Source organism: Stutzerimonas nosocomialis (genome assembly GCF_005876855.1).
GTDB classification, from domain to species: Bacteria; Pseudomonadota; Gammaproteobacteria; order Pseudomonadales; family Pseudomonadaceae; genus Stutzerimonas; species Stutzerimonas nosocomialis.
The window spans coordinates 1-107,269 of the sequence record NZ_QLAE01000013.1 but is presented as its reverse complement, the minus strand read 5'-3'; the positions used below and the strand labels follow the sequence as shown (position 1 = coordinate 107,269).

88 protein-coding genes, 2 pseudogenes and 1 riboswitch are annotated in these 107,269 nt (G+C 64.6%); of the genes and pseudogenes, 31 read left to right on the top strand and 59 right to left on the bottom strand.

The genetic code is table 11. The features are described 5' to 3' along the window. From DN824_RS10620 to DN824_RS10600, 5 genes are all read right to left on the bottom strand, one after another. Positions 1 to 736: penicillin-binding protein 2 (locus DN824_RS10620; protein ID WP_479688027.1), on the bottom strand; the 736-nt coding region annotated here is incomplete at its 3' end. Positions 737 to 756: 20 nt separating this feature from the next. Then, on the bottom strand, positions 757 to 1,224 hold the full coding sequence (rlmH, locus tag DN824_RS10615; RefSeq protein WP_138408373.1) for a 23S rRNA (pseudouridine(1915)-N(3))-methyltransferase RlmH: 468 nt from the start codon (positions 1,222 to 1,224) through the stop codon (positions 757 to 759). Between the two features lie 9 nt (positions 1,225 to 1,233). Further along, the gene (gene rsfS / locus DN824_RS10610; RefSeq protein ID WP_138408372.1) at positions 1,234 to 1,593 is read right to left on the bottom strand and encodes a ribosome silencing factor; all 360 of its coding nucleotides are present in this window, start codon (positions 1,591 to 1,593) and stop codon (positions 1,234 to 1,236) included. Between the two features lie 14 nt (positions 1,594 to 1,607). Beyond that, a complete protein-coding gene (gene nadD, locus DN824_RS10605) occupies positions 1,608 to 2,252 on the bottom strand; it encodes a nicotinate-nucleotide adenylyltransferase (RefSeq protein WP_138408371.1) in 645 nt (214 codons plus the stop codon). After that, on the bottom strand, positions 2,252 to 3,517 hold the full coding sequence (locus tag DN824_RS10600; protein ID WP_138408370.1) for a glutamate-5-semialdehyde dehydrogenase: 1,266 nt from the start codon (positions 3,515 to 3,517) through the stop codon (positions 2,252 to 2,254). Before DN824_RS10600 ends, nadD begins: the two co-directional genes overlap by 1 nt. 202 nt (positions 3,518 to 3,719) lie before the next feature. Between DN824_RS10600 and DN824_RS10595 the strand changes: the two genes are divergently transcribed. Then, on the top strand, positions 3,720 to 5,039 hold the full coding sequence (locus tag DN824_RS10595) for a bifunctional DedA family/phosphatase PAP2 family protein (protein WP_138408369.1): 1,320 nt from the start codon (positions 3,720 to 3,722) through the stop codon (positions 5,037 to 5,039). 4 nt (positions 5,040 to 5,043) lie between these two features. Here DN824_RS10595 and DN824_RS10590 read toward each other — a convergent pair whose 3' ends face one another. Genes DN824_RS10590 through DN824_RS10580 form a run of 3 tightly spaced genes read right to left on the bottom strand, consistent with a single transcriptional unit; the run spans position 5,044 to position 6,718 of the window. Then, positions 5,044 to 5,631 (bottom strand): LON peptidase substrate-binding domain-containing protein, encoded by a 588-nt coding sequence (locus DN824_RS10590; protein ID WP_138408368.1) that lies wholly within the window; start codon positions 5,629 to 5,631, stop codon positions 5,044 to 5,046. Positions 5,632 to 5,642: 11 nt separating this feature from the next. Further along, positions 5,643 to 6,359: an LrgB family protein gene (locus DN824_RS10585; protein ID WP_138408367.1), complete on the bottom strand. Its 717-nt coding sequence runs from the start codon at positions 6,357 to 6,359 to the stop codon at positions 5,643 to 5,645. Beyond that, positions 6,356 to 6,718 carry a CidA/LrgA family protein gene (locus tag DN824_RS10580; RefSeq protein WP_138408366.1) on the bottom strand — a complete coding sequence of 121 codons (363 nt, stop codon included), beginning with the start codon at positions 6,716 to 6,718 and terminating at the stop codon, positions 6,356 to 6,358. The genes DN824_RS10585 and DN824_RS10580 overlap by 4 nt, the downstream gene beginning before the upstream one ends. A gap of 179 nt (positions 6,719 to 6,897) precedes the next feature. On the opposite strand from DN824_RS10580, the gene DN824_RS10575 reads away from it, so the two are divergent. The 3 genes from DN824_RS10575 to DN824_RS10565 all read left to right on the top strand — a co-directional run bounded on the left by DN824_RS10575 (position 6,898) and on the right by DN824_RS10565 (position 9,769). Next, entirely contained in the window at positions 6,898 to 7,353 is a 456-nt protein-coding gene (locus DN824_RS10575) for a MaoC family dehydratase (RefSeq protein ID WP_138408365.1), read from the top strand. Positions 7,354 to 7,426: 73 nt separating this feature from the next. Next, on the top strand, positions 7,427 to 9,109 hold the full coding sequence (locus tag DN824_RS10570) for a C13 family peptidase (protein WP_138408364.1): 1,683 nt from the start codon (positions 7,427 to 7,429) through the stop codon (positions 9,107 to 9,109). Positions 9,110 to 9,127: 18 nt separating this feature from the next. Beyond that, on the top strand, positions 9,128 to 9,769 hold the full coding sequence (locus DN824_RS10565) for an oxidoreductase (protein ID WP_138408363.1): 642 nt from the start codon (positions 9,128 to 9,130) through the stop codon (positions 9,767 to 9,769). A 6-nt stretch (positions 9,770 to 9,775) separates the two neighbouring features. On the opposite strand, the gene orn is transcribed toward DN824_RS10565, so the two are convergent. Together orn and DN824_RS10555 are read right to left on the bottom strand one after the other, a co-directional pair. Next, complete coding sequence (orn, locus tag DN824_RS10560) at positions 9,776 to 10,318, bottom strand: oligoribonuclease (RefSeq protein ID WP_138408379.1); 543 nt, start codon at positions 10,316 to 10,318, stop codon at positions 9,776 to 9,778. A gap of 39 nt (positions 10,319 to 10,357) precedes the next feature. Beyond that, positions 10,358 to 11,158: pseudogene (locus tag DN824_RS10555) on the bottom strand (class I SAM-dependent methyltransferase); the annotation flags it as partial. 111 nt (positions 11,159 to 11,269) lie between these two features. Between DN824_RS10555 and rsgA the strand changes: the two are divergent. Continuing rightward, positions 11,270 to 12,301, top strand: coding sequence for a small ribosomal subunit biogenesis GTPase RsgA (gene rsgA / locus DN824_RS10550; RefSeq protein ID WP_138408362.1), 1,032 nt, complete (start codon positions 11,270 to 11,272; stop codon positions 12,299 to 12,301). Between the two features lie 34 nt (positions 12,302 to 12,335). On the opposite strand, the gene motB is transcribed toward rsgA, so the two are convergent. Then, positions 12,336 to 13,337 (bottom strand): flagellar motor protein MotB, encoded by a 1,002-nt coding sequence (gene motB / locus DN824_RS10545; RefSeq protein WP_138408361.1) that lies wholly within the window; start codon positions 13,335 to 13,337, stop codon positions 12,336 to 12,338. A 9-nt stretch (positions 13,338 to 13,346) separates the two neighbouring features. Then, positions 13,347 to 14,198, bottom strand: a complete 852-nt coding sequence (motA, locus tag DN824_RS10540; protein WP_138408360.1) for a flagellar motor stator protein MotA — start codon at positions 14,196 to 14,198, stop codon at positions 13,347 to 13,349. A 174-nt stretch (positions 14,199 to 14,372) separates the two neighbouring features. On the opposite strand from motA, the gene DN824_RS10535 reads away from it, so the two are divergent. From DN824_RS10535 to DN824_RS10510, 6 genes and pseudogenes are all read left to right on the top strand, one after another. After that, entirely contained in the window at positions 14,373 to 15,899 is a 1,527-nt protein-coding gene (locus DN824_RS10535; protein WP_138408359.1) for an HDOD domain-containing protein, read from the top strand. Between the two features lie 46 nt (positions 15,900 to 15,945). Continuing rightward, complete coding sequence (locus DN824_RS10530) at positions 15,946 to 16,758, top strand: rhodanese-like domain-containing protein (protein WP_138408358.1); 813 nt, start codon at positions 15,946 to 15,948, stop codon at positions 16,756 to 16,758. Positions 16,759 to 16,769: 11 nt separating this feature from the next. Then, entirely contained in the window at positions 16,770 to 17,687 is a 918-nt protein-coding gene (gene asd / locus DN824_RS10525; RefSeq protein ID WP_138408357.1) for an archaetidylserine decarboxylase, read from the top strand. A gap of 120 nt (positions 17,688 to 17,807) precedes the next feature. Continuing rightward, positions 17,808 to 19,611 (top strand): annotated as a pseudogene (locus tag DN824_RS10520) (molecular chaperone). A 65-nt stretch (positions 19,612 to 19,676) separates the two neighbouring features. Beyond that, positions 19,677 to 21,746 carry an EAL domain-containing response regulator gene (locus DN824_RS10515; RefSeq protein ID WP_138408356.1) on the top strand — a complete coding sequence of 690 codons (2,070 nt, stop codon included), beginning with the start codon at positions 19,677 to 19,679 and terminating at the stop codon, positions 21,744 to 21,746. Between the two features lie 116 nt (positions 21,747 to 21,862). Then, positions 21,863 to 22,936, top strand: a complete 1,074-nt coding sequence (locus DN824_RS10510; protein WP_138408355.1) for an NAD(P)-dependent alcohol dehydrogenase — start codon at positions 21,863 to 21,865, stop codon at positions 22,934 to 22,936. Positions 22,937 to 23,008: 72 nt separating this feature from the next. On the opposite strand, the gene serB is transcribed toward DN824_RS10510, so the two are convergent. Then, a complete protein-coding gene (gene serB / locus DN824_RS10505) occupies positions 23,009 to 24,223 on the bottom strand; it encodes a phosphoserine phosphatase SerB (RefSeq protein WP_138408354.1) in 1,215 nt (404 codons plus the stop codon). Between the two features lie 194 nt (positions 24,224 to 24,417). Between serB and DN824_RS10500 the strand changes: the two genes are divergently transcribed. Next, positions 24,418 to 25,980: an AhpA/YtjB family protein gene (locus DN824_RS10500; protein ID WP_138408353.1), complete on the top strand. Its 1,563-nt coding sequence runs from the start codon at positions 24,418 to 24,420 to the stop codon at positions 25,978 to 25,980. A 99-nt stretch (positions 25,981 to 26,079) separates the two neighbouring features. Here the strand turns inward: DN824_RS10500 and DN824_RS10495 are convergent, their stop codons facing one another. The 9 genes from DN824_RS10495 to DN824_RS10455 all read right to left on the bottom strand — a co-directional run bounded on the left by DN824_RS10495 (position 26,080) and on the right by DN824_RS10455 (position 35,477). Continuing rightward, a complete protein-coding gene (locus tag DN824_RS10495) occupies positions 26,080 to 26,787 on the bottom strand; it encodes a PqiC family protein (protein WP_138408378.1) in 708 nt (235 codons plus the stop codon). Positions 26,788 to 26,946: 159 nt separating this feature from the next. After that, positions 26,947 to 29,211, bottom strand: coding sequence for a DNA topoisomerase IV subunit A (gene parC, locus DN824_RS10490; protein ID WP_138408352.1), 2,265 nt, complete (start codon positions 29,209 to 29,211; stop codon positions 26,947 to 26,949). Further along, positions 29,208 to 29,735: a retropepsin-like aspartic protease family protein gene (locus tag DN824_RS10485; protein WP_138408351.1), complete on the bottom strand. Its 528-nt coding sequence runs from the start codon at positions 29,733 to 29,735 to the stop codon at positions 29,208 to 29,210. Before DN824_RS10485 ends, parC begins: the two co-directional genes overlap by 4 nt. Next, complete coding sequence (locus DN824_RS10480; protein WP_138408350.1) at positions 29,732 to 30,718, bottom strand: esterase-like activity of phytase family protein; 987 nt, start codon at positions 30,716 to 30,718, stop codon at positions 29,732 to 29,734. Before DN824_RS10480 ends, DN824_RS10485 begins: the two co-directional genes overlap by 4 nt. Further along, positions 30,715 to 32,601, bottom strand: coding sequence for a DNA topoisomerase IV subunit B (gene parE / locus DN824_RS10475; protein ID WP_138408349.1), 1,887 nt, complete (start codon positions 32,599 to 32,601; stop codon positions 30,715 to 30,717). Before parE ends, DN824_RS10480 begins: the two co-directional genes overlap by 4 nt. An 18-nt stretch (positions 32,602 to 32,619) precedes the next feature. After that, complete coding sequence (locus DN824_RS10470) at positions 32,620 to 33,237, bottom strand: YqiA/YcfP family alpha/beta fold hydrolase (protein ID WP_138408348.1); 618 nt, start codon at positions 33,235 to 33,237, stop codon at positions 32,620 to 32,622. Positions 33,238 to 33,366: 129 nt separating this feature from the next. Continuing rightward, complete coding sequence (cpdA, locus tag DN824_RS10465) at positions 33,367 to 34,179, bottom strand: 3',5'-cyclic-AMP phosphodiesterase (RefSeq protein ID WP_138408347.1); 813 nt, start codon at positions 34,177 to 34,179, stop codon at positions 33,367 to 33,369. 237 nt (positions 34,180 to 34,416) lie between these two features. After that, positions 34,417 to 34,863: a DUF1249 domain-containing protein gene (locus tag DN824_RS10460; protein ID WP_138408346.1), complete on the bottom strand. Its 447-nt coding sequence runs from the start codon at positions 34,861 to 34,863 to the stop codon at positions 34,417 to 34,419. Next, entirely contained in the window at positions 34,860 to 35,477 is a 618-nt protein-coding gene (locus DN824_RS10455) for an NUDIX domain-containing protein (protein ID WP_138408345.1), read from the bottom strand. Before DN824_RS10455 ends, DN824_RS10460 begins: the two co-directional genes overlap by 4 nt. 196 nt (positions 35,478 to 35,673) lie before the next feature. Here DN824_RS10455 and DN824_RS10450 point away from each other — a divergent pair, with 196 nt between their 5' ends. After that, a complete protein-coding gene (locus DN824_RS10450; RefSeq protein WP_138408344.1) occupies positions 35,674 to 36,420 on the top strand; it encodes an RsiV family protein in 747 nt (248 codons plus the stop codon). Positions 36,421 to 36,478: 58 nt separating this feature from the next. Here the strand turns inward: DN824_RS10450 and DN824_RS10445 are convergent, their stop codons facing one another. From DN824_RS10445 to thiC, 14 genes are all read right to left on the bottom strand, one after another. Next, positions 36,479 to 37,375, bottom strand: coding sequence for a GDP-mannose 4,6-dehydratase (locus DN824_RS10445; protein ID WP_138408343.1), 897 nt, complete (start codon positions 37,373 to 37,375; stop codon positions 36,479 to 36,481). After that, entirely contained in the window at positions 37,375 to 38,406 is a 1,032-nt protein-coding gene (gmd, locus tag DN824_RS10440; RefSeq protein ID WP_138408377.1) for a GDP-mannose 4,6-dehydratase, read from the bottom strand. Before gmd ends, DN824_RS10445 begins: the two co-directional genes overlap by 1 nt. A 478-nt stretch (positions 38,407 to 38,884) precedes the next feature. Then, entirely contained in the window at positions 38,885 to 39,826 is a 942-nt protein-coding gene (locus tag DN824_RS10435; protein ID WP_138408342.1) for a UDP-glucose 4-epimerase family protein, read from the bottom strand. Between the two features lie 73 nt (positions 39,827 to 39,899). Further along, positions 39,900 to 41,333 (bottom strand): flippase, encoded by a 1,434-nt coding sequence (locus DN824_RS10430; RefSeq protein ID WP_138408341.1) that lies wholly within the window; start codon positions 41,331 to 41,333, stop codon positions 39,900 to 39,902. Further along, on the bottom strand, positions 41,320 to 42,759 hold the full coding sequence (locus DN824_RS10425) for a hypothetical protein (RefSeq protein ID WP_138408340.1): 1,440 nt from the start codon (positions 42,757 to 42,759) through the stop codon (positions 41,320 to 41,322). Before DN824_RS10425 ends, DN824_RS10430 begins: the two co-directional genes overlap by 14 nt. Positions 42,760 to 42,933: 174 nt before the next feature. Next, positions 42,934 to 45,753 carry a hypothetical protein gene (locus DN824_RS10420; protein ID WP_138408339.1) on the bottom strand — a complete coding sequence of 940 codons (2,820 nt, stop codon included), beginning with the start codon at positions 45,751 to 45,753 and terminating at the stop codon, positions 42,934 to 42,936. 5 nt (positions 45,754 to 45,758) lie between these two features. Then, a complete protein-coding gene (locus tag DN824_RS10415; RefSeq protein ID WP_138408338.1) occupies positions 45,759 to 46,580 on the bottom strand; it encodes a glycosyltransferase family 2 protein in 822 nt (273 codons plus the stop codon). Between the two features lie 19 nt (positions 46,581 to 46,599). Continuing rightward, on the bottom strand, positions 46,600 to 46,947 hold the full coding sequence (locus DN824_RS10410; RefSeq protein WP_241666689.1) for an SMR family transporter: 348 nt from the start codon (positions 46,945 to 46,947) through the stop codon (positions 46,600 to 46,602). Positions 46,948 to 46,952: 5 nt separating this feature from the next. Then, the gene (locus DN824_RS10405) at positions 46,953 to 47,786 is read right to left on the bottom strand and encodes a sugar phosphate isomerase/epimerase family protein (RefSeq protein WP_138408336.1); all 834 of its coding nucleotides are present in this window, start codon (positions 47,784 to 47,786) and stop codon (positions 46,953 to 46,955) included. Continuing rightward, a complete protein-coding gene (locus tag DN824_RS10400; RefSeq protein ID WP_138408335.1) occupies positions 47,783 to 48,571 on the bottom strand; it encodes a Rossmann-fold NAD(P)-binding domain-containing protein in 789 nt (262 codons plus the stop codon). Before DN824_RS10400 ends, DN824_RS10405 begins: the two co-directional genes overlap by 4 nt. Next, complete coding sequence (locus DN824_RS10395) at positions 48,564 to 49,730, bottom strand: FAD-dependent oxidoreductase (protein ID WP_138408334.1); 1,167 nt, start codon at positions 49,728 to 49,730, stop codon at positions 48,564 to 48,566. The genes DN824_RS10400 and DN824_RS10395 overlap by 8 nt, the downstream gene beginning before the upstream one ends. Then, positions 49,720 to 50,751, bottom strand: coding sequence for a glycosyltransferase (locus DN824_RS10390; RefSeq protein ID WP_138408333.1), 1,032 nt, complete (start codon positions 50,749 to 50,751; stop codon positions 49,720 to 49,722). Before DN824_RS10390 ends, DN824_RS10395 begins: the two co-directional genes overlap by 11 nt. 85 nt (positions 50,752 to 50,836) lie before the next feature. Continuing rightward, complete coding sequence (locus DN824_RS10385) at positions 50,837 to 51,808, bottom strand: glycosyltransferase family 2 protein (protein ID WP_138408332.1); 972 nt, start codon at positions 51,806 to 51,808, stop codon at positions 50,837 to 50,839. A 976-nt stretch (positions 51,809 to 52,784) separates the two neighbouring features. After that, positions 52,785 to 54,662: a phosphomethylpyrimidine synthase ThiC gene (thiC, locus tag DN824_RS10380; RefSeq protein ID WP_138408331.1), complete on the bottom strand. Its 1,878-nt coding sequence runs from the start codon at positions 54,660 to 54,662 to the stop codon at positions 52,785 to 52,787. A gap of 103 nt (positions 54,663 to 54,765) precedes the next feature. After that, positions 54,766 to 54,872: riboswitch (TPP riboswitch) on the bottom strand. A 175-nt stretch (positions 54,873 to 55,047) separates the two neighbouring features. Between thiC and DN824_RS10375 the strand changes: the two genes are divergently transcribed. Further along, positions 55,048 to 56,502 (top strand): TolC family outer membrane protein, encoded by a 1,455-nt coding sequence (locus DN824_RS10375; RefSeq protein ID WP_138408330.1) that lies wholly within the window; start codon positions 55,048 to 55,050, stop codon positions 56,500 to 56,502. 45 nt (positions 56,503 to 56,547) lie between these two features. Here the strand turns inward: DN824_RS10375 and waaA are convergent, their stop codons facing one another. Then, entirely contained in the window at positions 56,548 to 57,816 is a 1,269-nt protein-coding gene (gene waaA / locus DN824_RS10370) for a lipid IV(A) 3-deoxy-D-manno-octulosonic acid transferase (protein ID WP_138408329.1), read from the bottom strand. A 144-nt stretch (positions 57,817 to 57,960) separates the two neighbouring features. Here waaA and DN824_RS10365 point away from each other — a divergent pair, with 144 nt between their 5' ends. The 4 genes from DN824_RS10365 (at position 57,961) to DN824_RS10350 (ending at position 61,305) form a co-directional block, all read left to right on the top strand. After that, the gene (locus DN824_RS10365) at positions 57,961 to 58,293 is read left to right on the top strand and encodes a DMT family transporter (RefSeq protein ID WP_138408328.1); all 333 of its coding nucleotides are present in this window, start codon (positions 57,961 to 57,963) and stop codon (positions 58,291 to 58,293) included. A gap of 74 nt (positions 58,294 to 58,367) precedes the next feature. Then, a complete protein-coding gene (locus DN824_RS10360) occupies positions 58,368 to 59,543 on the top strand; it encodes an NAD(P)/FAD-dependent oxidoreductase (RefSeq protein ID WP_138408327.1) in 1,176 nt (391 codons plus the stop codon). Continuing rightward, positions 59,540 to 60,349, top strand: a complete 810-nt coding sequence (locus DN824_RS10355) for an aldo/keto reductase (RefSeq protein ID WP_138408326.1) — start codon at positions 59,540 to 59,542, stop codon at positions 60,347 to 60,349. Before DN824_RS10360 ends, DN824_RS10355 begins: the two co-directional genes overlap by 4 nt. Before the next feature lie 41 nt (positions 60,350 to 60,390). After that, a complete protein-coding gene (locus DN824_RS10350; protein WP_138408325.1) occupies positions 60,391 to 61,305 on the top strand; it encodes a metal ABC transporter ATPase in 915 nt (304 codons plus the stop codon). Positions 61,306 to 61,320: 15 nt separating this feature from the next. Here the strand turns inward: DN824_RS10350 and hldE are convergent, their stop codons facing one another. Further along, positions 61,321 to 62,742: a bifunctional D-glycero-beta-D-manno-heptose-7-phosphate kinase/D-glycero-beta-D-manno-heptose 1-phosphate adenylyltransferase HldE gene (gene hldE / locus DN824_RS10345; RefSeq protein WP_138408324.1), complete on the bottom strand. Its 1,422-nt coding sequence runs from the start codon at positions 62,740 to 62,742 to the stop codon at positions 61,321 to 61,323. Positions 62,743 to 62,956: 214 nt separating this feature from the next. Between hldE and DN824_RS10340 the strand changes: the two genes are divergently transcribed. After that, entirely contained in the window at positions 62,957 to 63,544 is a 588-nt protein-coding gene (locus DN824_RS10340) for an RIO2 family protein (protein ID WP_138408376.1), read from the top strand. Positions 63,545 to 63,556: 12 nt separating this feature from the next. Here DN824_RS10340 and DN824_RS10335 read toward each other — a convergent pair whose 3' ends face one another. The 5 genes from DN824_RS10335 to DN824_RS10315 form a co-directional block, all read right to left on the bottom strand. Then, positions 63,557 to 64,717 (bottom strand): O-antigen ligase family protein, encoded by a 1,161-nt coding sequence (locus DN824_RS10335; RefSeq protein WP_241666688.1) that lies wholly within the window; start codon positions 64,715 to 64,717, stop codon positions 63,557 to 63,559. 42 nt (positions 64,718 to 64,759) lie between these two features. Continuing rightward, positions 64,760 to 65,632 carry a DUF6625 family protein gene (locus DN824_RS10330; protein WP_138408323.1) on the bottom strand — a complete coding sequence of 291 codons (873 nt, stop codon included), beginning with the start codon at positions 65,630 to 65,632 and terminating at the stop codon, positions 64,760 to 64,762. Between the two features lie 2 nt (positions 65,633 to 65,634). Then, a complete protein-coding gene (locus DN824_RS10325) occupies positions 65,635 to 66,594 on the bottom strand; it encodes a glycosyltransferase family protein (RefSeq protein WP_138408322.1) in 960 nt (319 codons plus the stop codon). 94 nt (positions 66,595 to 66,688) lie between these two features. After that, positions 66,689 to 68,500 (bottom strand): lipid A export permease/ATP-binding protein MsbA, encoded by a 1,812-nt coding sequence (gene msbA, locus DN824_RS10320; protein ID WP_138408321.1) that lies wholly within the window; start codon positions 68,498 to 68,500, stop codon positions 66,689 to 66,691. 145 nt (positions 68,501 to 68,645) lie between these two features. Next, entirely contained in the window at positions 68,646 to 69,350 is a 705-nt protein-coding gene (locus tag DN824_RS10315; protein ID WP_138408320.1) for a glycosyltransferase, read from the bottom strand. A 229-nt stretch (positions 69,351 to 69,579) separates the two neighbouring features. Between DN824_RS10315 and DN824_RS10310 the strand changes: the two genes are divergently transcribed. Beyond that, positions 69,580 to 70,866 (top strand): hypothetical protein, encoded by a 1,287-nt coding sequence (locus DN824_RS10310; protein WP_138408319.1) that lies wholly within the window; start codon positions 69,580 to 69,582, stop codon positions 70,864 to 70,866. On the opposite strand, the gene DN824_RS10305 is transcribed toward DN824_RS10310, so the two are convergent. From DN824_RS10305 to glnE, 14 genes are all read right to left on the bottom strand, one after another. After that, complete coding sequence (locus DN824_RS10305; RefSeq protein WP_138408318.1) at positions 70,860 to 71,480, bottom strand: CatB-related O-acetyltransferase; 621 nt, start codon at positions 71,478 to 71,480, stop codon at positions 70,860 to 70,862. The two genes, DN824_RS10310 and DN824_RS10305, sit on opposite strands and share 7 nt — an antisense overlap. Before the next feature lie 53 nt (positions 71,481 to 71,533). Then, positions 71,534 to 72,382, bottom strand: a complete 849-nt coding sequence (locus tag DN824_RS10300) for a glycosyltransferase family protein (RefSeq protein ID WP_138408317.1) — start codon at positions 72,380 to 72,382, stop codon at positions 71,534 to 71,536. A 58-nt stretch (positions 72,383 to 72,440) separates the two neighbouring features. Then, complete coding sequence (locus DN824_RS10295) at positions 72,441 to 73,517, bottom strand: hypothetical protein (protein ID WP_138408316.1); 1,077 nt, start codon at positions 73,515 to 73,517, stop codon at positions 72,441 to 72,443. 72 nt (positions 73,518 to 73,589) lie between these two features. Next, positions 73,590 to 74,714, bottom strand: coding sequence for a glycosyltransferase (locus DN824_RS10290; RefSeq protein WP_138408315.1), 1,125 nt, complete (start codon positions 74,712 to 74,714; stop codon positions 73,590 to 73,592). Then, a complete protein-coding gene (locus tag DN824_RS10285; RefSeq protein WP_138408314.1) occupies positions 74,704 to 76,455 on the bottom strand; it encodes a carbamoyltransferase family protein in 1,752 nt (583 codons plus the stop codon). Before DN824_RS10285 ends, DN824_RS10290 begins: the two co-directional genes overlap by 11 nt. A gap of 54 nt (positions 76,456 to 76,509) precedes the next feature. Further along, positions 76,510 to 77,955, bottom strand: a complete 1,446-nt coding sequence (locus tag DN824_RS10280) for a lipopolysaccharide kinase InaA family protein (RefSeq protein ID WP_138408313.1) — start codon at positions 77,953 to 77,955, stop codon at positions 76,510 to 76,512. Continuing rightward, positions 77,952 to 78,707, bottom strand: coding sequence for a lipopolysaccharide kinase InaA family protein (locus DN824_RS10275; protein ID WP_138408312.1), 756 nt, complete (start codon positions 78,705 to 78,707; stop codon positions 77,952 to 77,954). The genes DN824_RS10280 and DN824_RS10275 overlap by 4 nt, the downstream gene beginning before the upstream one ends. Further along, a complete protein-coding gene (locus tag DN824_RS10270; protein WP_138408311.1) occupies positions 78,704 to 79,441 on the bottom strand; it encodes a lipopolysaccharide kinase InaA family protein in 738 nt (245 codons plus the stop codon). The genes DN824_RS10275 and DN824_RS10270 overlap by 4 nt, the downstream gene beginning before the upstream one ends. Next, positions 79,438 to 80,253 carry a lipopolysaccharide core heptose(I) kinase RfaP gene (gene rfaP, locus DN824_RS10265; RefSeq protein WP_138408310.1) on the bottom strand — a complete coding sequence of 272 codons (816 nt, stop codon included), beginning with the start codon at positions 80,251 to 80,253 and terminating at the stop codon, positions 79,438 to 79,440. Before rfaP ends, DN824_RS10270 begins: the two co-directional genes overlap by 4 nt. 76 nt (positions 80,254 to 80,329) lie before the next feature. Next, the gene (locus DN824_RS10260; protein ID WP_138408309.1) at positions 80,330 to 81,451 is read right to left on the bottom strand and encodes a glycosyltransferase family 4 protein; all 1,122 of its coding nucleotides are present in this window, start codon (positions 81,449 to 81,451) and stop codon (positions 80,330 to 80,332) included. Continuing rightward, on the bottom strand, positions 81,451 to 82,452 hold the full coding sequence (gene waaC / locus DN824_RS10255) for a lipopolysaccharide heptosyltransferase I (protein ID WP_138408308.1): 1,002 nt from the start codon (positions 82,450 to 82,452) through the stop codon (positions 81,451 to 81,453). The genes DN824_RS10260 and waaC overlap by 1 nt, the downstream gene beginning before the upstream one ends. After that, entirely contained in the window at positions 82,453 to 83,487 is a 1,035-nt protein-coding gene (waaF, locus tag DN824_RS10250; RefSeq protein WP_138408307.1) for a lipopolysaccharide heptosyltransferase II, read from the bottom strand. It lies immediately after the preceding gene. Positions 83,488 to 83,512: 25 nt separating this feature from the next. Further along, on the bottom strand, positions 83,513 to 84,436 hold the full coding sequence (locus tag DN824_RS10245) for a branched-chain amino acid transaminase (RefSeq protein WP_138408306.1): 924 nt from the start codon (positions 84,434 to 84,436) through the stop codon (positions 83,513 to 83,515). 51 nt (positions 84,437 to 84,487) lie between these two features. Further along, positions 84,488 to 87,430 (bottom strand): bifunctional [glutamate--ammonia ligase]-adenylyl-L-tyrosine phosphorylase/[glutamate--ammonia-ligase] adenylyltransferase, encoded by a 2,943-nt coding sequence (gene glnE, locus DN824_RS10240; protein ID WP_138408305.1) that lies wholly within the window; start codon positions 87,428 to 87,430, stop codon positions 84,488 to 84,490. A gap of 289 nt (positions 87,431 to 87,719) precedes the next feature. Here glnE and aceE point away from each other — a divergent pair, with 289 nt between their 5' ends. Both aceE and aceF read left to right on the top strand, forming a co-directional pair. Continuing rightward, complete coding sequence (aceE, locus tag DN824_RS10235) at positions 87,720 to 90,365, top strand: pyruvate dehydrogenase (acetyl-transferring), homodimeric type (RefSeq protein WP_138408304.1); 2,646 nt, start codon at positions 87,720 to 87,722, stop codon at positions 90,363 to 90,365. A gap of 29 nt (positions 90,366 to 90,394) precedes the next feature. Then, complete coding sequence (gene aceF / locus DN824_RS10230; RefSeq protein WP_138408303.1) at positions 90,395 to 92,398, top strand: dihydrolipoyllysine-residue acetyltransferase; 2,004 nt, start codon at positions 90,395 to 90,397, stop codon at positions 92,396 to 92,398. Positions 92,399 to 92,499: 101 nt separating this feature from the next. Here aceF and DN824_RS10225 read toward each other — a convergent pair whose 3' ends face one another. Continuing rightward, the gene (locus DN824_RS10225; RefSeq protein ID WP_241663889.1) at positions 92,500 to 93,027 is read right to left on the bottom strand and encodes a hypothetical protein; all 528 of its coding nucleotides are present in this window, start codon (positions 93,025 to 93,027) and stop codon (positions 92,500 to 92,502) included. Between the two features lie 76 nt (positions 93,028 to 93,103). Here DN824_RS10225 and DN824_RS10220 point away from each other — a divergent pair, with 76 nt between their 5' ends. From DN824_RS10220 to rarD, 3 genes are all read left to right on the top strand, one after another. Continuing rightward, positions 93,104 to 95,779, top strand: a complete 2,676-nt coding sequence (locus DN824_RS10220; protein ID WP_138408302.1) for a putative bifunctional diguanylate cyclase/phosphodiesterase — start codon at positions 93,104 to 93,106, stop codon at positions 95,777 to 95,779. Between the two features lie 83 nt (positions 95,780 to 95,862). After that, entirely contained in the window at positions 95,863 to 96,531 is a 669-nt protein-coding gene (gene msrA / locus DN824_RS10215) for a peptide-methionine (S)-S-oxide reductase MsrA (RefSeq protein WP_138408301.1), read from the top strand. Between the two features lie 83 nt (positions 96,532 to 96,614). Beyond that, positions 96,615 to 97,505 (top strand): EamA family transporter RarD, encoded by an 891-nt coding sequence (gene rarD, locus DN824_RS10210; protein WP_138408300.1) that lies wholly within the window; start codon positions 96,615 to 96,617, stop codon positions 97,503 to 97,505. Here the strand turns inward: rarD and DN824_RS10205 are convergent, their stop codons facing one another. Continuing rightward, complete coding sequence (locus DN824_RS10205) at positions 97,506 to 98,024, bottom strand: glycine cleavage system transcriptional repressor (protein WP_138408299.1); 519 nt, start codon at positions 98,022 to 98,024, stop codon at positions 97,506 to 97,508. A 249-nt stretch (positions 98,025 to 98,273) separates the two neighbouring features. On the opposite strand from DN824_RS10205, the gene DN824_RS10200 reads away from it, so the two are divergent. From DN824_RS10200 to DN824_RS10175, 6 genes are all read left to right on the top strand, one after another. Then, positions 98,274 to 100,448 carry a malate synthase G gene (locus DN824_RS10200; RefSeq protein WP_138408298.1) on the top strand — a complete coding sequence of 725 codons (2,175 nt, stop codon included), beginning with the start codon at positions 98,274 to 98,276 and terminating at the stop codon, positions 100,446 to 100,448. Positions 100,449 to 100,623: 175 nt separating this feature from the next. Then, the gene (locus DN824_RS10195; RefSeq protein WP_138408297.1) at positions 100,624 to 102,558 is read left to right on the top strand and encodes a putative nucleotidyltransferase substrate binding domain-containing protein; all 1,935 of its coding nucleotides are present in this window, start codon (positions 100,624 to 100,626) and stop codon (positions 102,556 to 102,558) included. Continuing rightward, positions 102,555 to 103,262 carry a 3'-5' exonuclease gene (locus DN824_RS10190; RefSeq protein ID WP_138408296.1) on the top strand — a complete coding sequence of 236 codons (708 nt, stop codon included), beginning with the start codon at positions 102,555 to 102,557 and terminating at the stop codon, positions 103,260 to 103,262. Before DN824_RS10195 ends, DN824_RS10190 begins: the two co-directional genes overlap by 4 nt. A gap of 201 nt (positions 103,263 to 103,463) precedes the next feature. Continuing rightward, a complete protein-coding gene (locus DN824_RS10185; RefSeq protein WP_138408295.1) occupies positions 103,464 to 105,686 on the top strand; it encodes a TonB-dependent receptor in 2,223 nt (740 codons plus the stop codon). A gap of 62 nt (positions 105,687 to 105,748) precedes the next feature. Further along, positions 105,749 to 106,870, top strand: coding sequence for a PepSY-associated TM helix domain-containing protein (locus DN824_RS10180; RefSeq protein WP_138408294.1), 1,122 nt, complete (start codon positions 105,749 to 105,751; stop codon positions 106,868 to 106,870). After that, positions 106,867 to 107,046, top strand: a complete 180-nt coding sequence (locus tag DN824_RS10175; protein WP_138408293.1) for a hypothetical protein — start codon at positions 106,867 to 106,869, stop codon at positions 107,044 to 107,046. Before DN824_RS10180 ends, DN824_RS10175 begins: the two co-directional genes overlap by 4 nt. Positions 107,047 to 107,269 lie beyond the last annotated feature (223 nt).

Here is a 107,269-nt window from a genome sequence, read left to right as displayed (position 1 = left end):
CCTGGCCGGGCACCGGATCGGTGCGCTTGAGCACACGCAGGACCCGCCCCCGGGCGTTGGTCTCGACTTCCTCGTAGCCCACCTCGCCGTGCAGCACGTCCTCGTAGAACTTCTCGATGCCGGTCTTGCCGATGTGGTGTGTGCCGGCGTAATTGATCGGATCGAGGGCCTTGAGCTCGGCCTCGTTGATGCGCCCGACGTAACCGACCGAATGGGCGAAGTGTTCGCGTTGCGGATAATGGCGCACCAGCTGCGCGGAGACCTCGACGCCCGGCAGGCGGAACTGGTTGACCGCCACGAGGGCGATCTGCTCTTCGGACAGTTCGAAGAGGATCGGCACCGGTTCGAACGGGCGACGCCCCTGCAGCACCCGCTTCTCGAACAGACCGCGCTCCTCGGGCGAGAGGTGCAACACCTCGACCACCGTGTCCAGCACCTGGCGCCAGTCTCCGGCGCGCTCGCGGGTCACCGTCAGGCTGAAGCTCGGTCGGTTGTCGGCGATGATCCGCCCGTCACGGTCGTAGATCAGCCCGCGCGTCGGAGGAATCGGCTGCACGTGGACCCGGTTGTTTTCCGACAGGGTCGAGTGGTGCTGGTACTGGACCACCTGCAGGTAGTACATGCGCGCGACCAGCACCAGCATCAGCAGCACCACGACGACGATGCCCACCAGCACCCGCTGACGCACCAGGCGGGCGTCCTTTTCGTGGTCCTTGAGGGGAATCGGCTGCGGCATCGGGACTGCTTTGCGGACAACTACTTGTGATAGGGATGACCGGACAGAACCGTCCAGGCACGATAAATCTGCTCACCGATCAGGATGCGCACCAGGGGATGCGGCAGCGTCAGCGGCGACAGCGACCAGCGTTGCTCGCTGCGCGCGCAGACCTCTGGCGCCAGCCCCTCGGGGCCGCCCACCATGAGGTTGACGGTGCGCGCGTCGAGCCGCCAGCGTTCGAGTTCGGCTGCCAGCTGCTCGGTGCTCCAGGGCTTGCCGGTGACTTCCAGGGTCACGACCCGCTCGCCGGGTTGCACGCGCGCCAGCATCGCTTCGCCTTCCTGGCGAATCAAGCGCGCTACGTCGGCATTCTTGCCACGGGTGCTCAACGGGATCTCCACCAGCTCGAGCCCGAGCTCAGGCGGCATCCGCTTGGCATATTCCTGCCATCCGTCCTCCACCCAGCGCGGCATCTTCGATCCCACGGCGATCAGCTTGATGCGCACGGTCGCGGCTTACTCCGAATCGCCCAGGTGCTGCGCACGGCTCTGCTCGGCGCCCTGCCACAGGCGTTCGAGGTCGTAGAACTGGCGGGTCGGAACCTGCATCACGTGAACCACCACGTCGCCGAGGTCGAGCAGCGCCCATTCGCCACCGTCCAGGCCTTCGCTGCCCAGCGGGCGCACGCCTTGCTCCTTGACCTTTTCGAGCACGTTCTCGGCCAGGGATTTGACGTGGCGGCTCGAGGTGCCGCTGGCGATGACCATGAAATCGGTCACGCTGGTCTTGCCGCGGACATCGATGTTGACGATGTCCTGAGCCTTCAGATCTTCCAGCGCGGCGACTGCCAGCTGGACCAGGGATTCATTTTGCATAACGTGAAACAACCTCAGTTCGGCGCACGGTACAGTCCGTGCGCATTGATATAGGCCAGTACGGCATCGGGTACCAGGAATCGGACCGACTTGCCGCTGGCGAGAAGCTGGCGAATCTGGGTGGCGGACACCTCAAGCGGCGTCTGCCAGACGAACGCGATCTGTCCGCCGCTGCCCTGCAGCGCCTGGGGATCGCTGACGCTGCGCCCGGCGAGCAGGTCGCGCAGCGCCTCGGGCGCATCCATGTCGGCGTCCGGACGCTGCAGCACCAGGATGTGGCAGTGGTCGAGCAATTCCTCCCAACGGTGCCAGCCCGGCAGGCCGCAGAAGGCATCCCAGCCCAGCAGCAGGTACAGCCCGTCGTCCGCCGACAGCTCGGCACGCAGCGACTCCAGCGTGTCGATGGTGTACGACGGCAGGTCGCGTCCCAGCTCGCGCGCGTCCACCGTCAGCGGTGGTACGTCGGCGACCGCGCACTGCACCATGGCCAGGCGATCGGCCGCGCTGCTGCTGGGAACGCCGCGGTGCGGCGGCTGCGAATTGGGAATCAGGCGCAACTCGTCGAGGGCGAACTGCTCGGCGACCTCCAGCGCACCACGCAGGTGGCCGATGTGTACCGGGTCGAAGGTCCCTCCCAGGACGCCAATTCGCCGTCCCATCAGGTGCGGATGTGACCGTTGCCGAAGACCACGTATTTTTCGCTGGTCAGGCCTTCCAGACCAACCGGACCACGGGCGTGCAGCTTGTCGGTGGAGATGCCGATCTCGGCCCCCAGCCCGTACTCGAAGCCGTCGGCGAAACGGGTCGAGGCATTGACCATCACCGAGCTGGAGTCGACTTCGGTGAGGAAGCGCCGCGCGTCGGTGAAGTTTTCGGTCACGATCGCATCGGTGTGCTGCGAGCCGTAGCGGTTGATGTGCTCGATGGCCTCGTCCAGGGAGTCGACGAGGCGGATCGACAGGATCGGCGCGTTGTATTCGGTCGACCAGTCTTCTTCGCTGGCGGCCAGCACATCGCTGCCGAGCAGCTCGCAGGTACGCGGGCAACCGCGCAGCTCGACGCCCTTCTCGCGATAGATGCCGGCCAGCGGCGGCAGCACCGTCGCGGCCATCGCCTGGTGCACCAGCAGCGTCTCCATGGTGTTGCACGGGGCGAAGCGCTGGGTCTTGGCGTTGTCGGCGATACGGATGGCCTTGTCCACGTCGGCCGCCTGGTCGATGTAGACGTGGCAGATACCGTCCAGGTGTTTGATCACCGGCACCCGCGCCTCGCGGCTGATGCGCTCGATCAGGCCCTTGCCGCCGCGCGGAACGATCACGTCGACGTAGTCCGGCATGCTGATCAGCGCACCGACCGCCGCGCGATCGGTGGTCTCGACCACCTGTACCGCCGTCTCCGGCAGCCCCGCTTCGGCCAGGCCGAGGCCGATGCAGCGAGCGATCGCCTGGTTGGAATGGATCGCCTCCGAGCCGCCGCGCAGGATGGTGGCGTTGCCCGATTTCAGGCACAGGCTGGCGGCGTCGATGGTCACGTTGGGCCGCGATTCGTAGATGATGCCCACCACGCCCAGCGGCACGCGCATCTTGCCGACCTGGATTCCGGAGGGCAGAAAGCGCATGTCACGGATCTCGCCGATCGGATCGGGTAGCGTGGCGACCTGGCGCAGGCCTTCGATCATGTCGTCGACCCGCGCCGGCGTCAGCGCCAGGCGGTCGAGCATGGCCGCGTCCAGTCCGCTGGCCCGCCCCGCTTCCAGATCGCGCGCGTTGGCCGCCGCCAGCTCCGGGCGCGCCGCATCCAGCGCCGCCGCGGCGGCCTGCAGGGCGCGGTTCTTCTGGGCGGTGCTGGCTCGTGCGAGCACCCGCGACGCGTCGCGCGCCGCGCGACCCAAGCGGGTCATGTAGTCGAGTACGGACTCGGTCATGGTGGAGCTGGCCTGGCTGAAGGGAAAGCGGCTGATTATAGCCGTCGCGCCAGGCCACGCACAGCGTGGCTCGCCGGATGGACGAAATATCCTGTGTACCGATGCGACCGGGGCCGCGCCATCCATGAATTGACAGCGCCGCGAGGGTGAAACCACCGCATCCCGACCGAGTCGAAGCTGCACCGCCGAACAAGGAGTCCGCATGGGCCAGTGGCTCGAAACAATCACCGGCTGGCTGGGCGCCCAGCCCCAGTGGCTCGGCCTCGCGCTGCTGATCGCCGCCTGCGTCGAATGCCTGGCCGTCGTCGGCCTGCTCGTCCCGGGGACCGTCCTGCTGTTCGCCATCTCCATGCTGGCGGGCAGCGGCGCACTGGGGCTGGGCGAAACGCTGCTGCTGGGCTATATCGGCGGCCTGCTGGGCGATCTGCTCTCCTACGCCCTGGGCCGCCGCTATCACCAGAACATCCGCAAGATCCGCCCCCTGCGCAACCACCCCGAATGGCTGCTGCGGGCCGAAGGCTACTTCCAGCGCTACGGGGTGGCGAGCCTGCTGGTGGGCCGTTTCATCGGGCCGCTACGACCGATGCTGCCGATGACCGCCGGCATGCTGGACATGCCGTTCGGCCGCTTCCTGCTGGTCAGCCTGCTGGCCTCGGCCGGCTGGGCGATGGCCTACCTGCTGCCGGGCTGGACGGCAGGCGCCGCGTTCCGCCTGCCGCTGCCGGAAGGTTTCTGGGGCGAGGCGGCGATCATCGTCGGCGGCCTGCTGCTGGTGCTCGGCGTGACCGTGCATGGCAGCCTGAATCGACTGCGCTGGACCAGCCGGCTGGCCACCCTGCTCAGCGGCTGCGCGCTGCTCGCACTGTTCTTCGCCTGGCCCTACTTCAAGGAATTCGACGAAGGCCTGCTGGCGGTGATCCAGGGCGAGCGCAGCCCCGGCCTGGATCGCTTCATGGTCGTGGTGACCCGCTTCGGCGACTTCCGCGCCCAGCTGCTGGCCGGTGTACTGCTCTGCTCGCTGCTGCTGGTGATGCGCCAATGGCGCGCGGCCGTGTTCGCCATCATCGCCCTGCTCGGCACGGCATTTGCCAACGGCGCGCTGAAAGCCGCCTTTGCCAGGATGCGCCCGGAGGTGATCCTGGAGCCCTTGAGTTCCTACAGCTTCCCCTCAGGGCATGCTTCGGCCAGCTTCGCCTTTTTCCTGGTGATCGGGCTGCTCGCCGGACGCGACCAGCCGCCGCGCATGCGCCTGACCTGGCTGCTGCTGGCCAGCCTGCCGGCCACTGCCATTGCCCTGTCGCGCGTCTACCTCGGCGTGCACTGGCCGACCGACGTGATCGGCGGCGCGCTGCTGGCCGCGACGTTCTGCGCCGCCTCGCTGGCGCTCTGCCAATGGCGCACCCTGCTCGGCGCGCTGTCGCCGAAGGTCTGGTGGGTCCTGATGCCGGCCTGCCTGGCCACGCTCGGCGCCTATGCGCTGTGGGCGCTGTCGGGCGCGTTCGAGCTGTATCGCTACGAATGACGGCTCAGTTGCCGCCATCCTGCAGCCGTTCGAGGAACGACTGGATCAGCTCGAGCTGCATCCGGGGCTCGCCCAGCTGCAACAGGTGCAACTTCTGTTCGGGCTGGAACGGCAGCAGGTACGCCAGCTGGCTTGCCAGGGCGCGCTGACCGGCCGCCGCGCCACCCATGCCGAGCGCCTCGACCAGGGGATGCTGACCCAGCGCCTCGAGCAGCGCGACCAGGTCGGCGTGCTCGGCCTGCAGCGGCAGCTCCTGCTCCGGCTCGAGCCACTCGACTTCGGCGACGGTGAGCTGATCGCGCTGCACCTCTGCGCTGAGCACCTTGAAACGCCGCCCGCCCTCGACCCGGATACCCAGCAGGCCGTTGGGCCGCTGCTGCCAGTCGCGGATCAGCGCCTCGCAGCCGAAGGTGGAAAACGAGGAGGCCGCCTCCCCCACCTCCTCGCCTTCGACGATGCAGACCACGCCGAAACCGTGGCCTTCCTTCATGCAGCGGCTGACCATGTCCAGGTAGCGCGCCTCGAACAGCTGCAGGTCGAGCTTGCAACCGGGGAAAAGCACAGTGTCGAGGGGAAACAGAGGTAGCGTCATGACAGACTCCATTACAGCAACAGACTGACGGCCAGGGGCAACAGCACCGCGGTCATCACGCCCATCAAGCTCATCGCGAGCGCCGCAAAGGCACCGCACTCGTCACTCTCCTGCAACGCCTGGGCCGTGCCGACCGCATGCGAGGTCAGCCCCAGCGCCATACCGCGGGCCGCAGGATGCTGAACACCAAAGCGGCGCAACAGTTCCGGCCCGAGGATCGCGCCCAGCACCCCGGTGATCATCACGAACACCGCCGCCAGCGCGGCGATGCCGCCGATCTGTCCGGCCACCAGCATGGCGATGGGCGAGGTCACCGACTTGGGCGCCAGGGTCATGAGCATCAGGCGCTCGATGCCGAATGCCCAGGCCAGGGCCATGCCCAGCGCCGTCGCACTCGCCCCACCGATGAGCAGCGTCAGCATGATCGGGCCGAAGAGCTCGCGAATCCGCCGCAGATTCAGATAGAGCGGCACCGCCAGGGCCACGGTCGCCGGCCCGAGCAGCACGGTCAGCCACTGGGCGTCCGCAGCGTAGTCGGCATACTCGATACCGCAGGCCAGCAGCACGCCGATCACCAGCACCATCGAGACCAGCACCGGCTGCAGGAACACCCAGCGGGTTTTCTCGTAGGCGGCGCAGGCCAGCTGATACACCGCGAGGGTGATCGCCACCGCGAACAGGGGATGCTGCACCACCGCTTGCCACGCCGCCTGCCATTGCACGGTCATGCGGCCTCCCGACGACGCTGCTGGCGCCGGATCAGGGCCTGCATCAGCCAGCCGGTGAACACCAGCGAAATCACCAGCGACAGCACCAGCACCCCGACGATTGCCCAGAAGTCCTGCACGATCGCGCCGGTATAGGCCATCACACCGACCGCGGGCGGCACCAGCAGCAGGGGCAGATAACGCAGCAGGCTGCTGGCCGCGAGCTGCAGCGACTGGCCGGCGCTGCCGCGCACCAGCAGGGTCACGAACAGCAGCAGCAATCCGATGATCGGGCCCGGCAGGATGGACAGGAACAGCACGTTGATCGCCGTCCCCAGCAACTGAAACAGGACCAGCCAGGTCAGGCCACGTAGCAACATCGGGAGCCTCCTTAAAAAATGGGCGGGCATTATAGGGATAGAGCGCAACCGGCGAAGCCGGTGCCACCCTCGGCGGCACGCTATGGCGGGTCATTCGCCACGGCCATGCTTGGTTGACCCCCTGCAAGACGCATGCTGATCTACCGGTCTCCCATAACAAGACCTCTTCAGGAGCACCCATGCCGCAAGTTCCCGTTACAGAACTGAAGGACTATATAGGCAAGGACCTCGGCCGATCCGAGTGGTTGACCATCGACCAGGACCGCATCGACCGCTTCGCCGATTGCACGGGCGACCACCAGTTCATCCATGTCGATCCGGAAAAGGCCAAGCTCACCCCCTTCGGCACCACCATCGCCCACGGCTTCCTCTCGCTCTCGCTGATCCCGGCGTTGATGGGCGACCTGCTGGTGCGCCCCGAAGGCATGAAGATGGGCATCAACTACGGGCTCGACAGCGTGCGCTTCATCCAGCCGGTCAAGGTCGGGTCGCGGGTACGCCTGAAAGTCACGCTGCTCGACGCCTACGAGAAGAACCCCGGCCAATGGCTGCTCAAGGCCCGCGCCGAAATGGAAATCGAGGGGGGCGAAAAGCCGGCCTACATCGCCGAGACCCTGGCCCTCTGCTTCGTCTGAACGCGCGGCTGCGGCGCACGCCGGCGTCACCGCTTTGCGGCATACTGCCGGCACCCGAACGCCGAGAGCCCGTATGCGCCGCCTGTTGCCCCTCACGCTTGCCCTGCTCCTCGCCGCCTGCGGCGAGGGCGAACCCCTGATCCCGCCCGATGCGAGACTGCCCGACGGCGGGCGTTACCGGGGCGAGGTCGTCGACGGCCTGCTGCAGGGCGAAGGACGCATCGACTACCCCAACGGCAGCTTCTATATCGGCACTTTCGAAGCCGGCCTGCTGAGCGGGCCGGGCATCTGGCAAGGCCCCAGCGGCGACCGCTACGAAGGCGAGTTCGCCGCCGGGCTGTTCGACGGCGTCGGGGTCTTCCGCTACGCCGAAGGCGCCCTCTACGAAGGCCAGTTCCGCCTCGGCCGAATGGAGGGCAAGGGCGTCTTCAGCCAGGACGGCATGCGTTATGAAGGTGAATTCCTGCGTGACCGCTACCACGGGCACGGCCGCCTGACCTATCCCGACGGACAGGTATACGAAGGCCAGTTCGCCGGCGGCCAGCCACACGGCGAGGGCATCCGCCGTGACGGTGCCGACACCTACCAGGGGCACTTCGTCAATGGCGTGCTCGACGGCCCGGGCAGCTTCGTTTCCGCCGACGGCGAACGCTACGAAGGCGGCTTCGCCAACGACCGCATGGAGGGTCAGGGACGCTACGAAAGCGCCAGCGGCGATCACTGGAGCGGCACCTTCAGCCAGGGCGAACTGACCGGACAAGGCCAGCACATCGGCAGCGACGGCAGCCGCTACGAGGGCGGCTTTCGCGGCTGGCGCTACCACGGCCAGGGCCGCCTCGAGCTGCCCGACGGCAGCCATTACCAGGGCGGTTTCCGCTTCGGCCAGTTCCACGGCAAGGGCGAACGCGTGCTCGCCGACGGGCGTCGCGAAGCGGGCACCTGGCGCAGCGGGCGCCGCGCTGCTGACGAACAGGGTCAGCCGCTGGCCGATCCCCTGGAAGTCGGCCTGCTGAACCAGGGGCGCCTGCTCGACGAAGCGCTCGGCGCCCTGCCCGCCTCGACCCCCGCCACCGAACTCTACGGCCTGATCTTCGCCGGCGACGGCCAGCAGAGCGTATTCCTGCGCGAGTCCGACTTCGTCAGCCGCCTGCTCCGCGAGCGCTACCATGCCCATGGACAGGTTACGCTGGTCAACCACCGCGACCACCTGGCCGACCGCCCGCTGGCGACCCGCGAGAACCTTCGCCGGGCGATCGAGGCCCTGGCGCGGGCCAGCGGTCCGGAAGACCTGCTGTTCTTCTACTTCACCAGCCACGGCTCGGCGGACCACCAGCTGGCCGTCGTCCAGCCGCGCCTGACCCTGGAAGACCTGCCGGCAGCCGACCTTGCCCGCCTGCTGCAGCCGCTGGCCGATCGCAACAAGGTGGTGATCATCTCGGCCTGCTACTCCGGCGGCTTCATCGAGCCGCTCAAGGACGAACGCACCCTGGTGATGACCGCCGCCCGAGCCGACCGGGTTTCCTTCGGCTGCTCGGAAGAGAGCGATTTCACCTATTTCGGCCGCGCGCTGTTCGCCGAGGCGATGAGCCGCACCCGCGATCTGGCCGAAGCCTTCGAACTGGCGAAGGCCCACGTTGCCGAACAGGAGGAGGCCGAGCAGTACCAGGCATCGGAACCCCAGCTCTGGGCCCCCGAAGGCGTGCTTGCCCACTGGCGCCAGCTGCAGGACACTCGGCCCGCGGACCTGGATGACTGAACAGAGAGGGAACACGCCATGTATCTGACGCCCCAGCGTATTCTGCTTGCCGGCGCCACGGGCCTCACCGGCGAGCATCTGCTGGACCGGCTGCTCAACGAACCCACGGTCGAGTGCGTACTGGCGCCCACCCGCCGCCCCCTGGCCGAGCATCCGCGCCTGGAAAACCCGGTCGGCGACCTGCAGGCACTGCTGCCGCAGCTGTCCGGGGATTTCGACACCGCTTTCTGCTGCCTGGGCACCACGATCAGGCAGGCCGGCAGCGAAGAGGCCTTCTACGCCGTCGACCATGATCTGGTGATCGCTTTCGCGCAGCGGGCGCGCGAGCTCGGCGCCCGGCATCTGCTGGTAATCAGCTCGCTGGGCGCGGACGTGGATTCACGGTTCTTCTACACCCGGGTCAAGGGCGAGGTCGAACGCGACCTGGTCGCCCAGGACTGGCCCCAGCTGACCATCGCGCGGCCCTCGCACCTGCTCGGCACGCGCATCGAGCCGCGCCTGAGCGAACAGCTCGCCGGGCCCCTCACGCAATTGCTGCCGGGCAAGTACCGCGGCATCGACGCCTGCGCCCTGGCCTGGGCGCTCTGGCGGCTCGCCCTCGAAGAGGGCCGCGGGGTCAGGATCGTGGAATCAGACGAGCTGAGAAAGCTCGGCCAGTGACCACGGTCAGAACTTGATGAAGTGCTCGCGGTAGTGACGCAGCTCGGCGATCGAGTCGCGGATGTCGTCCATCGCCAGGTGCGAACCGCTCTTCTTCACGCCGTCGCGCACGTGCGGCGCCCAGCGCGCGGCGAGCTCCTTGAGCGTCGATACGTCCAGGTTGCGGTAATGGAAGTAGGCTTCGAGCCGGGGCATGTGGCGATAGAGGAAGCGCCGGTCCTGGCAGATGCTGTTGCCGCAGATCGGTGAGGTGCGCGCGGGCACCCATTGCTGCAGGAACTCCAGGGTCATCGCCTCGGCCTGGGCGGCATCGATGCGGCTTTCCCGGACCCGCTGAGTCAGGCCCGAACCACCGTGCTGGCGCGTATTCCACTCGTCCATCGCGCCCAGCACCTCGTCGCTCTGATGAACCGCGATCACCGGCCCTTCGGCCAGGACGTTGAGATCGCTGTCGGTCACGATGGTCGCCATCTCTATGATGACGTCGTTGTCCGGGTCCAGACCGGTCATTTCCAGGTCGATCCAGATCAGGTTCTGTGGGTTCTGCATGGCGGGGCTCCTTGGCTCGGACGTGCAGTTTAGCCAGTTACCCCTCGGGCCGTCAGGCCCCGACGCCCGGACGCCCGGACGCCAGATCAGCAGGCGCGAATGACGCCAGTCGTCGAGCACCAGCGTCTCGAGCGGCTCGACGCCGGGGATGGCGAAGGTATTGGAGATCAGCAGCGCCGAGGGCTTCATTTCGGCGCGCGCCTTGTCCCACAGCGCGGGCATCGGCGCCGGGGACAGGAAGCAGTACACCACGTCGTACGCACCGAGATCGACACGCCACAGGCTGACGAAACGCACCCGGCAATTGGGGCGCGGCAGACAGCGCAGCCAGGACAGCACGAAGGTCAGCGGCGCCGTTTCGACGCCGACGAAGGTCGCCGCCGGATAGGCGCGCGACAGGCGCACCAGCGTTCCGGCCAGGCCACTGCCCAGGTCGATCAGGCGAAAGTCCGCTGGCAGCTCCGCCAGCCGGGCCTGCAGGCGCCGCTCGGCACCGCCCCCCGTGAGATACAGCGGGACACGCTCGCCGAACGCGTTCCAGTTGAGCAACAGCAGCAGCACGAAGCCGCCCAGCGGCACCCAGGGCGGTATCGCATACCAGAACAAGCCGACCAGACCCGGCACGAACAGCAGGTTGATCGCCAGCCACCAGCGCGACAGGCCCAGGCACTGGCCGATGATCGCCGCCAGTACGCCTTGCAACCAGGCCGCGCCGAGCATGCCGAGCGGCCATTGCAACTGTCGCGCCGCGAGCAGCGCCAGCCAGGTCAGGCCGAGGGCGCACAGATGGGCGAGCAAGGCACGCAGCGCGGGATAGGAAGAGCGAATCGGCATGGACATCATCGGACCGGGGCACGTCGTCAGTTTAACCTCGCCCGCGTGGCTGGCGGGCACCGGCTGCATCAGGGCCGCGTGCTAAACTCGGCATCCATCACTCCATAAGCGTACCTCATGGCCAAACGGCACCTGAGCCGCCGGCAAAGCTGGCGTATCGAGAAAATTCAGGAAGAACGCGCGGCGCGGGCGGCGCGGCGCGAGTCCAAAGCACTCGAAGAACTCGAAGGCGGCGATCTCGGCCCGGAACAGACCGGCCTGGTGATCGCGCACTTCGGCGTCCAGGTCGAGGTCGAGGCGCAGGACGGCGAGCTGGCCGGCAGCGTGTTCCGCTGCCACCTGCGCGCCAACCTGCCGGCCCTGGTGACCGGCGATCGGGTGGTCTGGCGTGCGGGCAACCAGGGCATCGGCGTGATCGTCGCGCAGCTGCCCCGCGACACCGAGCTGTGCCGGCCCGACAGCCGCGGCCAGCTCAAGCCGGTGGCCGCCAACGTCGACCTGATCGTGATCGTCTTCGCGCCACTGCCCGAACCCCATGCGAACCTGATCGATCGTTATCTGATCGCCGCCGAACATGCCGGCATCCAGCCGCTGCTGCTGCTCAACAAGGCCGATCTGGTCGATGCACAGAACCAGGCGCCACTCGAGGCGCTGCTCGGGGTGTACCGCACGCTGGGCTATCCGCTGCTGGAGGTCTCGGCGCGCCAGGGGCTCGGCATGGATCAGCTCCGTGAGCGACTCAACGGCCAGGTGAGCGTCTTCGTCGGCCAGTCGGGGGTGGGCAAGTCGTCGCTGGTCAACACGCTGCTACCGGGGGTCGATACCCGGGTCGGACCGCTGTCGGAGCTGACCGGCAAGGGCACCCACACCACCACCACCGCCCGGCTGTTCCACTTCCCTGGCGGCGGAGAGCTGATCGATTCGCCCGGGATCCGGGAGTTCGGTCTCGGCCATGTCAGCCGGGACGATGTCGAGGCCGGTTTCATCGAGTTTCGCGAACTGCTCGGGCATTGCCGTTTTCGCGACTGCAAGCACGACCGCGAGCCGGGCTGCGCACTGCTCAAGGCACTCGAGGACGGCCGCATCCAGCCGCAGCGGATGGCCAGCTACCGGCACATCCTGAGCACCCTGCCGGAACCGGAATACTGACGGGTCGGCAGCCCTGCCCTGGCGGCGTGGGAACCTAGCCCGCCGGCTCGTCGAAACCGAGCACGCCACTTTCGAAGATGTTCAGCTTCTCGCGCAGCTCACGCGGCTGCATCGGCTCGCCTGCGCCGGGCGGCGCGGGCGCGGGCGCTGCCGAGGACGACGGAGGCGTCTGCTCGGCACCACCCGGCTGTTCTTCCTCGATCGACCGCTGCGCCTTTTTCGTCAGGACCAGGATGTCGATTCGCCGATTGACCGGATTGAGCGGATTCTGCCGGTCGAACAAGGCCGACGAGGCATAGCCCACCACGCGGGCGATCTGCGTTTCCGGGTAGCCGCCATACACCAGCGCGCGGCGCGCGGCATTGGCGCGGTTGGCCGACAGCTCCCAGTTGCCGAAGTCCCCGCGCCCGGCGAAGGGCTTGGCGTCGGTGTGTCCGCTGATGCTGATCTTGTTCGGCACGGCGCTGATCGTCTCGGCCATGGCCAGCAGGATGTCCTCGAAATACGGCTGCAACTGCGCGCTGCCGAGGGCGAACATGGGCCGGTTGTCGGCATCCATGATCTGGATGCGCAGGCCGTCCTGGGTGATCTCGAACAGGATCTGATCCTTGAAGCGCCTGAGCTCCGGATTCTCGTTGACCTTGTTCTGCAGCTCCTGCAAGAGCAGGTCGAGGCGCTCGCGCTCGAGCTGCTCGGAGAGGGTTTCCACCTGCGCCGCATCGATCGGCGCGTCGTCGGTCTCGACGGGATGCTCCTGCACCTCGGGGTTGAGGGTCTTTTCCGGCGAGGGCGTCGGCGTGCCGCCCAGGTCGATCACGTAGGGGCTCGCGCTTTCGCTGAAACCGATCGGGTCCTGGAAGTAACCGGAGATGAGCTTCTTCTGCTCGGGCGTCGCCGAACCCATCAGCCACATCACCAGGAAGAACGCCATCATCGCCGTGGCGAAGTCGGCGAAGGCGATCTTCCAGGCGCCGCCGTGATGGCCGCCGGCGGTCTTCTTGACCCGCTTGACGATTATCGGTTGGGTGTTGTCCATGATCGGCTCTTAGCTGCCACGCATGGTTTGCTCGAGCTCGGCGAAGCTCGGGCGATGGGCGGGGAACAGCACCTTGCGCCCGAACTCGACGGCCAGGGTCGGCGGCATGCCGGAGGCCGACGCGACCAGCGTCGCCTTGATCGACTCGTAGACGTTCAACTCTTCCTTGGCGTCGTGCTCCAGCGCGCCGGCCAGCGGGCCGAAGAAGCCATAGGAGGCCAGGATGCCGAGGAAGGTACCGACCAGTGCGGTCGCGACCTTTTCGCCGATCTCGGCGTTGCTGGCATCGGCCAGGATGGACATGGTGATCACGATACCCAGCACCGCCGCGACGATACCCATCGCCGGCAAGCCGTCGGCGACCTTCGCCACCGCGTGGGCGGGGTGCTCGAGGTCTTCCTTGACGCTGCTCAGCTCCATGTCGAACAGGCCCTCCAGCTCGTGGGGCGCCATGTTGCCCGAGGCCATGATGCGCAGGTAATCGGCGGTGAAGGCCGTCATCCGCTGGTCCTTGAGCACGCTGGGGTACTTGCTGAAGATCGGGCTGGCGGCCGGGTCCTCGATGTCGGCCTCGATCGCCATCATCCCCTCGCGCCGGCTCTTGTTGAGGATTTCGTAAAGCATCCCCAGCACTTCGAGGTAGAACTTGTGGGTGAAACGCGAGCTGAACATGCTCAGCGACTTCTTCAGCACCACCATGGTGGTGCTGCCCGGGTTGGCCTGCAGGAAGCCGCCCAGTGCGGCGCCGCCGATGATCATGACCTCGAAGGGGTGGATCAGCGCGCCGATCTTCCCGCCGGAGAGTACGAACCCGCCGAGCACGCTGGCGATGACGACGATGATGCCAATGATTTTTGCCATAGAAAGGTACTTCTGAAACCTGTTTAAGCGGACCACCGAAACCCGGCGCACGACGACACGCCGCCTTCAACGACCGAGCAAGAGAGGCGGGTTGAAAGAATTATTCTGGTTATCGGAACTTTTGCGCCAGACTAAAGCCCATCCCGGCGAAAAACCAGTTTGGCTCCGCTCATCATGACCGACTCCATCCCCCCGCCTCGCTCGATTCCCGCCTGGATCAAGGTCCTCGACGACGTTCGTCTGCCAGCACTGGCGGGCTCTCACGCCCGCGTGCGCCATGCGCTCGGCGACAGCAGCCGCTCGCTGCGCGAGATCGCCGACCTGATCCAGGCAAGCCCGGTACTGGCGCTGAGCGTGTTGCGCGAAGCCAATCGCAGCGTCAACAGTTTGAGCGAAGCCGCCGAAAGCCTGGAAGTGGCCCTCAGCCGCATCGGTCTCAAGCGCACCGAGGCGTTGCTCGCACGCATCCCGGCGCTGGAGCCGGCAGAGATACCGAAGAGCCTGCGCCAGATCGTGGTCATCAGCCAGCACGCCAGCCAGCAGGCCAACGGCCTCTTCGCCGCCCGACTGGCCCGCCTCTGGCAGGACATCCACTGGGGCAGCCTGCTGTTCCTGTCCCCGGTGTGGACGCTGGTGGCCGCCTATCCGTCGCTGTTCGAAAGCTGGGAGCAACGCGTGCTGGTGGCGGGCGAACCGGCCGCCCGCGTCGAGCAGGAGCTGCTCGGCGTCAGCCTGCTCGAGCTGTGCCTGGCGATGGCCGAGCATTGGCGCCTGCCCGACTGGATCGCCCAGGGCTACCGCCTGCTGGGCGCCGATCGCCGATACCTGATCAAGGCTCTGCACATCGCGCGCGACAACGAGCATCCGCTGCACCAGCAGCAGATGCTCGACGACGATCCCGACCTGCGACGCTGGCTCACCCTGCCCAGCAACACCATCGTGCTGGCGAACGGACTGGCGCTGTCGGCGCATCACAGCTGGAGCGGCGGCCACAGCCTGCGCTGGCAGCGCCTGACCGGTCTCTACCTGCAACTGCCCCTGGCGGCGGTGCAGCAACTGGTCCACCAGCAGGCCGTGCAAAGCGCACGCCGCTATCCGATACCGGGCACCTGGCACCCCGCCCGGGGCCTGCTGCTGCCTTGGGACAGCCGCTTCCAGCAGCCCCTGGCAACGCCCAAACCCAAGGTTCCCGATGCCGACGCGATGGCGGCATGGCGCACCTGCTGCGCGCAGCTGCTGCGCGAACCGAGCGCCTTCAACAACGCCCTGCAACTGACCACCGTCGCCCGCCAGGCCTTCACCGCCGCCGGCATGCAGCGCGTGCTGCTGTTGCTGGCCGACCGCACGCAGAGTCGCCTGGTGGCGCAGCAGGCGGCGAATCTGGACGAGGCAGCCAGCGGGCTCACCCTCGATCCCGGACAAAGCCCGCTGTTGCGCAAGCTGCTGGAAAAACCCGCGCTGCTGCGCCTGAAACCGGATAACGCGACGCATTACTCGCCGCTGCTGCCCGGCGCCCTGAAGGAGCGCTTTTCGGCGCAGCACCTCCTGCTGCGCTCGATCGGCCTCAACGGTCGGGTCAACGTGCTGGTGGTGGCCGATCGGAACGGCGAGCCATTCGCCGATACCGCCCTGCAGGCCTTCGAGAAAACCGCGCAATGCGTGGAGCGCGCTTTAGCCAGTTTCAGCAAACGCGTACGCTGATCTTTTTCGCTACACTGCGCTTTTGGCGATTTTTCAGGGATTTGCCGTGTCCGCCTTCTCCAACCTGCCGCTGGTCATCGAACCGGCGGACCTCGCCGAGCGTCTCGACGCGCCAGAGCTCATCCTGGTCGACCTGACCAGCGCGGCCCGCTATGCCGAGGGGCACCTGCCGGGCGCCCGCTTCGTCGAGCCCAAGCAGACGCAGCTGGGCCAGCCGCCGGCGCCGGGGCTGTTGCCGCCCAAGGCACAGCTCGAAGCGCTGTTCGGCGCGCTCGGCCACCGCGCCGACGCCGTCTATGTCGTCTACGACGACGAGGGCGGCGGCTGGGCCGGACGCTTCGCCTGGCTGCTCGACGTCATCGGCCACCGCGCCTACCACTACCTCAACGGCGGCCTCACGGCCTGGATGGCCGAGCATCGCCCGCTCACCCGGGAGGTTCCGGCACCGGCCGGCGAACGCGTCGAGCTGGCGCTCGACAACACCCCTATCGCCACCCGGGAATACATCGAAAGCCGCCTGGGCGCCGACGACGTGGTGATCTGGGACGCACGCTCGCCGGGCGAATACCGCGGCGAGCGGGTGCTGGCCGCGCGCGCCGGGCACATCCCCGGGGCGATCAACTTCGAGTGGACCGCCGCGATGGACGGCGAGCGCGCACTGCGCATCCGCGAGAACATCGCCGAGCAGCTCGCCGCGCTGGGCATTACCCCGGACAAGGAAATCATCACCCATTGCCAGACGCACCACCGCTCGGGCCTGACCTACCTGGTCGCCAAGGCCCTGGGCTACCCGAGAGTCAAGGGCTATGCCGGCTCCTGGGGCGAATGGGGCAACCTGCCCGACACACCGATTCAATGAAAAGGCCTTCCATGAAAGACCGCTTGTTCGTCATCAGCCAGTACCTGCTCCCCCACCACCTGATCTCGCGCGCCGCCGGCTGCCTGGCCGAGTGCCGTCTGCCCTGGGTGAAGAACACCTTTATCAAGCTGTTCATCCGCCACTTCAACGTGGACATGCGTGAAGCCCTGATCGAGGAGCCGACCCGCTTCGAGCACTTCAATGCATTCTTCACCCGCGCCCTCAAGGATGGCGCACGCCCGCTCGACCCGACCCCGGGCGCCATCCTCAACCCGTGCGACGGCGCCATCAGCCAGCTCGGCGCCATCGAACAGGGCCGCATCTTCCAGGCCAAGGGCCACAGCTACAGCGTGATGGAGCTGCTGGGCGGCGACGCCGAACGCGCAGCGCCGTTCATGGGCGGCGACTTCGCCACCATCTACCTGTCGCCCAAGGATTACCACCGCGTACACATGCCGCTGGCCGGCACGCTGCGCGAGATGGTCTACGTTCCCGGCCGGATCTTCTCGGTCAACACGGTGACCACCGAAGGCGTGCCTGAACTGTTCGCCCGCAACGAACGGGTGGTCTGCCTGTTCGACACCGAGCGCGGCCCGATGGCCGTGGTGCTGGTCGGCGCCATGATCGTCGCCAGCGTCGAGACGGTCTGGGCAGGCCTGGTGACGCCGCCCAAGCGCAGCCTCAAGACGTTCCGCTACGACGAGACCGCGCGCGCGCCGATCCACCTGGAAAAAGGCGCGGAAATGGGCCGTTTCAAACTCGGATCGACGGTCATCCTCCTGTTCGGCCCCGAGCAGGTACGCTGGGCCGAAGGGCTCGCCGCCCTGACCCCGGTCGCCATGGGCGAAGGCCTGGGCCAGGTCAGGAGCCCCGGGTACGAGCCGCCGGTTGCCGACGCACCGACCTCGGACATCGAACCAGGACCGTGAAAGACACGACATGACCTGTAGTAGCTTATTGACATCATCTCGAGGCTGTCATCGCGCCGAGTAGCTGCTAGAGTCTAGAACCAATGAGCAGGCAGGCTGCACGCCGTGGAGTTTTCAAGTTTGGATAGACAGAGCCCTCATCTCCTGTTGCGCGTATCGACGCCCACCCGGCAGGCACTGTCTTTTTGCGAGCCGACCGCGCGACATGAAGCGCTGGATCGCCCAACTGCCCAAGGCCAACATCGGCGAGACCGCGCGCCTGCTGTACCAGGCGCTGCTCGAGTTCAATCAGCTGCTCACCCCTTCGGACAATCGGCTGCAACTGCTGGAGTTGCTTCGTCCGGAGGTAAACTTCGTCTGCAAGCAGCTGGAAAAGCACTTTCTCAACCAGCCCATCGTGCTCGACGAGCGTCCTCGCAAGGTCGCCAGCCTGTGCCAGGCGCTGCAGAACCACCTGGCCGTCGGCTACAAGCTGATCGTCGCGCGCATCGCCTCGACCCCGGCGCAACGCAAGGAGCGCCAGCCCCTGCTGACGATCGCCCTGCAGCGGGCGATGCACAGCCTTCGCGGCCCCCTGATCCGAGCCAATCAGCTGTACTGTCCGGTCCCCGACGGGCTGTGGCTGGAAATGCACCAGCTGTACGAAATCGCCTGCGAACGAGACGTCCACCGCAGCGTCGTGCGCGACGAGCTCGCCCACCACACCCAGGGGATGAGCGTCGAACAGAGCTATATCGTCGCCCTGCTCCTGGGCTGCGCGCGCTGCAACCAGATGCGCCAGCAGAGCATCGCGCGCCTGTCCGAGGTGCTCGAGCCCTGGAGTTCGCTGGTCGAACTCCGCGCGGCGAGCGACCCGCGCAGCCTGTTCGCCCTCTCGCCCCAGGTCGACGGGCCGCCGCGCTACCGTTCGCTCTTCCAGACCAGTGAATTGCCGAGCCTGCTGGGCATCGACCCCCAACCCTTGGTGGACGCCATCAAGCAGCGCCTGGACGACCCGGAGAAGCCCTCGCGGCTGCTGGTCCCCGACGGCGTCAGCGTCGACCTGCTGCAGCACCTAGGCGCGGCCTGGGGAGACATTTCCGAGCGCACCTTCCAGCGCACGCCGGGCCAGGGCCGGCTGACCCTCTGCATCGGCATGAGCGCGCTGCATTACTACCTGGCCGGAGAGCGTCCGTTCAGCGAGCTGCTCAAGAGCCCGGAAGCGCCGAAGGCCGCCACCTTCAAGCTGCAGAACGGCGCGCCGGACATCTGGGCCAACGCATTCGACGCCCAGAACTCCACCTGGGAAGGCGTGGTGCCCTACGAGGAAATCGAATTCGTCCGCCCCTCGGCAACCCCCGCGGACCAATCCACGTCGGCAAGCGGCGAAAGCGCCTTTGCCGTCTATCCGCTGCAAATCATCAACCACAGCCCCGGCGGTTACTGCCTGTCATGGCCGAAGGACGTGCCGAGCCAGCTCCAGGCCGGCGAACTGCTCGGCCTTCAGGACCCTGGCAGCCAGGGCTGGAGCGTCGCCGTGGTGCGCTGGATCCGGCAGGTACGGGGCGGCGGCACGCAGATGGGCATCGAGCTGATCGCCCCCCATGCCCAGCCGTGCGGCCTGCAACTGGTGCGCAAGGCCGAGCAGGGCAGCCACTACCTGCGCGCCTTGCTATTGCCCGAGATCAGCGCCATTTCGCGGCCGGCAACCCTGATCACCCCCCGCCTTCCGTTTCAGGAAGGCCACAAGGTGCAGATCAACCAGCTCGGCAACGAACACCGCGCCCTGCTCAGCCGGCGACAGACCAGCACGGGCAGCTACAGTCAGTTCGAATACCGCGTAGTCGGACAAGCCGAAGCCAGGCAGGAGAATCCGGTCACAGCGCGGCAGACCCACAAGCCTGCCGGGGAGGAAGATTTTGACTCGCTCTGGAAGTCACTGTAGATTCGGGGCCTCCCTTATTCCCGCCTGTTCGCGTTCGTTCGGCGCTATCTAAGCTGCTGTTGCCCATGTCCCTGGAAAAAAAAACCATCCGCCTGTTGATTCTCGAGGACTCGCAGAACGAAGCCGAGCGCCTGGTCAGCCTGTTCCGCAATGCCGGACGGGCCACCCGCGTGCATCGGCTGACTTCCAACGATGATCTGGCCGAGGCCTTGACGCAAACCTGGGACCTTCTGATCAGCGCCCCCGAAAGCGAAAACCTGCCCCCGAGCGACGCGCTCAACGCGATCCGCCGGCAGGCCAAGGACATTCCGTTCATCCAGCTGCTCGAGAGCAACGACACCGACCTGATCACCGAAGCGCTGATGCTCGGCGCCCAGGACGCGGTGCCCCAGGGCGAGGACGAGCGCCTGGTGCTGGTCGCCAATCGCGAGCTCAGCAACCTGGAGGAACGCCGTGCCCGCAGAGCGGCCGACGTCGCGCTGCGCGAGGCGGAGAAGCGTTGCCAGCTGCTGCTGGAAAGCTCGGTCGATGCGATCGCCTACGTTCACGACGGCATGCACATCTACGCCAACCGCGCCTACCTCGAACTGTTCGGATACGACGACGTCGAGGAACTGGAAGGCATGCCGATGATCGACCTGATCGCCTCTTGCGACCAGGTCAGCTTCAAGGACTTCCTGAAGAACTACCAGAGCCTCGAGGGCAGCGCCGAGCTGAGCTGTGGCGGCGTCCGCGCCGACGGCAGCAGCTTCAAGTCGCGCATGCATTTCTCGCCGGCCGCCTATGATGGCGAGCCCTGCATCCAGGTGGTGATCCGCGCGGAAGCCGACAACGCGGAGCTCGAAGAAAAGCTGCGCGAAATCAGCAGCCAGGACCTGGTCACCGGCCTGTACAACCGCAGCTATTTCCTGGAGCTGATGGACAACGCCGTGGAGCGTGCCGTCAACGCCGGTCAGAGTTCCTGCCTGGCCTACATCCGGGTCGATCGCTTCGCCAGCCTGGTGGCCGACATCGGCCTGGCGGACTCGGACCTGCTGCTGACCGATATCGCCAACATGCTGCGGGCGCATTTCGGCGAAAGCGCCCAACTGGCCCGCTTCGGCGATGACGTTTTCGCCGTGCTGCAGCACGGCGTGACGCCGCAACAGGCCGAACCCGAGCTGACCGCACTGCTGCGCAAGGTCGAAGGGCACCTGTTCGAAATCGGCGGACGCACCGTGCAGACCACCCTGACCATCGGCGTGGCCGGCCTCGACGAGAAGACCGCCAAGGCGCAGGAAGTCGTCGATCGCGCGCACCGCTGCGCAGACGAACTCAACGACGGGAACGCGCTGAAGGTCTACAACCCCGCCGACGAACTGGCCGCCGCCGCCAGCCGCGGGAACCTCGTGGCCATGGTTCAGCAGGCGCTCGAGAACAACCAGTTCCGCTTGCTGTTCCAGCCGGTGATCAGTCTGCGTGGCGACACGCACGAGCATTACGAAGTGCTGCTGCGCCTGTTGAGTCCGCAGGGCGAGGAAGTGCCGCCAGTGGACTTCCTCGCGGCCGCGAAGGATGCGGGCCTGGCGGAGAAAATCGACCGCTGGGTGCTGCTCAATTCGATCAAGCTTCTGTCCGAGCACCGCGCCAAGGGGCACAGCACGCGACTGTTCGTCCACCTGACCAGCGCCAGCGTCCAGGATCACACCCTGCTGCCATGGCTGAGCGTGGCCCTGAAGGCCGCCCGCCTGGCATCCGACTCGCTGGTGATCCAGCTCAGCGAACCCGATGCCATCGCCTACCTGAAGCAGGCCAAGGCCCTGACCCAGGGCCTTGCGCAACTGCACTGCAAGGCAGCCCTGAGCCAGTTCGGCTGCGCGCTGAATCCGTTCAATACCCTGAAGCACCTGAGCGTCGACTACGTGAAGGTCGATGGCTCCTTCACCCAGGACCTGTCGAAACCGGAAAGCCAGGAAGCGCTGAAAACCATGCTCACCACGCTGCACGAGCAGTCCAAGCTGAGCATCGTTCCCTATGTCGAAAGCGCCAGCGTGCTGGCGACGCTCTGGCAGGCGGGTGTCAACTACATCCAGGGCCACTACCTGCAGGGCCCCAGCCAGTCGATGGACTACGACTTCTCGTCCGGCGAGGAGTGACCCGCCGGGTCCCGCCTCGCCCCGAATCCGCCCGGTTGCTTGACCGGGATCATCCGTCGACCACACCACTGGACTAGAGTATCCGGACGCCTTCCCTTCGAAGAGGAGTCCGCACCATGGTCATGATGAAAGCCGCCGTGTTCGTCGAACCGGGCCGCATCGAGCTGCAGGACAAGCCGATCCCGGAGATCGGCCCCAACGACGCCCTGCTGCGCATCACCACTACCACCATCTGTGGCACCGACGTGCACATCCTCAAGGGCGAGTACCCCGTGGCCCCCGGCCTGACCATCGGCCACGAGCCGGTGGGCATCATCGAGAAACTCGGCAGCAACGTGCAGGGCTACCAGGAAGGCCAGCGCGTGATCGCCGGAGCGATCTGCCCGAGCTTCACCTCCTACGCCTGCCAGGACGGGCTCGCCTCGCAGGACGGCGGCTGCGCCTGCCATGGCTACAAGCCCATGGGTGGCTGGCGCTTCGGCAACACCATCGACGGCACCCAGGCCGACTACGTGCTGGTGCCCGACGCCCAGGCCAACCTGGCGCCGGTGCCGGACGGCCTGACCGACGAGCAGGTGCTGATGTGCCCGGACATCATGTCCACCGGCTTCGCCGGCGCCGAGGCGGCCAACATCAAGATCGGCGATATCGTGGTGATCTTCGCCCAGGGCCCGATCGGGCTCTGCGCCACCGCCGGCGCCAGGCTGCGCGGTGCCGGCACCATCATCGCGGTGGACGGCGTCGATGCCAGGCTCGATATCGCCCGGCAGATGGGCGCCGACGTCACCTTGAATTTCAGGAACGTGGATGTGGTCGACGAAGTGCTCAAGCTCACCGGCGGGCGCGGCGCGGATGCCTCGATCGAGGCGCTGGGATTGCAGTCGACCTTCGAAAGCGCGTTACGGGTGCTCAAGCCGGGCGGCACGCTGTCGAGCCTGGGCGTCTACTCCAGCGACCTGACCATCCCGCTGGGCGCCTTCCACGCCGGCCTCGGTGATCACAAGATCGTCACCTCGCTGTGCCCCGGCGGCAAGGAACGCATGCGTCGCCTGCTCAACGTGGTGGCCTCCGGCCGCGTCGACCTCGGCCCGCTGGTCACCCACCAATACGCTCTGAGCGACATCACCGATGCCTACGACCTGTTCGCCAATCAGCGCGATGGCGTGCTGAAGGTGGCGATAAAGCCGTAAATAAGCTGGAAGCTCATAGCCGAAAGCTGGAAGGAGAGCCTTGGACCGACACCGCCCAGCTTCCGGCTGCCTTTATTCCGTGCCATCCCGATCCCTGAAGCCCAACAGGTACAGGATTCCGTCGAGTCCCAGCGTCGAGATCGCCTGCTTGGCGGACTGCTTGACCAGCGGTTTGGCCCGGAACGCCACGCCCAGCCCGGCGATACCGAGCATCGGCAGGTCGTTGGCGCCGTCGCCCACCGCGATCGTCTGCTCCAGACGCAATCCTTCCCGCGCGGCGAGCTCGCGCAACAGGTCGGCCTTGCGCTGGGCATCGACGATCGGCTCCACCGCCACGCCGGTCAGGCAGCCATCCTCGATCTGCAACTCGTTGGCGAACACGTAATCGATGCCGAGCCGCGCCTGCAGCTGCTTGGCGAAGTAGGTGAAACCGCCGGAGAGGATCGCCGTCTTGTAACCGAGGCGCTTGAGCTCGGCAAACAGCACCTCGGCCCCCTCGGTCAGGCGCAGCGTCGCGCCGACCTCCTGGAGCGCCGACTCGGGCAGCCCTTTGAGTAGCGCCAGGCGCTCCTTGAAGCTCGAGCGGAAATCCAGCTCGCCGCGCATCGCCCGCTCGGTGATCTCCACCACCTGCGCACCGACCCCGGCGGCCTTGGCCAGCTCGTCGATGACTTCCGCTTCGATCAGGGTGGAGTCCATGTCGAACACCGCCAGCCGCCGGTTGCGGCGAAACACCGAGTCGCGCTGGAAGGCGATGTCGACGTTCAGCTCCTGGGCGACACTCAGGAACTCGGCGCGCAACGCCGCGGTATCGGCAGGCTCACCGCGCACCGAGAACTCGATGCAGCCCTTGCCCTGCTCGTCCGGCGTGTCGAGCGGCATGCGCCCGGAAAGCCGGTCGATATGGTCGATGTTCAGGTCGTACTTGGCCGTGATCGCACTGACCCGCTGCAGCTGCTCGGCGGTCACCTTGCGCGTCAGCAGCGTGACGATGTGGCGCGGCTTGCCCTGCCCGCCTACCCACTGCTGGTAATCCTCCTCGGAGACCGGCGTGAAACGCACCTGCTGGTCCAGCTTGTAGCCGGTGAACAGCACGTCCTTGAGGACCGACGAGGCACGCTCGGTGTCGGGAATCTCCACCAGGATGCCGAACGACAGGGTGTCATGGATGACCGCCTGGCCGATGTCGAGGATATTCACGCCACCCTGGGCGAGGACACCGGTGATCGCGGCCGTCAGTCCAGGCCGATCTTCCCCGGTGATGTTGATCAGGACGATTTCGCGCAAGGCGCAGCTCCCATGCCAAAAGTGGGCGGCATTCTACAACAGCTCCGCGGCCCGGTTGGGCGCGCGTGCACGCTCGAGGCCGCGCCATCGCGAGCCCTGGCGCCTTTTTGTCATCTTTGGACCGCCGACCTTCAGCCCATACACCGCTTTCCGTATACTGCTCGACAACTCCCTTCGAGAAAGAGCCGCGCTCTGTGAACCGGCCCCCATCCGTAAAACCCGACAATTTCTTCCTGCTGATCTATCGTGCCCTGCGTCAACGGCGGGTCCCGCTGGTGCTGCGCATTGCCAGCCATACCCTGTTGCTGGTGACCCTGGCGCTGATCGTCTACTCCTGGGTCATGGGCATGCAGTTCAAGCAGGCCATGGAGCAGCAGGCCGACGCGCTGGGCCAGAGCCTGATCACCCAGACCGCCGCCTCGGCCACGGAGCTGCTGGTGGCCAACGACATCCTCAGCCTCAACGTCCTGCTCAGCAATCTGGTGAGAAACCCCATGGTCGCCCATGCGGCCATCTACAGCGTGGGCGACAACCGGGTGCTGGCCGAGTCGGGCACGCGCCCCTCGCGCAACCTGCTCAACGACGACACCGGCATCTATTCCACGCCGATCACCTTCCAGGAAGTCATCGCCGGCGATCTGCGCATCACCCTCGACATGCAGCAGTTCCAGCAACCGATGACCATCAGCCTGCAGAGCATGGGACTGCTCAGCCTGATCCTGCTGGCGCTGACGCTGTACCTGAGCATGCGCCTGGGCCGGCAGATCTCCATGCCCCTGATGCAGCTGCGCGTGTGGGTGCGCGATCCGGACGACCCGGCCCCGGGTTCCGGCCGCCTGGATGAAATCGGCGACCTGGCGCGCCAGCTGCAGGCACGCCTGGTCCCGGAAAAGCCCGAACCCGAATACGAAGACGAGCCGGATTACGAAGACGACGAGCTGTACGACGGCGATGACTATGCCGACGAGGCCGAGGACGACGAGCCCTTGCGCGAAGCAGCCGAACCCTTCGAGGAAGACGAGCTGGACGTGGAAGTGGACTATCTCGACGAGCCCGAGCCACGCCGCGGCGTCCGCCACGCCCCGCTCGACGAGGACGAATTCGCCCCCTTCGATGAAGAGTTCGACGCGCCTGCCATTGCCGACAAGCCGGTCGCATCCAGGCCCCTGGCTCCACCGGTCCCGAGCAGGAGCGCGGTGCTGGCGGTGCAGCTCGGTGCCCAGGAACAACTGCGTCGGCTGCCGCGCAGCCAGCTGATGGACCTGCTGCAGCGCTACCGCGACTGCCTCGAGCAGGCCGCCACGCTCTACCAGGCCGAGCTGCAGACCCTCAATGACGGCAGCAGCCTGATGCTGTTCCACAGCCAGGACGACGAGGAAAACTACCTGACCCACGCGCTGTGTTGCGGGGAGCTGCTACGCGCCCTGGGCCATGCCTTGCAGATAGAGGTCGCCGACACCGGCATCACCCTGCAGCTGCAACTGGGACTGACGCTGGGCAACGACCTGGCCGACCTGAGCCAGGGCGAGCTGCTGCTCAGCGAACCGGCCCAGGCAGCCTTGGCCATGTCGCAGCACAGCCGCAACCTGCTGCTCGTCGAGCGCGCCATCGGGGACGATCCGCTGGTACGTCAGCGCGCGCGCATCCGTCCCATCGCCAGCCCGGAAGGCGCCTGCTGCGTCGAGCGCCTGCTGGAGCCCTACCCGGCCCTGCTCGAGCGCCAGCTGGCGCGCATGCACGAGCTGCGCAACCGCTAAGCGCTTCGACCGACGCCGTCGCTGGCTGGCAGCGAAACGAAAAACGCCCCGACTGGATCGGGGCGTTTTCGTTTCAAAGGTGTCCGAGCAGACGCTTCGTCAGAAGCGAAACACTTCCATTTCGGTACGGATGGTTTCGAGCGCGGGAATGCGGGGCGCGGCAGCCTCGGTACTGCGGCCGCTGTCCGCCTTGGGCTTGGCGGCGGTCCTGGGCTTTGCCCGGGGACCGGCGGCCACCGGCTCGATCGCACTGGCGAGCTGCTCGCCCAGACGCTGTAGCAGCAGGCTCTGCGCACGCACCTGATCGGCCGTGGACCCCTGATGCTCTTCCTGAAGGCGAACCAGACGGCTCGCCTGCTGCTTGCCATCCTTGTCCAGCAATTTCCACTGTGCCTCGAGCACCGCAGGTTGCTGCGGGCCGGAATCGAGTCGGGTAATCGCCAGTTCGACCTGGACGTCGGGCACGAAGCCCGAGGCCTCGCCAAGCGCCATGCGCTGGGTATCGAGTCGCCAGGCCAGCTGGCGCAACAACAACTGATCGACGCCCTGCCCGAGCGGTCCGGCCCAGCGGGCATCCGCGCCGACCGGGGCCAGGCTGCCGTCGGCACGGCGCTGGAGAATGTCCTCGCGCTGCAGGTAATCGGCCAGCTTGACCGGAGCCAGCAGCACCGCCGCACCGTCGGCCCGCTCCGGAAGCTCGACGACACCGTTGTCGAGCGAGTACAGGGGGACCGAATGGGGGCTCGCACAGCCGGCCAGTACCGAGGCCAGCAGCAGAGCGATGGGGTAACGCACCAGGTTCATCATCACATCCATAACAGCAGCCAGGGCGAACACATGGCGCGTCCGGCCCTGTGCGAATCATTGCCGCGAAGTGCTGGCGCCGCTTCGGGCCAGGCACATCGACCCTGCAGGTTGAAGGGCGTTATCTTCCGGGATAACGCCCGCCGACACCAGCACCTGATGTCAGTTCACCCGGGCCTTTTCGACAAGCAGCCCGTCGACCCGCTGAAAGCCGCGCGGCAGCTTGTTGCCACGACGGCCCCGCTCGCCCTGGTAATGCTCCAGATCCTCGGGCTTGAGCGACAGCGTGCGCTTGCCTGCCTGCAACACGAGGGTCGCGCCCGGCGGCAACACCGCAAGGTCGCTGACGTATTCTTCGCGACTGGCGACCCGGTCCCCCGGAACGCTGATGATCTTGTTGCCCTTGCCTTTGCCCAGCTGCGGCAGGTCGGCCACCTTGAACAACAGCAGGCGCCCTTCCGTCGTGACGGCCGCCAGCCAATCCTCATCCCGGCTCGAAAGCGGCCTCGGGGCCATCACTTTCGCCCCGGCAGGCAGGTTGAGCAGGGCCTTGCCCGCCTTGTTCTTGGCCTGCAGGTCCTCACCCTTGACGACGAAGCCATAGCCGGCGTCCGACGCGATCACGTACAGCGCCTCGTCATCGGGCAGCAGCACGCACTCGAAGCTGGCCCCCGGCGGAGGCGCGAGGCGCCCGGTCAGCGGCTCGCCCTGACCGCGCGCCGAAGGCAGGGAATGGGCGGGAAGCGAATAGCTTCGTCCGGTGGAGTCGATGAACACGGCGTATTGGTTCGAGCGCCCCGCGGCTGCCGCCTTGAAGCCGTCGCCGGCCTTGTAGGAAAGCCCCGTGGCATCGATGTCGTGACCCTTGGCGCAGCGCGCCCAGCCCTTCTCGGAAATCACCACGGTCACCGGCTCGGACGGCAGCAGCTCGTTCTCCGAGAGCGCACGGGCTTCGGCGCGCTCGACGATGGGCGAGCGGCGCTCGTCGCCGTAGGTCTCGGCGTCCTCGAGCAGCTCCTTGCGGACCAGCCTCTTGAGCTTGGCTTCGCTGCCGAGCAGGCTCAGCAGCCGGTCGCGCTCCTTGGTCAACTCGTCCTGCTCGCCGCGGATCTTCATCTCTTCCAGCCGCGCCAGCTGGCGCAGACGGGTGTCGAGGATGTAATCGGCCTGCAGCTCGGAGAGCTCGAAGCGCGCCATCAGCACCGGCTTGGGCTGGTCCTCGGTGCGGATGATGTGAATGACCTCGTCGAGGTTGAGGAAGGCGACCAGCAGGCCCTCCAACAGGTGCAGGCGCCTTTCCACCTTGTCCAGGCGGAACTGCAGGCGCCGGCGCACCGTGCCGATCCGGTAGACCAGCCACTCGCTGAGCAGCGTGCGCAGGTTCTTGACCTGCGGCTTGCCGTCGAGCCCGATGATGTTGATGTTCACCCGGTAGGTCGACTCGAGGTCGGTGGTGGCGAACAGGTGCTGCATCAGCTCGGCCGCATCGACACGATTGGAGCGCGGGATGATGACGATGCGGCAGGGGTTCTCGTGGTCCGACTCGTCGCGCAGGTCGGCGACCATCGGCAGCTTCTTGGCCTGCATCTGCGAGGCGATCTGCTCCAGCACCTTGGCGCCGGAAACCTGATGCGGCAGCGCGGTCACCACCACGTCGCCGTCCTCGACACGGTACACCGCGCGCATGCGCACCGAGCCGCGGCCGGTCTCGTAAACCTTCAGCAGGTCGGCGCGCGGCGTGATCACCTCGGCTTCGGTCGGAAAGTCCGGGCCCAGGATGTGTTCGCACAGTTGATCCACCGTGGCGCCCGGCTCGTCGAGCAATCGCACGCAGGCCGTGGCCACTTCGCGCAGGTTGTGCGGCGGCACGTCGGTGGCCATGCCCACCGCGATACCGGTGGTGCCGTTGAGCAACAGGTTGGGCAGGCGCGCCGGCAAGGTGGCGGGCTCTTCGAGCGTGCCGTCGAAGTTCGGCACCCAGTTGACGGTGCCCTGCCCCAACTCGCTGAGCAGCACTTCGGAATAGCGCGACAACCGCGCCTCGGTGTAGCGCATGGCGGCGAAGGACTTCGGATCGTCCGGCGCTCCCCAGTTGCCCTGGCCGTCGACCAGCGTGTAGCGATAACTGAACGGCTGCGCCATCAGCACCATGGCTTCGTAGCACGCCGAATCGCCATGGGGGTGGAACTTGCCGAGCACGTCGCCGACGGTACGTGCGGACTTCTTGTGCTTGGAGTCGGCGCCGAGCCCCAGCTCGCTCATGGCATAGATGATCCGCCGCTGGACGGGCTTGAGGCCGTCGCCGATGTGCGGCAGCGCGCGATCCATGATCACGTACATCGAATAGTTGAGATAAGCCTGCTCGGTGAAGTCGGCGAGCGAGCGACGCTCCACGCCTTCGAGGCTCAGGTCCAGGGTTTCGCTCATGGTCGTTCCGTGGCGTGTTGGCGCAGCACCAGGGTGCCGGCGCGCTGGGTGAATTCAAGCTGTCGCAGGGCGCTCATGCCGAGCAGCACCTGCTCGCCGGGAAAGCCCGGCACCACGAGGGCGCGCACGTCGTGCAGCACGATCTCGCCGAGGCTGAGGGTGCCGAGCACGGTGCGATAGCCGGTGGCCGGACCGTTGGCGGTCTGTACCTGCACCGGCCGGCCGTGTTCGAGATTCAGCCGCTCGGCAAGCCCCTGGGGCATGGCGACGTCGGTCGCCCCGGTGTCCAGCAGGAACACCACGTCTTCGCCGTTGATCTGTCCCGTCGCGACGAAATGGCCCTGGGCGTTGCCGGCCAGCTGCACCTCGATCTGGCCGCCCTCTATACGCGAGACGGGTTCGCGATTGGGGTTGTAGCGTCCCTGCTCCCAGTCGCCGAAGAACCGCGCGGCCAGCCAGAGCCCGATGCCCCAGGCGAGCACCAGCATCACCCGGCCGGCCCGGCGCCCGGCGGTCTGGCTCACCGGCGCGCGCTCCAGCCGCCCTTGGGCGCCGCGAAGCGCCAGACGATCGGCCGCGACTCACCGTCCTGGCGGGTCAGTTCGTTGTTGTCGAGGCCGATCCAGGCGCCATCGGCGTCGATCCAGAGCGACTCCACCGTGCTGTAGGGCGAATCGTACAGGCGGTGTTCCGCGGACGCGGTCTCGGCGAAGGACCAGCAGCGCTCGACCGCGCCCGTCGAGGCGGTGCGACGGCAGATACGCAGCGCAAAGCGCTCGAGGGTGAAGAGCTTGTCTTCGAAGAACGCCAGGCCGGAGAAGTCGCGCTGCAGCGACTGGCCTTCCAGCGGATGCGGTGGATTCTCCCGCCCACCCTCGGACATCAGCACGCAGCCACCGGTACAGATCCAGCGCGACTGCCTGCGATGGACCACCAGCAACCCGCGGCGCTCACGCTCGGCGGCAAGCCACATGCGGTCTCCGGCGGGGTCGACCGCGATTCCTTCGAACAGGGCGTTGAACTTGAGCAGCATGCCGCTGGCACGCGCCTGGCGCACCAGGCTGTCGGGCAGGGTCAGCCACTCGGCGGTTCCCGCGGGATTGAGCTTGAGCACGCTGGCATAGGCTTCGCTGACCAGATAGCGGTTGCCCAGGCTGTCGCAGCTCATGCCCTCGAAATCCATATGGCCGCCGCGCACCAGCCCCATCACCCAGCTGCGCACCCGCACGCCCCAGGGCAAACCGGTGTCCGGGGGCGGCGGAAGCTCGAAGGCCTCGGCTTCGGCGCGCCAGACGTCCTCGCGGGTATCGAAGCGGTAGACGATAGCGTCGTCGCGGTCCGAAACGCCCCAGAGCGCATCGCCACACCAGGCCATGCCCGACAGGTTGCCCTGCGCCATGCCCTCGATCGGGTGTTCGCTGAGCAACTCGAGCTCCGGGAGCGGCGGCTCCTGGGCCAGGGCCGGCATCGCCAGGAAGCAGGCCAGGCACAACCAGCGGCGGATCAAACCAGAACCTCGGCCAGGTCGCCCTTCGATTCGAGCCAGCTCTTGCGATCGCCGGCGCGCTTCTTGGCCAGCAGCATGTCCATCATCTCGGTGGTGCCTTCGAAATCGTCGAGGGTCAGCTGCACCAGGCGCCGGGTGTTCGGGTCCATGGTGGTCTCGCGCAGCTGCAGCGGATTCATCTCGCCCAGCCCCTTGAAGCGGGTGACCTGAGGCTTGCCGCGTTTCTTTTCGGCGACCAGACGATCGAGGATGCCATCGCGCTCGGCTTCGTCCAGCGCATAGTGGATCTCCTTGCCGAGGTCGATGCGATAGAGCGGCGGCATGGCCACATACACGTGCCCCGCATCGACCAGAGGCCGGAAATGCCGAACGAACAGCGCGCAGAGCAGCGTGGCGATGTGCAGACCGTCGGAGTCGGCGTCGGCAAGGATGCAGATCTTGCCGTAACGCAGCTGGGTCAGGTCGGTGGCGCCCGGGTCGACGCCGATGGCCACGGCAATGTCGTGGACCTCCTGGCTCGCGAGCACCTCGCCACCGTCCACTTCCCAGGTGTTCAGGATCTTGCCGCGCAGCGGCATGATCGCCTGGAATTCCTTGTCCCGCGCCTGCTTGGCGCTACCGCCGGCAGAGTCGCCCTCGACCAGGAACAGCTCCGAGCGCATCGGGTCCTGCCCGGCGCAATCGGCCAGCTTGCCGGGCAGGGCCGGCCCCTGGGTGATCTTCTTGCGCTCGACCTTCTTGCCGGCCTTCAGGCGGCGGCCAGCGTTGCTGATCGCCAGCTCGGCCAGCTGCATGCCGAGTTCGGGATGGGCGTTGAGCCACAGGCTGAAGGCATCCTTCACCACGCCGGACACGAACGCGGCGGCCTCGCGCGAGGACAGGCGCTCCTTGGTCTGGCCGGAAAACTGTGGCTCCTGCAATTTCATCGAGAGCACGAAGGCGATGCGCTCCCAGATGTCCTCAGGCGCCAGCTTCACTCCCCGCGGCAGCAGGCTGCGGAACTCGCAGAATTCGCGCATTGCATCGAGCAGGCCCTGGCGCAACCCGTTGACGTGGGTGCCACCCTGCGCCGTGGGAATCAGGTTGACGTAGCTTTCCTGCAGACTGTCGCCGCCCTCGGGCAGCCACAGCAGCGCCCAGTCCACGGCCTCGGTGTTGCCGGCCAGGCTGCCGATGAAGGGCTCGTCCGGCAGCCGCACGAATTCGGCCACCGCATCGACCAGGTAGGAGCGCAGGCCGTCCTCGTAGTGCCACTCGGTCTTCTCGCCGCTGGCCTCGTCCAGGAAGGTCACGCTGAGTCCGGGGCAGAGCACGGCCTTGGCCTTGAGCACATGCTTGAGCCGGCTGACGGAGAACTTCGGCGAGTCGAAATACTTAGGATCGGGCCAGAAATGCACGCTGGTCCCGGTGTTGCGCTTGCCCACGCTCCCGATGACTTCCAGGTCGCTGGCCTTGAAGCCGTCGGCGAAGGTCATCCGGTATTCGTTGCCGTCGCGCTTGACGCGCACCTCGACGCGGGTCGAGAGCGCGTTCACCACCGAGATCCCCACCCCGTGCAGACCGCCCGAGAACTGGTAGTTCTTGTTGGAGAACTTGCCGCCCGCGTGCAGCTTGGTGAGGATCAGCTCGACGCCGGGAACCCCTTCTTCGGGGTGGATATCCACCGGCATGCCACGGCCGTCGTCGATCACTTCCAGGGAGTTGTCCGCATGCAGGATCACCTGCACCGAGCGCGCGTGGCCGGCCAGCGCCTCGTCGACACTGTTGTCGATGACTTCCTGGGCCAGGTGATTGGGCCGCGAGGTGTCGGTGTACATGCCTGGGCGCTTGCGCACCGGATCGAGGCCGGAAAGAACCTCGATGGCTTCTGCGGTGTAAGACATGGGCGTCTCGTGCTGTCCTTATAGATCGGAAAAATCGACGTCGCGCCAACGCGCGGGGTCGAGGCCGGCAAATGCCAGCAGCGCTGGCAGCCGTTGGGCAAAGCCCTGGAAACCATGATCGCCGCCAGCCTGGATGCGCAGGGCGCAGCCTTCGTAGAAACGCTCGGCGTGACGGTAATCGAGGGTTTCGTCGGCCGTCTGCAGCCAGACCTGATAGCGCTGGGCGTCGGCCGGGGCGGGCACTTCCAGCTCGGCAAGCGCGGCGACGTGGTCCTCGGTAAGCATCCATACCTCGCCGCTGTAGAGGTTGGTCTGGGGCCCCAGGTAGCCATCGAACAGGCGATGCGGGTTGACCGCCGGATTGATCAGCAACGCCTTGAGCCCGTGGCGCTCGGCAAGGTGGGTCGCATAGTAGCCGCCGAGGGAGCTGCCGACCAGCACCGGGCGCCCTAGCTCGGCGATGATGCCCTCCAGCTGGGCGATCGCCTCGCGTGGATGATGAGGAAGCGCAGGTACCCGCAGCCGGTCCGACAGCCCCATGCGCTCGAACGCGGCGCTCAGCTGGCGGGCCTTCTGCGAGGCGGGAGAGCTGTTGAGGCCGTGAAGATAGAGAATGGACGAAGGATCGCGGGACATTCGGACTCGGCTTGCCTGGGGTAAAGGCGGAAGGCTACAAGCCCCGGCACGATGGCTGCAAGCGAACCCACCGGCCGGACTGACACGAGGTGTAACCGGGCAAGCGGCGCTGCGCGTCGGCCGCCATCCTCAGTATCCCTTGACGCTGTAATCCACCTTGAAATCGATGCCGCTGACGCGCGACACGCCGGTTTCGAGCTGCCCGTCGTCGTGCAGGCGCAACCAGCGGTAACCCGGCGAGCGCGTATCGACGAGGAAGTCGTCGCTGCCCGGGGCGAACTGGATGCCGGTCGACGGCGAGGCGAGCAGCCGCACGCCGTTGCGCCACTGATCGTATTCCTGGTGAATATGCCCCCAGAGCACGGCGCGGACCTGGGGGTAGCGGTCCAGCACCTCGAACAGGGCGCCGGCATTGCGCAACCCGATGGTATCCATCCAGCGGCTGCCGATTTCGACCGGATGATGATGGAAACTGACCAGATGGTGACGCTCGGGCGCCTCGCGCAGAGAGCGCTCGAGCAATTCGAGCTGCTCGTCGGCCAGATAGCCCGCCACCGCGCCCGGAATCTGGGAGTCGAGCATGATGATTCGCCAGCGGCCCAGATCCAGTACCGGATCCATCAGGTCGCTGTCCGCGACGACGGCGCGCATGGCATCGGCCTCGTCATGGTTGCCGGGATACCAGCGCACGGGCGCGGGAATGCGCGAAGTGAGGGCCTGGAAACGCAGGTAGGACGACACGGAGCCGTCCTGGGAAAGGTCGCCGCTGGCCAGGATCAGATCGATATCGTCCTGCTCGTCGAGCACCAGATCGATCACCCGATCCAGACTGTAGCCAGTATCCATACCCAACAGCTTGCCGCCCTGATCGGCGAACAGATGGCTGTCGGTCAGCTGCACCAGCAGCACCGAATCAGCAGCTGTTGTGGGGGTCGAACTCACCAAGACCCTTCTCCTCGGGACGTATTTCGCAGTGGAATTATGGTGCCATACGCGCCGCAGGGTAAGTGCAGGAAACGGGGCACCGATCACAGAAGTAGATTTGTAGTGGCAGTTAAAAAAAGCGTCATGAATACCGGGAAGACCGCATGCCAGTAGGCATTGGCGGCTGATGCAGAACCCTCGCGAGCGGAAGGTTCGAACGCCGTCGAACGACGGCCCGGCAGGCGCCCGGATGCTCTACATCACAGGCTCCAGCTCGTGACCGCATGCCAGGCAATGACCAAGCCACTCACCGAGAAAGAGATTGAGCTGCGCCTTCTCGTCAGGCTGATGCATATGCGCGTTGGGATAGGCATAGATGCCGCGAAACTGCCGCGCGTTCTGCGAACCGACCACTTCGGCCATGCGCGCGTCATGGTAGACACGCACGTCGAGGGTCGGCACCGGCAGCCAGCTCAGGCAATGCTCCTGGCGCACCTGAACCGTGGTGGTATAGGGGCAGGCCTCCAGCACTTCGAGCACCAGCACGCCCAGCAACCGGTCGCCCTGGCTGATCGCCACGCGACGCGCCTCCGACTGGCTGCGCATTTCCGGCAGCAGGCGCATGAGGCGGGCATAGTTGGCTTCGCAGGCCGCCTGCAACTCCAGCAGGTCGACCCGGTAGCGCTCGCGCACCAGTCTCATTTCCACATCCCGCGGACTTCGCTGCGGTTCAGCGCCAGCCACTGCAGCGCGATGATGCTCGCCGCATTGCTGATTCGCCCATCGCGTACCGCCTGCAGGGCGGCCTCCAGCGGCCAGACATGCACGCGAATGTCCTCGCCCTCTTCCTCGAGGCCGAACACACCGCCAGCACCTGCGCTGTCACAACGCCCGATGAACAGATGCACCTTCTCGTCGCTGCCGCCCGGCGAAGGGAAATACTGGGTCACGGGCCACAGCGCGCCGAGCTCGAGCCCGGCCTCCTCGACCGCTTCGCGGCGCGCCACTTCCTCGGGTTGCTCGTCCTTGTCGATCAGGCCGGCGACCAGCTCGATGAGCCAGGGGTTGTCCGCCTTGCCCAGGGCGCCTACGCGAAACTGCTCGATCAGCACCACTTCGTCACGCAGCGGATCGTAGGGCAGTACGCAGACCGCATCGTGTCGCACGAACAGTTCGCGATCGATCTCCGCACCCATCTGCCCGTTGAACAGGCGATGACGCAGATACAGACGCTCCAGCTTGTAAAAGCCCTGGAAGCATTGTTCCCGGCGGATGATCTCGACATCATCCCGCTCGGGCTTGAAGGTATCGATCATGGGTTCTCGCATTTCTGGTAGATGGTCGGCCGATAGCGGCACTCAAGCCTGTTGAGCTCATCCTAGCGCGCCTGTGCGCCAGCTGCAGCCCTAAACACCCTTTGTCCCCGCGGTACGCACCGACCCGCGCGACACAGCGAACTTCACGCCCTCGACAGGTTCGAATCGGCACCCATACAGGAGCTTTCACATCACGATGACATCACCGTTCACATGCAGAGCCCTCGCTCTGTCGGGACTTGTCCTGCTGCTCGGCGCCTGCCAGAGCCAGGCTCCCGACACACGGCAACCGCAGGTACAGGTTCGACAGGTCCTCTCCGAACAAAGGCCGCAAGGCTGCACCGCCGACAATTGTCCCCTAGTGAACGTCGATACGCTGCAGTTCGCCGACGAACCGGCATTGAACCAGCTGATCGACGCACGCCTGCGCGCCATGACCCGTTCGCGCCCGGACGACCAGATCCCGCCCACGCTCGATGCCTACCGGCAGCGCTTCCTGCAGGAAGCCGCCCCTGGCTGGGCCAGCTATCTGCAGGCCAAGGTGCGCGAGCAGCACGGCTCGATCCTGGTGATCGAGCTGTCCAGCTACCTGTTCGAAGGAGGCGCCCATGGCATGCCCGGGCGCGGCTTCATCAACTACGACCTCGAACAGGACCGCGAGCTGGTGCTCAGTGATCTGCTCGAGCCCGGCGCCAGCACCGACTTCTGGCGGCACGCCGAAAAGGCCCATTGGCGCTGGCTGGAAGAAAACGAGCACGCCCGCGACGCCGACTTCCTCGAACACTGGCCCTTCCAGCCGACCCCGCATGTCGCCCTGCTGAACGACCGCATCCTGCTCAAGTACGACGTGTACAGCATCGCGCCCTACTCCAGCGGTCATCCTGAACTGGAGATTCCCCTCGCCGATCTCAAGGGCATCCTGCGCCCGGAGTACCTGCACTGACGAAAAATCGGCTGCGCTCTGGCGCAGCCGATTCGCGGCAATCTGCAAAGCGTGCCGTTCAGTCGGCGGCAAGCATCCAGCGCAGGGTCTCTTCGAGCGGCGGCGTATCCCATTCGCCGAGCAGCGCGCGCAACCGCGAGGCATCGCCACTGAGGGTCTTCACCTCGTTGTCGCGCACGAACGCCGGATTCACCTCGATGCGGATCTCGTGCCCGGTAATCGCCTGGCACATCGATACCACTTCGCGAAGCGAATGCGTACGCCCGGAGCTGACGTTGACCGTCTGCCCCAACGGCCTGGTTTCGAGCAACCCGCGATAGGCCCGCACCACGGCGCGCACGTCGCTGAAGTCGCGCCAGACGTCGAGATTGCCCAACTCCATCGTCGGAGCCCGACGACGAAAATGGGAAACGATCTTGGGCAGCAGGAAATTCTCCGCCTGCCCCACGCCGGTGTAGTTGAAGGGCCGCGCGATCACGATCGGCAGCCGCGACATCCACAGCCTGGCCATGTATTCCATCGACAGCTTGCTCACCGCGTAGTCGTTGGCCGGCGCCGGCGCCGTGGTTTCGCTGAGCATGCCTTCGGACGCATTGCCGTAGACGTTGGCGCTACTGGCCAGGAGCACGCATTCCGGCGGTGTGCTCGCCGCGGCGAGCGCCTCCAGCAGATTGCGCGTCCCGATCAGGTTGACCTCGTAGAAACCGTTGGCGTCGCCGTGACCGACGAACGCCAGGGCCGCGAGGTGCACCACCACCTGGGGCTGCAGTTCCTTCATCAGCTCGCGCAGCGCGGCGGCATCGGTGAGGTCGGCCTGGAAGTAACCAGGCTCGCTCCCGGGCCGGCTGCCCAGCCCGATGACCTCATAGCCATGGGCAGCCAGCTCGGCCGCCATGTAGCGGCCGGTGAATCCATGCACGCCGGTGATCAACGCCCGCTTGGCGGAGTCCGCCATCAGAACGAGAATCCTGTCTCGTTACGACGCAGGTCGGCCTCGACCATCATGCGGCACAGCTCTTCGAGGCTGGTCTTGGGCTCCCAGCCCAGCTTCTCCTTGGCCTTGGCGGGGTTGCCGATCAGCAGCTCGACTTCGGCCGGGCGGTAGAACTTCGGATTGACCTTGACCAGCAGCTTGCCGGTCGAAGCGTCGAACGCCTGCTCCTGGTCGCCCTGCCCTTTCCACTCCAGATTCACGTCGATGGCCTTGAACGCCATGGAGACGAAATCGCGGACGGTTTCGGTGCGGTTGGTCGCCAGCACGAAGGTGTCAGGCTCGTCGGCCTGCAGCATGCGCCACATGCCCTCGACGTACTCCTTGGCAAAACCCCAGTCGCGCTTGGCGTCCATGTTGCCCAGCTCGAGCACGTCCTGCTTGCCGAGACGGATCTTGGCCACGGTGTCGGTGATCTTGCGGGTCACGAACTCACGGCCACGCAGGGGCGACTCGTGGTTGAAGAGGATGCCGCTGGTCCCGAAGATGTCGTAGGACTCGCGGTAGTTGATGGTCATCCAGTGCGCGTACAGCTTGGCCACGCCGTAGGGGCTGCGCGGATAGAACGGGGTGCTCTCGATCTGCGGGATGGCTTGCACCTTGCCGAACATCTCGGAGGTCGAGGCCTGGTAGAAGCGAACCTTAGGATTGACGATGCGGATCGCCTCGAGCAGGTTCACCGGGCCGATGCCGGTGATGTCGGCGGTGGTGAACGGTTGTTCGAAGGAGACGCCCACGAAGCTCTGCGCGGCGAGGTTGTAGACCTCGGTCGCCTCGGTGGTCTGCAGCAGACGGATGCTGGCGGAGAGATCGGTCAGGTCGTACTCGACCAGATGCAGGTTCGGGTTCTTGTCGATACCCAGCTCTTCGATACGCCAGAAATTGACCGAGCTGGTACGGCGATAGGTGCCATAGACGGTGTAGCCCTTCTCGAGCAGCAGTTGCGCCAGATAGGCACCGTCCTGACCTGTAATGCCGGTGATGATAGCTTTCATATGCATCCCTCTAGTTCCATCCAATGCCTGTCCAGGCGTCTATCAGTAATCGACGTCCACGGTACGAACACCGAGATCAGGCGCTCTGTACTGCCGGCAATACTCATCGCGTGAAGCTTGCTCGGAACGACGTATCCCGTCGGACGTTGATCGGACCTGAAAGGCGCGCAGAAGTTTTCACCGCCACGCGCCTTTTTTGATATCCGCCGCCCACGCGACCGCGTCCCAGAGGCCTTCACGCCACGGCCGTCACGCTGGACGGGGCATCGGGATGGGTTCCTCGGGACGCTGGTCACACCTGCCGGTAGATCACCGAACGGTCAGTACAACTAGCACGATAGGCAGGCACAACCGCAGCCACGACGCCCTATGCGCAACGGATAAGGCTCGAGACTTCTCGCTACCTGCAGGCTCGCAGCGGCTGTAACGCCGGAGAAATAGAGAAATGCAACGAATGGCGCGATTAACAATCAGAGCATCACGCACGCACTTGCTGCAGATAATCCTGAGCCACCTGCCTCAAGGCTTCGTCCACTCTGACAGGCGGTTCCCAGCCGAGCAGATCGCAGGTCTCACTCACATCGACCTGCAGCGAGCCGCACAGTCGCTGCACCACACTGCGCCGCCCCAGCAGCCCAGCGCCGGCTTCCAGCAGCCTGGCGGGCACCGGCAGCAGGCGGGCCGGGCGCCCCAGGGCCCGGCCGAGACGCCGTAGCAGCTCGCTGGTGGAAAGGTCCTCGCCATCGCTTACAAGAAAAATCTGCCCCGTCGCCTGCGGATGCGCGATACAGGTCCAGATCAGATCCACCAAGTTGTCCAGTGCTACCAGGCTGCGCCGGTTGTGAACGGCACCCAGCGGCAACGGGACGCCACGCGCTAGCCAGCGCGTCATGCTGAGGAAGTTCCCCTTGACGCCCGGCCCGTACACCAGCGGTGGACGAATAATCACCAATCCCATGCCTGTGCGGGCGGACAGCTCACGCAGGCCCTCCTCGGCCTCCAGCTTGGACAATCCGTATGAGTCGGCAGGCGCCGGTGGGTCGGTCGCCAGGAAAGGACGCTCGCCGCTCGACTCTCCATGGACCTTCACCGAGCTAAGGAAGATGAATCGCCGCACCCCAGCGGCGGCGGCTGACTCGGCTAGCCGCAGCGTGCCCTGAACATTCACGGCGCGGAAAGCGGTGAGCGGATCGGCCTCGGTCTCGCGCATCACATGTACGCGCGCCGCGCAGTGAACCACCACACCCACGCCATCCAGTAATGCCGACCAGTCAGTGGTGGCGCCAATCTCGTCGATCATCGGCCGACCTTCGACTGCAGAACGCACGGGCATCACCAGTTCGCCCAAGGGCCGGTCGGCCAGCACTTGCGCCAAGGCCGACCCAACGAAGCCGTTACTACCAGTCAGCAAAATTCGCATCTCGCTTCACTTCCGTTCAGACCGTTTCCGTGAATCGCTGTTGTCTGACAACGTTCGGCCTCGGCACCTCCGCTCAGTCATGTGACGCGGTGATACGAGACCGATGCATGGACCAATAGAGCAGACCGCCGCCGGCCAGGACAGACCCTGCGACTGACAGCCCCCACAATGACGCCATCAATGCAAGCCCGATGGGCGGCAACGGCAGCAGGGGAAACACTGCCAACGCCGCGACGACTAGCGCCCAGCAAGGGTGACGAGGAGTCGGTTGCAACGCGTTCAACTTCCAGGCCATGAGCAACGCGTCCGCCGTCACCCGCAGAGTCCACGCCCAGGCCGCACCGAGGATACCGAAGCGCTGCAGGGCAATGAACAGGACCGGCAGGTAAAGCAGGCATTCGAGCATGTGCAGCTTGGCCATCCAGCGGGCCTTTCCGTGGCTGAGCAGGCAGGTCTGAAAGATCTGCGCCAGGCTGTTTAGCAGCACGCCAGCAGCCAGGATGCGAAGCACCGGCGCGGCATGCTCGGCAAAAGAGGGGTTGATCCAGAAGCCCAGCAGCGGCTCGGCAAACAGTACAAGCGCTGCCACTACCGGCGTAACGAGCAACAACACCGAGCCACTGCCCAAGAACAGCAGGCGCACACTGGAGGTCCCCTCCTGCGCGTTGCGACTCATGTATGGGAACAGTACCCCGCTCAGCGCAGACGGCAGAATGAACAGCTTAGTGACGAATTCGTAGGGTGTCGTGTAATAGGCCAGGAAAGACGCATGTGGACTGGAGGCGATAAGGAAGCGATCCATATAGAGCATCAGGGCGCTGACCAGGTTCGACACGGTTAGCCAGCCGCCAAAACGAAGCATACGCCCGACCTCAACGCGATACTTGCGTAGGCTCAGGTCCCCCTTGGCTAGGTATTGGCGGCAAGCCCAGACCATAATCAGACTACCGGCCAGGCGCCCCAGCAGCATGATCGCCAAGATCGTGTCGAGCCGGGGGGAGGTGTCGAGTACCAGCAGCGGTCCGCCAAAGGTGGTCAGACCGAACAGCAGCCGGCCCAGGGAAACAATACCGAAACGGTGCATGCCCTCCAGGGCACCCCGCAGGCCACTCCCCAGGATGACGACGGGCACGCTGACCGCGATCAGCAGTAGGCTGCGGGCATATTCATCCGCCCCTAGCCCGAACCCCTGACGATCTAGCAGCGACGCCAACAGCACGATAAGCCCTGCCAGCAATGCACCCAGCACGAATAGCAGCACTAGCCCTAGCCGGACGATGGAGCGTATCCGCGTCAGGCGACCGCCGAGCTCCGCTACACGCTTGGTCAGTGCCCGGCTGATACCCAGGTCGAAGACGCTGACATAGCCGGTGATCGCCCACGCCAGGGTCAGTGCGCCGAAGCGCTCGGTCCCAAGCGCCTCAATGATCGGCGGCACGCTGAACAGCCCCACAAGCAGCGGGACCGCCAGCGACAGGATGCTCAGCAGGCTGTTACGCAGGATCATGCTTGCCTTTCGCAGCGGCGGGGACGTCGCGTTTCAGGAACGCCACAAGCAGGACCACTGCGGCCAGCAGCAGGACGGCATAGCCGGCGCTGGGATAGGTCAGTAGGGCGAGCCGGGCATGCAGCGTCGCCAGATCGAACAGACAGGCGCCGCTGTCGAAGGTATAGATCCGACTCGTCGCGGTCTTTACGGCGCACCCAGTGAACAGCGCAGCCTGCAGCCAGGCCAGCAGCGCCGCAAACCCGGCGGCATATAATAACCAGACACGACCGAGCCAACGGCTCGCCCACGGCAGCCAGGCCCTGAGCGCGCTCCAGCCTGCACCAAACAGCAGGCTCAGAGGCGCTATCAGGGTGTGCAAATACCAGCCAGGAGCGCCAGCCCCCACTCCCGTCGCGGCGATCCGCACCAGCAGATAGTAGACCAACCCGCCGGTGACTGCCCCAAACATCAGCCAGGCCAGCATCGGAAGCTCATGGTACGGCGAAGCGAACAGCCGGACCGAGCCGAGCAGGCACAGCACCAGTGGCGCCACGAGTGGCAACACCAGGAACACCGGCGGGTACGCACTGGATGTCGAACTGCCCCAGACGAAAGTCAGAGCGATGCCCAGTACTCCCTTTAAGACCTCGAAGGGATGGCCGAGAGCGGCTGTCCAAGAAGGCGTGTCGGTCAACTCGACCAGTCCGGTCAGCGAGCCCCGCTCCAACATGTTGTTTAGATACCAGGAGCCAGTGCAAGCAACGAAGAGCCCGCTGGCGAGCAGCGCACCATACAGCTGCCGGCGCCGGTCGATTGGCCCTGCGCGAAGGGCCAGCCACAGTAGCCAAGCCAACAGAGCCAGGGATAGCGGTAGGAAGGTCACTTTTACCAGCCCACCCAGACCGAGTAGCAGCCCCATCGCCAGATACCACGGCCAGGCGACCGGCGCGCTCACTCGCCGCACCGCCAGTGCCCAGACCAGCGACAGGATCAGCACTACCAGCGAATCGTTGCCGATCCGTGCAAATTCGGGAAAGAAGCCGGGAAACACTAGCGGCCAGGCCAGTGAAAACCACTGGAATCCATGTACGGAGTCTGGAAAAAAACGCTGTACGGCGCGCTCCGTGGCCATCAGCGAGATCACGAACCCGACGAAGGCGAGGCTCCAAGAGAACAACCTCAGTCCGAAGAGCTGCGCGGCCCATGAGAGACCCGCCGTCGCCTCGACGAGAGGGGCCAGCAACAGGTAATACCCCCAGGGATGTTGAGCCTGCCAATTGTCTCGCTCCCCCGCCTCGAAGCGACGAGGCTCGACGGGTGTGGAGTGAGGGAGGTCCCGGCCGTTCGGCCCATCGAACCACTGTCGATAGGTCAGCCCGCCGTTGTGGTCGAAAGGCGGCGTCGTGCTATACGGCCCTGGCGCAGAATTCAAGTAGGCTTCCACGTCTCGGGAAAGCCGCCCCTGCTTTAGGCTTGGAGCCGTCCCAGTGCTACCTAGCTGCTGCGCGTAGGCGTAGTGTGCGATTTCGTCGTAGCCTTCCCAAGGCGGCAACAGCGCTAGATAAGATGTACCCAGCAAATACAGCCCCGCAGCCCATAACAACCGGGACACCATTTATTAATGGTCCAACAATAAAGTCAGGTGCGATTTGACGTCCTGATTTACCCGAGCATAGCGAATCTGCAAGACTTCCAGCGAGGCCCCTCCCAGCAAGGCATACGCCTCCGGCGAGAGCCGCGGCCGGCCCCCCGGACGCACTACCAGCGGAAACACAACTCGATTATGGTAAGGCGCCAATCCCACCGGCAGTGGCGTTTCGGTGTCGATAGGTTTTAATGCGTAGCGCACCGCCTTACCCAACAGAGGTATTGCTTCGTAGCGATCATGCTGCGCGTAAGTTACCTCTAGCAACACCACTTGATGCGCCGTACCGAAAGGCTCGACGAGTGACGAGAGATCGATTTCCTGGGCGCCTGGTGGGACTTCGATTTCGCCTTCCCAGACATAGTCCGCATCGTGCCAAGCCGCATGACTGGCCTTACAAATAGCACCGGGACGTTCAAACCAGGCGATGCTCCCGTTAACAGGCTTGCGTTGCCAGATAAGACTGTAGGCTGTACGCCCCACCACCTCATAGTTGGCCAGCAGAAGTTGATAGAACTCCCAAGTCGTAGTCTGCAACCATCGTTCATAAGCGGTATACGAGGAACGCAAGGTGTGCACGTAAGTCGGGCGAACCTGAGCGAATCGCTCGACATAACGTTTGCGCGCATCGCTACCTAAGGCATGGATGATGTAGTCGGTTTGCGCCGGATTAACCACCTCCGCCTGTAGGGCGAGGAATCCAGTGTAGGTGGACCATAGCGTCGGCTGCTCCCCCGGAGCACAAGGGTCTCCTTCCCAGCGAGCCACCTGACGCTTGTATGCGGCTAAAGGCGAATGACTATACTGTGAATAGGTACGGTCCCAAAGATAGCTCTCATAGTAATCATGCGTCCGCACCGCCGAATTGGATTTTTGCTCAATCTCATACAGGGCTCGGGCCGTGCCTTGGTAATCCGCCAGCTCGAACGACGGCAAGCTGAAGGCCATTTCGGCCGCCACCGTGAAGCGAACAGGGAAGCCATGGGTATAGGGCTCTAGCCGCTCGCCAGAGACGCAGAGGATGTTGCCGTGTATGGAAGTGACCTGTCGCTCTTCCGCTTCTCCGTCAAAGCGTACCACTCGATGACGCGTCACCCCGCGCAGCTTCCTGCTGTGCTCCACCATAAGACATCCACCCCTATCGTCAGGCAGAGCCACGCCGTTGCGCCAGAGACCAGAGATAGCGGAATAGTAGGGTGTTGGCGCCAAGCGGATCTCGCGACCACCGCGCCCGACATAGCGGAATTCGTACCGCTCGGCCGCATTTTTGGAAGTCATCAGTACATGAGATGGTGCCACCTGTGCCAACGTCTCGGACACACCGTTCACCGTGATCGAATCCCCCTGTTGCAACGACGAAGCCAACACCGACTCTGGCGCTCTTATTAGGAGGTAGCCAGTGGATGCAATTGGTTGCGGCCCGGCATCTAGGCGGCCCCCCATAAGAGGCGCGGGGGGGATGATCCGCGCAGCCACATCGAACAAGCCTTGATATTCCCGCCCCACCGGCAACACTCCGGAGTGGCGAGGTAGCAGAACGGTCTCCCGATAGTTTCGGTACAGATCTACCCCTGCCCAAGCCAGCCCTTGAAAACGGCCAGGGAACAGCATTACCACTAACACCAACACCCAAGCAAAAGGGGCGCGCCAGGCTTGCCAGCGGTCAACACCTATATGCTGACGCACAACGGCAAAAACCGATAGAAACAGAAATGCACTTGAAATGCGAAGCAATGCCTCGCTGTAGTGCGATGACACCATTCCTAAATTGGAAATGAGCGTCACGTAGCCGTATGCGAGCGCCATCAGCCAAATCTTGTTGGCTCGCCGTTCAACGGGCACACCAAGCAACGGCAGGCGCGCCAATGCCCACAAGGTTGCCAATCCTGCGACGAAAAATACTGTTAACGGCCGGCTAGTACCAGGCACCAAAAACAGATCAGAGAAGCGCTGGGCGAAGATGTTCGGATAGGCTCCGAAGTACCAGAACTGGTCGGAAGGTAGATCGCGCCAAGTGAAACGCAGCGCTGCCAGCGGTGTGCCGCCGCTAGCCACAAAGACCAGCAGCAAATAAAGCAGCACGGAAGCCACCACTAGCACCAGCACGTCGCGCAGACAAACCAGCAAACTTGAATGGCCGATTCGCAGGATCAGCAATCCGCCCGCGGATGCTAGGAACAAGGCAGCCCCCTGCTCAGTCGCCGCGACCATTGCCGCTGCGCTGGCCAATGCCAGCGGCATCACAATACGGGTTACCGAATGTGACTCCAGCATACCTCGCCTGTTCGCATAGAGCAGGTAGCCAAAAGCCAGCGCTGGTACTAATGTGCGCACCGCCAGTGACGAATAAGCATTGCCAAAAGGATCGGTCAGCCAGAAAAGTCCCAGCAGACGGGTCAAGACTACGTAGGCCACTGCCAGCACCAGAGCGGTCCGCCAGCGCTCGGAGCCGGCGAACAGGGCCAACACCGCTGCATAGCCAGCTAAGCCATTAAGAAAATAACGCGACATTTCCGATGCGAATAACGTTTCACCGAACAGCAAATACAGTGGGTAGTGCAGGTACGAAATTGCTAAGCCATGGAAAACATGAAAATCCTGTCCAGGCAACTCACCCGCAGCGATACGACGCATCGGGTTCAGGTGCTGAAATGCCCCATCTATAGGTATGCTATTAAAGAACAGGGATTTCCCAAGGCTAAAGACCAGCAGTAACAGCAGCATTAGCGTGATGAGCATCATGACAGCCACGCGGTCACTTCTGCAGAGCGCCGTGAGCTTACGAAGGTGCATGTGTATTAGACGTCCTTTTCACTTGGGTTGTAGCGCCCCATACAGGCGTTGGACAGCACTAAGAACACCTCGAGATTACCCTTGAGGCCGCTGATCTTGGTTGGCACCTCATCCTTCGGATAGCGTCGCGTGGTGGGCAACTCCTTGCAACAGTAGCCGAGCTTCGGCGCGCGATAGGAGAGATAGGCCAGGAGTTCGTACTTGACGAACACGTCGCGGAAGATCGATATCTGCGGATCGAGCAGCATCCTGCGACTGTAGCCTCGGTAGCCCTGGGTGGTGTCCGTCCACTTGAAGCCCGAAGCCAGGCTCAGCATCGGCGCATGGATGTACTTTATCGCCAGATTCCGCGATTTGGGCGTGTTCTCGGCAATCCCGCCCGGCACGAAGCGGGAGGCCTGGGCGAAGTCGACGCCCAGGCGCAGCGCGTCGATGAAGTCCCGGATGGTGTCGGGGTCGTCCTTGTTGTTGCCATCGATGGTCACGATGCCCTCGTAGCCCTGCTCCAAGACGAAGGCATAGGCGCAGCGCAGTTGGGCACTCAGCTTGCCCGGCCCGGTCTTCACCAGCAGGGCACGCACCCCTTTACCCTCCAACCAGTCGGTGGCCAGAGAACCATCGGTGCTGCCGCCATCGACGATGACAATGTCGGCAATGCCCGGGATAGCCAGATCTGCCATGCGGCTGATCAGGTTCCTGATCCGCTCGCCCTCGTTGATCACCGGGATCACCACACACCAGGGTTGCGTGCGGCCCTGCCAGAGGCGGGCCTCGTAGGTCGGCACTTGCCAGTGGGCGCGCACCTCGGGTGCGATGTCATGGATCATGTTCATTTCATTCATAGGTTCAGGCCGCCTTGGCTGTGATCAGCGCCACGCCGGCTATGACCAGCACGATGCCAGCCAGGGTCGTCCAGTGCAGGGTTTCCCTGAACAGGAACACCGAGAACAGGGCGACGGTCGCGACCGCACCGGAGGTTAGGATGGGGTGCGCCACGTTCAGCGGCAGCCGGGCAAGAGCTGCGGCATACAGCAAGAAGGCGCCGCCATAAAGCGCCAGTCCCAACCAGAACGGCCAGTTTGTCAGCGCGGCGAGGGGGTCGCGAAGAGAGGGGAACTGCCTCGGGGGCGTCATGGCCACCTTCACCAGCACGCTTGCCAGGGCATTGGAGAGAATCCCCAGCAGCAGAATCATCCATTTCATGTACTGGCCCTGCCGTCCTGGCGATAGTAAGAGACAGCGACTTGCAACGCGCGCTCGATCGACACGACGTGGGGTTCGTTCCGTGTCGCCACCATCTCGATGGTGACCAGATGGGAGGGCAGGCGCTCGGTCAGGGCGTGCGCCGCGCCGGCGTGATCGCAGCCGCCATCGCCCAGCGGCACCAGATTCGGCTCGCTGGCGTGCACGTGTCCAATATACGGAGCGCAGCACTCAACCACCTCGGCAGCATTCTCCTCATTGAGAGTGATCGCCCCGGTGTCTAGCTGCATGCGCACGGCCGGATGTTCGATCTGCTCGACCACCGCGAGCGTTTCCAGACTGCCGGTCATGAAATTGGCCCCGTAACAGGCCGGGTTGGGCTCTAGACAGATCATCACACCATGGCTTTGCGCGATGTCACCGAGCTGCCGGAAAAAGCGGGTGGATTTCTCCTTTACCTGCCGGTCGTCCAGTCCCGAACGGTCGCGATTCTTCGGCGAGCCGAACACCAGGCGCGTGGCGCCCAGTCCGCCGGCGATGCGACAGACGGCGCCCAGATGCGCGAGCATGGCCTGCTGCACCGATTGCTCGGCGAACAGGTTCAGCCCTGTGGTGCCGAACAGCAGCGCTTGCATCCCGGTGAGCTCGATGCCCCGCTCGCCCCACCAGGCCCGGACGCGGGCGATATCCTGGTCAGTGGCGCGAGCCGGCTCGGGAAAATACTTGCCCGGTGCGATATCGATGGCGTCGATTGCATATCGCTGGAGCAGAGCAACGATGGCCTCGTCTTCGTCCACTTCCCAGGCGATGTTGGAAATGGCCAGTCTCATTTGCCGTCCTCTGTCATTCGTGCAGGCGGCTCGGACTGGGCATAGGCCCGGATGGCTGACAAGGTCTCGCGGACGCTGTACTGGTAGCCCCCCAGACCTCCGAACAGAGCGGCATGGCAGCTTTGCATGTCGTAGCGGGCCGCCGCGCCATCCTTGACCTGCTCGAAGGGACGACCGAAGCCTTGCAGAGAGACATCGGCCACGCTGATCGGTGCGGCGGTCAGGTGCACCAGGCGCAGCCCGGCGTCGAGTGCGGTGCGAATATCCGCCCACAGGTTGACCATTGGATAGAACTGGAACACCCCGCGGCTATCGATGGCTTGCAGATTGTTGTCGTTGCGGAAGTCGTAGATGACGTTCTTGCGTAGTCCCGGCCCCACCAGCCCGGGCAGGCGCACAATCAGGTGATTCGGGAAATGATCCTCGACGAATCGCTCCAACAGCCGGCGGTTGAGTCCGTAGGCATGCAGCCCCTCCTCGTCCACCGGCGTGCGTTCGTCGACGTCCACTGCGGACTTGAACACATCCACCGTACTGATAAGGATGAAGCGCTCGCAGGTCATCCCCCGGAGGTGAGCGATCAGCGCCTCGATCTTCCGGCGATCGCCCTCGGGGTCGCGGTTGGCGATCCACTTCTGGGCCGGCGCCCCAGCGCAGACCACAGTGCCGAAAGCGTGCCCCTCGATCTCGGCGATATTTGTCGAGCGGTACAGGTGGTCGAAGCGGGTCTGCCGGAGCAGGGTACTCCCTACGAAACCGGTATAGCCTATCAGCGCGTCAGCCATTGGAACTCCTCAACATGAAACTGCCCCTGGTGGGTTCGAAAACCTCGGCATCGAGTTTTTCGAGAACGTCGTAGATATTGTCTATCTTGCCGCCGAGCACCGAATAGCAACCGGGCAGTTCGGCGTGCCGCTCGAACAGGATCGGCCGACCATCGTCGCCCTCGTTCTTGACCAGCACAGTCTTGACCTCAAACAGCGAATCGATATGCCAGGCGTCTAGCACCGCCGGCAGGTAGCGCCCAACATCCCGCACCATGCGGTCGACCCGGGAAGCCCGGGCGTACTGCTCGAGTCGCTGATAGGGATCGATGCCCCGCACGTCGTTCCAGTTCAGGTGCGGTGTGTAACGGACATGGGACAACGTATGAAGGCATCGCGCCGGGAACGGCATCATGGAAAAGAACGGCCCGTCCATCACCGTTACCCCAATATCACGTAGTGCAGGCGGCACCTGCATCAGCGGCATCTCGGTGATTTCCTGCTTGAGCCGGGTGCTGGTACCGGGGAAGTCTCCGCCGAACTGGTTCAGGCCACTGTAGGTGCAGTTGAAGACATAGCGGCTGGTGCAAGTGATGCCCTCCCCACGACGAGACTCGGCCTCGACCCGCAGCGAACTGCCGGCGCCCCTGAAAATGTTTGCGACCTGGACTTCGCAGCGGAGCTCTACGCCTAGATCGGACAGTTCGGCAAGCGCCCACTCCGCCAGCCTGGTGGTATCGAAGGCGTACTCCTGCACGATAAACACGTTCTCGATCAAACGAGATTCGAACAGCTCGCGCTGCGCCTTGTCGGCCGTTGCGATCGAAGCGCCGATGTCCCGACAGAAGCGCTCGAACTGCCGGGCGGTCACCTTGGAGTTACGCCGGGCGATAGCGTACAACTTGGTGAAGTCCTGCTTCACCGCTTGAGGCCAATCGCGCACGAAGCGGGGCAGATTGATCCGGCTGCGGTACGCCGTGGTGAAACTGCGTGGATAATGGTAGCCGTTGTGCACCCGCGCCTGGTTGTTATAGGAAGCATGCTGCAGTAGCGCCGCCTCGCGTTCGAACAAGACAATACGGCGTAGGCCGCGCTGCTTCGCCAGGTAGATGGCGATCGCCGCTCCGTAGAAGCCGCCGCCGATGATCACCGCATCGGCATCGTACTGCTCAGTGCCCATTGGCTACATACTCCGGAAAAGGGCGGGCCGCCTCAGCCTCTTCACCGCCCACTTCCTCGATATTGAGCTTCTCGCGCCGCGACATGTGAGCGCTCGTGAATTCCTGCCCTACATGATAGGGAGGCCCCTCGTTGGACAGGCTTGCCATATGCAAGATGTACTCACCGAGCACTAGCAGAACCATGGAGATCAGAAAGAACATACCAGACTGTTGCAACGACAGACTGACCCAACCGGGCGCGACATCCTCCTTCAGCAGGCCGACGAGCACCACATAGACCGAATAGACGAGGTTGGCCACAGCGCCAAACAGGGCCAGCGAGGTGACGATGCGCATCGGCGCCCGGGTGGTCGAGACCAGCAACCGCAGGCCCCGGTCCACGCTTTCGCCCAAGCGCTTGGTATGGCGAATCCGTGGTGAGGCGCTGTAGCTCAGATTCACCTTGATGAACCCGGCAGTAGCAGGCAGATAGCGGTATGCCAGGGCCGGCTGCGGGTGCTGCAGCATGAAGTTCACCACACGCTTGCTGAGCACCCGGTACTGCGGCGCTTCCTTGCTCAAGTGAATGCCGTTGAACCTCTTATAGAGACTGTCGAACACTGCGCTGGCTGCCTTGTAGGCAAGGCTACGCGCTGGCTTCTGGCGGTTGCAGGCAAACACCACGTCGGCGCCGCCGATAGAGTGCTCGAGCATCGAGGGCAGGAAGGCCACGTCGTCTACAAGCGGATCGATGACCACGACAAAATCGCCTAGGGCGTTTTCCATGCCGGCCCAGGAAGCGGTGTCGGCATCCACCTCTTTGGTCAGAGCATAGACCTGCAAGTTGGGCAGCCCGCCCTCATCGGTCAAGGCCTTGAGCCTAGCCAGCGAGTCATCCTCCGACGCATTGTCCACGATAATCAACTCGTAGTCCCTAACCAGCCCACCGAGCCCCTGCCCCAGACCTGCTACTAGCCCCTCGAGCACACTAGACTGATTTCGAACAGTAATGACGACCGACAGAAAGATGGGATGAATCACGGCACTGTTCCTTGAAGTATTGGACTGCCGAGCCAGCAATCACTCGACGTCCGGGGCATGCGGTCTGTGGTGATCGGGAGAATGATTAGATCTTCCTCATGCTGACCGCAACGACGAGCCCGATATTACCGAGGATGGTCTGACGATATAGACCGGCTTCCCAGAGCAGCCGCAGACGGGCGGCGAAACAGCTCTTGCGCGCAAGCACGAACTGGCAGAGCACGTCCCGATTTTCGGCGGTAAGCTGTGAGCGAAAATGTCGCAGCACGACTAGGTTGTTCTGATTCCAGTCGCGAAAGGTGCCGGACAACATCCTACGGATACGCAGCCAGCGATCCAACAGGCCGGTGTTGGAGCCAATAACGTTGCCTCCATGCTGCCGGTAGTCGATGGTTGGCTGAGCATCATAGAAGACTTGACCACCACAACCGCTGACCAGCAGATAGCAAAGCCAATCATGGGATACAACGGGCGCCGTCGACGGAACTGCCGCGAGCAGGTCGCGTGCTGACCTGTTCAGCAGCATGGTATTGGCGCCGGCCAGGCTTTGTACCAGCGCATTCTGGAAACTCGGCGTCCGGACGAACAGCGGCGAATAACCGATAAAATTACCCGATTCGTCGACCAGCCGTGTTCTGGAGCAATACATCGCCGGGCACTTGCCAGCCACCTGCGGAAGCCGTGCCAGAGCCCTCTCGAGCTTGTCCGGAAACCAGATATCGTCCTGATCGCTGAAGGCGAAAAAATCCGCTTCGATCTTTGAATTGCGCACCAACGAAAGAAAGTTTTGCGCAAAGCCAACCCGGGGGCCGTTGAGCAAGTGCACCCGATCCGAACCGAGCCGCTGCTGAAAACGCTCAATGATATGCGGCGTAGCATCCGATGACCCATCGTCAGAGATGTACAACGTCCAGTCGCGATGAGTTTGCCCGGCGATGGAGTTCAGCTGCTCTTCAAGAAACCGTCCCCCATTAAAGGTGGTGAGCAGGATTGCGACATGCAAGCCAGCCCCATCCCTTGTCAGAGCTCTTGGCGGATTCACATCGGAGAAACTCATGCAGAACTTACCTCGTGAACTCCATATTGATAGTCATTGCGTTACATCGCCCATAGGAAGGGCCTGCACAGCAGCTTGCAGAATCAGGCTTACCCTAGACCCAAAGAGAACGAGCTTTAACGCGACCGGTTCCGATACCTTCGGAGCCCTCCGTCAAGAAGTGCTTAGGCGTTCTGCTAACAGCTCTTAGACTGGAGCGGATATTGGAGGGCGGAAAGCCTAAAAAGTTTCCGCAAGTGGGCATTTATCGCCTTTGTGGTAGCGATAAACCGACCGGCATAGCCAACCGGGCACGTCGACAAATTACAAAACCAAACGAACGGTTTCGGATTCATCCGAGCTGAACGGTATCGACTGGCCTCGTCGATGGCCCTATGGACAACTCCCAGCCGGCGCTATCCGAGCTACTGCTTGCAGTCTCCCGTAACGAGATGGCCGGCTTGCGAAAAATCGACCCACTTCTTTGAGTCCAGATACCATCCCTGGTACTCATAGCAGATCACCGGACGTGCTGGATTCAGCTCGGCCAGATGATGCAAGCCAACCATTCGAGGCGATGTGCCGCTGTGCTTAGGGCCAAGCCCAGCTCGTTTGCAACTGCCGACCAATCTTGCGAGCACAGCGTTGTTCGGCGAGGCGTACCATCAAGACTTCGGACATAGCATGAGGCGCGTCGTCGCTTTGCCATGTCGCCGGAGGCCCGAGCAGCCTCCTCGGCACGCAAGCCCTGCTGGGCATGAACCAAAGGGCTGACCGTGAGGCGTGCTTGCTGCAGTCTCATCAGGGGATCATGAGAAGAACTGGTTGGTCGCATTCCAGATTGCGCAAATATCCGGAGGCAATCTGAGAAATCACAACCAGCAAGGTATTCATCCCAACAGCCTCGGTTATCGTTCATTTTGGAAGCCGACGGGACGCTTTGCGCCCCGCCCGCGACCAGAAGCTGCACATACAGCACATGCAGCGTTCGGGCCCGTTATACCTGCCGGTAGATCACCGAACCTTCGCCCTTGAAGCGCTCCGCCTGCTCGGCGAAGCCGGCCTCGATGGCCTTCTGCTCGTCGGTCAGGCCGTTTTCCGCGGCGTATTCGCGCACTTCCTGGGTGATCTTCATCGAGCAGAACTTCGGGCCGCACATGGAGCAGAAGTGCGCCACCTTGGCCGACTCCTTGGGCAGCGTCTCGTCGTGGAAGGCGCGCGCGGTGTCCGGGTCCAGGCCCAGGTTGAACTGGTCTTCCCAGCGGAACTCGAAACGCGCCTTGGACAGGGCGTTGTCGCGGATCTGCGCGCCCGGGTGGCCCTTGGCGAGGTCGGCGGCGTGGGCGGCGATCTTGTAGGTGATGATGCCGGTCTTCACGTCGTCCTTGTTCGGCAGGCCGAGGTGCTCCTTGGGCGTGACGTAGCAGAGCATGGCGCAGCCGAACCAGCCGATCATGGCGGCACCGATGCCGCTGGTGATGTGGTCGTAGCCGGGCGCGATGTCGGTGGTCAGCGGGCCGAGGGTGTAGAACGGCGCCTCGTCGCAGCATTCGAGCTGCTTGTCCATGTTCTCCTTGATCAGGTGCATCGGCACGTGGCCGGGGCCTTCGATCATGGTCTGCACGTCGTGCTTCCAGGCGATCTTGGTCAGCTCGCCCAGGGTCTCCAGTTCGCCGAACTGCGCGGCGTCATTGGCGTCGGCGACCGAGCCGGGACGCAGGCCGTCGCCCAGCGAGAAGCTGACGTCGTAGGCCTTCATGATTTCGCAGATGTCTTCGAAGTGGGTGTAGAGGAAGTTTTCCTGGTGATGGGCCAGGCACCACTTGGCCATGATCGAGCCGCCGCGCGAGACGATGCCGGTGACCCGCTTGGCGGTCAGCGGCACGTAACGCAGCAGCACGCCGGCGTGGATGGTGAAGTAGTCCACGCCCTGCTCCGCCTGCTCGATCAGGGTGTCGCGGAACAGCTCCCAGGTCAGGTCCTCGGCGACGCCGCCGACCTTTTCCAGCGCCTGGTAGATGGGTACCGTGCCGATCGGTACCGGCGAGTTGCGGATGATCCACTCGCGGGTCTCGTGGATGTGCTTGCCGGTGGACAGGTCCATCACCGTGTCCGAGCCCCAGCGGATGCCCCAGGTCAGCTTGGCCACTTCCTCCTCGATCGAGGAGCCCAGCGCGCTGTTGCCGATGTTGCCGTTGATCTTCACCAGGAAGTTGCGGCCGATGATCATCGGCTCCAGCTCGGTGTGGTTGATGTTGGCGGGGATGATCGCCCGGCCACGCGCCACTTCCTCGCGCACGAACTCCGGCGTGATTTCCTTGGGGATGGCCGCGCCAAAGCTCTGGCCCTTGTGCTGCGCATCGAGCAGGCCCGCTTCACGCGCTTCGGCGAGCTTCATGTTCTCGCGGATGGCGACGTACTCCATCTCGGCGGTGACGATGCCCTTGCGCGCGTAATGCATCTGGCTGACGTTCTGCCCGGCGCGGGCCCGGCGCGGGTTGCGCACATGGGCGAAGCGCATCGCCGACAGCTCGGCATCGTTGAGACGGCGCTGGCCGAACTCGGAGGACAGCCCCGGCAGCCTCTCGGTATCGCCGCGATCCTCGATCCAGGCGCTGCGCACGTCGGCCAGGCCCTGGCGGACGTCGATCTGCACGTTCGGGTCGGTATAGGGCCCGGAGGTGTCGTAGACGGTGACCGGTGGGTTGATCTCGCCGCCGAAGGCGGTGGGCGTCACGTCCAGGCTGATCTCGCGCATGGGCACGCGGATGTCGGGGCGCGAGCCCTGGACGTAGATTTTCTGCGAACGCGGGAAGGGCTGGATCGACTGCTGGTCGACCTGGGCGGACTGGCTAAGGTTTTGTTCTGCACGCATCAGGCTGGCTCCTCGAAAGTTGTCGGAGCGAACCTGAGCAGCACGGCGAAAAGGACACATCGGGCGCGCCGGAACTGGCGCCGAGAGAACCCGCCATAACGGGCGACGGGTACATCTTGTTCCCTACGCAGGCCTTAACCTGATCAGGTTCAACGGGATCCGGAACTTTCCGATCTCAGCCTTCGCTTCAAGGCACCCCGACAAGAACGGGTCGAGTCTAATCAAGAGTGGCCAGCATTGCCACGCGCCTGACCGGCAATTCACGCGCGAGACGGGCTGTCGCCCCCTCGACGTCCCGCATGGCGCGCCCCGAGACACTTCTTGACCCTCTATCGGACCCGGCATAGCCTTGCCGTCTCCCTTGCCCGCCTCATGGATAGATGCAATGTTGCGCAGATTCTCTCTGGCAATCGCGGTGGCCGCTGCGACCGGTGTCGCCAGCGCTCAGCAAACCGCGGCTCCACTTCCCCTTCGTACGGATCTGGTTAGCGTCTACCGCGAGGCGGTCGCCAACAACGCCGACCTCGCCGCCGCCCGTGCGCAGTTCAACGCCCTGCAGGAAGTGGTGCCCCAGGCACGCGCCGGCCTGCTGCCGCAGCTGAGCGCCGGGGCCGAGATCAGCAATACGCACACCGATGTCGACACCAGCATGGGCTCGCAGTCGATTTCGCGCAGCGGCAACGTCTACCAGGCCAGCCTGAGCCAGCCACTGTTCCGCGCCGATCGCTGGTTCGGACTCAGGGCCGCCGAAGCCACCAGCGAGCAGGCGGCGCTGGAATTCTCCATCGCCCAGCAGGACCTCATCCTGCAGAGCGCGCAAAGCTATTTCGCGGTGCTGCGCGCCCAGGACAACCTGGCCGCGGTCAAATCCGAGGAGGCGGCGTTCAGGCGTCAGCTGGACCAGGCCAACGAGCGCTTCGAGGTCGGCCTCTCGGACCGCACCGACATGCTCGAAGCCCAGGCCGGCTACGACACCGCACGCGCCAACCGGATGCTTGCCCAGCGCCAGGTCGACGACGCCTTCCAGGCGCTCTTCACCCTGACCAACCGGGAATACGTCGCCCTCGAAGGCATCGAACACAGCCTGCCGGTACTGGCGCCCGTCCCCAACGACGCCAAGGCCTGGGTGGACACCGCCGCCCGCCAGAACCTCAACCTGCAGGCGGTCAACCACGCCGTCACCGCCGCCGAGGAGACGCTGCGCCAGCGTCGCGCCGGACATGCCCCGACGGTCGATGCGGTGGCCTCCTATCGCCGTGGCGACAACGACAGCCTGGGCTTCACCAACACCGGTGTTTCGGCGGTGCCCGGCTACCCGCGCTACAACGGTGACGTCGAGCAGCGCACCATCGGCCTGCAGCTCAACATCCCCCTCTACAGTGGCGGCCTGACCACCTCGCAGTCGCGCGAAGCCTACTACCGTCTCGACCAGACCGAGCAGCAGCGCGAGAGCCTGCGCCGCCAGGTGGTGGAAAACACCCGCAACCTGCATCGGGCGGTGAACACCGACGTGGAACAGGTCCAGGCCCGCCGCCAGTCGATCGTCTCCAACCAGAGCGCGCTGGAAGCCACCGAAATCGGCTATCAGGTCGGCACCCGCAACATCGTCGATGTGCTCGACACCCAGCGTCGCCTGTTCGCCGCCGTGCGCGACTACAACAACGCGCGCTACGACTACATCCTCGACAACCTGCGGCTCAAGCAGGCGGCCGGCACGCTGAGCCCGGCGGACCTCGAGACGCTCGGCCAGTACCTCAAGCCGGACTACGACCCGGACACCGACTTCCTGCCGCCGGACCTGTCGCAGAACCTCGGCCGCCCGGCCAACCTGGATCGCTGACGAAAAAAGCCCGGCATTGCCGGGCTTTCTTTGCGGGCTGCAGAATCAAGGGCGCGCCAGGGCCGCACCGAGGATGTCCAGCAGGCGCCGCAACGCTCCCTGGTTGGCCCTGACCACCGAGAGCCCGGCCTCGCGCATCCGCGCCGCAGCCGCATCATCACTCCATAGGCGCAGCAGTTGCGCATGGAGCCCTTCGGCGTCTTCGACCTGCACCAGGGCACCACCTTCACGCAACCGCGCAGCGATTTCCTCGAAGTTGAACAGGTGCGGACCGCTGAGCACCGGCTTGCCCAGCGCCGCCGGCTCGAGCAGGTTGTGCCCGCCGTTGGGCACCAGGCTGCCGCCGACGAAGGCGAGATCCGCCAGCGCATAGAAATAGAGCAGCTCGCCCATGGTGTCTCCGAGCAGAACCTGGGTATCTGCACCGACCGGCTCGTCGAGCGATCGCCTGACCGTGGCGAACCCTTGCCTGCGCGCCAGCGCATGCACGTCGCCGAACCGCTCGGGATGACGCGGCACCAGAATCAGCAACGCGTCGGGACGATCCGCCAGGAGCTGGCGGTGAGCCGAAAGGACGACCTCGTCTTCCCCACGATGGGTACTGGCCGCGATCCACACCGGCCGCTCCCGCCATGCCTGCCGCTGCAGGGCAGCGCGCTCGCAGAGCTGCGGATCGATGGCCAGGTCGTACTTGATCGACCCGGTCACCTGCACCGCCTCCGCCCGCGCGCCCAGCGCCCGGAAACGCTCGGCCTCGGCCTCGGTCTGCACGGCGATGCAGGCCAGCTCGGCCAGCATCGGCGCGACGAGCCCGCCGAACCGCCCATAGCCACGGGCCGAACGCTCGGACAACCGCGCATTGGCCAGCACCACCGGAATGCCGCGTCGGGCGCACTGGTGGATGTGGTTGGGCCACAGTTCGGTCTCCATCACTACCGCCAGCTGCGGGCGCAGGCGATCGAGAAAGCGCGCCGCCGCCCAGGGCAGGTCGTAGGGCAGGTAGCAATGCTGGACGCTGTCGCCGAACAGCGCCCGAATGCGCTCGGAACCGGTGGGAGTCATGCAGGTGACGGTGATCGGCATCTGCGGATACCGCGCCATCAGCTCACGGATCATCGGCGCGGCGGCGATGCTTTCGCCAACCGAGACCGCATGCACCCAGATGCCGCCCTGGCGCAGGGGTGGCAGGCCCACGGCGAAGCGCTCGCCGACTCGGCGCGAATAGGCCGGAGCCCGCCAGGCGCGCCACAGCAGGCGCAACGCGATCAGCGGCAGGGCGAGGTGAAAAAGCAGCGTATAGAGGGGTCTGTTCATGGCCGCGCAGCTTAGCAAAAGGCGGCGGTGGCGCGGAGCGTACCGATGCGGGACGCGGCCAGCCATGCGCCGGACGTACGATCAATGCTAGCGTTGCCTGTCATTCTCGACGCGCAACCGCCCGCCTTCGCTCAAGGACTGCCCATGCCCGCCTACCTCTACCTCGCCTTGGCCATCGCCGCAGAAGTGATCGCCACCACCTCGATGAAAGCGCTCGACGGGTTCAACAAGCCGTTGCCGCTGGCGCTGGTCGTGTTCGGCTATTGCATTTCGTTCTGGATGCTGAGCCTCGTGGTCAAGAGCATCCCGGTGGGTATCGCCTATGCGATCTGGGCAGGCCTGGGCATCGTCCTGGTGAGCGTCGCCGCCTCGGTCCTCTACGCCCAGAAGCTCGACCTGCCGGCCGTGCTGGGGATGGTGCTGATCATCGCGGGCGTGGTGGTGATCCAGCTGTTTTCCAGCAGCACCGGGCACTGACCCGGCAGCGCCGCCGAAACCCGCCTGAACGGCGCGGGTTATACTGCCGCCCTGTTTCCAACGCGAGGCCGGACATGTCCACATCCCTGAGCACAGACGTACTGATCGTCGGCGGCGGCGTCGCCGGACTATGGCTCAATGCACGCCTGCGCCAGCAGGGCTATTCGACGGTACTGCTCGAGCGCGGCGCGCTGGGTGGCGGACAGAGCATCAAATCCCAGGGCATCATCCACGGCGGCACCAAGTATGCGCTGCACGGCGCGCTGACCGGCGCCTCCGAGGCCATCGCCGACATGCCCCGCCGCTGGCGCGAGGCGATCGCCGGCACCGGCGAACTCGATCTGGCCGGCGTACGCCTGCTGTCGGATGCGCATTACCTGTGGTCGCCCGGCACGCTGGCCGGCAACCTCACCAGCTTCTTCGCCAGCAAGGCGGTGCGTTCGCGCGTCGAACAGGTCAAGGGCGACGCGCTGCCCCCGGCGCTGCAGAATTCCCGCTTCAAGGGCAAGGTGTACCGCCTGAGCGAGCTGGTGCTCGACGTTCCCAGCCTGATCGCGCGCCTGGCGCAGCTGGCCGGTGACAGCCTGATGGCGGCCACGCGGATCGAGCCTCTGCACGAAGGCGCGGAACTCGTCGGGCTGACGGTCGACGGCATCGCGATAAGGGCCCAGCGCATCGTGCTCAACGCCGGCGCCGGCAATGCCGAGCTGCTCGCCTCGCTGGGGCTGGACCAACCCGCGATGCAGCGGCGACCGCTGCACATGGTCATCGTCAAGTCGGTCAACCTCAAGCCGCTGTACGCCCATTGCCTGGGGGGCGGCACCAAGCCGCGCGTCACGGTGACCAGCCATCCGGCGAGCGACGGCCGCTGGGTCTGGTACCTGGGCGGCGACCTTGCCGAGGCGGACGGCGTGGCGCGCGCGCCCGAAGCGCAGATCGAAGCCGCCAGGCGCGAGCTGGCGGACCTGGTGCCCTGGATCGACCTCAGCGATGCGCAGTGGGCCACGCTGCGGGTCGAGCGCGCCGAGCCGGCGCAATCGAACCAGGTCCGACCGGACAACGCCTTTCTCGCCGAACAGGGCCGCCTGCTGGTCGGCTGGCCGACCAAGCTCGCCCTCGCGCCGGACTTTTCCGACCGCGTCGAAGCCGCGCTCCGAAACGACGGCATCCACCCCCTGCCCCACGCGCCGCTTCCGACCCTGCCGCGTCCGCCGCTGGCCAGGCCCTTCTGGGAGGAGTTGCTACCGTGAAGACGCTGCATGACCTGCATCGCCCGTTGGGCAGCACCGGCCTTCGGGTGTCGCCGCTGGGCCTGGGCACCGTGAAGCTCGGGCGCGACCAGGGCGTCAAGTACCCCAACGGATTCACCATTCCCGACGACCAGCAGGCCCTCCGGCTGCTCGCCTGCGCCCGCGAACTGGGCATCAACCTGATCGACACCGCGCCGGCATACGGCACCAGCGAGGAGCGACTCGGCCCGCTGCTGCAGGGTCGGCGGAACGACTGGGTGCTGGTGAGCAAGGTCGGCGAGGAATTCGAGAACGGGCAGTCGCGCTTCGACTTTTCCGCCGCCCACACCCGCTATTCGGTCGAGCGCAGCCTCAAGCGCCTGAAAACCGACCGGATCGACCTGGTGCTGGTCCATTCCGACGGCAACGACCTGGCGATCCTCGAGCAATCCGACGTCTACCAGACGCTCGCCGACCTCAAGCGCGAGGGCAAGCTGCTGGCGTTCGGGTTCTCCGGCAAGACCGTCGAGGGTGGCCTGCTCGCTCTGCGCGAGGGCGACTGCGCGATGGTCACCTACAACCTGCAGGCGCGCGAGGAGAAAGCGGTGATCGACTACGCCGCCGCGCACGCCAAAGGCATCCTGGTGAAAAAGGCCCTGGCCAGCGGCCATGCGTGCCTTGCCAACGGCGAAGACCCGGTGAGGCGCAGCTTCGAACTGCTGTTCGGCGAGCCCGGTGTCGCCAGCGCCATCGTCGGAACCATCAACCTGCAACATCTGTCGGATAACGTCGCCAGCGTTGCGGCCGTATTAGATCAACAATCCTGAGCCGCTCGAGCGGCCACGCCCGACGCGAGAAGGAGCCCGAGATGCCGCGAGTCCTCATTCGAAAGAACCCTGCTTCCTTCAAGACCCTGCCCCTGAGCGTCGAGGCCAGCCCCGAAGGCCTGCGCTACCAGAGCCTGGGCACGCCGCTCAACTTCAGCCAGATGCTCGAACGACGTCGCCCGATCGACGTCGAGGATCCGGAGCGGTTCTCCGTCGAGCTGGCCAACCTGGGCGTTTCGGTTCGCCTGACCCTCGCGTGGCAGGGGCGCGAATACTGGATCCTGGTGCGCCAGCAACGCCTGGATCGCGGCGACGTCGTTCTCAAGCTGATATCCGGCTACGTTCCGGCCCATGAGCTCAACCTGCCACTGCTCACCGCCATCCAGGAAATCGCCGAGGAGTGCCTGCTCGAAACCAGCGACGGCTGGCTCGCCGGCCGCTTTGGCGATACCTGGCTGCCGACACCCTACGCCAACGCGCTGCGCTACCGCGAATCGGCCAATTTCAACCTGGGCTCGCTGTCGGGGTCGGCGCGGCCCGTGCAATGCGGCAGCATGACCCTGATGGAACGGCCGCGGGCCTATGTGCACCTGCCCACCGCCTCGCTGCAGCTGGTCTATGACATGCGCCTGGACCTGCCCAAGGACTGCAAGCAACTGAGCCTGTTTCATGTCGACGAGCGCATCGAGGACGACAAGCTGGTCGCCCGCCTGGAGCGCAGCAAGCCTGACCTCTACCTGATTCCGTTGCACGAAGGCCGCCCGACGGCGGAGCTGCTGACGTTGCGCAAGGGCATGCTGACACCGGCCAGTACCCGAGGCCTGTACCTTTCGGAGAGTTTCGCACCGCAGATCGGCTGGACCGTGCGCGAGGAGCGCGCCCGCTGGAAGGACTGGGTCAGCCAGCAGAACATCCAGCCACCGGTGCCGACGCGCGCCCGGCAGAACGCCAGCTGACGCGCTCGCGATACGTCAGCGGCTGCGGATCTTCTCGACGATGGCGGTCGTGGAGCTGTTCTCGACCAGCCCGAGCACCTTCACCGTGCCGCCATAGGCCTTGACCAGATCGGCACCGACCACCTGGTCGACCCCGTAGTCGCCCCCCTTGACCAGCACATCGGGCTTGACCTGCGCCAACAGGTTTTCCGGCGTGTCCTCGGGGAAACAGACCACCCAGTCCACCGCACCGAGCCCGGCCAGCACGGCCATGCGCCGGTCGACGGAGTTGATCGGCCGACCCGGGCCCTTCAGACGGCTGACCGAGCCGTCGTCGTTGACCGCGACCACCAGCCGATCGCCCTGCGCGCGCGCCTGCTCGAGATAGGTCACATGCCCGGCATGCAGGATGTCGAAGCAGCCGTTGGTGAAGACGATCTTCTCGCCCTGGGCGCGGGCATCCTCGATCACCGTCAGCAGCTGCTCGAACGTCATCACGCCCCGCTCCGAGCCCTCTTCACGCTGCACCGCGCGGCGCAGCTCCGGCGCGCTGATGCAGGCGGTCCCGAGCTTGCCGACCACGATCCCTGCCGCCAGGTTCGCCAGCGCCACCGCCTGGGGCAACGGCTCGCCCGCCGCGAGACTCGCCGCCAGGGTAGAAATCACCGTATCGCCGGCGCCGGTCACATCGAAGACTTCCCGAGCGCGCGCCGGCAGGTGCAGCTCCGGGCAACCGGGGCGCAGCAGGGTCATGCCATGCTCGCCGCGCGTGACCAGCAGCGCCTGCATGTCCAGCTGCTCGATCAGCGCAAGCCCCTTGGCGACGAGATCGGCCTCGTCGATGCAAGGCCCCACCACCGCCTCGAACTCCGCCAGGTTCGGCGTGATCAGCGTGGCGCCGCGATAGACCTCAAAGTTCTTGCCCTTGGGATCGGCCAGCACCGGAATGCCTTTCGCCCGCGCAGCCTGGATGAGGGCCTGATGATTCTTCAGCGCACCCTTGCCGTAATCCGACAACACCAGCACCTTGACCCCCGAAAGCAACGTTTCGGTCGAAGCCAACAGCTGTGCGGGATCGGTTTCGAAAGGCTCCTCGAAGTCCATCCGCAGCAATTGCTGGTGGCGGCTCATGACACGCAGCTTGACGATGGTCGGCTGGCGCTCGATCTGCTGGAAGTGCGCCTGGACACCTGCCGCAGCCAGACTGTCGGATAGGCTCTGCCCCGCTTCGTCGACGCCCGTCACGCCAACCAGCGATGCAGGCGCGCCGAGCGCCGCGATATTCAGTGCGACGTTGGCCGCGCCGCCCGGCCGGTCCTCGATCTGCTCGACACGCACCACCGGCACCGGCGCTTCCGGAGAAATCCGCGACGTACCGCCATGCCAGTAGCGGTCGAGCATGACGTCGCCCACCACCAGAACGGGCGCGCGATCGAAACGGGGCAGGGATAATTTCATGGGAACTCTCGGACGGGCGGAATCGATAATAATAACATGCCGCACAAAGACCTCTGCGCAGGCAGACTCGACTGGCCACCTCGACGGGGAAACACGCGCCGGTAAGCCGCATGGCATTCGAGCAGGCCTCTGCGGCATCATGTGCGCTTTGCAAGCAACGACTGGTCCCGCTTTGAACATACACCGCAAACTTACCGATGCAGAGCTGCAGCAGATGCTTGTGGGCGCTCGCATTCTGGAGAAGGACAGCTTCGGACCGAAAGTCTACGCACTGAACAATGGCGAGATCCTCAAGGTCTTTCGCCGCAAGCGTATGTTTTCATCAACCTTGCTTCGCCCGAGCTCACAACGCTTCCACGACAACGCCGTGGGGCTTTCCGCTCTCGGGATCCCGACCGTTACACCACTTGCATGCTATCGCCTCGACGATGCACGCCGCACGGCCGTCCGCTATCAGCCCTTGCCCGGAGAGACCCTGAGCGACAGGCTCAGACACTCTCCAGAGCAATGGCGAGACATACTCCCCCCGCTGGCGAGCTTCATCAACCAACTGCATGCACAGGGCGTTTACTTCCGATCGCTGCACGCGGGCAACATCGTGATCACTGCCAATGGTGAGTTCGGACTGATCGACGTGGCCGATATGCGACTGCGCCGCAGGCCCCTGTCGAAAGCGCTGATCAGGCGCAACCGCGAACATTTCGAAAAACATGCGCGCAAGGAACGGCTGCCGCTCGAGCCTGGAACACTTTGGGCCGCCTGCGAGCGAGCCCAGGCCACACGCCTGCCGGCCAGTTCTTAGGTTCGGCGGCGCCTAGCTTGAGTGCGAAGCAGAAAGACGCGGATGGCCGATCAGACAGGCAGGAAGAATGACCAGCAACCAGAGCTCGTCGGGATTGCCGACCAGCTTGGTTCCATCGAAATTCAAGCCGACCAGGGCCGTAGCGAGGTACAGCCCCCAGGGGTCTCGGCATAGCCAGGCACGCCTCAGCACAACGACTATCAACGCCACGAAGATGGCGAGCGCCACGACGCCACCGAAGACGCCGAGCGAAAGAAAGACGCTGTGCGGATGAGCGATTGGTTCACCATTGAGCAACAGCTGATCGGTTCGATGCTCGAGCCCGCAGCCCATCCACAGACCGCACGCGTACCACTCGTTCAGCATGATGTTCCAGAGATGGAGCCGCCCCGCGTCGGCGCGCTCGAACAGGCTGCCCACCTCGGGAAATGTCATACCCGCCCAGAGCGCGGCACCGCCTATTACCAGCAGGCTGCCCGCCAACCACAGCGAATCGCGAAGGCGGCGAAGCGAGAGATAGATTGACGCCAGCAACACGAATGCAGCCAACGCCACCAATCCGGAGCGGCTCTGCAGGACGTACCCCATGCAGAACAACGCCACCACAAACGCGAGCACCAACTCGATGAACTGGCGCGACCGAAGCCAGCCAGGCACCGCCAGGGCAAAGCAGCAGGCTATCCACATGCTCGTGTAGATCGGCCCGGTCATCCTCGAAGGTAGCCAGAGTACTCGTTCGCCCACCGCATAATGACCGGTCGCCCAATAGAACAGCGCTGAACCCGATACATAGCCGACAAGGATCCAGTACAGCCCTCTGGCGAACAGCGGATGACGCAACGGCTGAGGATCGATTAGACGGCTGACCGTGAGAACGAAAAGCCCGACATAGAGCAGATGCTTGTAGTGCTGGGCATCGCCCGACCAGATACCTACCACGGCGAACCATGCCAGCAGCAGCGCCCAAAGCAGCAGATCGGGAGATGTCTTGATTCCCGCCCCACGGTAACAAAGCAGCACCCCCAGCGACGGCAGCGCCAGCAGCGTGTAATACACGTTGTTGACCATCTTGGCCGTCGGCAATACCAGATAGCTGGCCACGAACACCAGCAGCGCCATGGTGAAGTATGCGGAACGGCGATCCGCCGCGAAAAATGACGCCAAGGCTTTCAATGGAGCCTCCAAGGGCAGGTCCGGGTGCGGACGGTCGACTACCTAGACAGAGCGAAACCCTTCGGACGTTACGCTCCACGCCGTGGCCTGCACTAGATCGGCCTGCGGTACCAGGCTTTCCGGCGCAAGGGTGGGCCAAACCTTCGACTTCCAGGTGATGAAGTGGAAGTACGGAAAGGAACGAGCGCCATCGAGATCGTTGGTCAATTCACCGTCGCGCCAGATCCAGCGTGAGGGGAAACCCGCCTCGCCGTTGTGCCAAACGATCCGCGCATTGGGCGTCGTGAAGGCCTCGACGAACTCACTGTTGCGACGCCACGGATTGAATCTGTCTGCCAATCGCCTCATCGGCTCGGGCCAGTTCTTGTGGCGGATGAACAGACGACTGAACGCCCCTTCGTCAAAGGCGTTGTGCTCATCGACCGTGAATTTCTGCCGCCATCCGGGCACCTGCTTGAAGGCTTCACGCATCTTCGTCGTGTTGCGCAATAGGCAGAGGTGACCAGAAACGCGCCGGTCATGGGTCGAGAGCAGGTCGAAGCGAGCCAGACGCTGCGGCGAAAAATAGGCTCTCAGATTGCCGTACACCAGATCGATGTCGCTAAAGCCCCAGAAATCGTAGCCGTCGAGTTCGTCAGCGTGGATGTAGCCAAGCGCCGGCTTGATGTCGCATAGCTTGTATGGATTGGATGGACGAAATTCGATTCCCAGCCGTTGCGACACCAGGTCACAGTAGCCCTCGAAGCTTATCGGCCGCAGGGCGACGTTGGCCGGCAGGTCGTCAGGAACGCCGCAATCAGAGAAGAATATCCACTGAATGTCAGGATTGGCTTCCACGCTTTTCAGGAAGAATGGCATCCAGAACGGCCATCGCCCGAAGTAGGGAATGAGAAATACGAGGCGCGGAGTGGACATGCTCACCATCCAAAGCGGTAGCGGAGTTTATCGAGCCAGTTGGGCGGCGGCACGGCCCGTAACGGCGGTTTCATCGCGTCCACCGCTGCCGCGCCGATCCGGTCGAAACTGTAGCGACTCTCGGCCAGGCGTTGTCCGCTGAGAGCGATCCGATCGGCCAGCCCGGAATCAGCCCGCAATATCGCAAGCTTCGCTGTCAGCTCGGACACCGTTTTGTAGAGCACAATGTTTTCCATGTCGACGAACCCGAGCGCCCGATTCTCCTCAGCACCTTGGTCGAACGCCAGCAGGACGCAGCCACAGGCCATGGCCTCGAAGTTCTTGATCATGTACTCGCCCATTCCCACGTCCGCGCTGACGAAGAAACGGATGCGATTGAGGGTCTCCAGATATTCCTCACCTGACTTGGTCCGGGCGACGACCAGATTTTCCGCTTTCGCCAGCTCATCCAGCAGCAGCTTGCGCCCTGCGTAAGCCTGGCTCTTGGTGCTTCCCAGAAAGCCGAGTTCGATATCGCGAGGAGCATCCAGGTTTCTCAGTAGCGCCTGGTCGTACCCTTTCGGCACGAAGACCGCGTCGAACCCTTCTTCCTGCAATCGCCGCGCGACGACTGCGCTGGATACCAGAATCCGGGCGCCGGGCAAGCGGCGGTAGTGCCTGCTGAACTTTCCCTTGTACTTGCAAGGGATGTAGTTCTGATAGGCATCGTGCTCGAGTATCACGAGATTGGGGATGTTGCGAATGAAGCCAGCCTGACGGATTTCCTGCTTGAAGCGCAGGAAGAAAACGATACGGTCATAACGGGAGACATCGACATGCTGCTTGAAGTAAAGCCGCAGGTTCGATTGCTGTTTCTTGTCGAGCCAGCGGATGTCGCAAATCGAATTGTCACCAATCGCCTGATAAAGCCGGTCCAGAATTGCACGCTGCTCGCTCTGAACCAAGAACAGGATTTTAAGCATTTAGTTTTTCAGTTCGTAGGCCGTTGTGGCGGCGAAGACGGTTGTCTGGAGCGATACGGCGACAGAACAGAAGCACTTGCACTCGGCACGGCAGTCACGTGAGAGCATCGCTCGCCTCTTCCGGCTTTTCATCGGCGAACTGACGCGAATGAAGCCTCGCGTAGTACCCACCCTGAGCCAACAGTTCGGCATGCGTACCCCGTTCGACGATCATGCCCTGATCCATCACCAGGATGAGGTCCGCCTTTTCGATGGTCGACAGTCTGTGGGCAATCACCAGGGTGGTACGACCTTTCATGGCCACATCGAGAGCGGCCTGAATGTGGCGCTCGGACTCGGTATCGAGAGCGGACGTTGCCTCGTCGAGGATGAGCACCGGCGCATCCTTCAGTAACGCCCTGGCAATCGCCAGCCGCTGACGCTGCCCACCGGACAGCAGCACGCCGTTCTCGCCGACCAGCGTTTCGAAGCCCTGAGGAAGGTTGTCTATGAATTCCACCGCATAGGCATCCTCCGCGGCCTTGCGGATGGCGCCCGGAGGCGCAGAAGCAAGATCCCCGTAGGCAATGTTGCCGGCTACGGTTGCATTGAACAGCGTGACTTGCTGGGTTACCAGGGCGATGTGCTTGCGCAGGTTGGCCAGCGTATAGCGCTCGACGTCCAGTCCATCGAGCAGGATTTCGCCTTCCTGATGCTGATAGAAACGAGGAATGAGGTTGGCCAGCGTCGATTTGCCGCTCCCCGAACGCCCCACCAAGGCGACCAGTTGCCCCGGTTCGACCGTGAAATTGATTCCCTTGAGGATCACCTTATCGGTGCCAGGGTAGGTGAAATTCAGATTGCGAACCTCCAGACGCCCCTGAGCACGCTCGCGCACTTCAGTGCCCCGATCGACCTCGGGCTCCTCATCCAGTTGCTCGAAGATGCTTTCAGCACCGGCGAGGCCTTTCTGGATGGTCGAGCTGACCTCCGAAAGCTGCCGAATCGGCTTGGGCAGCAGCCCCGCCGCAGTGATATAGGCCACCAGGTCTCCCACCGTTGCATCACCGCGCAGGAAGAGCACCAGGAACATCAGCAGCGCCATTGCGCTGTAGGTAACCAGCTGCAGCATCGGCGTATAGACTGCGGAAGTGCGGATCATTTTCAGCTGCTTGCGGGAGTTGTCCTCGCTCGCCTCGTAGAAGCGCTTGCTCTCATAACTCTCCCCGCCAAAGCTGCGAACCACCCGATAACCCTGAATCGTTTCCGAGGCCACGTGGGTGAGCTCGCCCATCGCACCCTGAATCTTGCGGCTCTGGCTACGGAAACGCCGGCTAGCCGCGTTCACCATCAGGGAAATGACTGGCAGGACCGCCACCATCACCAGGGTAAGTTTCCAGTTCATCCACAGCAGGTAACCGAACAGTGCGAGCACTGTAAGGCCCTCACGCACGATGACCTTGAGCGCGTCGGTCGCGGCGCCCGTCACCATGGTGACGTTGAAGGTGATCCGCGAGATCAGATGCCCCGAGGCATGGTTGTCGAAGTACCGGTTGGGCAGCCGGAGCAGGCTATCGAACAGCGCAAGGCGCAGATCCTGTACGAGCCCCAGGGATACGCGCGCCAGATAATAACCACCGAGAAACGAGCCGATTCCCTGCCACACCGTGATGAGAAGCAGCGCCAGCGGCACGCCATAGAGGAGCTGCATCTCTCCAAGCAGCGGCAACTGGGTCACGCTCTGTTCAGGCTGCGCCAAGCCGTCGACGAAATATTTCAGCAATCCCGCCATCATGGGCTGCGTCGAAGCGAAGATCACGTAGCCCACCATGCTCACGGCAAACATGAACCAATAGCGGCGCACATACGAAAGCAGCCGGATATACAGTTTCAGGCTGGACAAGCGGTCACTGGAGGACTCGGGCATAGATCGGGCAGCTCAAAAGATATGAGGCGGATTGTAGCATCTCGCCTGGAATGGACGCGGTGTATGCCCACCGCCAGGCAGGTGCCGAGACACCACAACGCAAGCGCCACCCTATTGCCCTGCAATATCCGTGGCGCGGCGCCGCTTACTTGGGTCGTTGCAGGCAGAAGTTCATCTTCGCATGCTCGGCGAACCACTCCTCGGCGAAGTCAGCGTTGCGATACTCCTCGAAGTACGGCCCGCCCACGGTCCAATGCACGTTGCGCACATCGGCCGGGGGCTCCAGGTATTCACCCACCAGCCAGTTCCAGCGAATATCCAGCTCACCGATCTCGTTGTCGTCGAGCCACTGGAAGCGATGCAGTTGCATGGCCGACGCTTCGCCCACGTAGGTATCGGTCACGACACGATTGGATGGATGCGCGCAGTCCCAGAGCACCACAGAGGACCAGTTCTTTCGAGGGTATTTGTATTGGACGGTATTGAGGTATTTCACATCGTCTCGCGGCTCATAGTCGTGCTTGACCACATACACCGCCTTACCAGGGTCGCGCTCGACCGCCTGCAGGATTTCCGCGATATCGGTACGCAGCATCATGTCACAGTCAAAGAAAACGGCGTAACCGGTGTAGTCGCTCAGATAGGGCGTAAGAAACCGGGTAAACGAGAACTCATTCGATTGCTTCGCGTCCCGCGGACGATCGTAGATGCCGGTCAGGTTCTTCAAGTTCACGGGAATCAGAGCGACCGGAATGGAGCTACGGGAAAGAATGGAATGCGCCATCACGTGCCAGGCCACGCTCTCGACCGGATCGTAGCCAATGAAAACCTTCAGTACAGAATCTCGCATACAAGCCTCAAACTACGCAGCAGGCGCCGCCAAAAAGCGCGACGGACAACGTTATCCGCCACAAAAAGGCGACAGGATAACGACTGAAGGCGCCCTTAGGCCACCCCTGCGCCACCGGCTTGCCCGAAGCCTTCCCAACGCAACCACAGCGGCCTCTATCGAGACGCACTGCGCTGTGACGTAATATTCTGCCCTCCCGCATCGAACGCTTCAGGCTCACGAAATACCCATGTACGACGTATACGCAAGAATCAAAAAACGATTACAGGGCGAGCGCCATGGCATCTACGACCTTTCCAAACCCATCGCAGCGATAATGGCCGGTATTCTTTATGACAAGCGGCCCAACCGGAAAAAGCTGAAGCGAGCCCGTAAGCTGTTGCTCTCGACGCCGAAATACTCCATGGCGCCAGAGCTTGTCGGCAACGTGTCCACCTGGTCAGTCGAAAGAGACGACCACAGGAGAAGTGCTGAAGATATCCAACGAATTTCCAAATACCAAGGACAAGGATTCCGCTTTGTACGCATCCGCGACTTGTCAGAAGACTCATATAAGAAGGTGGACATCTCTGCGCTTTGGTCGGCCGCTCGAATAGCGTGGCGCAGCCACGAAACACTGATAAATCGCGCGTTCATCTTCTGCGCCGCGACCTACGCGATCAAACATTTCAAGGTAATCGACAAAAAAGGGTTGACTCAGAAAATAACTCGACTGATCGCCTACAACAGTTCCAGTGTACCGGAATGCTTTCTGACAACGGCCTGCAGAGCGCATGGCATCGCGACCTTCTCGCTCCAACATGGCTTTTATTATGATCACGGCCAGAAGCCGCCACTCGCCGTGATCAACTATGAAAACGTAACGGCCCAGTACCTGTTGGTCTGGAGCGAGTTCTGCCGCGAACAGATTTCGGTGTTTCACCGCAGGCAAGGCATCGACATTGACTTCGAGATGCTGACGGCAGGCTATCTGAAATATGGAACGGCTCGCCCGACACCGGCCATGCCAGCCGAAGCGAACGCTCGTCCGCATATCCTCTGCCTGCTTCCCGGCCCAAAGGACGAGCAGGGCTGCGTCGAATTGCTCGAGCTTTTATCCAAGCTTCCCGAGGATTACAGGATAACGGTACGCATGCACCCTTTCATGAGGGAGTCCAGACGGCTGCTCGACGTTTTGCCGCGCCAAGCCACATTGGACGAAGGCACTTACCTAGCCGATACCCTAAGCGCGCAACGCTTTACCGCTGCAGTAGGATTCAATACGACCAGCCTATTCGAAACTTTGATCGTCCAAGTGCCTTGTGCAATCTTCCTGGCGAGCACCAACAGCTTTCGAACGCCCGAAATACCTGAATTCCAAACGGTAGATGAGTTGATCGTCCTGCTGGCCAACCCAACCTCGCCAGCCGCATTGGCCGACTATCTCCTGGGAAGCGAAACCTTTCGCTACCCCGAGCTTATCAGCGCACCGGGTCCTGCCCTGCATCCCCTGGGCGAACGGAAACCCATTCACTGACCGCGGCGAGCGACGTATTCCGTAAAGGCAGTCATATCGGTTGAACAGAGCAACTTCGCTACGGACCGAATTTCCCGCTCGGGCCAGCTCCACCACTGCGATGCCAGCAAGGCGTCGCGGTGTTCGGCATCGAACCGCCACCGCATATGGCGCGCCGGATTGCCAGCCACAATGCTGTAAGGCTCCACGTCCCGGGTAACGATCGCGCCGGCTGCCACAACGGCGCCATGGCCAATGGTTATGCCAGAAAGCACCATGCATCCGGTGCACAACCAGACGTCACTCCCTATGATCACATCGCCTCGGGTACCGTTATAGTCAATGTGCGAAACCTCTTCGAACATGGCCGGGAAAGGAAACGAACTCAGCCAGTCAACGCGATGGTTGCCCCCCAAAAGGATTCGAACATCCGCAGCGATCGAGGTATAGCTTCCGATGCGGAGCGTGGAGCCGTCGCCGAAGTCGCGAACGTCAGGCACTCCGTAGCTGCCCTCTCCGATTTCGTAATCAGGGTAACGAAATCGGAACAAAGCCGGGCCCTGCTCAAAGCGGGACAAGTCCTCCTTAATCCGCTGCTTGATCTGCTTTTTCTTACGCCGCGAAAACCACCCCATGCCATTTCCTCTTAAGTCAGTTGCGCTTCATCGAGCGGCCAACCCGCCCGTCATCAAAGCGCCCGCGGATGTTTCCCATGTACCAGGCAACGCAACAACGACGGTGTATAGCGGATCAAATGACGACGCTTACCCAATAGCTGTCGCCCCATGTAGCGCAAGACCTTGAGCCTGGAGACGCCCTTGTAATGCAAGCGCAACAGAATCGCGACATAGAACTTTTCCAGGTCGCGAAAGACACTGATCTGCTCACTTTCCTGCTCCAGCTCCGACAGGGAGTGCTGCAGGTCACCGTAACAACCGGCCGCAACTGGATGCTTCTGCGCTAGCCGCTGAATACGCACAAAGAGCGAGACGTCGACGCCATACAATGCAAAGCGCTCGTCGAACGCTTTGCCCTCTTGTTCGGCCAATGCCGTCAGCAAACGACGAGACAACGCCATACCGGACGTTATGGTGACAAGACCCTGAGCATCCAGAGGCTGTTCGGTGAATACGGCCTGCTTATCTTGCTTGGGGTAATGGCAGACCTGCTGCCCCCATATGCGAGGGGCGAGCACATCGAGCGAAGGCTGGCTTTCCAAGGCCTGCCAATAAGATTCGGTGACTTCGGTGTCGTGGTCGAAAAAGACGAACCGTTCGGCATCCATCTGCACGATCCGGTTGTACACCATGCTCAACGGAAGATTGTCCGTCCGGTTTTCGATTGTGATGGACTTCCAGCGTGAAGCACTACGGAATGCTTCGATATCGGAAGCTTCAAGGAGGCTCGGGCCGTTGTTCCATACAACCAGAGAGCTGTGCTCTCTGAGCGCTTCAGGAAGACTGCGCTCCAGACTCACCAGCGTCGCACCTTCGGCCAAACGCTGGTTGTAAATGACGACAAGAACTATGTACTTCACTGACAGATCCCAAACAAAACTGTACTGCGGGTGCGCCGTATAACTTGCCTGTGTGGCATCAGGACGGCCTATTCTTTACCTGATCGGCGGAGGCAAGGCGCTGGTGAAAATATTCGAGCGCTGCCTGCTCATCGGCTCTGCTCGGCGGCCTGGGCAGGTCTCCCGGCCAGACTCCCGACCTGAAGGATTGCTCGAACGAGCCCCCATTCATATCCTGCAGAGCACCGTCCCACCAAGCCGTTCGACAGGCCTGGGAGTACGCGTCCTCAGGCAGCAGGCAACCATAGAAGATGGATCGTCCCTGCTTTTTGACCGCTTTGGAAAACGCCTTGAGCCGCCACTTGGCCCAAAGGCGCCACCAAGGCTTCGGACAGGGCTTGCTGCGCGGAACCTCTCGACTAAGGGGCACGAGGGATGGACGGTAAGCCTCGCCATGACGGGAAAAGAACAGGGCAAGCATCGCATGGAAGTAACGCTTGCTTCCGAAGTAATGATGGATGCAGCGGTTCGCCTCATGCACGGCCTTGCCGTGGAGCGCGAACGACAGGGCCACCTGTTCGACGATCGGGATTTCGGCGCAGAACGGGTGCCACTGGTCGATGAGCCCGATCGATTGCTGGAACAGGAATCCGTCATCACGCGTCAGGCCACAGACGCCACTGTTGTACATCCGCATGTCATCGGGAGGCATGGTTCCCTGGTCGGACAACGCGGCCCGTAACCCGATGAATTCTTTGAAGCCGGCCGTGGCACGCCACTCCCACTCCAAGCTGTCCATCAGATAATTACCGTCACCGATCTGATCGAACAACGGCCTGGGATCTGACGTGAAAAAGGTATCCGAGTCAACGAACAGGGTCTTGTCGGCGAGAGCCAGCCCAGCGGCCATTGCACACGCCTTCTTGCGATGCGTATAGCCATGTTCACCAGCCCAGCTCGACAGCTGCTCTGCTGAAAGCGCCTCGGTGACGACTGGCCAACCGTCGAAATCCTCGGGTCGGTCGGTCATCACCCGGATCACGATTGCATCGTCATCCAGGTATTCCAGCGCGGTGAGAATGCTGAACTTGGCCTCCCGTATATAGGTTGGGTGACCTCCATACAGGAAATACAGCAACTGCTTAGTCATCGCCATGCGGAGTGTCGGCCTCAAAATGTCTAGCGAGTGTACCGGGGAGCGCCACAGGGCTCGTGAACATACAGGTCGTCATGCCCCGCTGCCGCGGCTGCAACCGAACCCTCTCGCCCTCAAAGCAGCGAATCGGTGCTGAGCGGAGCGATCGGAAAAAAAACGCTCGAGCCGACTGGCGACGACTCCCGCTTGCACCGACTGTGTTCCCGCAGCGACTTCAATCAATTTCTGCGCCAGCGCCGCGGCGTCGCCGAATGGGAAGAGGCTTCCCGCCTCGCCTACCACCTCACGCCCACCGCCACAATCGCTGCAGATCACCGGCACACTGGCCGCCATCGCCTCGAGCAGCACCATGCCGAACGGCTCATGATCGGAAGTCAGCGCAAATACATCGAACGCCTTGAAATAGCGACGCGCCCGAGGCACCTGCCCCAGAAACACGACCCGCTTGGCAACCCCCTCGTCTGTAGCAAGCTGCTTGAGCTGCCCTTCCAGGCGGCCGGTACCGAGAATGGCCAGCAGGCTATCTTTAGGCAAATGCGGCAAGGCGCGTGCAAAACCGCGAATCAGCGTCGCCTGATCCTTGTCCGGGTGCAGGCGTCCGACATTACCGACGACCCAGGCATCGGCGGGCAAGCCCATCGTTTCGCGCGCTGCATTCCGCTCGACTTGCTGGCTCCGCACCGCCTCGATATCGATCCGGTTATAGAGAGTTTCAATTCGTTCAGCAGGCCAGCCAGGCAAGCAACGACGAATGTCGTCGCGCACGGCGTCCGAAACCCCCAGCAACCAGAGGCGCGGGCGAAACAGGTTGGCAAACATCTGCCGTGAGCGACGTGCGTAGTCGCCGAAGGCGTGATGAACGTTGATCACCGGCAAGCCGGTGCCGAGGAGCGCCACGTAGGCCGGTTTGGAGCGATGGGCGATGCAGAACGCGAAATCGCGGACCGCAGCTATCCGACGGATATCACGTATCGCTGCGAGCTTGAGCCCACGTACCGCCTTGCTGTCGTAACCAAGAAAGATCACCTCGTCCGAGGCCGAGCCCTGCTCAACCTCGGCATCCGGCGCGCCAGTCAGATAAACGGTCGTGACCTTGTATTCGCTACCGTCAAACAGCGCCGCGTACTGGCGGGCGCAATCGAGAAAGGGACCGTCATATCCATGGCAGAGCTGCAGGACGTGCCGCTCAGCGCTCATGCCAGTCCTTGCCGTCCTTCACCACCAGAATGTCTTCCATGATCAGATACTCCAGATCCGACCCATAGAACATGTTCAGCGCATCGGTCGGCGAGCAGATCATCGGCTCGCCACGGCGGTTGAGCGAGGTGTTCAGGGAAACACCGTTGCCGGTCAGTTTTTCCAGCTCGACCATCAGGTCGTACCAGCGCGGGTTGTATTGGCGCTCGAGAACTTGGGCGCGCGAGGTACCGTCCTCATGCACCACTTCCCCGACCCGCGTCTTCCATTCTTCGTTGACCTCGAAGGTAAAGGTCATGAACGGCGAAGGATGATCGACCTTGAGCATCTGCGGCGCCACGGTGTCGAGCATCGACGGGCAGAACGGCCTCCAGCGCTCGCGGAACTTGATCTGCTCGTTGATGCGATCGGCCACGCCCGGCACGCTCGGGCAACCGATGATCGAGCGCCCGCCCAGCGCGCGCGGCCCGAACTCCATGCGGCCCTGGAACCAGGCCACGGGATTGCCCTCGACCATGATCCTGGCGATGCGCTGCGGCATGTCGTCGATCTTCTGCCACTGCGGCTGGCTCGGATGGCGGGCGCAGGCGGCGATCACGTCCTCGTTGCTGTAGGACGGCCCCAGGTAGACGTGCTCCATCTTCTCCACCGGCACGCCGCGCTGGTGCGAGACGTAGGCGGCCGCACCCACGGCGGTTCCGGCGTCGCCGGAGGCGGGCTGCACGAACAGCTCTTTCACTTCGGGGCGCGCGATGATCTTCTGGTTCAACTTGACGTTGAGCGCGCAACCACCGGCGAACGCGATCTTGCCGGTCTCGCGGATGATGTCGCCCAGGTAGTAATCCATCATCTCCAGGGCGAGCTTCTCGAACAGAGCCTGCATGCTGGCGGCATAGTGGATGTAGGGGTCGTCGGCGATGTCGCCTTCACGCTTGGGTCCCAGCCACTCGATCAGCTTGGGCGAGAAGTAATAGCCCTTGCCCTTTTCCTTGTAGCGGCGAAAGCCGATGACGTTGGCGTATTCCGTATTGATGACCAGCTCGCCATCTTCGAACTTGGCCAGGCGCGAGAAATCGTATTTGCTCGCATCGCCGTAGGGCGCCATGCCCATGACCTTGAACTCGCCGTCGAGCATCTCGAAACCGAGGAATTCGGTAATGGCGCCGTACAAGCCGCCCAGCGAGTCCGGATCGTAAAATTCCTTGATCTTGTGGATGCGGCCGTTCTCGCCGTAGCCGAAGAAGGTCGTGGCGTATTCGCCCTTGCCGTCGATGCCGAGGATCGCGGTCTTTTCCTTGAAACCGGAGCAGTGATAGGCGCTCGAGGCGTGGGCCAGGTGATGCTCGACCGGCTCGATGCGGATCTTCTTCAGATCGAAGCCGAGCTGCTGCAGGCACCACTGGATGCGTTTGTGATAGCGCTTGTACCGCCGGTTCCCCATCAGAATCGCATCGAGCGCCCGATCCGGCGCATACCAGTAGCGCTTGGCATAGTGCCAGCGGGCCTTTTCGAAAATGCTGATCGGGGCAAACGGAATGGCGACGACATCAACGTCCGAAGGTTTGATACCGGCCTGTTCCAGGCAGAACTTGGCGGACTCGTAAGGCATGCGGTTCTTCGCGTGCTTGTCGCGCACGAAGCGCTCTTCTTCTGCAGCCGCGATCAACTTTCCGTCGATGTACAACGCTGCGGAAGGATCATGACTGAGGGCGCCGGAAAGGCCGAGAATCGTCAATGCCACAGGTAAGCCTCTTAACTCTGCCGCTTCAACTGGAAGCGGCGATTGGTGTTGATGTCATGGACGGACTGAGTCCACCGAACTCGCCTTCGGCAATTGCTCGTCCAACACGCGATACAAGCCGGACTCCGCAGGCCAGTTGCGCAGGAAGCGCGCCCGGTCCCTGGCGAAGGCGGGAGCGAAGCTGCCCGGGTCCGGATGCTGGCGCACCGCATCGAGGTCGATCAGCCAGAGCTGCCCGTCCCGCCAGAGCAGGTTGGTACCTTTGAGGTCGCCATGGCTGATTCGCTCCCGGATGAAACCAGCAAACAACGCACGAGCGGCTTGCAGCATAGGCTCAGGCAGCCCGCCGTCGAGATAGGGTGCGAAAGCCTCGATTATATCCTGCCCATCCAGGTATTCGGTAACCAGGTAGCTGCGCCCACGCAACCCCAGCCGTCGATGCTCGAGCATGCCCAGCGGCCGGGGCGTGGCGATACCGACGAAATTGAGCCGGTGCCCTTCTACCCAGCTGTGCCAGGCGCGAGTCGGCCGCCAGCAGCGGCGCAGCCAGTGCCCGACGCCCTTGAGGTTGTAGCGCTTGATCACCAGCGGGCGCCCCTCGCGCTCGACCAGCGCAACGGTGGCGCTGCCGCCCTGCTTGAGGGCGCGTCCTCCGGCGATGGCTTCATCGGCATCGTCCAGCAACCCGCTCAACAGCGGCACCTGGTCCCGACAGATGGCACGCAGCTCGCTCGCGCTGCGCCGCACGCTGAACAGCGTGCAGTCACGGCCCAGCTTCCCGAGAAAATCCTTGAGCCGCCACCGCCTGACCTTCGCGATCTCCTTGAGCAGCCCTTCCAGCGGCAAGGCATGCGTGCCATTGACCAGCAGGTAATGCACCACCAGCTCTTCCAGGTATGGCTCGAGCGTGGCGGGCAACTGCGCAAAAAATACGCCCAGGTTCTCCAGCACGCGCGCACGCTCGAGCGGCTGGCCTGGCGCCGAGGCCTGGATGCCACCACCGTCGATCAGCCATAGCCGCCCGTCCTGCTTGAGGAGGTTGTCCAGGTGCAGATCGCTCTGCCACAGGCCCCTGGCGTGCAGCGCAGCTATCGACTGCAGCGCCTCGCCGAGGATCGCCTGTTGCGGATCGGACAACGGCGCTTGTCGCTCGACGGCACGCCATGCCTCGCCGAGACTTTGCGCATCCTCGAGATAGTCGAACAGCAGCCAGCCACCCTCGCCGGAAACGGCACCACTGGCGAGCAGTTCAGGGGTGAGCAGCCCCTGCTGCGAAAGCCATCGGACACCGTCACGCTCGCGTCCAAGATGCCGCTCGGCCTTGCTGCCGACGAACAGCTTGGCGAGCACCGTTCGCCCCTGCCAGCGGGCCCGGGCGACATAACGCTGACCAGGCAGCACCCGCAGCCACTGCGTCAGTTCGAGGGGCTCGCCATCGAGCGAGAGCGTCAGCGGCAAGGCCGGTGAACGGCCAGCATGGCGCAGGTCAGCGAGCCTCACGCCCGAGCTCCTTTGTCCAGACTGCGCGCCGACATTCGCCCCAGCCAGGAGTCGAGCGCCGCGTCATCGGCACCGAGCCCCAGATAGGCCGCAAGCAGACCGCGCACGTCCCTTTCACGCCAGCCACGCGCGCGGCGTACCAGCGTCTCGATATCGCGCAGCCGGTCGCCGCGGCCGAAAAACAGCGGCCGGGTCTTCTCCAGATCGATCAGACAGGCGTCGAATCCATCGTCTTCCTGGCGTAGAAAGATGTGCTTGGGGTACAGGCAGCCATGCTTCTGGCCGGCCTCGTGCAGCCGCTGAGCCAGCCGACCGCACGCCTCGAGTATGGATTCTCGGGTGGCGTTTTCCAGTTCCCGCCAGCCCGACAGCCAATCGCTCAGGTCGCGCCAGCCGTCCAGCGCACGGGTCAGCAGGATCGCCCGCACCTCGCCTTCCTGCCGACGCTGCCCGAAAAACGCCGCCTGCAACGCGGGAATACCCCGGCGCCGGTACAGGAGGATATTGCGAAACTCGCGAGCGAACGTCGGCTCGCCAAAGGGGCTGAACAGCGAGCGCGCCAGGTAATTGGACTGCCGCTTGAGGTAGTAGGCCCGGCCTTCGACCTCGAGCCGATAAACGCCGCTCCAACCGCCGCGCCCGCGGTTGAGTTCGTCTACCGCGGGAAGCTCGAGCGCCCACAGGGAATCGAAGTCGGCGATGCCGTTGCGCTGCAGAACGTCGTGATCGTCGTCGGCGAAAAAATCCTTCATTCGCGGCCCTCGAAGAACGTGAGTATCTGCCGGATCATGGGGCGATCCGCCGGCGTCAGACAGGACTGCTGCCGATACTGAAGATAGAAGCGAAGACGCTGGGTACGCGACAGCCGGTACTTGGCCACCTTGTCCAGGCAGGCCAGGTCCTTGACGACGCGGTGGCGCAGGAACGGCCCCCACCAGAAATCGCCGGTGGGACAGTCGATGAGAAACAGCTGGTCCGCCTCGTTCACCAGCAGATTCCGCCATTTGAGATCGTTGTGGGCGAACCGGTGCTCGTGCAGGGCACGGGTCGCCTGGGCCAGCTGGCGGCTGATGTGATCGACCCAGGCCCGGTCGGACAACCGGGGGTCGCCGGCCTTGGCCATGGCTGCCATATCGGTGGTGTTCTCCACCTCCAGCGTCACCAGCGCGCCGCGGGCGAAGAAGCCATGGCGGCGCTCCAGCCCCCAGGCGACCATTGGCGCCACCGGGATGCCCAGACGCCCGAAATAGCGCAGATTCTGCCATTCCGCCTTGACCCGGGGCCTGCCGACGAAGCGGCGCAGCCCCTTGCCGGCCGCGTGATAGCGCTTGACGTAATAACGCTTCCCGTCGACCGTCACCCGGACCACTTCGGACAACGGATCACTGGCGATGCGCTCGCCTTCGAGGGCGAATACCGCATCGAGCGAGCGGAAAGCCGAGGCGACTGCCGGCGAGACATCCGGAACGACCTGCCATTGGCTCATTGCCCGGCATCCGGCGCATATTTGCGCATGTAGCGCGCCTGCAACTGCGCGCCCTTGCGGGCCAGACGCGCGAGCAGTGGCGCCTCGTCGCGCAGGACCTCGCGCAGGGGCTTGTGGAAATAACGGCGCAAGAAACGCAGGCGATCGCGATCGGTCAGGCCGATGTCCATCGCGGAAAAATAGAGGCCGGCCAGGTCCTTGTCACGCCAGCGCCGGGGCGTCGCGGCGCGCGTCTGGGCTCGATGCAGGTCGATCAGCGACAACCGGACGGCATCGGCCGTCACCGGCACGTCGGTATGCAGGAGGAAATGACAGATGTAGCAATCGCGATGGTTGACGCCGGCCCGGTGCATGGTCCCGGTCATGCGCGCTACTTCGTCGATCAGCGCCCATTTCAGCCGGGCAGGCGGCGGCTGTTGAGGCCAGTCGCGGCAGAAGTCTTCGAGACTGATGGTCGGCGCCAGCTCTTCGGTGATGATGAACGAATGCTGCGCCGCCGGATTGCTGCCCCGCTCGCCATAGGCCACCGCCGTCATGGTCGGCACACCGACCTGGTGCAGTCGATCGAGCGCCTGCCACTCCTGCCCCGCACCCAGCACCGGCGCCTTGGCGGTGAGCAGATTCTTGAGGATCTCTCCCCAGCCAACGCCACGGTGGATCTTGACGAAATAGCCGCGCCCCTCGACCTCGGTACGCAACGTGCGCCGCGCCTCGAGTTCACGGTAGACCTGCCCCTGCAATTGCTCGACCGCCTGGAACGGGTCGCGACCGGCCCACAGCGAGGCGAACGGCTCGCCGAGTTTCAGCTTCATCGGACACCTCCCCGGGCACATGCACCCGTGTCGAAGATTGCCGGACCCGCTCCAACCGCATCCTGCGGACGGACACTCACGAACGCGCCTCCAGAATCACATCGGCGGCCCGCTCCGGCATGCTGTAGAGATCGGTCCGGTCGGCATAGGCCAGCGCATTGCTCTGCCAGAGCGCGCGCTGTTCGTCGCTGGCGAGCATCTGCGCGAGCAGCGCGTTCAGGGTCTGCTGGTCGAAGGGGCTTGGCACCACGCGGCCGCAATCGGCTTCTTCGATGTAATGGGCATAGCCGCAGACGTCCGTCACCAGCACCGGCAGCCCCGCCACCAGCGCCTCGAGCAGCACGGTACCGGTGTTCTCGTTGTACGCCGGATGGATCAGCAGGTCGGCGCCGAGCAGGAAGCGCGGCACGTCGCTGCGTCCCTTGAGGAACACGACCTGCTCGGCGATGCCCAGCGCCGCGCTCTGCAGCTGAAAGGGCTTCGGATCGTCCTGGCCGATGACGAACAGCCGCGTGCGCTGCTTGAGCGCGCGCGGCAGTGCCGCCAGGGCCTTGAGGCTGCGGTCCAGGCCCTTGGTCTTGAAGCCCGAGCCGATCTGCACCAGCAGCAGCTGGTCGTCGTCCAGCCCGAACTCCGCACGGAAATCGGCGCGAACGGCCTCGGCATCGGGCGGCGCGCGGCGGTCCTGGGCAATGCCGGGGGGCAACAGGTGGAAGCGCTCGGCCGGCGTCCCGTAGTGCTTGACGAACAGCGGTTGCTGCACCTCGGAGATCATCAGGATCTCGGTCTTCGAACGGGGGTCGAAGACCGCTCGCTCATAGCGGGCGAAGTGCTTGTAACGACCCCAGCGGCGATAGAGCGGGTTGCGCAGCGTTTGCGCCTTGTCTTCGAAACAGGGATCGGCCGCGTAGTACACGTCCAGCCCGGGCATCTTGTTGAAGCCCACGACCCGATCGACCGGCCGCCTGGCCAGGTCGTCCTCGACCCAGGCCGTGAAGCGCTCGTTGCGGACATGGTTGAACAGCGCCTTCACGGGCGCGACGAGCACCTCGAAGCCTTCGGGCACGTCGCCTTCCCAGATCATCGTGTAGACACGAATGGCATGGCCACGGCGCTGGCACTCCAGCGCGATGCGCATGAAATCGCGCTGCAGACCGCCGAACGGGAAATATTTGTAGAGGATAAAGGCCAGTTGCATCAGACACTCTCCGGCTTCAGCAACAGCGTCTGAAGTTCATTGAAGACGCGCTCGGCACGGAGCTCGTCGAAACAGGGCTTTTCCCGATCGCCGCTGCCGGCGTTCGGGCCGCTGGCACACAGATGGACCTGGGAGCGCCCATAGGCGCCCACCCGCCCGGGCAGCGTCGGGCCGTAGAGCGATACCGTCGGCACGTCGAGCGCCGCCGCCAGATGCCCAAGCCCGGTGTCCACCGCCACGCAGCCTCTCGCGCCGGCGATCTGCCCGGCGACGCCGGCCAGGTTCAGGCGGGGCAACACCGACACCCGGGAAAGCCCCTCGGCGATTCGCTCGGCGCGGGCTCGCTCGACCTCGTTGCCCCACGGCAGGCGGATCGCCCAGCCATCGGCGCTCAGGCGCTCGGCCAGCTCACGCCAATAGGGCTCGGGCCAGTGCTTGCTCGGCCAGGTGGTGCCATGCAGGAACACCAGATAAGGCTCGCCGCTGCCCAGTTGCAGCCGTGCCCGGTCCAGCCCGTAGTCACCGAGACCGGCCGGTACCGGATATCCCAGTGCCTGGGCGACCAGCTGGCGGACCCGCTCCAGCGCGTGCTGCTCGCGCGGCACGGCATAGCGGCGGTCATAGAAACGCGACGCCAGCGGCTCGCGCGCCGAATGCCGGTCGAGTCCGGCGACGTCGGCGTCGGCATAGCGCGTCAGCAGGGCGCTCTTGAGCAGGCCCTGGGCATCGATCACCAGATCGTACTTGCGCTCGCGAAGGCTCGCCTTGAAGCGGGCCCACTCGCCGCTGCGCAGCGTTTGCAGCGGATGCTTGCGCCAGCGCCGGATCGCCACGGGAATGACTCGGTCGACCGCCGGATGCCAGCTCGGAATCTCGGCGAAACCCTCCTCCACCACCCAGTCGAAGCGCACGTCGCCCAGGGCACGCAACGCATCGGTCAGCGCCGGTAGCGTATGGATGACATCGCCCAGCGAGGAAGTCTTGACCAGCAGAACACGCACTCAGCGGACCTCGACCGGCTGCGGGACCAGGCGATCGAGCGCCTCGACCACCGGCCTCGGCTTGAGCTCGCGCATGCAGTTGTTGTGGCCGAAGCGGCAGGTGCGTTCGAAGCAGGGGCTGCAGTCGAGCCCGAGCCGCACCACTTCGACCTGCTGCGACAGCGGCGGTGTAAACGCCGGCGAGGTGGAGCCGTAGACCGCGACCAGCGGCCTGGCGACTGCCGCAGCCACGTGCATCAACCCCGAATCGTTGGAGACCACCGCCTCGGCGCAGGACAGCAGGTCGATCGCCTCGGCCAGGCTGGTCTCGCCCGACAGGTTGATCGCCTCTTCCCGCAAACCCGGTATCAGGCGCGCCCGGATGTCTTCGCCGACCTCGCGGTCGTTCTTCGAGCCGAACAGCCAGACCTGCCAGCCCTGCCTAATCTTCAGCTCGGCGACCTTGGCGAAGTGCTCCGCGGGCCAGCGCTTGGATTCACCGAACTCCGCCCCCGGGCACAGCGCCAGCGCCGGGCGATCGAGACTCAATTCGAACTTGGCCAGCGCCGCCTCGCGGCTCTGCGCCTCGATGCGCAGCGCAGGCTGGGGATAAGGCTCGGGAAGCGTGGCGCCCGGCTCGAAGGCGAGAGCCATGAACCGCTCGATCATCAGCGGATAGCGCGCCTTGTCCAGCTTGCGGATGTCATTGAGCAGGCCGAAACGCATCTCGCCGCGCCAGCCGGTCCGCTTGGGTATGCCGGCAAAGAACGGCACCAGCGCCGACTTCAGCGAGTTGGGCAGCACGATGGCCTGGTCGTAACGGCCGCGCAGCCCCTGAGCGATCCTGCGGCGCGTGGCCATTTCCAGCGCACCGTGGCCGACCGGGAAGCTCAGCGCTTCACGCACCTCGGGCATCCGCTCGAGGATCGGACGGCTCCATTCCGGCGCCAGCACGTCGATCTGGCACTCGCCATGGCGCTGTTTCAGGCAGGCGAACAGGGTCTGCGCCATCACCATGTCGCCGACCCAGCTGGGACCTATGATCAGAATATTCATCAGCTCGAAGCCTTCAGCTTCCGGCTTACCTGACCAACGTCCGCCATTCGGCGTGCGCCGCGGTCTGGCCGGTGACCAGATCGAAATAGGCCTTCTGCAGTTTCTCGGTCACCGGGCCACGGCGACCGGGGCCGATCAGGCGGCCGTCGACTTCGCGGATCGGCGTCACTTCGGCGGCGGTGCCGGTGAAGAAGGCCTCGTCGGCGATGTACACCTCGTCGCGGGTGAGGCGCTTCTCGACCACCTTCAGGCCCAGCTCTTCGGCCAGCGTCAGCACGGTGCCGCGGGTGATGCCGTTGAGGCAGGCGGTCACCTCGGGGGTGTAGATGACGCCGTCCTTGATGATGAAGATGTTCTCGCCCGAACCCTCGGCCACGTAACCCTCGGGATCGAGCATCAGGGCTTCGTCGGCGCCGCCGGAAATCGCTTCCTGCAGGGCCAGCATCGAGTTGATGTAGGCGCCGTTGGACTTGGCGCGGGTCATCGAGATGTTGACGTGATGGCGGGTGAAGGAGCTGGTGCGGACCTTGATGCCCTGGGTCAGGGCCTCTTCGCCCATGTAGGCGCCCCAGTGCCAGGCGGCGACGATCAGGTGGACCTTCAGCCCGGTGGCGCGCAGGCCCATGCCTTCGGATCCGTAAAACACCATCGGACGGATGTAGGCGGTTTCCAGGTTGTTCTCGCGCACCGCGGCGCGAGTCGCCTCGTTGACCTCGTCCTTGGTGAACGGGATCTTCATGTTCATGATGTGCGCGGAATCGAACAGGCGGTCGGTGTGCGCCTGCAGGCGGAAGATGGCGGTGCCATCGGGGGTGTTGTAGGCACGTACGCCTTCGAAAACGCCCATCCCGTAGTGCAGGGTGTGGGTCAGTACGTGGGTGGTCGCCTCACGCCATTGAACCAGTTCGCCGTCATACCAGATCACGCCATCACGGTCGGACATCGACATCGTTGCCAGCTCCTCGAAATTCGCTACGTAGGTTGCAAGGTTGCGGCGGGGCTAGCTGAGCCCCAGCTCGCGCCAGATGCGCATGACCGCCTGGCGTTCTTCACGGAATTGGTCCGCACTCACCTCGCCGGGCAGCTTCTGCAACGACAGGCGGTGCGCTGCGGCGCGATAGGCCTTGTAGGCCTCCTGCAGCAGACCGACCTCGCCCGCGGGCATCAGCCCGGCCTGCTGGAGGCCATCGAGGATGCGGATGTTATCGGTGTAGCGCAGCAGCTCGGGGTGCCCATGCGACCACGCCAAAGCCGCGTATTGCACCATAAATTCGATATCCACGATACCACCGGCGTCCTGCTTGAGGTCGAAGCTGGCCTGCGGATCGAAGGCGTTGTCGCCAAGGCCGGCCTGGGTTCGCCGCGTCCCGAGGCTGTCGCGCATCTTGGCGCGCATCTCGCTGACCTCGCTGCGCAGCCGGGCCAGATCGCGCTCGCGGCTGAGCACCGCGACGCGCACCTGCTCGAAATCGGTCGCCAGCCGCGGGCAACCCACCAGCACCCGGGCACGCACCAGCGCCTGATGTTCCCAGGTCCAGGCCTCGTCGCTCTGGTAGCGCTCGAAGGCCTTCAGCGAACTCACCAGCAACCCGGCGGCACCCGACGGGCGCAGCCGCATGTCGACCTCGTACAGCTGGCCGCTGACGGTCTGCGTGGTCAGCAAATGGATGATCCGCTGGCCCAGCCGGGTGAAGAACTGCGCCCCATCGATCGGCTTGGCGCCATCGGTCTCGGCATTGGGGTCGCCGTCGTGGACGAACACCAGGTCCAGGTCCGACCCGTGGCCCAGTTCCAGGCCGCCGACCTTGCCGTAACCGACGGTGACGAACGCCGGATCGCAGAGCGAACCGTCGCTGCGCGTCGGCTGGCCGTGGCGGGCCACCGTATGGCGCCAGGCCAGCGCGAAGACCTCTTCGAGAATCGCCTCGGCAAGCCAGGTGAGGTAGTCGCTGACCTTCATCAGCGGCAGGGTGCCGGCGATTTCGGAGGCGGCCACCCGCAGCCGGTGGGCCAGCTTGAAATGCCGCAGCGCCTCCATCTGCTGCTCCAGGTCGTCTTCCGGAATCCGCATCAGCCGCTCGCGCAGTTCGGCGGCGAGCTCCGGCGCCTGTGGCGGGCTGTAGAGCCTGCCGGCGTTGAGCAGCTCGTCGAGCAGGACCGGAAAACGGGCGATCTGCTCGGCGATCCACGGACTGCCCGCACAGAGCTCCAGCAACCGCTGCAACGCACCCGGGTTCTCGGTCAGCAGGACGAGGTAGGCCGAGCGCCGCGCCACGGCTTCGATCAGCGGCAGCACCCGCTCGAGCACCAGGTCCGGGTCCTCGTGCTCCACCGCCTGCGCCAGCAGCCTCGGAATGAAGCTGTCCAGCCGCTCGCGCCCGAGCCGCTGCATGGTGCGCACCTGGCTGCCGCTGCGCAGCGCGCCGAGTCGCTCGCAGGCGCCCTGCGGATTGGCGAACCCCGCCTCGGCCAACTGGCGGCAGGCGAACTCCTCGTCCCAGTGCTCCTGCCACAACGGCAGCCACTCCAGCCCGGCCAAGGGTTGGCCCTGCCCCGCCTCATCCTCGTCCGGATCGGCGATGACATTGGCGAAGTGCCGGGCGACGCGCTCGCGCCAGTACCGCAGCCGTTCGTGGAACGCCTCCCAGCTGTCGAAGCCGAGCATGAAGGCCACCCGCGTACGGTCCGGCTCCCCGTCCGGCAGCATCTGCGTCTGGCGATCGCCAATCGCCTGCAGGGCATGCTCGGAATAGCGCAGGAACTCGTACCCCTCGCGCAGCTCGGCGACCGCCTCGGCCGGCAGATAGCCCTGGCTCTCCAGGGTGGCCAGCACCGTCAGCAACGGGCGCTGCTGCAGGCTCAGGTCGCGGCCGCCGTGGATCAGCTGGAACGACTGGGCGATGAATTCGACCTCGCGAATCCCGCCGGCACCGAGCTTGATGTTCTCGGTCATGCCCTTGCGCCGGACCTCCTGCTGGATCAGCTGCTTCATGCTGCGCATCGCGTCGATCGCCGAGAAGTCCAGGTAGCGGCGATAGACGAAGGGCCGCAGCATCGCCAGCAGCTCGCCACCCGCGCGCTGGTCGCCGCCGACCACCCGCGCCTTGATCATCGCGTAGCGCTCCCAGTCGCGGCCCTGATCCTGGTAGTACTGTTCCAGCGCATTGAAACTGAGCACCAGCGCACCGGCCGAGCCATAGGGGCGCAGCCGCATGTCGACACGGAAGACGAAACCGTCGACGGTGATGGCATCGAGCGCCTTGATCAGACGCTGCCCCAGGCGGATGAAGAACTGCTGGTTGTCCAGCGAGCGCTTGACCCCCTCGGTCTCCCCGCCTTCCGGGTAACCGAAGATCAGGTCGATGTCGGACGACAGGTTGAGCTCGTGGGCACCGAGCTTGCCCATGCCGAGGATGACCATGTGCAGGGGCGCGCCGCTATGGCGCCCCACGGGCGTGCCGAACTGCTCGCAATGGCGCGGATAGATCCACTGGTAGGCCAGGTCGATGCACGCATCGGCAAGATCCGACAGGTCGCGACAGGTCTCGGCCAGCGCCGCCTGACGCGTCACGTCGCGCCAGATGATGCGCACCTGTTGACGGTTGCGGAATCGTCGCAGGACCTGGGCCAGGGCTTCCTCGTCGGCGCAGGCCTCCAGCTGCGCGGCCAGGCTCCGGCGCAGCTCCCCCTCGGCCATCGGGCGCTCGAGCAGCCCGCTTTCGGCCAGCTCCAGCAACATTTCGCGATCTCGGCTAACCTGATCGACGACGAATTCACTGGCGGCGGCAATCCGCCTGAAGGCATCGCGCCTGTCCGAAGGCCATGCAGCGAATCGGTCCGCGGCTTCCGACGGACAGCCCTCGCCAGGGAGGAACAACCCTTCGGCACGACTGACAAAACCCAGAAGCGGGGCCGGCACTGCTACCTGCGAAGGCAGACTCATGAAAATTTCCTTCAGGCCTTGGGCAAGCGTTCGAGGACCAAGCGAAGCGGCGCAGGACGCGGCTTTGCGGCCCGATCCGGGTGACTGGAGAAGGGCGCGAAGGACCCCGCAGCTGTAGTTTCACTACCGGTGTTTGTGCCCCGGGGGCTGAACATGCCGTCCGATTTGTAGTAAAACTACAGAGCCCGGTCATAGCCGGCACTCATCCAAAAAATAAACGCGCCCGCTCAAAAAGCGAGCCGCGACGTAGGCGACCGATTCTGGAAGCCTTTCCGCCCTGGAGCAAGCCATGCAAGACCTTGATCCCGTCGAAACCCAGGAATGGCTGGATGCCCTCGACTCCGTCATCGATCGAGAAGGTGAAGACCGAGCCCACTATCTGCTGACCCGGATGGGCGAACTGGCCACCCGTAGCGGAACACCGCTCCCCTACGCGATCACCACGCCTTACCGCAACACCATCCCGGTCACCCGCGAAGCGCGCATGCCCGGCGACCTGTTCATGGAACGTCGCATCCGCTCGCTGGTCCGCTGGAACGCCCTGGCGATGGTGATGCGCGCCAACCTGAAAGACCCGGACCTGGGTGGCCACATCTCCACCTTCGCTTCCAGCGCCACGCTGTATGACATCGGTTTCAACTACTTCTTCCAGGCGCCGACCGAAGAGCACGGCGGCGACCTGATCTACTACCAGGGCCACGCATCGCCCGGCATCTATGCCCGCGCCTTCCTCGAAGGCCGCCTGACCGAAGAGCAGATGCTCAACTTCCGCCAGGAAGTCGATGGCAACGGCCTGTCGAGCTACCCGCATCCGCACCTGATGCCGGACTTCTGGCAGTTCCCGACCGTCTCCATGGGCCTGGGTCCGATCCAGGCGATCTACCAGGCGCGCTTCATGAAGTACCTGGAGAACCGCGGTTTCATCCCGGCCGGCAAGCAGCGCGTCTGGTGCTTCATCGGCGACGGCGAGTGCGACGAGCCGGAAACCCTCGGCGCCATCTCCCTGGCCGGTCGCGAGAACCTCGACAACCTGATCTTCGTCATCAACTGCAACCTGCAGCGCCTCGATGGCCCGGTTCGCGGCAACAGCAAGATCATCCAGGAGCTCGAAGGCGTCTTCAAAGGCGCCAACTGGAACGTCAACAAGGTCATCTGGGGCCGCATGTGGGACCCGCTGTTCGCCGAAGACGACGACGGCCGCATGCAGCGCCGGATGGACGAGGCGATCGACGGCGAGTACCAGAACTACAAGGCCAAAGACGGCGCCTACGTGCGCAAGCACTTCTTCGGTGCCGATCCGGAGCTGCTCAAGCGCGTCGAGAAGCTGTCCGACGAGGAAGTCTGGAAGCTCAACCGTGGCGGCCACGACCCGTACAAGGTATACGCGGCCTACCATCAGGCGGTGAACCACAAGGGCCAGCCGACCGTGATCCTGGCCAAGACCATCAAGGGGTACGGCACCGGTGCCGGTGAGGCGAAGAACATCGCCCACAACACCAAGAAGGTCGATATCGACAGCCTGAAGAAATTCCGCGACCGCTTCGACATCCCGGTCAACGATTCGCAGCTCGAAGAGCTGCCGTTCTTCCGTCCGGCCGAAGACAGCGCGGAAATGAAGTACCTGCGCAAGTGCCGCGAGAAACTCGGCGGGCACCTGCCGCAGCGTCGTCCGAAGAGCTTCAGCATCCCGACGCCTCCGCTGGAAACCCTCAAGGCCGTGCTCGACGGCTCGGGCGAGCGTGAAATCTCCACCACCATGGCGTTCGGCCGCATCCTCTCGCAACTGGTCAAGGACAAGGACCTGGGCAAGCGCATCGTGCCGATCCTGGCCGACGAGGCGCGCACCTTCGGCATGGAAGGCATGTTCCGCCAGCTGGGCATCTACTCCCCGGTAGGTCAGCTGTACGAGCCGGTCGACCGCGACCAGGTGATGTACTACCGCGAAGAGCGCGACGGCCAGATCCTCCAGGAAGGCCTCAACGAAGCCGGTGCCTTCTCGTCGTTCATCGCCGCGGGCACCGCCTACAGCAACTACAACCAGCCGATGCTGCCGGTCTACATCTTCTATTCGATGTTCGGCTTCCAGCGTATCGGCGACCTGGCCTGGGCGGCGGGCGATGCCCAGACCCGCGGCTTCCTGCTGGGCGGCACCTCCGGGCGCACCACGCTCAACGGCGAAGGCCTTCAGCACGAGGACGGCCACAGCCATATCCTCGCCAGCACCATCCCGAACTGCCGCAGCTACGACCCCACCTACGGCTACGAGCTGGCGGTGATCATGCACCACGGCATGCATCAGATGATGGAGAAGCAGGAAAGCGTCTACTACTACATCACCGTGATGAACGAGAACTACCAGCAGCCCGCCATGCCGGCCGGCGTGGAAGACGGCATCATCAAGGGCATGTACCTGCTCGAGGAAGCCAAGGGCGACTTCAAGCATCGCGTGCAGCTGCTGGGCAGCGGCACCATCCTGCTGGAAGTGCGCGCCGCGGTGGAAATGCTCGCCCAGTTCGGCGTCGGCGCCGATGTGTGGAGCGTCACCAGCTTCAACGAACTGCGCCGTGACGGCCTGGCCGTGGACCGCTGGAACCGCCTGCACCCGACCGAGGAGCCACGCAAGACCTACGTCGAGCAGTGCCTGGAAGGCCGCGAAGGCCCGGTGGTCGCCTCGACCGACTACATGAAGCTGTTCGCCGACCAGATCCGCCAGTGGGTTCCATCCAAGGAATACCAGGTGCTGGGCACCGACGGCTATGGTCGCAGCGACACGCGCAAGAAGCTGCGCGACTTCTTCGAAGTCGATCGTCGCTGGGTCACCCTCGCCGCGCTGCAAGCACTCGCCGATCGAGGCGCCATCGAACGCAAGGTCGTGGCTGACGCCATCACCCAGTTCGGTATCGACCCCGAGAAGCGCAATCCGCTGGATTGCTGATTGCCGCGAGCGAACAGGAGAACATTATTGTGAGTGAAACCATTCGCGTACCCGATATCGGCAGTGGCGAAGGCGAGGTCATCGAGCTGATGGTCAAGGTCGGCGACACCGTCGAGGCCGAGCAGAGCCTGCTGACGCTGGAGTCGGACAAGGCCAGCATGGAGATCCCCGCGCCCAAGGCCGGCAAGATCACCGCGCTGCACATCAAGCTGGGCGACAGCCTGAAGACCGGCGACCTGCTGCTGGACATGGAAAGCGCCGACGGCGAGGCAAGCGAGGGCAAGCCCGAAGCCGCCGAGCCTGCCGGAGCCGCCACCGGCGGTCCGGCCGACGAAGCCGAAGCCCCGACGTCCCCTGGTGACGAGAACCCGTCCGCCTCGGCCGAGGAAGGCGAGTCCCAGGAAATCAAGGTTCCGGACATCGGCTCGTCCGGCAAGGCGAGCGTGATCGAAATTTCGGTCAAGCCCGGCGATACCATCGCCGCCGAGCAGTCACTGATCACCCTGGAGTCCGACAAGGCCAGCATGGAGATCCCCTCTCCCGCCGCGGGCGTGGTCGAGAGCGTCTCGGTCAAGGTCGGCGACGAAGTCGGCACCGGCGATCTGATCCTCGTGCTCAAGGGCGCGACCCAGGCCAAGCCGAAGCAGGCGGCCAGCGCACCGGCGCAAAAGAGCCAGCCCAAGGAGCAGCCCGAGCAAGCCGCCGCCGAACAACCGGCAGGCGACAGCACCGAGGACATCCGGATTCCGGACATCGGCTCCAGCGGCACCGCCAATGTCATCGAGGTCATGGTCAAGGCAGGCGACAAGGTCGAAGCCGACCAGTCGCTGATCACCCTCGAGTCCGACAAGGCCAGCATGGAGATTCCGGCACCCAAGGCCGGCACCGTCGAAAGCGTGTCGATCAAGGTGGGTGACGAAGCCAAGACCGGCGACCTGATCCTGACCCTGAAAGTCGCCGGCGCCGCAGCGCCTGCCAAGGCCGCGGCCAAGGCAGACGACAAGGCTCCGGCCGCAGCACCCCAGCAGTCGGTCGCACCGAACAAGCAGGGCGTGCCGGAAGCCAAGGCATCGGCAGCGCCAGCCCCGGCCGCGACGCCGAGCGCAGACGGCAAGAAAATCCACGCAGGCCCGGCGGTTCGCATGCTGGCCCGCGAGTTCGGCGTCGAGCTGAGCCAGGTCAACGGCAGCGGTCCGAAAGGCCGGATTCTCAAGGAAGACGTACAGAGCTACGTCAAGGCCATGATGCAGCAGGCCAAGAGCGCACCGGCAGCCGCCGCGGGCGCCAGTGGCGGCGCGGGCATCCCGCCGATCCCGACCGTGGACTTCAGCAAGTTCGGCGAAGTCGAAGAAGTCGCCATGACCCGCCTGATGCAGGTGGGCGCGGCCAACCTGCATCGCAGCTGGCTGAACGTGCCCCACGTGACCCAGTTCGACCAGGCCGACATCACCGAGCTCGAAGCCTTCCGCGTCGCCCAGAAGGCCGTGGCGGAAAAGGCCGGCGTCAAGCTGACCGTCCTGCCGCTGCTGCTCAAGGCCTGCGCGCATCTGCTCAAGGAACTGCCGGACTTCAACAGTTCGCTGGCCCCGAGCGGCAAGGCACTGATCCGCAAGAAATACGTGCACCTGGGCTTTGCGGTCGACACCCCCGATGGCCTGCTGGTACCGGTGATCAGGAACGTCGACCAGAAGAGCCTGCTGCAGCTGGCCGCCGAAGCCGCGGAGCTGGCCGAGAAGGCCCGCACCAAGAAGCTTTCGCCGGATGCCATGCAGGGCGCCTGCTTCACCATCTCCAGCCTCGGGCACATCGGTGGCACCGGCTTCACGCCGATCGTCAATGCGCCGGAAGTGGCGATCCTCGGCGTCAGCAAGGCGACCATGCAGCCCGTATGGGACGGCAAGGCCTTCCAGCCCAAGCTGATGCTGCCGCTGTCGCTGTCCTACGATCACCGGGTGATCAACGGCGCCGCCGCGGCGCGCTTCACCAAACGCCTGGGCGAGCTGCTGGCGGACATCCGCACGATGCTGCTGTGAGTTGAATCAGCGTCACTTGCCCCGCCAATTGGCGGGGCTTTTTTTTTGCGCGACGGAGCAGGTCGAAAAGCATCGCCACGCCTGACGGCGCAGCGCGGGGCTCAGCCCTTCTGCAGGTTGCGGATCAGGAACGACAGCGCCTTGGCCAGTTCCTCGGCGCCCTTGGGGTCGCGCAGCAGCGTCAGCATCGGACTGCCATCGGCGGGGCTGCCGACCACGCAGACCAGCCCCTGCGCGGGGCACTGATAGTGAAGATAAGGATCGACGCCGTAGACCGACAGCGTACGGTTGTTGACCGCCACCGTTCCGTTCTGGTGGCGGATTTCCTCGCGAATCCGAAGCTCCCCCGGCCCGCCGACGCTCAGCTGGTAGTTCAGGTCGTGGGGGTCGGGCTGACCGACCTGGTAGGCGGCCCGCAGCGCGTAGGTGTTGAGCAGATCGTTGCTGTGTGCGAGCAGGGCATCACGCTCGTTCTCGGTGAGGTACAGCCCCTTGATCTGAGCCAGGTAGCGAGCCGGCTCGTCGGACCCTAAAGAGCCCTGGTTCTGCGCCGAAACAGTAGGAACGCACACGCAGAAAAGCGGGATGAGCAGTAACTTGGAGAGCTGGCTTGTCAGTCCTCTTCGCATGATGCACCCTTGCTAAGGTTTAATATTATTGGGCCATCAGCCCGATGCGGTCAGCCTACTGGAAGCGATCCGTTCGATGATAATACATACCGATGCCGCCAGCCGTACGGCGACCGAGGTTGTGACGCAGTTGCCAGTGCCGTCCAGGCTGGGAATGCTGCGCTTCGAACGCCTGAACGAGCCCAGCTGGGCGCTGCTTTTTCTCGACCCGATGTGCGAACGCCGATTCGGCCTGGCGGCGGCCGAACTCTGCTCGCTGATCGGCTCGCCTTACGCCAGCCTGATGGAGCCGGAGGTCCGGCACCAGCGCCACGACGATATCCAGAAACAGCTGGCCGACGAGCCCTACTACCAGGTGAGCTACCGCCTGCACACGCCCTGCGGCGTACTGAACATGCTGGAGATCGGCGAGCCCTATCAGCAACATGGACGGCCGCTGCTACGCGGCTACCTGCTGGCCACCGACCCGGCGCAAGACGCTTGCGACCATGAACTGCAGGCCCAGAACGCCCGCCTGCGCGCCTCGCTGGGGCTGTATCAGCATGCCCAGCAGGAACACCTGCAGCACCTGGTCAGGTCGCATGCCCAGCATGCGCTGATCGCCCAGCTGGCGCGCCACCGCTACAGCTCCGGCAACCCGTCCCTGGAGGCCGCCCAGCTCATCAGCCAGGCGGCCTGCGAGGTGTACAACCTGTCGTCGGCCAGCATCTGGCTGCTCAAGGACGACCAGCTGGCGCCGGTCGCCCGCTATTGCGGTGAAGACGATGGCCAGGCGCTGCCGCCGGCCATCGACACCCGGCTGTGCCCCCGTTACCTCGAAGCCCTGCACAGCGACCGCGCGATCGATGCCGGCGATGCCCGCCACGACGTGCGCATCCGCGAGCTGACCGGCCAGCACCTGGCCACGGAGGTGGTGTCCCGGCTGGATGCGGCCATCCGTATCGGCGGCGAACTGGTGGGCATGCTCTGCCTCGAGCAGTTTGGCACGGCGCGAACCTGGCAGAGCGACGAGATCGCCTTTGCCGGCGAGCTGGCGGACCAGTACGCGCAGGTGCTCGCCAACCAGCAGCGCCTGAGCGCCACCCACGCGCTGCACCTGTTCAAGCGGGCCGTGGAGCAGAGCGCCAGCGCCTTCATCCTGGTCGACCGCGACGGCCTGGTGGAATATGCCAACCCGAGCTTCACCGCCATCACCCAGTACGGCCTCGAGGAAGTCCAGGGCCGCCACCTGTCCGACATCCCGGCGTTCGAGAACCTGAGCGAACTGCTGTTCGACGCCAAATCGGTGCTGGCGAGCAACAACAGCTGGCAGGGGGAATTCCGCAGCCGGCGCAAGAACATGGAGCCCTACTGGGGCCAGCTGTCGATCTCCAAGGTATTCGGCGAGAACGGCGAGCTCACCCACTACATCGGCATCTACGAAGACGTCACCCAGGGCAAGCTCGCCCAGCAGCACATCGAACGCCTGGCCTATACCGACAACCTCACCAGCCTCGGCAACCGCCCCTACTTCATCCGCAGCCTGGAAGAACGTTTCGTCAGCGAGCCCCCGCCGCGGTTGTCGCTGATGCTGGTCGACATCGACAACTTCAAGCGGATCAACGACACCCTCGGCCACCAGACCGGCGACAAACTGCTGACCAGCCTCGCCCGCCGACTGCGTAACAGCATGAGCCGCGACACCGTACTGGCACGCTTCGCCAGCAACGAGTTCGCGATCCTTCTCGACGACATGGACGTGGAGGGCGGGCAGCGCCTGGCCGCCGACGTCCTGCGCACGCTCGACAAGCCGCTGTTCGTCGACGGCCAGCTGATCAGCGTGAGCGGCTCGGTAGGCCTGGCCTGCGCCCCGCTCCACGGGCGGGACCCGCAAACCCTGATGAAGCATGCCGGCCTCGCCCTGCACAAGGCCAAGGCCAACGGCAAGCACCAGGTGCAGGTGTTCACCGAGACCCTCAACGCCGAAGCCAATTACAAACTGTTCGTGGAGAACAACCTGCGCCGCGCGCTGACCCAGAACGAGCTGGAAGTCTTCTATCAGCCCAAGCTGAGCCTGCGCACCGGCAGGCTGCAGGGCATGGAAGCCTTGCTGCGCTGGCGTCACCCGGAAAAGGGCATGATCCAGCCGGACCAGTTCATCAGCGTGGCCGAGGAAACCGGGCTGATCATCCCGATCGGCAAATGGGTCGTCCGCCAGGCCTGCCGGATGAGCCTGCAGCTGTCGGCCCTGGGCCTGGGCAACCTGCCGGTGGCCATCAACGTCTCGCCCAAGCAGTTCTCCGACCCGGAGCTGCTGACCTCGATCGCCGCGATCCTGGCCGAGGAGCAGATCGCCCCGGCGCTGCTCGAACTCGAACTGACCGAAAGCCTGCTGCTCGACGCCACCGAGGACACCCGCCAGCAGTTGCTCGGCCTCAAGGCGCTGGGGCTGACCCTGGCGATGGACGACTTCGGCACCGGCTACTCGTCGCTGAGCTACCTGAAGAAATTTCCCATCGACGTGATCAAGATCGATCGCAGCTTCATCAAGGACATCCCCGACAGCCAGGACGACATGGAAATCACCTCCGCGGTGATCGCCATGGCCCACAACCTCAAGCTCAAGGTGGTCGCCGAGGGCATCGAGACGGCCTCGCAGCTGGCCTTCCTGCGGCGCCACCGCTGCGATATCGGCCAGGGTTTCCTGTTCGACAAGGCGATTTCGGGCCGCGACCTGGTCGAGCGGCTGCGCCATTACCGGCTACGCGCCTGACCTGCGGCACGCCTTGACGCTTCTATCCACGCGCGCACTCTTGTAGCGTAGGGGCTTTCCCCTGCCGACAATCGAGGTCGTCCATGGTCCTGCGATCGCAAATCCTGGTTGATAAACAAGCGCTGCCGAGCGCCGAGCAGGCCCTTCCTGGCCGCTCGACGCCCATGCCGGTGCCCGAAACCCACTACGTCAATGGCAATGCCCTGCAAGCGCCCTTCCCCGCCGGACTGCAGCAGGCCGTCTTCGGCATGGGCTGTTTCTGGGGCGTGGAGCGCCTGTTCTGGCAACAGCCCGGCGTCTGGACCACCGCGGCCGGTTATGCCGGCGGCCTGACGCCCAACCCGACCTACGAGGAAGTCTGCTCCGGTCTGACCGGGCACACCGAGGTGGTGCTGGTGGTGTTCGATCCGGCGCAGACCAGCTACGAAGCGCTGCTCAAACTGTTCTGGGAAGCCCACAACCCGACCCAGGGCATGCGCCAGGGCAACGACCTGGGCACCCAGTACCGCTCGGCGATCTACTGCTTCGACGACGAGCAAAAGGCGGCGGCAGAAGCCAGCCGCGAGGCCTTCCAGGCCGAGCTCGCGCGTGCCGGCCACGGCGGGATCACCACGGAGATCGCCGACGCGCCGACGTTCTACTACGCCGAGGCCTACCACCAGCAATACCTGGCGAAAAACCCCAACGGCTATTGCGGCCTGGGCGGCACCGGCGTCTGCCTGCCGCCGCAACTCGCCGGCGCGCCGGCCTGAGGTTCACAGGCACTACGCAGCGCAGACAGCAGTTGGATTCCGGCGCACAATAGCCGGTTTCCAACTGCCTGCGAACATCCCCCATGGCAACCGCCGACCTGCGCAAGGGCTACCTCCTGGGCCTTGCCGCCTACCTGATCTGGGGCCTGTTCCCGCTCTACTTCAAACTGCTCACCGTTTTCGATCCGATGCTCATCGTCACCCAGCGGGCGATCTGGTCGGCGCTGTTCGGCGCGCTGGCGCTGTGGATCTGGAAACATCCCGGCTGGTGGCGGGAACTGCTCGCGCATCCCAGGCGCATCGCCGTGCTGGCGGTGAGCGGCCTGCTGATCGCCAGCAACTGGCTGATCTACGTCTGGGCGGTGAACAACGACCATATGGTCGAGGCCAGCCTCGGCTACTACATCAATCCGCTGGTCAACGTGCTGCTGGGCCTGGTGCTGCTGCGCGAGCGGCTGCGCCCGCTGCAGTGGCTGGCGGTCGCCCTCGCCGCGCTGGGCGTGGCGCAGCAGGTGTTCACCCTCGGCCAGCTACCCTGGGTGTCGATGGCGCTGGCCCTGACCTTCAGCGTCTACGGCTTGCTGCGCAAGCAGGCGCCGGTGGCCGCGCTGCCGGGCCTGGTGGTGGAGACGTGGCTGCTGCTGCCCGTGGCGCTGGCCTGGCTGGCGTTCTCGGGCCACCCCGAATACGCCGAGCCCGCGCAATGGCAGCGGGTGGAGGCGCTCTGGCTGGTCGCCGCCGGGCCGGTGACGCTGATCCCGCTGCTGTGCTTCAACGCCGCCGCACGGCATCTGCCCTATTCCACCCTCGGGTTCCTGCAGTACATCGCACCGACCCTGATCCTGATCCTGGCGGTGCAGGTGTTCCATGAGCCCTTCCCCGCCGACAAACTGCTCGCCTTCGCCTTCATCTGGGCCGGCTTGCTGGTGTACAGCTTCGACACCTGGCGCCTGCTGCGCCGGCGGCGCGCCTGATCACTCGGTCGGCTGCAGCTCCAGCTCGACCATCAGGTCGTCGGCGAGCGTTTCCAGGCGCGCCTGCAGCTGTTCCAGCGACAGCTGCGGCGGCACCGCCAGCCGCGCCTCGGCATGGAACAGCAGCTCGCTGCTCATCGGCGCCGGCAACACGTCGGTGTCCAGGCTTTCGACGTTGACGCCCTGCTCGGCCAGCACGCGGCTGATGTCGCGCACGATGCCCGGGCGGTCATTGCCCACCAGCCGCAGCCCGATCGCCTGCCAGCCGCTCTGCGGCTCGTTGCCGCTGGGCGCCAGCAGCACGCGGATGCCCTGACCGCTGAGCCCCTCGAGGGCCGCGACCAGCGGCGCGGGATCATCGCCCGGCACCGCCACCCGCAGGATACCGGCGAACTGCCCGGCCATTCGCGACATGCGGCTTTCCAGCCAGTTGCCGCCCTGTCCGGCGATGCAGTCGGCGATGCGCCCGACCAGCCCGGGCTGGTCCTCGGCAATGATGGTCAGTACCAAGTGATTCATGAAGGCTCCTCGCAGGTGGTCGATACGGTTGTGACGGCGCAGGTGCGCCCGCCGGATGCCCTGATTAAAGCACCCGCGCCGGCGTCATGCTATTTGCCCGGACGTTCATGTAGTATTCGCCGCCGAGCACTACAAAAACCCGCTGATTGCCCGCCGGGCGCTGATAGCACGCCCGGCTCGACGTCGTATGTGCGACGTTCGGGGGCCGTCGGCGTACACATTCCAGGCTGAACAAGAGTGAGGCAAGCAATGACTGAGCGCGTTCAAATCGGTGGGCTGCAGGTCGCCAGGGTTCTTTACGACTTCGTCAACGACGAAGCGATCCCCGGCACCGGCATCGAGCAGCAGGCCTTCTGGCAGGGCGCCGCGGCGGTCATTCACGACCTCGCCCCGAAGAACCGCGCGCTGCTGGCCAAACGCGACGCGCTGCAGGCGCAGATCGACGCCTGGCACCAGGCACGCACCGGCCAGGCGCACGATCCGGTGGCCTACAAGGCCTTCCTGGAGGACATCGGCTACCTGCTGCCGCAGCCTGAGGACTTCCAGGCCGGCACCCTGAACGTGGACGAGGAGATCGCGCGCATGGCCGGCCCGCAGCTGGTGGTGCCGATCATGAACGCGCGCTTCGCCTTGAACGCCGCCAACGCCCGCTGGGGCTCGCTGTACGACGCGCTGTACGGCACCGACGCCATCTCCGAAGAGGGCGGCGCGAGCAAGGGGCCGGGCTACAACGATGTCCGCGGTGCCCGGGTCATCGCCTTCGCGCGCAACTTCCTGGACCAGGCCGCACCACTGGAAAGCGGCTCCCATGCCGACGCCCGCGGCTATCGCATCGAGGGCGACCGGCTGGTGGTCGACCTGCCGGCCGGTGCCACCTCACTCCGGGATCGGACCCAATTGTCCGGCTACCAGGGCGATCACACCGCGCCGCAGGCGATCCTGCTCACGCACAACGGCCTGCACTTCGAGATCCAGATCGATTCCGACAGCCCGATCGGGCAGACCGATGCGGCCGGCGTGAAGGACATCCTCATGGAGTCCGCGCTGACCACCATCATGGACTGCGAAGACTCCATCGCCGCCGTCGATGCCGACGACAAGACGCTGGTCTACCGCAACTGGCTGGGCCTGATGAAGGGCGACCTGGCCGAATCGGTGAGCAAGGGCGGCAGCCGGTTCACCCGCACCATGAACCCCGACCGCGTCTACACCCGCCCCGACGGCAGCGAACTCACCCTGCACGGCCGCTCGCTGCTGTTCATCCGCAACGTCGGCCACCTGATGACCAACGACGCGATTCTCGACCAGGATGGTAACGAAGCGCCGGAAGGCATCCTCGACGGGCTCTTCACCAGCCTGATCGCGTTGCACAACCTCAAGGGCAACACCAGCCGCACCAACTCGCGTACCGGTTCGGTCTACATCGTCAAGCCGAAGATGCACGGCCCCGAAGAGGTCGCCTTCGCCACCGAGCTGTTCGGTCGCGTGGAAGACGTCCTGGGCATGGCGCGCAATACGCTGAAGATCGGCATCATGGACGAGGAACGCCGCACCACGGTCAACCTCAAGGCCTGTATCGCCCAGGCGCGCGATCGCGTCGTGTTCATCAACACCGGCTTCCTCGACCGCACCGGCGACGAAATCCACACCTCGATGGAGGCCGGCCCGATGGTGCGCAAGGCGGCGATGAAGGGCGAGAAATGGATAGCCGCCTACGAGAACAACAACGTCGACGTCGGCCTCGCCTGTGGGCTGCAGGGCCGCGCCCAGATCGGCAAGGGCATGTGGGCCATGCCCGACCTGATGGCCGCGATGCTCGAGCAGAAGATCGGCCACCCCATGAGCGGCGCCAACACCGCCTGGGTACCCTCGCCCACCGCCGCGACGCTGCACGCCCTGCACTACCACCAGGTCGACGTCTTCGCCCGCCAGGCCGAACTCGCCACGCGCGCCAAGGCCTCGCTGGACGACATCCTCACGCTGCCGCTGGCCACCGATTTGCACTGGAGCGCGCAGGAGATCCAGAACGAACTGGACAACAACGCACAGGGCATCCTCGGCTACGTGGTGCGCTGGGTCGAACAGGGCATCGGCTGCTCCAAGGTGCCGGACATCAACGACGTCGGCCTGATGGAAGACCGCGCCACCCTGCGCATCTCCAGCCAGCACATGGCCAACTGGCTGCGCCACGGCGTGGTGACCGAGGCTCAGGTGCGCGAAAGCCTCGAGCGGATGGCCGCCGTGGTCGACCGGCAGAACGCGGGCGATCCGCTGTATCGCCCGATGGCGCCGAATTTCGACGACAGCGTCGCCTTCCAGGCCGCGGTCGAACTGGTACTCGAAGGTGCCCGCCAACCCAACGGCTACACCGAGCCGGTCCTGCACCGCCGCCGCCGCGAGTTCAAGGTCCGGCAGCGCACGTAATACGCCGCCACGAGCATAGAACGCCTCCGCAAGGGGGCGTTTCTCGTTCCGCAGGGGAAAAGAACCGCTGGCAGCGACCGATCCGCATCGTTCGCGGTCTTCACTAGACTTACGTCCAATGGGCGGCCTGCGAGGCCCTCGCCAAGATCAAGAACAAAAAACGGAACAGCCAGCCATGAGCAAAGCCGATGCCTTCGCCGAGGCGGGGAAAACTGCAGTGCTGCAGAACATCCACGGCACCATGGAATTCCTGCGTCGATACCCGCCGTTCAACCAGATGGAAAGCGCCCACCTGGCGTTTCTGGTGGAGAATTGCCAGCTGCGCTTCTACAGCGCCGGGGAGTCGATCATCAAACCCGACGACGGCCCGGTCGAGCACTTCTATATCGTCAAGCAGGGGCGCGTGCATGGCGAGCGGCCGCATTCGGCAAGGCGCGGGACGGAGACCACCTTCGAGATCACCGCGGGCGAATGCTTTCCGATGGCCGCGCTGATCGGCGAGCGCGCGACCCGTACCGAACACCTGGCCGCCGACGACACCTTCTGCCTGCTGCTCAACAAGCCTGCGTTCATCAAGCTCTTCGCCCTCTCCGGGCCGCTGCGCGATTTCGCCCTGCGCGGCGTCAGCAGCCTGCTCGAGCAGGTCAACCAGCAGGTGCAGCTGCGCGCGGTGGAAAGCCTCGGCGCGCAGTATTCGCTCGACACCCGCCTCGGCAGCCTGGCCCTGCAGAAGCCGGTGTCCTGTCCGCCTTCGACGCCGCTCAACGAAGCGGTGCGGACCATGCACGAGCAGCATGTCGGCAGCATCGTCATCGTCGACGACGAGCGCCGGCCGCTGGGCATCTTCACCCTGCGCGACCTGCGCCGGGTCATTGCCGATGGCGCCTGTGACCTCGGCCAGGCCATCGAGGAGCTGATGACACAGGAGCCCTTCCACCTGCCGCCGGACGCCACGGCCTTCGACGCGGCGATCGCCATGACCGAGCGCCATATCGCCCACGTCTGCGTGGTCAGCGACGGCAAGCTGCGAGGGGTGGTCTCCGAGCGGGACCTGTTCTCCCTGCAGCGCGTGGACCTCGTGCACATGGCGCGGACCATCCGCAATGCGTCGCGGGTGCAGACGCTGGCGGCCATGCGCAGCGACATTCGCCAGCTGGTAGACAACATGCTGGCACACGGCGCCTCGTCGACCCAGATCACCCACATCATCACCCTGCTCAACGACCACACCGTCTGCCGCGTGATCGAGCTGGCGATCGAGGAGCTGGGCGACCCCGGCGTGCCCTTCACCTGGCTCTGCTTCGGCAGTGAAGGGCGGCGCGAGCAGACACTGCACACCGACCAGGACAACGGCATCCTGTTCGAGGCCGAGGATGCCGCCGAAGCGGCCAGCATCCGCGGTCGGCTGCTGCCCCTGGCCGAACGCATCAACCACGACCTGGCCACCTGCGGCTTCACCCTGTGCAAGGGCAACATCATGGCGGGCAATCCGCAGCTGTGCCTGTCCCGGCTGGAATGGGGCAAGCGCTTCAGGACCTTCGTGCGCGAGTCGACGCCGGAAAACCTGCTCGGCTGCACCATCTACTTCGACCTGCGCTCCGTGTGGGGCCCGCCCGACGGCTGCGAGCAGCTTCGCCACGCCCTGCTCGAGGAAATCCAGAGCAACAGCCTATTCCAGCGCATGCTGGCCGAAACCGCGCTGCGCCACCGCCCGCCGGTGGGCCGCTTCCGCGACTTCGTGGTGGCGCGCAAGGGGGCCGAAAAGGACACCCTGGACCTGAAGGTGCAGGGCCTGACGCCCTTCGTCGACGGCGCGCGGCTGCTCGCCCTGAGCCACGGGATCGGCGCGACCAATACCCTCGAGCGCCTGCGCCTGCTGGTCGACGCCAAGGTGATCGACGCCAAGGACGGCGCCGCCTATGAGGAGGCCTACCACTTCATCCAGCAGACCCGGATGCAGGAACACCAGAACCAGGCGCGGCTGGGCCAGCCCTACTCCAACCGCCTGGACCCGGACAACCTCAACCACCTGGATCGGCGCATCCTGCGCGAATCCTTCCGCCAGGCCCAGCGCCTGCAGAGCAGCCTCGCCCTGCGTTATCAGCTATGAATTTTCCCTGGTTCAACAAGCCGCAGCAGAAGGCGCTGGATGCCGAGCAGCAACGCCGGCTGGCGGAGCTGCCGGAGCCCGACCCGCTGGACGAACGCCCGCTGCGCCAGCAGCGCCTGGTGGTGCTCGATCTGGAAACCAGCGGCCTGAACGTCAAGCGCGACCAGGTGCTGTCGATCGGCGCGGTGGTCATCGAGGACGGCGGCATCGACCTGGGCGAGCAGTTCGAGCGGACCCTCTATCGCCCCGGCCACAAGGTCAGCGAAAGCGTGCTCATCCACGGTATCGCCCCGAGCGCCCTGGCCCTGGGCAGCGAGCCGGCCGATGCGCTGCTGGACTTCATGGCCTTCGTCGGCACCAGCCCCCTGCTCGCCTTTCACGCCGGCTTCGACCGGCAGATGCTTGCCCGCGCGCTGAAACAGACGCTGGGTTACCGGCTGCGCCATCCCTTCCTCGACGTGGCCGAGCTGGCCCCGATGCTCTGCCCGGACGATCGCCCCCGCAACGGCGGTCTGGACGACTGGGCGAAGCGCTTCGACCTGCAGGTCCAGCAGCGCCACCACGCCAGCGCCGACGCCCTGGTGACCGCCGAGCTGGCCCTGATCCTGTTCAGCCGCGCGCGGCGGCAGGGGTTGGATAGCCCGGCGGCGCTGGCTGAAAGCCTCGCCGGCTGGCGCCGCCGGCAGAAGGCTCGCATAGGCTGAGGCAGCGTTACTGCCAGCCCATTCGCTCCGAAGCGCCACCGTCTGGAACGGCCGGTACAAAGCCCTCGGCGACACGGCGGAGCCAGATCGAAACAATGTTGCGAATCGTTATCACCATGCCTATAGTTGCGGCCTTACACCCTGCCGCTCGACGCCGATCGGCAGCGCTTTCCATCACTGGACCACGCCACAGGCCTCCCAATGCCCAGCATCCATCCGTCGCGTCTTTCGGGTCACGGTTTCGCCCTTCTGCCTCTCTGCCTGGCCATCAGCCTTGCCGCCGCTCCGGCCATGGCGCAGCAGGCACCTGCCAATGCGCCAGCGTCGAGCGAGCCAGTCGAGTTGTCCGACACCACCGTGGTCGCCGCCGACGCCTCGGCAGGCGGTCTGACCCAGCCCTACGCGGGCGAGCAGGTCGCACGCGGCGGTCGGGTGGGGATTCTCGGCAACCAGGACTACATGGATACGCCGTTCACCTCGACGGCCTATACCTCGCAGCTGATCCAGGATCAGCAGGCGCGCAGCGTGTCGGACATCATGCAGAACGATCCGTCGGTTCGTGTGGCGCGCGGCTTCGGCAACATGCAGGAGCTGTATGTCGTCCGCGGTTTCCCGCTCTTCTCGGACGATATTTCCTACAACGGCCTGTATGGCCTGCTGCCACGCCAGTACGTGGCCGCCGAATTCATCGAGCGGGCGGAAGTCTTCCGTGGCGCCAGCGCCTTCCTCAACGGCGCAGCGCCTGGTAGCACCGGCATGGGCGGCATGATCAACCTGCTGCCCAAGCGAGCGCCCAACGAACCGCTGACCCGCCTGACCCTGGGCGCGGAAAATGGAGGTCAAGGCGTCGCGGCGGCCGACATAGGCCGCCGCTTCGGCGAGGACGATCGCTTCGGCGTGCGTCTGAATGCAGCCAAGCATGACGGCGACACCACGGTCGACGATGAAAGCCGCACGCTCGATATGTTCGCCCTCGGTCTGGACTACCAGGGTGACAATTTCCGCCTGTCCGCCGACATCGGTCACCAATACCACTTCCTCGATACCCCTCGCCCGAGCGTGACGCCCGTAGGCGTCGTCCCCAGCGCACCGGATGCCAAGGACAACTTCGCCCAACCCTGGACTTATTCGAAGGAGAAGCAGACATTCGGCACCTTCCGCGCCGAGTACGATTTCTCCAACTCGATGACGGGCTGGCTGGCCGCCGGCGTACGCGATGGAGAGGAAAGGAATCGACTGGCAGGCCCAAGCTATGCCGGCCCAGGCGCCACCACGTTCTCGCGCTTCGACAACAGCCGGGAGGACAAGGTGTCGACGGGGGAAATCGGGCTGCGCGGTATGGCTCTGACGGGCACGGTCAGCCATCAATGGGTCGTGTCGGCCGCCACGTTCCATTCGGAAGAACGCAACGCCTGGGCCATGTCGGGGAACTTCGCCGGGGATCTGTACGACCCGTTCGACGCAGCCCTTGCGCCGATCACCTTCAGCGGTGGCTCCATGTCCGATCCCAAGCGTTCTCAGCGAATTCAGACCCAGAGCCTGGCCATCGCCGACACCCTCGGTTTCCTCGATGACCGCCTGCTGGTGACCCTCGGAGCCCGCCGTCAGGGCATCGAAACCAGGAACTACAATAACGACACCGGCAATCGCACCTCGAAAGACAACCGCTATGAAACCACCCCGGTCGCGGGCGTGGTCTACAAGCTGACCGACGAGCTTTCGGCCTATGCGAACTACATCGAGGGCCTGGCCAGAGGCGACACTGCGCCTGGCACCACCACGCTTCCCGATGGAACGATCGTGCCTGTGGAGAACGCCGGTCAGTCACTGGAACCGCATGTCGCCAAGCAGACCGAAGTCGGCCTCAAGTACGACGGCGGAATCCTGGGCGGCAGCCTCGCGGTCTTCAACACCGAGAGGCCGTTCGGTGTTCTCTCCGACCGCGTCTTCCGCGAAGGCGGCGAGCAGCGCAATCGAGGTATCGAGCTGAGCATGTTTGGCGAGCCCGTTTACGGCGTGCGCGTCCTGGGTGGCCTGACATTGCTCGACAGCGAACTGACCAAAACGCAGGACGGCCTTGATGAAGGCAACCACGCCATAGGCGTACCGCGCACCCAGGCCAATATCGGCGGCGAATGGGACGTACCAGGATTACCGGGACTGACCTTGACCAGCCGGGTCGTCTATACCAGCAGCCAGTACGTGAATACTGCCAATGACCTGGAAATCCCGTCCTGGACCCGACTGGACCTCGGCGCACGCTACCGGATGACCATCGAAGATCGTGACGTCACCCTGCGCGCACGCCTGGATAATGCCACCGGCCGCGATTACTGGGCCTCCACGGGAGGCTATCCGGGCTCCAACTACCTCGTCCTCGGCGCGCCACGCACCCTCTCCGTGAGCGCAACGATCGACTTCTGATCCCCGCACCGAGCCGACACCCAGGGCCGCTCAAGACGAGCGGCCCTTTATTTTGGATAGTCATGAAAAGCACCACCATCCGCCGCTGGTCATTCGTCCACACCTGGACCAGCCTGATCTGCACCCTGTTCATGCTGTTGCTGGCCGTGACCGGCCTGCCGCTGATCTTCCACCATGAGCTCGAGCACCTGCTCGGCGAGGCACCGCAGCTTCGCGAGATGCCGGCAGGCACGCCGCACCTGAGCCTGCAGCAGCTGGTCCAGGCCGCCGAGCGGCAGCGCCCGGGCGAGGTCATGCAGTACATGGGCTGGGACGAGGACGACCCGAACGGTGTCGTCGCGATCATGGCGGCGACCGCCGCGACCGAGCCGAACTCGTCGCACACCTTCATGCTCGACGCCCGCACCGGGGAAGCCGTGGCGATGCCGGCCGCCAACGGCGGGCTGCTGATGTTCTTCCTGCGCATGCACGTGGACATGTTCGCCGGGCTGCCCGGCAAGCTGCTGCTGGCCTTCATGGGCATTCTCTTCGTCGTCGCGATCGTCTCGGGGGTGGTGCTCTATGCACCCTTCATGCGGCGGCTGGATTTCGCCCAGGTACGTCACGAGAAATCCACCCGCACCCGCTGGCTCGACCTGCACAACCTGATCGGCATCGTCACGCTCAGCTGGGCCTGCGTGGTGGGCGTGACCGGCGTGATCAGCGCCACCGCCGACCTGCTGATCGCGGCCTGGCGCAACGAGTCGCTGATGGAAATGGTCGCGCCCTACCGCGATCTGCCCCCGCCGGAGCACCTCGCATCCCAGGACAGGCTGTTGCAGATCGCCAGCGAGGCGGTGCCCGGCATGGAGACGGATTTCATCGCCTTCCCCGGGACCCGCTTCTCCAGCGAGCACCACTATGCGGTATTCATGAAAGGCAACACGCACCTGATCTCGCACCTGTCGATGCCGGTGCTGATCGACGCCCAGACCCTCGAGGTCACCGCCGTCGGCGAGCGCCCCTGGTACATGGACGCACTGGCGCTGTCCTCGCCGCTGCATTTCGGCGACTACGGCGGGCGGCCGATGCAGATCCTGTGGGCGGTGCTCGACGTGCTGACCATCGTCGTGCTGGTCAGCGGTCTCTACCTCTGGTGGGCTCGCCGGCGCAACGCCGCCGTCGGCCGCGCGGTGCTGCAATGAGCTGGCGCCGTTCGACCTTCCTGTTGCCCACGCTGATCGCCCTGCTGAGCGCGTTCGGCCTGTTCGCCGCCCTGCTCGGCGACGGCGCGTGGGACGCGCCGGCCTGGCTCGGGCTGGGCATTCCCGCCGTGCTGGGGAGCTGGCCGCTGTTGAGGCGTACCAAGCGTCACCGCTGACCGGAAGCCTGTGGCGGTTGCCGGCCAGCCGCTGTGCGAGGCTGACGCCGGCGCGGTGTTCTTCTTCACGCGGCATACAGGGGCCCGATCACTGTCGCCGCGGCGCGCGCCCCTTATACTGCCGGCCGAAAAACCCACCAGCCCCATCGAGAGTTTTCGTGTCCCGCGCCTTTCCCCTTGCCTCACGTGCCTGGCTGCTCATCCTTTTGGCGCTCTGTCTCTG

Bases quoted from the DNA above. Each gene is read 5' to 3' on its own strand.
- rsfS (WP_138408372.1), bottom strand. From the start codon at position 1,593: ATGCAAAATGAATCCCTGGTCCAGCTGGCAGTCGCCGCGCTGGAAGAT.
- nadD (WP_138408371.1), bottom strand. From the start codon at position 2,252: ATGGGACGGCGAATTGGCGTCCTGGGAGGGACCTTCGACCCGGTACAC.
- DN824_RS10600 (WP_138408370.1), bottom strand. From the start codon at position 3,517: ATGACCGAGTCCGTACTCGACTACATGACCCGCTTGGGTCGCGCGGCG.
- DN824_RS10595 (WP_138408369.1), top strand. From the start codon at position 3,720: ATGGGCCAGTGGCTCGAAACAATCACCGGCTGGCTGGGCGCCCAGCCC.
- DN824_RS10590 (WP_138408368.1), bottom strand. From the start codon at position 5,631: ATGACGCTACCTCTGTTTCCCCTCGACACTGTGCTTTTCCCCGGTTGC.
- DN824_RS10585 (WP_138408367.1), bottom strand. From the start codon at position 6,359: ATGACCGTGCAATGGCAGGCGGCGTGGCAAGCGGTGGTGCAGCATCCC.
- DN824_RS10580 (WP_138408366.1), bottom strand. From the start codon at position 6,718: ATGTTGCTACGTGGCCTGACCTGGCTGGTCCTGTTTCAGTTGCTGGGG.
- DN824_RS10575 (WP_138408365.1), top strand. From the start codon at position 6,898: ATGCCGCAAGTTCCCGTTACAGAACTGAAGGACTATATAGGCAAGGAC.
- DN824_RS10570 (WP_138408364.1), top strand. From the start codon at position 7,427: ATGCGCCGCCTGTTGCCCCTCACGCTTGCCCTGCTCCTCGCCGCCTGC.
- DN824_RS10565 (WP_138408363.1), top strand. From the start codon at position 9,128: ATGTATCTGACGCCCCAGCGTATTCTGCTTGCCGGCGCCACGGGCCTC.
- orn (WP_138408379.1), bottom strand. From the start codon at position 10,318: ATGCAGAACCCACAGAACCTGATCTGGATCGACCTGGAAATGACCGGT.
- rsgA (WP_138408362.1), top strand. From the start codon at position 11,270: ATGGCCAAACGGCACCTGAGCCGCCGGCAAAGCTGGCGTATCGAGAAA.
- motB (WP_138408361.1), bottom strand. From the start codon at position 13,337: ATGGACAACACCCAACCGATAATCGTCAAGCGGGTCAAGAAGACCGCC.
- motA (WP_138408360.1), bottom strand. From the start codon at position 14,198: ATGGCAAAAATCATTGGCATCATCGTCGTCATCGCCAGCGTGCTCGGC.
- DN824_RS10535 (WP_138408359.1), top strand. From the start codon at position 14,373: ATGACCGACTCCATCCCCCCGCCTCGCTCGATTCCCGCCTGGATCAAG.
- asd (WP_138408357.1), top strand. From the start codon at position 16,770: ATGAAAGACCGCTTGTTCGTCATCAGCCAGTACCTGCTCCCCCACCAC.
- DN824_RS10515 (WP_138408356.1), top strand. From the start codon at position 19,677: ATGTCCCTGGAAAAAAAAACCATCCGCCTGTTGATTCTCGAGGACTCG.
- DN824_RS10510 (WP_138408355.1), top strand. From the start codon at position 21,863: ATGGTCATGATGAAAGCCGCCGTGTTCGTCGAACCGGGCCGCATCGAG.
- DN824_RS10495 (WP_138408378.1), bottom strand. From the start codon at position 26,787: ATGATGAACCTGGTGCGTTACCCCATCGCTCTGCTGCTGGCCTCGGTA.
- parC (WP_138408352.1), bottom strand. From the start codon at position 29,211: ATGAGCGAAACCCTGGACCTGAGCCTCGAAGGCGTGGAGCGTCGCTCG.
- parE (WP_138408349.1), bottom strand. From the start codon at position 32,601: ATGTCTTACACCGCAGAAGCCATCGAGGTTCTTTCCGGCCTCGATCCG.
- DN824_RS10470 (WP_138408348.1), bottom strand. From the start codon at position 33,237: ATGTCCCGCGATCCTTCGTCCATTCTCTATCTTCACGGCCTCAACAGC.
- DN824_RS10460 (WP_138408346.1), bottom strand. From the start codon at position 34,863: ATGAGACTGGTGCGCGAGCGCTACCGGGTCGACCTGCTGGAGTTGCAG.
- DN824_RS10455 (WP_138408345.1), bottom strand. From the start codon at position 35,477: ATGATCGATACCTTCAAGCCCGAGCGGGATGATGTCGAGATCATCCGC.
- DN824_RS10450 (WP_138408344.1), top strand. From the start codon at position 35,674: ATGACATCACCGTTCACATGCAGAGCCCTCGCTCTGTCGGGACTTGTC.
- DN824_RS10445 (WP_138408343.1), bottom strand. From the start codon at position 37,375: ATGGCGGACTCCGCCAAGCGGGCGTTGATCACCGGCGTGCATGGATTC.
- gmd (WP_138408377.1), bottom strand. From the start codon at position 38,406: ATGAAAGCTATCATCACCGGCATTACAGGTCAGGACGGTGCCTATCTG.
- DN824_RS10435 (WP_138408342.1), bottom strand. From the start codon at position 39,826: ATGCGAATTTTGCTGACTGGTAGTAACGGCTTCGTTGGGTCGGCCTTG.
- DN824_RS10430 (WP_138408341.1), bottom strand. From the start codon at position 41,333: ATGATCCTGCGTAACAGCCTGCTGAGCATCCTGTCGCTGGCGGTCCCG.
- DN824_RS10420 (WP_138408339.1), bottom strand. From the start codon at position 45,753: ATGCACCTTCGTAAGCTCACGGCGCTCTGCAGAAGTGACCGCGTGGCT.
- DN824_RS10415 (WP_138408338.1), bottom strand. From the start codon at position 46,580: ATGATCCATGACATCGCACCCGAGGTGCGCGCCCACTGGCAAGTGCCG.
- DN824_RS10410 (WP_241666689.1), bottom strand. From the start codon at position 46,947: ATGATTCTGCTGCTGGGGATTCTCTCCAATGCCCTGGCAAGCGTGCTG.
- DN824_RS10405 (WP_138408336.1), bottom strand. From the start codon at position 47,786: ATGAGACTGGCCATTTCCAACATCGCCTGGGAAGTGGACGAAGACGAG.
- DN824_RS10400 (WP_138408335.1), bottom strand. From the start codon at position 48,571: ATGGCTGACGCGCTGATAGGCTATACCGGTTTCGTAGGGAGTACCCTG.
- DN824_RS10395 (WP_138408334.1), bottom strand. From the start codon at position 49,730: ATGGGCACTGAGCAGTACGATGCCGATGCGGTGATCATCGGCGGCGGC.
- DN824_RS10385 (WP_138408332.1), bottom strand. From the start codon at position 51,808: ATGAGTTTCTCCGATGTGAATCCGCCAAGAGCTCTGACAAGGGATGGG.
- thiC (WP_138408331.1), bottom strand. From the start codon at position 54,662: ATGCGTGCAGAACAAAACCTTAGCCAGTCCGCCCAGGTCGACCAGCAG.
- DN824_RS10375 (WP_138408330.1), top strand. From the start codon at position 55,048: ATGTTGCGCAGATTCTCTCTGGCAATCGCGGTGGCCGCTGCGACCGGT.
- waaA (WP_138408329.1), bottom strand. From the start codon at position 57,816: ATGAACAGACCCCTCTATACGCTGCTTTTTCACCTCGCCCTGCCGCTG.
- DN824_RS10365 (WP_138408328.1), top strand. From the start codon at position 57,961: ATGCCCGCCTACCTCTACCTCGCCTTGGCCATCGCCGCAGAAGTGATC.
- DN824_RS10360 (WP_138408327.1), top strand. From the start codon at position 58,368: ATGTCCACATCCCTGAGCACAGACGTACTGATCGTCGGCGGCGGCGTC.
- DN824_RS10350 (WP_138408325.1), top strand. From the start codon at position 60,391: ATGCCGCGAGTCCTCATTCGAAAGAACCCTGCTTCCTTCAAGACCCTG.
- hldE (WP_138408324.1), bottom strand. From the start codon at position 62,742: ATGAAATTATCCCTGCCCCGTTTCGATCGCGCGCCCGTTCTGGTGGTG.
- DN824_RS10340 (WP_138408376.1), top strand. From the start codon at position 62,957: ATGCTTGTGGGCGCTCGCATTCTGGAGAAGGACAGCTTCGGACCGAAA.
- DN824_RS10330 (WP_138408323.1), bottom strand. From the start codon at position 65,632: ATGTCCACTCCGCGCCTCGTATTTCTCATTCCCTACTTCGGGCGATGG.
- DN824_RS10325 (WP_138408322.1), bottom strand. From the start codon at position 66,594: ATGCTTAAAATCCTGTTCTTGGTTCAGAGCGAGCAGCGTGCAATTCTG.
- msbA (WP_138408321.1), bottom strand. From the start codon at position 68,500: ATGCCCGAGTCCTCCAGTGACCGCTTGTCCAGCCTGAAACTGTATATC.
- DN824_RS10315 (WP_138408320.1), bottom strand. From the start codon at position 69,350: ATGCGAGATTCTGTACTGAAGGTTTTCATTGGCTACGATCCGGTCGAG.
- DN824_RS10310 (WP_138408319.1), top strand. From the start codon at position 69,580: ATGTACGACGTATACGCAAGAATCAAAAAACGATTACAGGGCGAGCGC.
- DN824_RS10305 (WP_138408318.1), bottom strand. From the start codon at position 71,480: ATGGGGTGGTTTTCGCGGCGTAAGAAAAAGCAGATCAAGCAGCGGATT.
- DN824_RS10295 (WP_138408316.1), bottom strand. From the start codon at position 73,517: ATGGCGATGACTAAGCAGTTGCTGTATTTCCTGTATGGAGGTCACCCA.
- DN824_RS10290 (WP_138408315.1), bottom strand. From the start codon at position 74,714: ATGAGCGCTGAGCGGCACGTCCTGCAGCTCTGCCATGGATATGACGGT.
- DN824_RS10275 (WP_138408312.1), bottom strand. From the start codon at position 78,707: ATGAAGGATTTTTTCGCCGACGACGATCACGACGTTCTGCAGCGCAAC.
- DN824_RS10270 (WP_138408311.1), bottom strand. From the start codon at position 79,441: ATGAGCCAATGGCAGGTCGTTCCGGATGTCTCGCCGGCAGTCGCCTCG.
- rfaP (WP_138408310.1), bottom strand. From the start codon at position 80,253: ATGAAGCTGAAACTCGGCGAGCCGTTCGCCTCGCTGTGGGCCGGTCGC.
- DN824_RS10260 (WP_138408309.1), bottom strand. From the start codon at position 81,451: ATGCAACTGGCCTTTATCCTCTACAAATATTTCCCGTTCGGCGGTCTG.
- waaF (WP_138408307.1), bottom strand. From the start codon at position 83,487: ATGAATATTCTGATCATAGGTCCCAGCTGGGTCGGCGACATGGTGATG.
- DN824_RS10245 (WP_138408306.1), bottom strand. From the start codon at position 84,436: ATGTCGATGTCCGACCGTGATGGCGTGATCTGGTATGACGGCGAACTG.
- glnE (WP_138408305.1), bottom strand. From the start codon at position 87,430: ATGAGTCTGCCTTCGCAGGTAGCAGTGCCGGCCCCGCTTCTGGGTTTT.
- aceE (WP_138408304.1), top strand. From the start codon at position 87,720: ATGCAAGACCTTGATCCCGTCGAAACCCAGGAATGGCTGGATGCCCTC.
- DN824_RS10225 (WP_241663889.1), bottom strand. From the start codon at position 93,027: ATGCGAAGAGGACTGACAAGCCAGCTCTCCAAGTTACTGCTCATCCCG.
- DN824_RS10220 (WP_138408302.1), top strand. From the start codon at position 93,104: ATGATAATACATACCGATGCCGCCAGCCGTACGGCGACCGAGGTTGTG.
- msrA (WP_138408301.1), top strand. From the start codon at position 95,863: ATGGTCCTGCGATCGCAAATCCTGGTTGATAAACAAGCGCTGCCGAGC.
- rarD (WP_138408300.1), top strand. From the start codon at position 96,615: ATGGCAACCGCCGACCTGCGCAAGGGCTACCTCCTGGGCCTTGCCGCC.
- DN824_RS10205 (WP_138408299.1), bottom strand. From the start codon at position 98,024: ATGAATCACTTGGTACTGACCATCATTGCCGAGGACCAGCCCGGGCTG.
- DN824_RS10200 (WP_138408298.1), top strand. From the start codon at position 98,274: ATGACTGAGCGCGTTCAAATCGGTGGGCTGCAGGTCGCCAGGGTTCTT.
- DN824_RS10195 (WP_138408297.1), top strand. From the start codon at position 100,624: ATGAGCAAAGCCGATGCCTTCGCCGAGGCGGGGAAAACTGCAGTGCTG.
- DN824_RS10190 (WP_138408296.1), top strand. From the start codon at position 102,555: ATGAATTTTCCCTGGTTCAACAAGCCGCAGCAGAAGGCGCTGGATGCC.
- DN824_RS10185 (WP_138408295.1), top strand. From the start codon at position 103,464: ATGCCCAGCATCCATCCGTCGCGTCTTTCGGGTCACGGTTTCGCCCTT.
- DN824_RS10180 (WP_138408294.1), top strand. From the start codon at position 105,749: ATGAAAAGCACCACCATCCGCCGCTGGTCATTCGTCCACACCTGGACC.
- DN824_RS10175 (WP_138408293.1), top strand. From the start codon at position 106,867: ATGAGCTGGCGCCGTTCGACCTTCCTGTTGCCCACGCTGATCGCCCTG.